Source organism: Pontibacter akesuensis (assembly GCF_001611675.1).
Classification (GTDB): Bacteria; Bacteroidota; Bacteroidia; order Cytophagales; family Hymenobacteraceae; genus Pontibacter; species Pontibacter akesuensis.
On record NZ_CP014766.1, the window covers coordinates 4,033,049 to 4,148,391 of the forward strand.

Genomic DNA, 115,343 nt, shown 5'->3' on the forward strand with positions numbered 1-115,343 from the left:
ATACATCGCTATTGGCATCTCAGGAGCCATTCAGCACCTGGCTGGGGTTAACTCTTCTAAAGTGATTGTCGTTATTAATAAGGATCCTGAAGCGCCGTTCTTCAAAGCCGCTGATTATGGCATTGTTGGCGATGCGTTTGAGATCGTTCCGAAAATAATAGAAGCTGCAAAAGCTTTGGACAAATAGACTTTAGAAGAAGATACTGTGAAGAAAATTCAGTTAGAGATACTCGGCCTTTCCTCCAGCCAGTCGCAAACAGGATCGTTTGCCTTGGTGCTGGGAGAGAGAGAAGGAAACAGGCGGCTGCCCATCATCATCGGCATGTTTGAGGCGCAGTCTATCGCTATCCAGATAGAGAAGATAAATCCTAACCGCCCGCTCACGCACGATTTGTTTAAGTCGTTTGCCGAGGAGATGGATGTGCGCGTGACAGAGATCATGATCTCTGACCTGAAAGAAGGCGTATTCTACTCTAGAATCGTGTGCACCAATGGTGTGAAAGAATTCGAACTGGATTCACGCCCATCCGATGCCATTGCCATTGGCCTGCGGTTTGGTGTTCCGATTTACACGGTGGAAAGCGTACTTTCTGAGGCAGGAATTATACTTAGCGACCTGGAGGAAGAGGAGGATGAAAGCGATGAGCTGACGGTGAAAAGCACTGGCAGCACGTCTGCTGGTTCTTCGGCCTCAAAGGAGCCCCTGAACCAGACTTCGGTGGATGAGCTGAACAAGATGCTCAATGAAGCCCTTGAGAAAGAGGATTATGAGAAGGCTGCCAAAATTCGCGACGAGTTGAACAAGCGCAACTGATTTCACAGCACCTATAGATTTAAAAGGTTCGGTCCCTACGAGGGGGCCGAACCTTTTGTTTTATAATTTAATCCGCTTAATTTTGACAGATTTTTGTCTCTCATCCGTCCATAATGTACGATATTTTTAGAGGTGCGCTTGGCCTCGTAGTGCTGGTTGCCATTGCCATTCTTTTCTCCAAAAACAGAAGGGCCATCGACTGGAAGCTTGTCGCTTTTGGTCTCTTTCTCCAGATTTTCTTTGGGGTGATGGTAACACAGGTGGCATTTGTAGCCGATGCCTTCGCCTTTGTGAGTAAGCTTTTCGTGAAGTTGCTGAGCTTTTCGCAGGCGGGTGCCGAGTTCCTGTTCGGCAACCTTGCAAACCCTGCAAAAAATAACGGGCTAGGCTTTATCTTCGCCTTCTCAGTACTGCCAACTATAATCTTTTTCTCTACTGTATCCGCTGGTTTATACTACCTGGGCGTGCTGCAGAAAATCGTATTTGGAATTGCCTGGGTCATGTCGAAGGGCATGCGCTTGTCCGGTGCCGAGAGTTTGTCTGCCGCTGGTAACATCTTTCTGGGTCAAACAGAAGCCCCTTTGCTCGTTCGTCCGTTTATTGCCCGCATGACCCGCTCAGAGCTGATGTGCCTGATGACAGGCGGCATGGCAACGCTTGCCGGCGGTGTATTGGCGGCTTATGTGGCTTTTCTGGGTGGCAGTGACCTGAACCAGCAGGCAATTTTCGCAGCGCACCTACTTACGGCATCCGTGATGAACGCTCCGGCGGGAATCGTACTGGCAAAAATACTCGTTCCTGAAACTGAGCACGATAAGATTAATACGCAACTGGAGGTGAACGAGGAGCAGCTGGGAGTAAACCTGGTGGATGCCCTTAGCCGCGGTGCATCGGATGGCCTTCGGCTGGCTGCCAATGTGGGAGGTATGTTGCTGGCATTTATCGCCGTTATCGCCCTCTTAAACTATGTGCTGATCAAGTTGGGAAGCCTTTCTGGCTTGAATGAATTTGTAGTGGCCAGTACAAGCGGGCAGTTCGACGGCTTCTCTTTCCAGTATATTCTGGGGCAAATTTTCCGTGTCTTCGCCTTTATCATGGGTGTTCCTTGGGAAGATACGCTGCTGGTAGGCAGCTTGCTTGGCCAAAAAACAGCCGTAAATGAGTTTGTGGCTTACCTGGACCTGGCGAACATGAAAGCTGCTGGCTTGCTGGGCGAGAAAGCGCTGATCATGTCTACGTATGCGCTCTGCGGCTTCTCGAACTTCAGCTCTATTGCCATTCAGGTGGGCGGTATCGGAAGTATGGCGCCTAACCAGCAGGGTAACCTGTCCAAACTAGGTTTCCTGGCGTTGCTGGGCGCTTCACTGGCTTGCATGATGACAGCCACTGTGGCCGGCATGCTGTACGGTATCTAAGTTTAAAATAATCATACAAAAAATGGCCTCCTACGCTAATGTAGGAGGCCATTATTATTTAAGAGAAGTCAGTTTAATTAACCCTGTAGCAAGCGCTCGTTTTCTTCATCATCATCCACTTTCTTCGCATCGCGCATCAGGCGGTTAGCGAAGATGAACTCGTTCAGCTTGGGGACATCTGTATCCATGATTTCATCATTTGTTCCTTCCCAAAGCTTTTTGCCCTGGTACAGGAACATGATCTTATCTCCAATCTCAATAACGGAGTTCATATCGTGCGTCACGATGATGGTGGTGATGCCGTACTCTTCGGTTATTTCGGCGATCAGTTCATCTATTTTTATAGCCGTTAAGGGATCAAGGCCTGAGTTTGGTTCGTCGCAAAAGAGGTAGGTGCAGTTCGGCGCGATTGCCCGGGCAATACCCACCCGCTTCTTCATGCCACCGCTCAACTCAGAGGGCATCTTTTTGTTAGCATTTTCCAGTCCAACGCGCTTCAAGCAAAAGTTTACGCGGTCTTTACGTTCATCCCGGGGCATGTCTGCCAGCATCTTCAGCGGGAATTCGATGTTTTCCTCCACCGTCATTGAATCAAAGAGGGCAGACCCCTGGAACAGCATGCCAATCTTGCGGCGAATCTCTTGCCGGATGTCCAGCTTATTGTTGGTGAAGTAGGTGCCATCGAAGGTGACGCTGCCTAAGTCTGGTTTTACCAAGCCTACGATGCACTTTAGCAGCACGCTTTTACCGGTACCGCTGGCTCCGAGCAGCAGGTTGGTTTTACCGGTTTCAAATACCCCGCTAACTCCGTCCAGCACTTTCTTCCCGTTAAATGATTTATGTATGTTATGTATTTCAATCATATAATTATAATCAATTTAATAAAGCAGCCTCTCGTTAACACCGCTTCTGCAGTACCTGAACCAGGCGCCGCTACAGTAACAGCTGCGCGCACACAAAGTCTGCAATCAACACGGCAATAACGCTGTTTGTAACCGCTGCTGTACTGGCTGCACCAACCTCCAAAGCTCCACCTGTAGTGTAATATCCCCTGAAAGAAGAGATAGAGGAAATCAGGAAGGCAAACACAAACGACTTAATGAGAGCAAACAGAATATTGTAAGGAATAAAATCCCCACGGATACCTGTAATATATTCCTGACCTGTAATCTCGCCTGTGGCGGTGCCTGCTAGATAGCCACCTGCTATACCTAAAAACATAGCCAGGATAACCAGCATCGGGAAAACGAAAAGGGAGGCAATAATTTTAGGCAGTACCAGGTAAGAAGCAGAGTTAATCCCCATTACCTCCAGTGCATCTACCTGTTCAGTTATCTGCATGGTGCCTAGTCCGCCTGCAATATTCGACCCTACTTTACCGGCCAGTACGATAGAGGTGATGGTAGGTGCCAGTTCAAGTATGGTCATCTCCCGAACCATGAATCCAATTGTTGAACGCGGTATAAAGGCGTTATCGAGGTTGTAGGAAATCTGTACTGCTGTTACAGCACCGATAAAAGTGGCCACAATAGCAACGATCAAGATGGAGTTTATGCCGATCAGGATGGCTTCGTCTATCGTGCGGTTAAAAATTATTTTCGGTGACTCGGCCCGTGCGAACAGGCTTTTCATAAAGATTAGATACTCTCCAAAATTTTGCAACATATTGCGGTTGTCAGGTATTTAAGACTTGTGATTTAAACTGTTTCTAAACAAAAATACTGTTAAATACCTATATTACGGTTAAAATTGTAAAACATACAAAACTGCGCACATATGCAACGATATATTTTGGTAACGGGTGGAACGAAGGGCATTGGAAGGGCAATAATAGAGCAATTTGCCAAGGAAGGCTTCCACATTATCACCTGTTCCCGAAACGAAAAGGACCTGCAAAAGCTGAAGCTGGACATTGAGCGAAATTATACTTTCTCTAAGGTGTTTTTCAGGGAGGCAGACCTCAGCGACCGTGGTTCATTGCAGCAGTTCAGTAAGTATGTGGAGAAGCTGGGGGTGCAGGTGGATGTGCTGGTGAACAACAGCGGCCTCTTTATACCCGGCAAAATTATGGAGGAGGACAATGAGGCCCTGCCGTTCATGATCAACACCAACCTCTACAGCGCCTACTACATAACCAAGGCGATCGTGCCGGGTATGATCAGCCGCCGGGCAGGCCATGTGTTTAACATGTGCTCCACGGCAAGTATAACGCCCTACATAAACGGTGGCTCCTACTGTATCTCTAAATACGCCATGTATGGCATGACGAAGGTGCTGCGCGAGGAGTTGAAGGAGCACAACGTGCGGGTGACGGCCATACTTCCGGGGGCAACACTTACCGCCAGTTGGGAGGGCGTAGACCTGCCGCCGGAGCGCTTTGTGAAGGCAGAGGATGTGGCCATGGCTGTTTGGAATGCCTATACGCTGTCGGAGAACAGTGTGGTGGAGGAGCTGCTGATCAGGCCGCAGTTGGGTGATTTGTAGGCAGGCCTGCGCAACGCATGTAAAAAGCAGCAGCCCGAACCAAGTATGGCTTGGCTTTTGTAGCTTTGCACGCATACGTACCAATATATAATGACTAATGAGGAATCAATCATTGATCATTACCCATTATTCATTTAGAAAATGTCTGTTGAAGTAAAGAACCTGACAAAAATATATGGAGCCCAGCATGCCGTGGATGATATCTCCTTTACGGTGGAGCAGGGGCAAATACTAGGTTTCCTGGGGCCAAACGGTGCGGGTAAATCCACTACCATGAAAATTGCCACCTGTTTTCTGCCGCCAAGTGCCGGTACGATTGTGGTGGCTGGCCATGATGTAGTGCAGGACCCAATAGCTGTGCGCCGCAACGTTGGTTACCTGCCCGAGCACAACCCGCTTTACCTCGATATGTATGTGCACGAGTACCTGCAGTTTGTGGCCTCTGTGTATGGATTGAAAGGTAAGTTGGCAAAGGCCCGGGTGCAGGAGATGGTGGAGCTGTGCGGCCTTACCTTGGAGCAGGGTAAAAAGATTGGTGCACTTTCCAAAGGATATCGGCAACGTGTGGGGCTGGCGCAGGCGCTGGTGCACGACCCGCAGGTGCTAATTTTAGACGAGCCTACCACCGGCCTCGACCCGAACCAGATCGTGGAGATCCGCGCGCTCATCAAGCGCATCGGGCAAAATAAAACCGTCATCTTCTCCACGCACATCATGCAGGAGGTGGCCGCCATCTGCGACCGCGTTATCATCATTAACCGGGGCAAACTGGTGGCAAACAGTGATGTGGCGAGCCTGCAGGCTGGCGGCAAAAACGAAAAAGTAACCTTAGTTGAATTTGAGGCACCGATCGAGGTAGCGGCCCTGCAAAGTATAGCGGGCGTTCAGCGGGCAGAGCTGGCGCAGGGCTTGACTTACCGCATCATCTCCAGCAAGGAAGCCGATGTGCGCTCTAGTGTTTTCCGCATCGCCGCCGAGCACAACTGGCCTTTGGTAGGCCTGCGCCAGGAAGAGAACTCCCTAGAAAAAATATTCCAACAGCTTACGAAATAATAATGAATTAGAAATTATGAATGATGAATTATTGGAAGGAAGTGAAAGCAGCTCTGTTACACACTCCCATTCATAATTCATCATTCGTAATTCATAATTAAATATAGATGCTCGCAATCTTAAAGAAAGAATTTAACGGCTTCCTGAACTCGCTGATCGCTTACATCGTGATCACGGTGTTCCTGGTGGCCATTGGCATGTTCATGTGGGTGTTCCCGGAGAGCAGCGTGCTCGAGTACGGTTTTGCCGACATGCAGACGCTCTTCAGCATGGCGCCTTTCGTTTTCCTGTTCCTGATACCGGCCATCACCATGCGCACTTTTGCCGAGGAGAAGCGCGAAGGAACCATTGAACTGTTGCTCACCAAACCTATTACGGACCTGCAACTTATACTCGGGAAATACTTTGCCGCGCTACTGCTGGCGCTGTTTGCGCTGCTGCCCACGCTGCTGTACTATTACTCGGTGTATGAACTGGGCAGCCCCGAAGGCAACGTAGATTCTGCCGCTGTGGTAGGCTCTTACTTGGGGTTAATATTTTTAGCTGGCGTTTTCTGTGCGATAGGCGTGTTCTCGTCGGCTATCTCTGATAACCAGATCATTTCCTTCGTAATTGCCGTGTTCCTGTGCTACATCATCTACACCGGCTTCGGATTAATCGCCTCCATACCTGTGTGGGGCAGCTTCGGCTACTACATCAGTCAATTAGGCATTGCGTATCACTACGAGGCTATCAGCAAAGGCTTAGTTGATTCTCGCGACGTTTTATACTTCCTAAGTGTGATTGCAATCATGATTCTGGCCACTAAACTTGTGTTGAGGAGCAGAAAATGGTAACGGAACAGAATAAGAGCAAACGCGGCGGCGATATTCTCACGTTTATTGCCTGGGTTGCCGCAATCATCCTGTTGAATGTGGTGGCAGCCAATTATTTTTTCCGCCTCGACCTGACAGGAGACAACCGCTATACCATTGCCCCGGTTACCAAGCAGATGCTGGCCAACCTGGAAAATGAGGTGGTAGTGGATGTATACTTGGAGGGCGATTTCCCGGCAGGCTTTAAGCGGCTGCAGCAGTCGGTGCGCGAGACACTAGACGAGTTCCGCATTTACGCCGACGGCAACCTCCGCTATAATTTTATTGATCCTACGGCGATTACAGACGAAACACAGCGAAACGCGTTTTATACTTCGCTGGCGGAGAAAGGCATCATTCCCACCAACCTGCGGGCTACGGAGGACGGAAAGCAAGTGGAGCGCCTGGTGTTTCCGGGAGCAGTTGTGCGGTACCAGGGGAAAGAGACGGCTGTAAACCTGCTGAAAGGCAATTTGGCTGCCAGTGCGGACGAGCGCCTGAACCAGTCGGTGGAAGGAGTGGAGTATGAACTGGCGACTGCCATACGCAAAGTAGGTTTCCAGGGGAACAAGATCATCGGCTACATCACAGGGCAGGGAGAGCTGGAGCAGCAGCAGGTAACTGATTTGCTGGGCTCGCTGCAGGAGTACTACCGCGTGGCCCGTGGCGAGCTGGATCAGATTCCTTCGCTTGAGGGCCTGGACCTGATCATTGTGGCCAAACCCACACAACCATACTCGGAGGCGGACAAGTATAAGATTGATCAGTTTATAATGAAAGGCGGCAAAGCTGTTTTCTTCGTGGATCCGCTGAACGCCAATATTGACAGCGTTGGGGCAGGAGGGATGTTTGCTGTGCCGTACAACCTCAACCTCGACGACCTGTTCTTCCGTTACGGCGTGCGCCTGAACCCCACCATGATTATGGACCTAAACTCTGGCTTCATACCTATGGTAACCGGCTACATGGGCGACAAGCCCCAGACAGAGATGATTAACTGGCGTTTTTACCCCTTGCTTAACAACTTCAGCAAGCACCCCATCACCCGAAACATCGATGCGGTGTATTCCCGTTTTGTAAGCACGATGGATACGGTGAAGGCCGATGGCATCCGAAAGACGCCGCTGGTTTATACGTCCACCTACTCCCGCATTCTGGAGCCGCCTGTGCCGCTCTCTTTGGAAGAAGCCCGTATCGACGTGAAGCCAGAGCAGTACCAGGCAGGGCAGCAGCCGGTAGGGTACCTGCTCGAGGGCAAATTCACCTCGCTGTTTAGCAACCGCCGTGCACCAGATGGGGTGCAGCAAACTAACGTGCAGGAGCAGGGCGTGGAAACAAAAGTGGCTGTGTTCTCGGATGGCGATCTGGTGCGCAATGAGATCAACGGCCGCACCGGGCAGGCGTACGAACTGGGCTTCGACAGGTATAACAATATCACCTTCGCCAACAAGGAACTGGCCATGAACACCATTCATTACCTGCTGGATTCAGAAGGCCTGATTAACGTGCGGAGCAAGGAAATTGAGTTGCGGCCGCTGGATAGGGTGCAGGTGCGGGAGGAGAAAACGTACTGGCAACTGCTCAACCTGGTGGCGCCGATTATACTTCTGGGCCTGTTCGGCATCAGCCGGTATTACCTGCGCAAGCGAAAGTACACGAGATTTTAAAAATATCTGCCTATAACACAGCCTGCCGCCGAAAAGGAGAGGCGAAACCTTTAGGAGAAAAACGAAATATTTATAACTTTGTCCTATAAAGGAAGAAGGCAAATTCCTTTTGTGCGTCTGATTTGGCTTTGCTTCGTACACTGGTTTGTACAGCGGCTGGCAGAAGTACAAAGGTTTTGTGTCTGTCGTCTTGCTACAAGTGTCGCTTTACTTAACCTATAGGTATACATAATGAAATTTATCGTCTCTTCCTCTGCTCTACTGAAGCAGCTATCCAGCATTAACGGCGTGGTTACAAACAACCCTGTTGTACCCATCCTGGAGAACTTCCTGTTCGAGATCAACAACAGCACCCTTACCATCACAGCCAGCGACCTGGAGACATCCATGATCACCGAGCTGCCGGTGGAGGCGAAGGAGAACGGACGCATTGCCGCGCCTGCCCGCATCCTGCTGGAAACGCTCAAGAACCTGCCGGACCAGCCCGTTACCTTCACGATAGACGAAGAGACCTATACCATCGAGATCAGCTCTGCCAACGGCCGCTATAAGCTGTCCGGTGAGAATGCAACAGACTTCCCGCGCGTGCCTTCGGTTCAGGGAGGTAATTCAATCGAGATTCCATCAAACGTGCTGGCACGGGCAATCAACAAAACCATCTTTGCTGTCAGCACGGACGAGCTTCGCCCGGCCATGACGGGTATCTTTGTGCAGCTGCGCTCTGAGAACGTAACGTTTGTGGCCACAGACGGTCACCGCCTGCTGCGCTACCGCCGTTCTGACGTGGGCACAGCCCAGGAGGCTTCGATCATCGTGCCGCGCAAGGCCTTCACTTTGCTGAAGTCTACATTGCCTTCTGAGGCCACTGTGGTGCGCATGGAGTTTAACCAGTCCAATGCATTCTTCAGCTTTGATAACATCCGCATGATTTGCCGCCTGATTGATGAGCGATATCCGGACTACGAGAACGTGATCCCGGTGCAGAACCCGAACAAGCTGGTTATTGAGCGCTCTGACCTGCAAAGTTCCGTAAAGCGAATCTCTATCTACTCCAACAAAACAACGCACCAGATTCGCCTGAAACTGTCAGGATCAGAGCTGCAGGTGTCTGCTGAGGACCTTGATTTCTCTAACGAGGCAAATGAGCGCCTGAGCTGCCAGTACGAAGGAGAGGACATGGAAATCGGTTTCAATGCCAAGTTCCTGATGGAGATGCTGAACAACATCGACTCCGACGAAATCACTTTTGAGCTGTCTACCCCGAACCGTGCTGGTTTGCTGATGCCGATTGTGAACGAGGAAGCAGAGGACGTGCTGATGCTGGTGATGCCAGTGATGCTGAACAACTACGTATAAGCTACAAGAGAATTTTAAGTATAAAAGCAGCGAGGCGGGCCATGATGGCCCGCCTCGCTGCTTTTATACTTATGGGTAACGAGGTTAGCGTCGCTCTTTGCGCACCTGGATGTATACCGGAAAATGGCTGGAGGTGCCTCCCAGGTATAAATTGCCGTTGTAGGTGCTGCGCGGTGTTTCCCTGAACTTGCCCAAGGTATACTTGGTAGGTACCGGATCATGTATGCCCGCTGAGCCGCGCACAAACTGCAGCCCTCCCTGCTCATTTAGCAAAGATTTAGACACCATGATCTGGTCATACATCTGGAAGTCTCCCCGGCTGTGGTAGCTGCCCAGGCCATTCACAAAAGACATGTAATGCGTGTTGAACAGCTCCTCATTATAGGCGGGATTAGGCCTTCCGGTGGCTTTGAGCACCTTTTGCATTACTTCAGATTTGGGTTCTGCCGCAAAATCTCCCATTACAATAATCTTAGCGTTCGGGTCTATGTCCTGCTGCTTCTTTATTTCGCGCCTAAGCGTTGCTGCGGCTAGCCTCTGATATTTATCATCTTCCTTGCCACGGCGCGTGCGGCTGGGGGTAGGCCAGTGGTTTACGTAAATGGTAACCAGTTCCCCGCGCAGTTGGCCCTTTACCTGCAGGATTTCCCTGGAGCGGAAGTTTCGGTCTTTGTAATCTACTTTCAAACTTTCTGTTGCGGTAGGCTTGAACGCCTTTGGCCGGTAAATCAGCGCTACGTCCAGTCCTTCCTCATCCGGCATATCGTGATGAATAATGCCGTAGTTATACTTCTTAAGGGGGGAGGTGCTGATAAGGTCCCGCACTACCTGCTCATTCTCCACTTCGCCCAATCCAACAATGGCAGGTCCTTCATCGCCAGCTATGCTTTCGATGGTGGTGGCCAGCTTCTTCAGCTTTGCCTGGTAGCGTTCCTGCGTCCATTGCCGTGCGCCGTCGGGCAGATAGGCCTCGTCCTTGGTTTTTGGGTCGTTCTTCGTGTCGAACAGGTTTTCAGTGTTGTAAAAGGCGATAGTGTTCAGTTTCCCTTTGCTGGAGGTAGAAGGGAGTTTAGAGCAACCCATAAGGGTTATAAAGGTAAAAAAGAGTAAGGGTGTTTTAATTGCGTGGCGCATCGTGTAACTTTGTACGTATATATCTATTAAAGCATATTACGAGTATTCTGTACAATAAAGTTTAAAAAGAGCGCATGAAGAAATCAGAAATATATTTTAGCATAGCCCTGGATGATAACCGTATTCCCGAAGCAATTAGCTGGAGAGCCACGGATGCAGGCGATAAAATCCACTTTGCCAAGGCAATCAACATTTCGCTTTGGGACCGTGATGAGGCTGGCACCATGAAGATTGACCTCTGGACAAAGGACATGCCGGTGGAGGAGATGAAGTATTTTTACATTGATACCATGGGCGCCATGGCCCAGAGCATCGCCACTGCCACAAGCGATGAGGTAATGGCCAGAAAGATCCAGGCCCTCTGCAAAGAGCTGACTGATCACGTGGAGCAGGACCGCTTGAAGAACGAAGGAAAATAGTTTTTACATAAAACAGCGCCGCCGCCCCAAGAAAGGGCGGCGGCGCTGTTTTATGTACTTATTATAATGTTCTGCTGGCAATTACTTGCTTGAGAGCGCATCGCCTGTAACAGGTGCTTCAGGCTTAATTTCGGCCATAAACTCCTTGTCAATGGCCACGTATTCCTCGCGCTGGTTATAGTAATCGTTATACTGCACCGTACTGAGCACGCTCTCCAAGTATTGGTCGCGCTCTGCCAGTGCCTTTTTGGTCAGGTCATCTATCTTTTTCTGGTTACCAGCATATTGCGCCTCGATGGACGTAATCTGTTCTGCTACCTTTAGGTTTATCTCCCGTACTTTCTGGGACTGATAATTATTCAGGTGCAGGCCACGTATCATTTCTTCAGATAAATGGTCCGCTCTCGCACTTGCCAAGGCCACAGTGTTTTTATTTTCTGTGGCACTCGAACTAAATTTATTTCCGCTGGCTTTCGTTGCACATGCCGAGCCGAGCATCATGCAGGCCAGTATCCATTTCCTTTTCATATTTATGCCTTTCTTTGTCTAACGTTCTGGTTCTCTGTTACTGTATACGTAAATTAGGCGAGGTGCTGTTAAATGATATGCAATTGTGCAGAAGTACCATTTAGAAGAGTAACGGGGCAGCAGAAAGAAGTTTAAGGTATGGGTTCATGGGGCGGAGAAGCATTCGTTACAATCGAATTGAAAGGTTCCGAATTGCTTACGACCTGCTATACATGGTAAGTATAAACAAAGCCGCCCCTTTGCAAGGGCGGCTTTGTTGGTCTAAAAGAAGCCAGAAAGGTTTTATGCTATTAGTTTACCGCAACCGGGGTGGCGTCTGTAGCAGCATTTGCTGTGGCTCCGTTTTCACCGTTCCCAGCGTCCATGGTAGCCATAAATTGCTTATCCATGTTAGTATAGTCGGGGCGGCTGTTAAAGTACTTGTTATACTGTACAGTACTAAGCACCTCTTCCAGGTACACGTCACGCTGGGCACAGGCCTCTTTGCAAAGCTGGTCTATTATTGCCTGGTTGCCAGCATACTGCTGCTCAATTGCCGTCATTTCTTCGGCAATCTGCTTGTTTATCTCCCTGATCTTCTCCGACTGAAAGTTGTTCAATCGAAGGTTCTTAATCATCTGATCGGAAAGGTAGTTTGCTCTGGCGGTGGCCTTCGACTTAACGTTGTTATTGCCGCTTGCCTGGGTTGTGTAAACCATACCAAGCATCAAACATGTTATTACCAATAGCTTCTTCATAGTGCGTCCTTTCGTAGATTTTAAGTTTTATTTTCAGATGTTACAACGCAGCAAGACTACTGAATAATTCCGCTGCAATTGTATTGTTTTGTATGTTGTATAATGCACATACTATGCCAAAAGCCCATCTAATACAAATTAAATGGGCTTTTTTCGGATTTAATATAGCACAATTACTCAGCTGCTACCACTCGTTCATCCACATCATCGATTCCACAGGGGTAATGGTGCGGCGATTATACTTGGCGTTCTTCTTGGTGTTGTAGTAGTTCTCTATTCCGCCTGAAACCTCAAAATAAATCAGCTGACCTATCGGCATGCCATAGTAAACGCGTACTTTCTGAGATACAGAAATCTCCAGCGTCCAGGTATTGCAGAAGCCGACATCGCCTTTACCGGCTGTGGCATGTATGTCAATTCCCAATCGGCCTACACTCGATTTGCCCTCCAGGAACGGCACGTGTGCATGTGTCTCGGTATACTCCAGTGTTACACCCAGGTAAAGCTTTCCCGGTTCCAGAACGAAGCCTTCCTCCGGTATCTCAAATACATCTATTTCGTTGTGTTTGCGGGCATCCAGCACCTCATCCTTATAGTTGGCCAGGTAGCGGCCCAGGTGCACGTCGTAGGAGTTGGTGCCCAGGCAATCGCGGCTAAAAGGCTCTACCAGAATGGTGCCCTTGTTCATTTCTTCCAGTATCTGTTTATCTGTTAAAATCATGTTGGTGGGTATGAGGGCGTAAATTAAGCAGAAGCGGCTGATCTATCAAATTTAAAATAAAAAGCGGCAGTAACACGAGTGCCACTGCCGCTTTCATGCTCTTTTTAAACCTAGGCCTGATGTGCCTCTTGCAGTGCCTCCAGGTTTGCCTGCACATACTGATCCGCTACTTCGGGGGTGATAGCAGTTGATACGAACAGCGACTCGTACTGCGACGGTGCCAGGTAAATACCCCGCTCTAACATAGCGTTGAAGTAGCGCCCGAACAGAGTAGTATCGGAAGTCTTGGCCGAATCGAAATCCGTTACCGGCTGATCGGTGAAGAAGATGCTGAACATGGAGCCCACCTGGTTGATGGTGTACTGCTGGCCCGCTTGCTGCAGGTTCTGCTGCATGCCCGCTACCATTCGGCTTGTCGTCTGCTCCAGTTGCGTGTATACTTCCGGGTGCTCGTTCAGATAAGTAAGCATGGCCATTCCCGCCGACATGGCAATCGGGTTTCCGGATAAAGTGCCTGCCTGGTAAACCGGACCTGCCGGGGCCACATAGTTCATAATCTCAGTCTTGCCGCCGTAGGCACCAACCGGCATGCCGCCGCCGATAATCTTGCCGAGGGTGCTCATGTCAGGCGTAACGCCATAAAGCTCCTGCGCACCGCCTTTGGCCAATCGGAACCCGGTCATCACCTCATCAAATATCAGCACAATGCCTTCCTTATCGCAAAGGTCGCGCAGGCCTTGCAGGAAGCCAGCGGCTGGCGTTACCAGGCCCATGTTACCGGCAACCGGCTCCAGGATGATGGCTGCTACCTGTCCTTTGTTCGCATCCACCAGTGTCTGTACAGCCTGGAGGTTGTTGTAAGGCGCAGTAAGCGTATCGTTGGCTGTTCCTTTTGTAACGCCCGGGCTATCGGGTACGCCAAGCGTAATGGCGCCGCTGCCTGCAGAAATAAGGAAGGAGTCGCCGTGGCCGTGGTAGCAACCCTCAAACTTGATGATTTTGTCGCGGCCAGTAAAGCCTCTCGCCACGCGTATAGCCGACATGGTGGCCTCAGTTCCGGAATTAACCATGCGTACTTTTTCAATGCTTGGCACCATGCTCACAATCAACTCGGCAATCTCTACCTCTTTGCGGGTAGGGGTGCCAAAGGAGAGCGAATTGGGAATAGCATCACGAACGGCCTTTTCCACGAGCTCTGGCGCATGCCCCAGAATCATGGGGCCCCAGGAGTTAATCAGGTCAATGAACTTGTTTCCATCTTCATCATACATATACGCTCCCTTGGCCGACACCATGAAACGCGGATTACCGCCTACGGCTTTAAAGGCACGAACGGGGGAGTTAACACCACCGGGAATACTGTTCTGTGCGCGTTGGAAAAGGTCGTTGCTTGTTTGTGCTTTTATCATAGGTTTAAATAGACTTAAATCTGTTTCAGTTTAGAAAACAGGATTAACGACGGATAGTTGCAGGTTCTCTAGTTTGGTGATCGGTACGTACTGGTTGTCAGGCTGCAGCTGGCCGCGCTGATTGGGGTTCGTGTAGCCAATGCCTGTGAAAATAAGACCCGGCTGCACGCCCGCAGCGCTAAGCTGCTGGTTGAACTGCGGCCCGTACTCCTGCAGCATCCGCCCGAAGTAGTACAGCATCTCAAAACCAGTGTACGCATACTGCGACGGGGGTAGGTTATACTTGCTGGTATAGGCCTGCTGAAACCACTTGTTGGCAGGTGTTTCCTTATTGATGTACTTCGGGCTCACAAAGTATACCTCCAGGTTATCAAGCTGGCTAAGGGAAATCTGGTTGATGTCAAGCCATTTATCATACGTAACCAACGGAAGTTTCTGGGCCTTGCTCTGCAGCAAACTGGTGGCGTTCACGGCGGCGGTCATCTTGTCTGAAAATACTGCCATGTGCCCCACGTCCTGCAGGTTCAGCCCCCTGAAGAGACTGGCCGTGGCGGCCGCCTGGTTCGGGCTGAATTTCCGATAGCCCACAACTTTGCCGCCGAGCTTCTGGAACTGCTGGCGGTAGTGGTAAGCAAAGGTCGTATCGTCTTTGGCGTTTTCGAAAAGTATGAGCGCCGTTTTGGGTGAGAAGTTCTGGTATGCGTAAGTGGCGGCCTGCCGGGCCTGAGTGGCGATAGACGACTCAAATAGAAAAATGTTTGAATTGCCGTCCGCCACATCCAGGCTTTGAGACAAGGGATTGACGACATTGATGTTGTTCTTGGCCGCAAAACGCCCCGCCACCATGGCGGCAGACTTATAGATGGGGCCGATAATCAGATCCATCTGCTGCAGTTCCGGCTGGCTTAGTATGCGTTTCACACCCATGGTGTCGGCACTGGTATCGTAGGCAAACAGCTTCACGTTTATGCCCTGCTTCTTCAGGGTGTCCTGTGCCATTCTCATGCCTGCATACATATCCGTTACAAACTTGTTCTTGCTGTTGCGAGCAGTCTGGGCGTAATCCTGGTTTAGCTGGAAGGGGAGGAGGACAGCCACCTCAAAGCCTGCACTGCTCAACGCATTCTTGCTGAGATAGCGGCTGCGGTCCAAGTTGTGCTGCTGCACCAGGCGCTCCAGGCTCTGGCGGTCCTGAGGGCGGTACCAGCCCCCGATCAGCTTATCGGCGTATACCTGCGCCACCGTTTTATCTGAGCCGAAGCGGCGCAGCAGTTGCTCATACTTTGCACGATCTGTTACGCGGGTGAGGTAGTAGCGCTTCAGGCCCTCAGCATCGGTGGCCAGGGCAGAACCCTGCAGCTCCTGCAGCTTGCTCAGCGCCCGCTCGTACTCGCCCTGCTCAAACAGCACGTTCGCCAAAAGGTAATCGGCATCGGCCATACCCGCCCAACTTGCATGCTGGTTCTGTAACTGCAGCAGCATTTTGTAGGCTTCGTCTGGCTTATTGCCTTTCAGTGCTGCCAGCGCATAGAAATAAGATGCCTCCGGCGCATAGCCACTGTTTCCATCGGTTAGGGGCAGCAGCTCTGCCATAGCCAGGTCGTAGCGCTGTTGCTGCAAAAGTACCTTAGCGTTGCTGTAGGCGGTGGCAGGGTCCTGTGTCTGTGCCTGTGCGGGTAGTGCGAGCATACCTGCCACGGCCAGGGTAGCGGCATAATTCCAGAAGCGATTTTTCATATCTTTTGATGGATGTAAGACATAAGACACAAGACGCAGAATTATGAATAAAAAATCCTGTGTCTTGTGTCTTTATACTTGTGTCTCAATTTTTTATTCCCACTCAATAGTGGCCGGTGGTTTAGAGCTGATGTCGTACACCACACGGTTTACGCCTTTTACCTTGTTGATGATCTCGTTCGACACGTCGGCCAGGAATTCATACGGTAATCGGCTCCAGTCGGCTGTCATGCCGTCTATACTTGTCACGGCTCGCAGCGCCACCACATGTTCGTAGGTGCGCTCATCGCCCATCACACCAACCGATTGCACCGGCGTTAGAATGGCGCCTGCCTGCCATACTTCGTCATACAAGCCCGTCTTTTTCAGGTTGCTGATAAAGATATGGTCTACCTGCTGCAGGATGGCTACTTTCTGCGGCGTTACATCGCTAAGTATACGGATAGCCAGACCCGGTCCCGGGAAAGGGTGGCGGCCAAGTATGGTATCGTCAATCTTCAGTGTCTTGCCCACTAAGCGCACCTCGTCTTTGAAGAGCGTCTTCAGCGGCTCCACCACTTTCAGTTTCATAAAGTCTGGCAAGCCACCCACGTTGTGGTGCGACTTGATGGTGGCTGAAGGACCTTTTACGCTCATCGATTCAATCACGTCCGGGTATATAGTGCCTTGGGCCAGCCACTTCACATCCTCAATCTGGTGCGCTTCGTCATCAAACACCTCGATAAACACGCGGCCAATGGCTTTGCGCTTCAGTTCCGGATCGCTGATGCCGGCAAGGGCGTCGTAGAAACGGTTCTTAGAATCAACGCCTTTCACGTTCAGGCCCATGTGCTTGTAAGAGTCCAGCACGGTTTCGAACTCGTCTTTGCGGAGCAGGCCGTTGTCCACAAAAATGCAGTAGAGGTTTTTGCCAATCGCCTGGTGGATGAGCATGGCAGCCACGCTGGAGTCCACACCGCCCGAAAGGCCCAGAACCACTTTGTCGTTTCCGATCTGCTGCTGCAGGTCGGCCACGGTAGCTTCTATGAATTGCTCTGAAGTCCAGTCCTGCACGCAGCCGCAAATGTGCACCACAAAGTTGCGCAGTAGCGTTTTGCCCTCATCGGAATGCGTTACCTCAGGGTGGAACTGGATGCCATAGGTTTCATGGTCACGGAATTTGTAGGCGGCCACGCGAACCGAGTCGGTGCTGGCAATCACCTCAATGCTATCCGGAATCTCGTAAATGGTATCGCCGTGCGACATCCACACAACGGAGCCAATGGTGAGCTCTTTCAGCAGGCGGTCGCTGTTGTGAATCTCCGTGAGGCGGGCGCGGCCATACTCGCGGATGGTGGAAGGCGTTACTTCGCCGCCACTCTCAAAGGCCATCAGCTGCGCACCGTAGCACACACCCAAAACAGGCACTTTTCCCTGAAACTGGCTAAGGTCGATGGAGGGGTGTTCCGCGTCGCGTACCGAGCAGGGGCTGCCCGAAAAGATAACGCCTTTCACTTCATCTGTAAGTTCCGGCACGTTGTTGTACGGGTAAATCTCACAGTAAACATTAAGCTCGCGTACCCTTCTGGCAATAAGCTGGGTGTATTGGGAGCCGAAATCGAGGATAAGAATTTTTTCTGGCATGCGCAAAATTAAGGCCCTTTTATAGTTTATGCTAATTCTTTAAGCGGCTTTTTACGAAAGCACCGGAATAAGGAGCAAAATGTGGCGCTAAGGCTGCTGTAAACTGGCAGAACGAACCTTGTTCTTTTTAGGCGGCTCATGGTGTAAGCTAAGTTCCTTGCAAGTATAAACTCCTGCCGAAACAGTAAGTACAGCGCTCTTGCGCGAAGCAGATGGTTTAGGGGTTCTTTTCAAAACCGACGATTTAAGGCTGTTGCTGCGGTGCAGAAACGAATAGAGCAGGGGAGGGTGAAAAAGTTATTCTTCTGTAACATGTTGTGCTGTAGCATAAAGTGCGATGCTTCGGGAGAATGTGCGTAATTCTGAAACAAAAATTTGCGGTGCATGGATTTCTTTGTACCTTTGCAACGGCAAATCGGCACGGCCAGCTCCCGTCGAACTCCCCCAGGGCCGGAAGGCAGCAAGGGTAGATGGTCGAAGCGGCGCGATGTTGGTTTGCCACTTTTTTTTGCCCCTACCCCAAGGTTTTATACCTCCTTCCATACTTGCAGCATAATTTCTGAACTCGCCAGGGCTACTCACTGCGAACACAGCAGAGACAACTCTTGCTGCTACAGCCAATTTCAACCTCTGAGGCCAAAATACCCTGCTTGCCCTTTATCTTTTAGCAATGTCTTTTGTGTTAGTATAGATTGCGTTAGATTTGTAGTATAATCTACTAGCACAAACCATATGAAATTCTTTATCGACACTGCGAATCTGCAGGAAATCCAAGAGGCATATGACCTCGGTGTTCTTGATGGCGTTACGACCAACCCGTCCCTGATGGCAAAAGAAGGCATCTTCGGCCACGACAACGTAATTGCGCACTACAAAAAGATTTGTGAGATTGTGGATGGAGACATCAGTGCCGAGGTAATCGCCACCGATTATGAAGAAATTATTCGCGAAGGCGAGGCATTGGCTCAACTGCACCCGAACATCGTGGTGAAGGTTCCGATGATCCGCGACGGCGTAAAAGCGATCCGTTACTTCAGCGACAAAGGCATCAAAACAAACTGCACCCTGGTGTTCTCGGCCGGACAGGCATTGCTGGCTGCAAAAGCAGGAGCCACATACGTTTCTCCTTTTATCGGTCGATTGGATGATATCTCTACAGACGGCATGCAGCTGATCGAGCAGATTGTACTTATCTTCGGCAACTACGGCTACCAGACACAGGTACTGGCTGCCTCTGTACGCCACTCCATGCACCTGCTGCAGTGCGCCGAGATCGGTGCCGACGTGGTAACCTGCCCGCTCAACGTGATCACGAGCCTGCTGAAGCACCCGCTTACTGACAGTGGACTAGAGAAGTTCCTGGCAGACCACGCGAAAGGCAATAAATAAAAGCAATTATGAATTAAGAATTACGAATTATGAATGGGGCAGTATTACACTTGCTGATTAAATAATTCATCATTCATAATTCGTAATTCATAATTAAAAAAGATGTACATCATCAAAGTAAAGGGCAAGGCCAAGATTCCGGATTACATACAGTTGCGCGACAGTAATTTTGTGCTGATTGCCTACTTCAGGGCAGACCGGCCGCTCAAAAACCTCGACCGCTATGGGCTAGAGGGGAAGGAGGACGAGCTTGCCGCCCTGATCAGCTCGCTTGAGTTTGGGAAACTACAGAAATTAGAATTGTAAGAGCATATGAATTTTTCCTCTTCACCGGTTGTGTCGTTGCGCGACGTTGCGATTTACCAGGATGTGAACACCATCCTGAGCAACGTTAATTTTGATATTGAGAAAGGGGAGTTTGTATACCTGGTGGGCCGCACCGGAAGCGGAAAAAGCTCACTGCTCAAAACCCTTTACGGCGATTTGCCGCTGCTGTCGGGCCATGCCTCGGTGGCTGAATTTAAAATAGGAAAGCTGCCGCGGAAGCAGGTGCCGTACCTGCGGCGCAAGGTGGGCATTATTTTTCAGGATTTTCAGTTGCTGTTTGACCGCACCGTGGCCGATAACTTAAACTTCGTGCTGCGCGCCACAGGCTGGAATGACAAATCGAAGCGCAAGCAGCGTATTTCAGAAGTGCTGATGCGTGTAGGGCTTGACTCTGCCGCAAACAAAATGCCCCACCAGTTGTCTGGCGGGGAGCAGCAGCGCGTAGTGGTGGCCCGGGCACTGCTGAACGAGCCAGTTATTCTTTTCGCAGATGAGCCAACGGGTAACCTGGACCCGATGGTGGCGGATGATATCATGAAGCTTTTCCAGGAGATTAACAGACAGGGAACAGCCGTATTGATGGCGACGCACAACTACGAGATCATCAACCGTTACCCTCAACGTGTACTTAAATGCGAGCATGGCCATGTGCTGGATTCGCAGGTACAGGAGTTTAACCTGACCAACGGGTACTAACAAGTCTTTAATTTAAAAAGGGCCACCACTGTATACCTACAGTGGTGGCCCTTTTACTTTTTTACGCTGGAATGATTAACGGATATTCGCCTGCTTCCGGATCTCGAGGTAACGTGCCTGGGCTTTGCTAATGGCTGAAAGTGCCGGTTGTCCAAGTTCCGTTCTTACTGCGTCCAGGCGGGTGTTGAGGGAACTCCACAGGCCCTCCACCTGGTTCCAATCGCGCTGCTCGTACGCACCCATCTTATCTGGCAGTGTTGACACAAAATGCTCGTATACTTCCACAATATTTTCAGAAGTTACATCTTCAAGGTCAACGTTAAAGGTGTCGAGGCCCAGCAACTCACGGCGCAGGAGATACATTTGTCTTTCTTCCTCATACTTTTCCCCCCGGCGTTGCCGTGCAGTTTCATAGCGTCTGTTTAAGTCGTCTATCTCGGCACGCTGCTCCTCCGTTAGTTCCTCCCTGTTTACTTTCACGGCTGTCCACCGTTCTTCTTGCTCTAGCTGCAGGTTCGCCTTCTCATTAGTCCAAAGCGACGTGTCGTTTGCCGATTGCCTGAGCGCCTCTTTTTCCACCTCTGAGAGTTCATCTTCCTCCAGTTCAGTGACAATGTCGCGGTATTCCGTTAGTGCCTGGTCCGATGCAGTGGCTTCCACTTCAACAGTTTCTTCTTGGGTGCGCTGGCCGTCGCAGGAAAAGAGAAATGGAAAGCAGAGGCAAGTAAGTATGAGTCTTATTTTGTGCATAGTTGTAGTGTTTGTCTTAGTTTTGTCTAAACGCGGTGGCATGACGTGTGGTTACGCCATGGCCCCGCAGGAGCAGCGGCAAGCAAGTTTAGGGCATTCTGCTCCTGATCAGGTTGTCGCACAAAGGCTTTCATCTTAAGTATACAACCTTATGGAAGATATCAAAATGACCGCCACCAAAGCACCCTACGCGAAGCTTAAACCAGCGCTGGATGCTGCGTTTAGTGCCGTGATGGCCAGTATGGATTTTGAGAACGGGCCACAGGTAACGCGCTTTGCCCGAAGTCTGGAAAATTACCTGCAGGTGCCCCTCGCGCTACCCAGTGCCCATGCAGCCGCGGCACTTAAGGCAGCGCTTCGGCTGCTACAACTCCCACGTGGGGCAGAAGTAATTGTTCCTGCCTTCGGCGATGCAGCTTTGGTAGCGGTGCTACAGGAATCAGATTACCTCCCTGTGCTGGCTGATGTGGATGCACAGACATTTACGCTAACCTCTGCAACTGTAGAAAAAGTTATCACACCCACTACAGCCGCTATTCTGGTGACGCACCTCTTTGGCCAATGCGCACCGCTGCAGGAACTGGTGGCACTGGCACAGCAGCATAAGCTGTGGCTGATCGAGGATGCGACCCAGGCGCTCGGGGCCAGGTATAAAATGGCTGGGGGAGAGGGAGGCTATGCCGGCATTCACGGCCACTTGGGGATTACCAGCTTCTTTCCTACAAAGCCTTTGCTGGATGCCGGAGAAGGAGCCGCCGTGCTTGTAAATGATGCAGGTTTAGTTGCCAGGTTGCAGGAACAGCAGGAAGGGGGAAGAGCGTATCCGGAGGAGCATATTAGTCTTGGCGCACTGGAGGCGGCCATGATGGAGGTGAAACTGACGTTTGTGGAGGAGTATAATGCCGCCCGCCAAACGATAGCCAAGTACTACGATCAGGCATTTGCTGCGGTAGCGGAAATTCAAACACCTGCTCACACTCATTACGCCGAACATATTTATCAGCAATACACTATTGCCGTGGCTCCCGAATTACGTGATGGACTGCGGCGGCACCTGGAGGCTAACTATATCCCGAGCGCTGTTTATTATCCTGCGCCACAAGGCTTAAGTTTAAGCCGGAGAGACTTTCCGACGGCAGCGCGGCTAAGCGAAAGTATCCTATGCCTGCCGCTGCACTCCGAGCTGAAGGAGGAGCAACTGGCATACATCTGTCAACATGTGATAAATTATGTTAAGCAGAATTCTGCATTTTGAATCATTTGTATATACTTGTATACCTGTCATAAAGTAATTACACTACAAGCGCCAACCGGTTACGCCGTAGATCACTTTGCGCAGCCATGCGTTCATCTCCGGGTAAATGTTCAGGTTGAGGGCCAGCAACGCATAAACAGCCGTTAGCACAAGCGAGCGGACCAGCATGTCGAGGTACACGTTGCCCATGTAGGGCAGGAGGTAGGAGGCGCCTAAGGCTGCGCCAGCAATGGCGATGATCCCCAGGGCGTGCCAGGTGAAGGGTTGTATCTTGAAAACAGCCTGCACAAAAAACAACCGCGCCAGGTTCATGGTCACCAGCGAGAGCATGGAGGCGAAAGCGGCTCCCTCAATGCCGTAGCGCGGAATAAAATACCAGTTCGTCCAGACGGTTAGCCCCGCCAGCACCACGTTGAACCCCAGATCCCATTTATACTTGTCGGAGGTGCCCAGTATGGCGCCGTTCAGGCTGGTGGCCAGGTCTACAAGCCGGGCCATAGCCAGAAACAGGACCACATACTTGCCGCTGCGGTAGCTTTCAGGCATAAAATCATAGAGGTTATCAATGTTCGCCCAGATGCCGATAAAGAGCAGCAGCCCCACGATCAGGTTAATCATGGTTACGTTTTGGTAAAGTTTTTTCATGCCGCCCATGTCGCGGTCTTTCCAGAACTCGGCCACCTGCGGGTACGCTATCTTCAGGATGGACTTGCCTGGTACAAGTATGGCACTCGTCATAAAGAAAGCGGTGGTATAGATACCGTTCGCAGCCAAGCTGTAGGAGGAGATCATCACCTGGTCTACCGTGGTAATGATGGTGGTGGAAACGTTACCCAGAAACGTGAAGAAGCCGTAGTAAAACACCTCCCGGATGGGAATGACGCGCAGCACCGCCAGGGAAGGCCTTAAAAAAAGCTGCTTCAGCCACAGCAAGTATACCACCAAGGCCAGCGCGCCAGCCGAGTTAACGGCAATGTACAGCAGCACGAACGTCTGGAAATCCATCACATCCAGTGCGTATATACTTATAAGGATAGTTGTGAGGATGCGCAGCAGGAAGTCCTGCACAAAGGAGGATACAATGGTTTTGTAAAGCGACCGCAGGTAGGCCGTGAGCATGTTGAACAGCAACGTGAACAGCGCCAGCGGAATCAGGTAATAAAAGTAATCGATGATGAGCGGCGAGTTTTCGATATAATACTCGACCACGGCAGGCTTAAACAGCAGGAAAATGGCGGTACTGAGAATAAAGCCTAGCAGGGGCACCGCCAGCAGCAGGAACAGAAAGCCGTTGTGCCGGTTAACCTTGTCGCGGAAATAGGGGAAGTACCGCACGCTCATGTTTCCGAAACCCAGTGCCGAGAACTGCGCATACATCACTGAAATGGACAGCAATAGCCGCGTCAGGCCCACCTGCGACTCATCCAGGATGTTGGGGAAAAGCAGAATAGTGTTGACGTATCCAACCAGAATGCCGCCATAGGAAATAACCGTGTTCCAGATGCCTTCGCGCTGTAATGTCCTACTCATTTAGTAAAGGGTGAGGTGCAAAGGTAGCAAATGAAACAAGTATAGCGGTAAGGGGCCTGTGTTTGATAGCTGCAATTTAAATGTTGAAAAAACACTGCTTCCTTACAGTTGAATGAATTTATACTTACAGGGCCCACCACCTGTACACTGCGTCCCACCAGAATTTACCCGCTCCTTAACCGGAACGATGAAAAGTAGCAGGTAATGGTTACTGTTGAACCGGCTAAGAGCTTAAATGCTACTTCACCACCTCAACCCAACCTTTATAAACTCTACCCGAACGGCTGCTTTTGAGTTGGTAATAATAGGTTCCAGCTGCCATACCCGTTGCACCCCACTCATTGCTGTACTTGTCTGATTGGTAAACGACCTTTCCCCAGCGGTTAAATACAGCTAATTCCATGCTGTTGGGAGCTACTCCATGCAAGACGAAGCTATCGTTTTTACCGTCGCCATTGGGCGTAATAATGTTCGGGATAACCGGGCATTCGTCGTCTGAGGCAACTATATCTCTTGTATAGCTACAGCCATTCAGGCTTATGGTTACCGCGTAAGTTCCTGGAGCAGTTACAGCTATACTTGGGCTAGTTTGGCCGTTGCTCCACCTATAGGTAGCGCCTTCTGTTGTCGCATCCAGCACGGCTGCCTCGTTGTTACAGATGGGCACTTCTGTTGGAAAAGAAAAAGTAGGTTCCTTCGTGAGAGCTATAGTGATTTCATCCCTGACGGTGCATCCCGAAGCAGTTGTTACCTCAACCCAATATGTACCTTCTGTTGTTACTGTGATGTTAGCGGATGATTCTCCTGTACTCCAACGAACTGTTTCGCCTGTGTTTTGCTGTACACTTAAATTTGCGGTAGTACCGGCACACATGCTTTCAGGTCCGCTTATAGCCACCGCGGGTGCTGCTTTGCCCGTTCCAGCATACTCTCCATAGTTAGCCGAAGTGTTGTAGAGCATAACGAGTGAGGCGGTCGTGTCTGCCACCTGGCCCCAGTTCGTCTTCGTGTTATCTTGTCTGCGGTAAAGCAAGCCGCCACAGTCCATGCCATACTGCTTAAAGTATACCTTGTACTTTTTTGAAGGGGCACCCGCTTTAAATAAACCATAATACTCCTGTACCTCCCGGGCATCACCTATGCCGTTGGTTGAAGCAGGCGGAGACTGGATGGAATACAGGTGAAAGCCATCTACACCTGGATCGACATTGATGACAGAGAAGTTAGCACGGTCTGTAACCATTTCAAAGGAAGCATCCCACTGTGATGCTCTCCCGTCTGTGTACCTGTAAACACTTTTATCGCCAATAGGGGCACCGGAGGTAACCCAGGCAACTGTTGGATTCAGTTGTTGTAGTGTTCCATCTAGCCGTTGGCTGCTTAGGTCCTTAACTGTGGCCGTGCCCGAAGCATCGAAATTGAAATAAGCTACTAGGTCTGCAGGGAATGAGGAGAGTTTAGAGCACATCTGCTGCCTGATTTCATCCCTTGTTAAAGCCTTTTTCCAGATCCTGACCTCATCGATTTGGCCCTCGTAGTATTCATCATCATACAAGAAGTATTTACCAACAGCCAACGGAGCAGTATTGGTAAGGCTCGTTTGGCTATAGTTCGTAGTAATAGAGTTTTGAAGTATTCCATCCACATATATCGTCCAGGTACGACCATCACAAACTCCTGCCAGATGGTGCCAATTTCCATCGCTTACATTTGCAGCAGAATAGCCGGAGTTTCTATAATCTCCTGAACCGTCACGTCCGGCAAAGGCTGCTTTTCCATCTTTAATAATCAGGTGATAGCCACGCTGTGCACCATACCTGTCGTACTTTCCTGCAACCCATTGGTATTTCATTGCAGTTGTTTTAACCCAAGCCTCTACTGTTACTTGGTTCGTAACCCCTCTATTTGAAGCGCTGCTGTGAACATAGCCGTTCCCATCAAAGCTGAGAGCATTAACTGGCCCCTGAGCTTTTACCTTCGCAGCAAATAAAATGGAAATAAGGAGGAGGAGTGGTAAAAGTTTGCTCATAGACAGGAATGGAGGTGAAGCAGTTTATTTATGCTTCAATATATGTAGATATCTATGGATTCACAAACCTGTCAATGTGCTGTAAAGCCAGGGCGCTGCTCCTGCCATCATTCGCTGTGGCAACGGTTGCGCTATAATACTGAGCCCTCTCCACAACATCCGGTTTTGCACGCAGATGCGTTCGAATCAATTTAATTAGCTGCTCTGAGGTATGTACTTCATCTACCAGCCCGTTCTGGATAAAGCCATAGTAATCATCAACATTTTGTGTAGGACTAAAATCATAGTAAATCGACCAAACATTGAGCAACACCGCCTCCAGATGAATGCCGGAAGTGGCACTGATTTGCACATCAATTTGCTGCAGGTATTCAAAAGCCGATACATTACGACTGTCAGAAAGACTGATGCGGTCACTTATGTTTTTAAGAGAATTGAAACGCCGCTTTTCGCGAGGGTGGGGGCGAAGAAGTATACTTACTTCAGGCAGTTCTAAGTCAAGTAAGCGAAGTAATATTTCGATTTCCGAAAGCTCATCGATGATGTTACAGCCAATTCCAATGGTGCGGATATGCCTGCTGTTATTTCGGAATGGAATGTATTTGTCGGCTTTGGGCATACCTACCAGTTCCACTTTGCCCCAAATTGGTCCGCACTGCCTGTACTTGTTCAGCGAGTCCTGTCCCTCTAGCAAATTCAGGTCGAAGGAAAGCGGCGGGAACAGCGTACTGACGCTGGCATGCTGAAGATAAATTGTTTTGATGCCTAACCCTTTCGCTGCAAGCAGCATAGCGCGGGCGTCGGCGTTATGATCATTTGCAAACACAACTGCCAAAGGCTTGTACTGTTGCAGCTTGCGGTGGTATATTTCGTAAAAGCCCACGGCATCGTAAAGAACGTCATAAAAACGAAGTGTAGCTTGCTTCCTGCTTTTCAGAAAGTGGTAAAAGAGCGGCAGGAACCTGTAATAGTAAAGCAGCTTCCGCCGCAGTGAAATTCGTTCTACCACAGCGTTATACTTGCCTATCTGCTTGCTTTGGCCTGCTACAGCCACGGCATCAGGCAAAGCTTGCTGCAGAAAATGGAGGCTGTCGTAATTGTTCTGGCTCACCACATACAGCCATACCTTGCCTTTTAACCTTGTGGGGTGTTCTACTCCTTTGAACACGTTGCCTAGCAGGCGCAGGAACGTATAACCGGCCATACGCAGCAGGCGCAACAAGGGGTTTTTAGGGGAATAGGCATTTTTTGCACTTTCCGGAAGCTGAAGAAAGTGCTCCGAAAAGTGCAGGTACAGAATATCGCTGTAAAGGGCAAACCACTTTTTCATGGTTTACACCAGGCCCCAGTTGAGTGGTGTGCCTTTGGGTATAGCCTGCTTGGCTTTTCGGCCCAACACTTCCTCGTAATGCTTTGGGGCAAGGCCCATGCCGGGGCGAATAACGCGAATATTTTCTTTTGTCAGTTCCTCTCCGGCTGCAATATCTTTGGCTGCATAAACAGAGCGCTTGAACAGGCGACTTTTTTCCTCGGCCCGCTGCACGCCGTACTGCACATGACCCAGTGCCAGCTTTGCCCTCTCAGACTCCACTACCAGCGCTTTTAACTCTTCCGGCTCCAGCGAGAAAGCAGAATCCACGCCGCCATCGGCCCTGCGTAGGGTAAAATGCTTTTCAATAACAGTGGCGCCAAGAGCCACTGCCGCCACCGATGCGCCAATTCCCATGGTATGGTCCGAAAGGCCGATCTGCAGGTTGTAAAGCTCGCGCATGTGCGGAATGGTGAGCAAGTTCGTGTTCTCCGGTGTGGCCGGGTAAGTAGAGGTGCATTTCAGCAGAATCAGGTCCTTGCAACCTGCCTCATACAGCACCTGCACGCCCTCGGCCACTTCCTGTACCGTGGCGGCACCCGTGCTCATGATCACTGGTTTTCTTGTGGCCGCTACCTTTCGCAGCAGCGGGTGGTCGGTATTTTCAAAGGAAGCTATCTTATAAGCCGGGACATTCAGTTCCTCCAGAAAATCCACCGCTGTTTCATCAAAAGGAGAGGAGAAGGCGATGAGGCCGTGTGCTTTTGCCCGCTCAAAAATAGGCTGGTGCCATTCCCAAGGCGTGTAGGCCTCCTCGTACAAATCGTACAGCTCGCGCCCTTGCCACAGTGAGTTGTCATCTTCGATCGTGATAGCACCGCGCAAGGTCATGGTGTCGGCCGTGTAAGTTTGCAGCTTGATGGCATCCGCACCAGCAGCAGCAGCGGCATCCACAATGGCCAGGGCACGCTCCAGGGACTGGTTGTGGTTGCCGGACATTTCGGCAATGATGAAAGGCTTGTGGACCAGACCTATTACTCTATTTTGTATCTTGATATCTTGCATCATCAATTTCCGCATTTGTAAAACACTTTGGGTTAAAGCAGCCTACTAAAATTCTATCTTCAGCTTTGCCCTCCACCAAATAATGGCCTTTTAAGCGGCCTTCTATTATCCAACCAGCACGAGTATAAGCTTTGATGGATGATAGATTTGACGCATACATGCCCCCAAATAGCTTCCGGATATCATGTTCCTCAAATGCCAACTTATTTCCTAGCTCGATGGCTTCAACCGCCAATCCTTTGCCGTGGTAGCTCTTATCGCCCAACAACACCACCAAATCAGATATTTTATGGTTGAAGTTGATTGGGCCAACTTTTATCGTGCCGATGCAGTCTCCGGAATCTTTGTAGAAAATGCCGTAAGTAAAGCTGTTATGATTAACCTCGCCCTGCTCTATGTTTTGTAGCAGCACCTCCTTGGTTATTGTCTTTTTGGAGTTAGTATAAAACTTCATCAACTCCTCATCTTCAAACCAATTCATAAAGCGCTCATTAATGTCCTCTACCCGAATCTTTCGGAGGAAAATACGGTCAGTCTCGTAGGTTCTCATGGTGTGCCAGGTTTTTAAATATGTTCAGAAGTCGCTGGGCTTGCTGTCCATCGAAAAGCATGCTTCCGTTGCGTATTAAATCTGCTTTTTCTTCGGTGGCTATATTTTCCCCAAATTTAGTAAAAGGAAGGGCTATTCTTTGCTCCAGCAGGTATGTATATACTTCGGCCTGATTATCGGCCGTTTGCAGCAAGTATAAAATGCCATGCGTGCAAAGGTACTCATAGCCTACAGTACTGGCCGAGGTAATGGCCGTAGCTGCCTGCTGCATGTAGTGCAGCATCTGACCCGCATTCAGGTTCTCCAGCAAATGTATGTCCAGTGCGGCAGAAGAAGCAAATGCAGTGATACTATGCTTGTTTCTATTCGCGGCACCAACTACTACAAAATACTTTAGATCAGGGGCTTTGCCTGCACATTGGCGCAGTACCTGCAAGGTATGATTTTCAGGATCGGCTCCTCCCAGGCAAATAAACACAGCTTTCGAATCTGTTGCCGGTTCTACTGCTTGGCTGGCGGCAGTCAGAAACTCACTTCGGAGCAAAGCATACTCGGCACCCAAATAGAAATTGGTGTACTTTTCTACCGAGAATTGCTCTCTTTTCAACCCAACTACGTGACTTATCACCACATCTGCCACAAAATGGTAGGCATGGATATCATCAATGCTGACAATTGTTGCTCCCTTGGTTTTTATACTTTTCTGGTAAGTTGTATTGAAAGTATAGCCATCCAGCACCACTATTTCTTCCGGGGAGATGTAGGCATTGAGTTCGTGGGGGTACCGTTCTTCGGTGGGGGGGCAGAGGGGTAGGTTGATGAGGCCGTGGCAGACGCTTCTGATCAGCGCCTGCAGCTCTATTGCCGGTGCCTGTATGGCAAAAATGCACTCAAAGTCCTTCCGAAGTATGGCAGCAAGTGCCAGCGAGCGCATCACATGGCCCAAACCAATCCTGCTGTTGCCATCAGCCCGAAATATAATTCGCTTTTGCTTATGCATTTTTTTCTTTAATGTATTTTAGCACTCTGGTGAAGCCTCTTTGTTGCAGTACTTTCCTTGCCTCCGCCAGCTCTTCTTTTTCTGATGCAAAGGCCATGCGCTGCGTGTTCTGACTGTTTACGTGCAGCAACCAAGGGTGATCCCGCAGCAGTTGCTCTAACTGGTCGAGTCCAAAATTTGGATCTGTAACGGAAAGCTTTTCGTACAGCATCGATGCCAGAGCATAGTCAGACGGGTAATCCACCGTCAGGCGCAGCGCTTTAAGATCAGATTCAAAATGTATTGTATGCTTTCTAAAGCTTTCTGTCCTGCGGATATACGGTGTGACGTGCTCCCGGTCATCTGGTTCTGTTGCTTCAGCGGCCGCCTGCAGCAACGCAGAGGCTGAAATCACCTCCAGGTTGGTGCCTAATGGCAATCCCTCTGTTAAGGTATAGGCGGCACCTGATTTTAAGTGTTCGGTAACAGCCAACTCAATCTTTTTCGGGAAAATGAAGGGATTGTCACCCGTAAGCCTGATCACCACGTCCAGTTTATACTTTTCAGCAGCATCGGAGAATCTAGCCAGTACATCATCCAGTGATGCCCTGAAGCAGTGTATTTGCTCCTGTTCACACAACTGCTGAATCTGATCATCTGCCGCAGTGGCAGACGTGGCCACAATTACATGGTATTCGCTGGATGCGGCTTTTGCTCTGTTCACCACATGCTGCAACAAGCTGGGCCCACCGCCGAAGGGCAGCGGAAGCAGTGCCTTGTTCGGGAGCCGCTCAGAGCCAAGGCGTGCCTGTATGATGGCGCCTACTTTTACCATGCCGTCCAGCCTCCGTCTATCACCATGTTCTGCCCTGTCATGAAAGAAGAAGCGTCTGATGCCAGGTAGACGAAAGCGCCTTTCAACTCATCCGGCTTTCCGATTCTGCCCAATGGGTTTTTATGTTTGAGATGCTGCATAAACGGCTCATCCTGCTGCACCGCTTCCCCCGGAAAAGGGCCTGGTGTTACAGTATTTACAGTAATGCCATACTTGCCTAAGTAACAGGCGAAGTAGCGGGTGAGTTGCAGCACGCCCGCCTTGGCCGCGCCATAATGCGGTGGGTTCAGGAAAGCAGGACTATCTTTGTAGATATGAAAATCGGGCGAAACCATACCGTACATAGACGACACGTTGATGATCCGCCCGCCTTTGTATTTTAAGTAGGGGATAATTTCCCGAATGCAGCGGTACACGCTGTTTAGGTTTCCATCGATTCCCGAGCTCCATTCCTCATCCGTAAGATTCTCCGGTGCCTGACCTTTAGAGTATACCGCACTGTTTACCAGTACGTCCAGTTTGCCTGCCGCTGCTTGCGCGGCGGCAAAGGCTGATTTTATACTTTGCGTGTCGGAGATGTCGCAGTATTGGAAACGTAGCTGTGCACGTTCCTCAAAAGCCTTCGAGAACTTTTCCTCACTTCTGCCCAGCACAAACACAGTGGCACCGGCCTCTGCCAATCCTTCCGAAATGGCAGTTCCCAAATGGCCGTAACCGCCTGTCACCAGTGCTACTTTGCCTTCAAGTGAGAAGAGGGAGCTTAGTGGATTGTTCAGGTTTTCGGCCATAGGTAGGGGAGTATGATGTTCTGGTCTTCTTCTTTAAACTGCTGCAGTGCTTCCAGTAATTTCGGCGGTATTTTGATATCACTGTAGGTGATATTCTCTTTAAGCGTCTGTAGGCTTTCCACGCCAATCACCACCTTGCTAATATGCGGATTTGCTAGCGCAAATCCCAACAGAAGCGCCGGCAAAGGAACACTGCTTGACCTAGCTAGTTGCTGCAGTTGCTCAATTTTAGGTCCGGCTGCCTTCAAAGAGCCGTTAAAGTTTTCTGCCGACATGAAATATAGACCTTGCAGGTATACTGAGCGCACATGCGTTTCAATGCCCTGCTGACGGAGATGCGGCAGCACCTTTTCAAAGCGGCGGTCGAAGACGCTGTACGGAAACTGCACAATGTCTATTGCTGCTCCGTCTTTGATCAATTCCTCTGCTTCCTCCGGGTGGTAAAGCGAAATGCCGATCTTCTCCACCAGGCCATCCGCTTTCAGCTCCTGCAGCTCCTGTATAATTTTTTTATTTGAAGTATAACTGGCGTAACTATGCAGCAAATAACCATAAAGTTTCGGAACCTGGAGTCTCTGGGCTGACTCATTGAATGCATGCTTTATAGTTAGCTCTGGTTTATTGGGAGGACATTTGGAAATGATTTGGAAGGTTTCATTTACACTTCCAAAAGTGCTTGCCAGAATGTTTTCGCTGTTGCCATAAGCTGCTGCCGTATCTAAGGTAGTGATTCCTGCTTTTGCAGCAGCAACAAGTATGGCTGCAACTTCACCTGCCTGAATCTGTCCTCGGCTGTTACTGATGCCATAGGGCAAGCCGAATTGGGCGGTGCCAAGTATAAGCCGGCTGTTGTTATTCTCTTTTGTTATAATCACCTCCCGACAAACGCTTTTACCTTCTCAATCACATACTGCTGCTCCTCCTGCGTCAGGGTGGGGTACATCGGCAGGCTCAGGCAGCCAGCGTAATACTGCTCGGCCGCCGGAAAATCTCCTTTTTGGTAGCCCAAGCTGCGGTAGTAGGGCATGGTGTGGGCTGGAATGTAGTGCACCTGCGCAAAGATGTTGTGCTCGCGCAGAAAATCGTACAGCCCCTTGCGGTCCTGCACCTGGATCACATAGAGGTGGTAGGCATGGCCTGTAGCGCTCGCCTCGCCGAATGCGGCGGCTGTGGTCTGCAAGGTAGTGATACCCGGCACATCTGCAAAGGCCTCATCATATACTTTGGCAATGCCTTTCCTGCGGGCAAGGCCGGCGTCAGCTCGCTGCAGCTGGGAGATACCCAGTGCGCAGAGCATGTCCGGGATGCGATAGTTGTAGCCCAGTTCCTGCATCTCCATGTACCAGCCGCCGTGGTTCTCCTCCATCAGTTCAGGGTCGCGGGTGATGCCGTGGGTGCGCAGTTTCAGCAGCTCCTTGTACAGCTTCTCGTCGTTGGTGGTGATCATGCCGCCCTCGCCCGTGGCGATGTGCTTGACAGGGTGAAAAGAGAAAATGGCCAGATCCGCGTACTTGCCGTTGCCACAGTGCTGCTGCTCTCCGTTGCTGTCGAAGAAGTAGCCGCCCGGCGCGTGGCAGGCATCCTCAATTATCCAGAGCCCGTGCGCATCGGCCAGTTTACGGAATTCCTCCAGGTTCACCGGGTTGCCGGCAAAATCCACCGGAATAATGCCGCTGTAGTAACCTTTCGGCTTGCTCTCGATCAGCTGCCGCACCTTCTCCACGTCCAGCAGGGCCGTGGCCGGGTCAATGTCGGCAAACTCCACCGTGCCGCCGCAGTAGCGCACGCAGTTGGCCGAAGCCACAAACGTGATCGGTGTTGTGATAACTCTTGACTCCTCATTTACACCCAGCGCCATGGCGCACAGGTGCAGCGCCGCCGTGCCGTTACTCACAGCCACCGCAAAATCAGCACCCACATAGTCAGCAAAGGCGCGCTCGAAAGCTGCCACCTTCGGCCCCTGCGTCAGGAAATCTGATTGCAGCGTATCCACTACCGCCGCAACGTCATCCTCCGTAATGTTCTGCCGACCGTAGGGGATAGGCTTAGGACTAGAGCTGAGTTCTGAGTTCATGGAGAATAAATTAGAATTGAGAAAAATTAGAATTGAGAAATTAGAAATTAAAAATGAGGACTACATAAAGCCACTATTCTAATTTCTAATTCATAATTTTCAATTAAACAGAAAAATTGGGGTCTACGTGCTGGCGGATCTGCTCGCGCAGTTGTTCTACGCTAAGCCAGTCGTCGTTGGTGCCGGAGTTATACTTAAAGCCAAGTTCTGTCATGCGCCCGTTGTGTGCTTTCAAGAAGTCCTGTGGCTCCCAACGCGGGGTAGACGGGAGTATCACATAATATTTATCCAGTTCTACCGTATTAAGGGAGTCAGTCTCGGTGATCATCTCCTCGTGCAGTTTCTCACCTGGGCGAATTCCTACAATCTCCTGCTCACAATTTGGGCCAATGGCTTCGGCCACATCGGTGATGCGGTAAGATGGGATCTTTGGTACGAAAATTTCACCGCCCCAATGGTTTTCCAGCGCATGGAACACCAGTTCCACGCCCTCTTCCAGGGATATGTTAAACCTGGTCATGTCCGGATGGGTGATGGGCAGAACACCGTCCGCACGCTTCTTCAGAAAGAAAGGCACCACAGAACCCCGGGAGCCGATCACGTTGCCGTAGCGAACTACCGAAAACCTTATGTCGCGCTTGCCGCGCATGTTGTTGGCTGCCACAAAAAGCTTGTCAGAGCAAAGTTTGGTGGCCCCATACAGGTTAATGGGCGCCGCGGCTTTATCGGTAGACAGCGCCACTACATCCTTCACTCCGCAATCGAGTGCCGCGTTAATTACATTCTCAGCACCCAGCACATTCGTTTTGATGCACTCCATTGGGTTGTACTCTGCAGCTGGTACTTGTTTTAGCGCGGCTGCGTGTACAATAATGTCTATGCCTTCGCAGGCGCGCTTGAACCGATCGCCGTCGCGCACGTCGCCAATGAAATACCGTATTGATTTATACTTGCTGTGCGGAAATACCTGCGACATCTCAAACTGCTTCAGCTCGTCGCGGGAGTAGATTACCACGCGCCTCACATCCGGGAACCGCGCGTACACCATCTCCACAAATTTTTTCCCAAACGAGCCGGTGCCACCCGTAATTAATATAGCCTTGTTGTTAAGGTCTAATGCCATTCTTTCAAATTTTGCCTTTATACGTTGGGTACGAATTAGTCACCCAATCATGCTGCAAGATACTTATTAAAACGAAAGCCTGCCAGAGCAGACCCGGCGTGAAGGGGACAGTTCTCAAAAATATTCTGCTCCCCATCAAAGGCACAAAAAAAGCAGCCCGTTGAGACTGCTTTGTAAGTATAACATAAAGTCTGGCTATTTAGCTTTAGCCAGCTTTTTGATGATGCCAGCCAATTCTCCCGTCAGTGCCTCTCTTGAGAAGCGGGAGTGATTGATGAACGGCAAGTCCAGGTTAGGATTTGTTTTCCAGGCTTTGGTCGATTGGTTCATGTGGTCCAGCATCAGGTCGTAGGCGGTATAGTGGAACAGGCGGCCGGCGCCACACTCGTCAATGATCCGGTCCATATCGGAGTGCACGGGACCCAGAGCAATAATAGGTTTGTTAGCAGCCAGATACTCAAACAGTTTGCCTGGAACGTTGGCGTACACATTGTCCACGTCGGCGATGGAAATCAGCAAGGCCGTACTTTCCATCATATATTTGATAGCCTGCTGGTGCGGCACGTAAGGTATAAATTCGGTGATGCCCAGTACTCCCGCCTTCTCAATGCGCTTTTTCATGCCATCCGACACTTTGCCCACAAAGCGCAGTTTGTAATTCACATCGCTGTGCAGCGACATCAGGTGGGCCATCACCTTCAGGAAGACATCCAGGTTGTAGTTTTCCGTAATGGTGCCGGTGTAGGTGATCAGATACTCTTTTTTGGGCGGCAGGCTATGGAAAACAAAGTCCTCGGCATCGTAGCCGTTCGGGATCACATGGATTTTGTCCACGTCAATGCCGATGGGCTTGTTCAGGAACAGGCGCTTAGTATCCTCGCTGGTCACAATGATGGCATCGGCCTGCTCCAGCACCTGGCGCTCATACTTCTCATCGAGCCGCTTGGCCAGGGCCGTATGGTACAGCTGGTCGTAGTAGTGGATGTTGGTCCAGGGGTCGCGCAGGTCGGCGATCCAGGGCAGGTTATACTTCTTCTTCAGCTTCAGGCCGATCAGTTGCGTGGAATGCGGCGGACTGGTGGTAATGATGGCTTCATACTTGCCCGTCTTTAGCAACTCCTCTGCCTTTCTGAGCGCGTGCTTGTTCCAACCAACTCTGGCATCTGGTATAAACAAATTGCCGCGCACAAACTTAAACACCTTGTCCACGAGTGTGTCCTTCGACTGCTGGTTGGCAAAGCCGCTGTAGGGTATTTCTTTTTTACCGGACAGCTTTTTATAATATTCGAAGGGCTCCGAGGTGGAGGTGCGGTATACCTGCAAACCCTCGGGAATCTCTTTCTCAAAGGTGGCATCCAGCAGGGGGTAGGAGGCCTGCTGCTCATCCACCGTCAGCACAGTGGGGCAGACGCCGGTTTGCGGCAGGTATTTGCAGAATTTGAGCCCGCGCTGCACCCCGGGGCCACCGGAGGGCGGCCAGTAATACGTAATAAAAAGGATATCAAGTAAGTCTGTCTTGTCCAAATCAGAAGCAGTTAAGGTGTGATTCAAATATAAGAATTAATATTTCCACTTGCGATTTTACGCGGCAACAGGGCAGCCGTTGTATTTATACTTGCGGCCGGAACCAGAACCGCTCCTGTTTATGTCGTAGAATTAAGTAGTAAGTATTGCTGATATTCCTTATTTTTGTTGGTAAATCGATAGAAACAGATGTTTGATAATTTAAGTAACAAGTTAGACCGCGCCTTTAAAACGCTGAAGGGCCAGGGTAGCATTACCGAAATTAACGTAGCCGCCACCATCAAAGAGGTACGCCGTGCCCTGGTGGATGCTGACGTAAACTATAAAGTAGCCAAAACCGTCACCGATAAGATCAAGGAAGAGGCACTGGGCCGCGACGTGTTGATCGCCGTGTCGCCGGGGCAGCTGATGGTGAAGATCATGCACGAGCAGCTCACCGAACTGATGGGTGGCGAGAAGCAGGACATCAACTTGAAAGGCGAGCCGGCCATTATCCTGATCTCTGGTCTGCAGGGCTCCGGTAAAACAACATTCACTGGCAAGCTGGCAAACCATATTAAAAAGCAAGGCCGCTCGGTGCTGGTGGCTGCCTGCGACGTGTACCGTCCGGCTGCGGTAAACCAGCTGCAGGTGCTGGCAGGGCAGGTAGGGGTAGAAGCCTATACTGAGATTGACAGCAAAAACCCGGTGCAGATTGCCCTCAACGCCATTGAGCACGCCCGCAAAACGCATAAGAAAGTAGTTATCATCGATACTGCCGGCCGTTTGGCCGTGGATGAGGCGATGATGAAAGAAATAGCCGACATCAAGGCAGCCGTGAAGCCAACTGAAACCTTGTTTGTGGTGGACTCTATGACAGGCCAGGATGCGGTGAACACGGCCAAAACGTTCAACGAGCGCATCAACTTCGATGGCGTTGTGCTGACGAAGCTCGATGGTGACTCGCGCGGTGGTGCGGCCCTTTCGATTCGTGCCGTGGTGGAGAAGCCGATCAAGTTTATCTCCACTGGTGAGAAGATGGAGGCGCTGGACCTGTTCTACCCGGATCGTATGGCACAGCGTATCCTGGGCATGGGCGACGTGATTTCCTTGGTAGAGCGTGCGCAGCAGGCCTTTGACGAGGACGAAGCCAAGCGCATCAACAAGAAGATCCGCAAGAATCAATTCAACTTCGACGACTTCCTGACGCAGCTTGAGCAGATCAAGAAGATGGGTGACATCAAAGACCTGGTAGGCATGATCCCTGGCGTGGGCAAAGCCTTGAAAGATGTGGAGATTGACGAGAATGCCTTCAAGCCAATTGAGGCCATTATCAAATCGATGACACCTCAGGAGCGCGAGAACCCGGATATGATCAGCGGCAGCCGCCGTAACCGTATCGCCAAAGGCAGCGGCACCGACATCACGCAAGTGAACAACCTGATGAAGCAGTTCAACGATATGCGCAAGATGATGCGCACGATGAACAAGATGTCGGGCAAGCGCGGTGGCTTAGCCAACCTGGCAAGTATGATGAAGCAGCGCTAGTTACCGCTCAGGTATAACAAAAAAGCCGGCCATACTTCATTAGGAAGTATGGCCGGCTTTTTTGTTTGAGGCTACAGTTTATACTTGCGCTGCCGCTTGGCTAGTAAGGGCGTTTGCTTTCCAGTTTCTCCCACAAGGCAAAAGCCTCTTTTGCCTCCGAGGCCAGGCACTGCTGCATCGGGATTTGCCGTTGCGCCAGCGGCTTCTCTATTTCCTTGTAGATAAAGGCGTCATCAAAACCTATTTGCGCGGCATCGTCATGCGTGTTGCCATAGCATACTTTCCGTAGCCGGGCCCAGTAGATAGCGCCCAGGCACATGGGGCAGGGTTCGCAACTGGTGTAGAGTTCGCAGTCCGACAGGTCATGGGTGCCCAGTTTTTTGGCTGCCTTACGGATGGCGTCTACCTCGGCGTGGGCAGTGGGGTCGTTGCTGGAGAGTACCTGATTGAAGCCTTTCGAGATGATCTCGCCCTGGCGCACCACCACCGCTCCGAACGGCCCGCCAAAGCCCTGCTGCATTTTCTCTACTGATAGCCTGATGGCTTCTCGCATAAAAGCAGCGTCTTTCTCTGTTTCCATTGATTCTTTCATAGATGATGATTAACTTAATCAGCAGTAGTGTAGTATGCCAAAGTATATGCTTCTCCTGACAATCTTATCCACACTTGCGCTGACCTTTCATGGTCCTACTGCCCCGGTGCCATTTCCGGCTTCAGCCCATAAAATCCTGTTGCCGCAACAGCCTGATACCGCCCAACTGCTTGCCCAGACATGGGTACTGCGGGAGCAGCAGCGTTTAGGAGAATCAGCCCCAGGTATAACTCCGGATAAGATGCAACTCACCTTCCGCCCCGACTCCACTTACCGGTTAATAAAGCCAGGGCGCACCAACAACGGGTTAAGCGAACTGCAGGTGGTGGAGGAGGGGCGCTGGACATTAGATACGGCGCGTGGCCTGATTAGTATGCAGACCACCAGCGTGGATGGCAGGGCAATGCTAAGCACCATGATGCCACGCTGGCAAATAGAGGAGGTGAGTGCAATGCAACTTGTGCTGCAGCAATTTATCAGCGGCAAGGTTTTTCTGCTGTTTGAAGCGCAAAAGTAACAGAACACAAAATAGCTTATACTTCACTTGTGCCGTTTCTTGCATACTCGAAGTATAAGCTATCCAACTCTCTTTGCCCTTTCGGGGTTTCATATCTGTAAAAGCCTGGAGTTTTTTTTACATTGTTCTACCCTGCTTTTTCTCTTTATACGGACAGTGTTAGGGATGGGTGGTGTTGTTTAGTCTTTATTTTTCAAGTAGTTACGTGTGGTAGCGTGATTTCAACTGCCGTATAAATATCTTAAATCCGGCTAGCCTCGTAGGTAGGGATGATTAACGTGACTTGTAAATAATGTAACTATGAAAAAGCCATTTAGAATAATTATGGGTCTGGCACTGGCCTTCAGTGTGATGATGAGCAGTTGCTCCACTACCCGAGAGACCGAGGTAGAAGACGAACTTGCGGATTTTAGAAGTTGGGTAAGCACCACTACTTCTAACATCGCCGACAGAACAGAAGAAGACTGGAAGCAGTCGAGAGAAGATTTTCGTATGCGCACACAGGAACTGGACCAGAAAGAAGATCAGTTCAGCGCTGAGCTAAAGCAGGAATACCAGGAACTGAAACAGCAGTTTCAATCGGCCGATGCGGCCTATGCGCAAAACAACGCTACGCCGGACATGGCTGAGTGGGAGCGTAACCTGATGGGCCGTTGGGCGGACTATGCCACCATCAACGAAACGAATGTGCAGGATGCCTACATCACCTTTATGGAAAACGTGCGCCAGCAAAGCGAGACATGGCGCGACCAGGAGTGGGAGATGGCCAAGCGGGTACTGGAGAAACTGAACGAGCGCAAAGGCGAGATAACAGGAAACATCCCTACAGAAATTGAAGTGAAAATAAAGGCGCTTCAGATGGAGTTCCGCACGCTGGAAACTACTGCCGATGCCACTGACTCGAACTAGGTACTTTGCTGTTATACTTAAAGTATCGATTTTTGATGTAATGGTAGCATACTGATAACTAAGTTATAATATAAATAAAGGTTGCTGTTTGCAGCAGCTGTTAAGAAGGTTTTGTTAACACTGCTCTTTTGAGGAGGGTTAACAAAACCTTTTTTTGTGCCGCGGTGGAATGCGCCAGCTTTGGGAAAGAATAGCAGCCTGCTGCAACCAAAGCCAGCAAACTTTCGGCTGGCAGACCGGCTAATTCTTTTCGAACAATACTTCCTGTAAATGAAGCGGTTAATTTTCAAATCTCCTTTTGTCGCTTTATTTAAGTAAAATTAGGTTATATTGAATTTCACAACCAATCCATCAACTAGCACAAGTATGACCCCGCAGCCAGAGCTCTTTTTAGTTAAAGCCTTTACAGACAAATCAGATGGTGGCAATGCCGCCGGCGTAGTGATTCATGCCGACGCGATGGCGCATGCCCGCAAACAGGAAATAGCTGCCCAGGTTGGCTTGTCTGAAACAGCTTTCGTATCTGCGTCAGAGGTGGGGGATGTGAAAGTGGAGTTTTTTACTCCGAACCGCCAGATTCCGCATTGCGGCCACGCGACCGTAGCTACGTTCGGCCTTTTGTTGGAGCTCACCTATGTGAATGAACCGGGAGCGGTCAAAGAGTCTATTGTGGGGCCCCGGCAGATAAGCCTGAAGGAAGGAAAAGTATACCAGGCGCAGCTTTCCCCCAAGTATAAAACATTGGCTGAAGCAGGTGTAAGCCCTGGTGATGTGGCTGCCTCGGTAGGCCTGCGGGAAGAGGAGCTGGTGGCTGAGCCGATATTGGTGAGCACCGGAGTCTGGTTTCTGCTGCTGCACCTGCATGATGAGGCGGCTCTGCAAAACCTAAAGCCAAACCAGGCACTGATCGAGGCTATATCAGAGAACCTGAACCTGGTGGGCTACTATGCTTTTACCACAGCTAGCAATGCAGCTGATGCCTCTGCCCGTATGTTTGCGCCTAGCTACGGCATTCCAGAAGAGTCTGCCACGGGTATGGCAGCCGGTCCGCTGGCCTGCTACCTCTACGACTACCTGCAGTATGGCGTCAGCCACTATAATATTCACCAGGGCTACCTGATGAAGCCACCGTCTCCAAGCCAGATAGAGGTGGAACTGCAACTGAATGAACAAGGTGAGATCATTGGCCTCCAGGTGGGGGGATCTGTTGTGGTGGTGCGCCAACTGGAGCTGGCTGATTAGTCGCGGTTAAAGCTGCCTTCCATGTTCTTTTGCAGCCTGTCTGCACTCCAGTAGCCACTGGCTATTATGCGGCGAATGGAATGGAGCGGCTCTTCCGAATCCTGCGAAGCGGCCAACTGGAAGGAAGCGGTGGTGCCGCGGCGCTTTAACTCCGGTATCGCCTGAGTGTTCCACAAGCCGAACGGGTAGGCAAAGTACGTGACAGGCTGCCCCAGTATCTCCTCCAGTACCTGCTTGGGTTTTTCTACCTGTGTCAGCCAGTCATCGCCCTCAAATTTCTTCACATTGTGGTGGTCCCAGGTATGGCTGCCGATGGCGTGCCCGCGTGCTGCAAGGTCGCGCACCTGCTCCCGCGTCATGTAACGCGGCCTGCCAAGCGACACCGTCATTACAAAGAACATTCCCTTAAAGCCATACTTCTCCAGTACAGGCGCGGCCACTTCGTACTGGCTCAGGTTGGTGTCGTCGAACGTTAGCATAACGGCTTTGGGCGGCAGGGGAGCGCCCGTGGTGAGGTAGGCCAGCAACTGGTCGGGTAGAATGCTGTGGTAGCCACTGTCTGCGAGCATTTTAATCTGCTCCTCAAACCGTTCCACCGGCACAATATAATCCTTCGCCTGCTGGGAATCAGACCCTGTCCAGTCCCTGATCTGGTGATAACATAGAATAGGCACCTCTGGGCGTGCCAGCACTTCTGCGGAGCTTACAGACAGATCTATCACTGGCGTGGCAGGAGCACTAATGGCATCGGGAGTCTCGGCAGCGGGGGCTGTATTGGGTTCCGGGGATGCCGTGGCTGGTGTTTCTGCGGCACTCACCTGCTGCACAGGGGCACTATCGCAGGAAGATAAAAGGATGCTGGCAGCCAGGCAAAGGCTGAGGAATTCGCGGGTGTAAGGGGTAGTCATAAGCAGGTAAATGTGCTGTCAATATACACAAAACCCTATGAGCAGCAACACACCTGCTCATTAAAAAACAGCAACTCCCGCCGGTGGAGCGGGAGTTGCTAAGTTTAGTTGAAAATAAGGTAAGCGTAAGTGAATTTATATGATCGTGCCGTTAAGCGTGGATCCAAATTAAAATTCTTCAAAGCCAAGCGATCCGCTAAGCCTCCTTTTGATAATTGTACTGGCCAGCTACATTGGCCATGTATTTCTGGCCGGAGCCAGTATTCAGCAGCAGGATAGAGTCCGAGGCAGCTATACTTCCAGACTGGAGCATTTTCCGGGTTGCCATCCAGATGGCGGCTCCCTCCGGTGCCACAAAAAGCCCTTCCTGCTTTCCGAGCTCCTGCATTCCTGTTATCATTTCCTCTTCCGTAATGCCAATAGCCGTTCCATAAGATTCCTGCAGCACTTGCAGCATCATTTGCTCCCCGATGGGGCGTGGCACGGCGAGGCCGTTGGCAATGGTTGGCTTGCCGTGGTAGCGGTGGGCGTTTGGCTGGCGGCTGAAGAAAGTTTCCACAAGGGGTTGGCAATTCGCAGCCTGCACGGCGATCATGCGCGGCAGCTTAATATCCTCATCAAGCCAGCCCAGTGCCAGCAGCTCTTTAAAAGCTTTCCAGATACCGATGAGGCCGGTGCCGCCCCCAGCCGGATACAGGATTACATCGGGCAGCGACCATTGCAGTTGCTCGGCTATCTCGTAACCCATGGTCTTCTTGCCTTCCAGCCGGTAGGGTTCCTTCAGCGTAGATACATCGAGCAAATTCCCAGCTGCATTCAGCTCTTTCGCCTTTGCCGCGCAATCGTTGATAAGCCCGTCTACCAGTACCACTTCAGCACCATACCAATAACATTCTTCCTTGAAAGCCTCCGGCGTGTGCCGTGGCATCACCACTACGGCACGCATGCCCGCTTTAGCACAATAGGCAGCCATGGCCACGCCTGCATTGCCAGCGGTGGGGATGATACAGCCTTCCACCCCGAACTGCTTTGCCATGGAGATGGCCATACTTAAGCCGCGGGCTTTAAAGGAGCCCGTAGGATTCTGGCCCTCGTCTTTCAGCAGCAGTTTGTTCAGGTTATACTTATTGGCCAGGTTTTTAAGTGACAGGATAGGTGTAAAGCCCTCGCCAAGACTCACGATGTGCTCGTCGTGCTGCACTGGTAAGAACTCCCGATAGCGCCACATGGTGGCCTCCCGCTGCACCAGTTCATGCTTTGATAAGTTTACCGAAAGGTCATACGCTGCAGCTAACGGCAGGCTACAGCACACCGACAGCGTCTGCGGCTCAAAAGCTGAATAGGTTCTGCCGCAATTGGAGCAGGAAAGATGCTGGATAAGGCTGTTGAGGGCTACTGAAGTGTCCATAGATACTTTAAATCTACGGCAAAGTAGCAGCTATAGTATTACTATACCTAATAGTATTTAGGAATAGGCTATTCCGTTTGGGAATACTGGCGCTTGGTGAACTGAATGAAATTTTTGAACAGGTTATCGTTTTCGGTGCCCTTGCGCTGAATAAAGTAAAAGGTGCGGCGCACATCCAGTTGGTCCACCTGCATTTCCAGCAGTTCGCCCGACTCCAGCTCCTTCAGCACAGCGGGACGGGGTAAAAAGGAGAGGCAAGTGTTATCCGCCCGCACAAAGTTTTTCAGCGCCTCTGTACCGCCCAGCCTGATCTTCACCGGGATGTCGTGGAGGCGGATGCCCTGTTGCAGCAGCGCCTCCTCCAGCACAGCCAGCGTGCCTGACCCATACTCGCGCAAGGCCAGCGGTATCTTGTAGAGGTCCTGCAACTGCAGTTTCTGGTGGCGCAGCGGATTTTTGGAGGAGCACACCGGAACCACTTCATCCTGAATAAATGGCGTGTAGCTCACGTTGCTTACTTTGTTAATGCCTTCGATGATACCCAGGTCAATCTCCCGGTCAACAAGCGCTTTAAGAATGTTCTCGGAATTGCGGTTTTTCAGCGTAATCTGCACATTCGGGTTCTGGGCCAGATAGGCTGACAGTACCGGCGGCAGGATGTAGAGCGATATTGTGGTGCTGGAGCCAAGCACCATGCGCACCTGGGGCAGGAAGTCGGCACTTATGCTTTTGAATTCCTCGTAAAGCGCATGTTGCAGTTCCTTAGCCACCAGTAGCTTCTGGTATAGCAGCTGGCCAGCCGGTGTTAGGCTCACGCTATTGCCATGGCGCTCAAACAGGCCAATTTTGTAATACTCCTCCAGCGCCTTAACGTGCTTGCTAATGGCCGACTGACTGATAAACAGTGTCTGGCTGGCCTTGGTGAAACTTAGCAGGCGGGCAACTTCAAAGAAAATTTCGTGGCGTTGGGAAAGCATGTATGCTGATATGTAAAGCCTGCCGTAGCCTCAGGAGGTAGGGCACTCTTGAGGTTTGTGCAAGTTCAGGTTTAGCGAATCCAGTTGATTCCGTGCTTAAACCTTTACTTTGTTATTTCTGATTTAAGGCTTTGGATAATAAGGTAGTGGTGATCAAAGTGGTCCTGTAAAAAGGTAAGTGTTTGCCCTATGGTCAGGTAGCCGACCCGGGGGTGCTTGAACAGGCCTTTGCCCATTACGTGCCTGGGCATAGCCGTTAGTTCATCCTCCAGTTGAAACCGCACCGTGTCCCATTCCTGGCGCAGCTCCGGCAATTGAGAGGTTGCGGGTACGTTGGCAACCTGCACGGGTGCCCTATACTTCTTGCCCGATTTCAAGGCTACCCGCAGCAGCAGCGCCTTCACTGCCTGCTTCAGCGAGGAGTCCTGTAACTGGTCCTGGTGCTGCAGCTTGTAAAGTATGTTGCCAAGCGTGGCTTTGTCCACAAGCGTGAGGTGGGCCACGTGCTGGTTAATGCTCCATTTCTCTTCGGCTGGAGCGGCATTCAGTTGCGTCTCGTCCAGGCTTTCCAGTTCGTCGAGCAGGCGGTTGCGGGTTTGCTCCAGGCGCAGGTACTTATCTTCCAGTTTTGGGTTCATGTGCGGTTAGGGCTATACTTGCCTGATGGTCATCTATTCAAATTGCGAAACAGCAAAATACACTTTTTACCTTAACGCACAATAATACCGGGCTGGTATTTAGCAGCAACACGATTTGATTTTCCCATATAGCTGCATAAGAAGGGGGGCGCTTCAGGTATTTGACTGATATTTTTTTCGGAACACTTTTGTAGCGAAATTGCAGCATTCTACCCTTTCTTTTCTTTATGAACAACGACCCTATTGGCGTAGCTGCCCTGGCCTATCTAAGCGGCGAGCATGGTGCAGAAATAACGGTTGAGAGCAATCTTACCGAAGACGACGTGATTCCTGTTGCCTACCTATTCCGAAAAGAAACCCAGATGCCCGAACTGGAGCTGCTGGCGCTGGAGGAGTGCCGTGGAAAGGTGCTGGACGTGGGGGCGGGCGTGGGATGCCATGCACTCGTGCTGCAGCAGCGTGGGGTAGACGTGACGGCTATGGACTTCTCTGCAAATGCCGTGGAGGTGATGAAGCGGCAGGGGGTAAGGGAGGTGCTGCACAAAGACGTGTTCGATCTGCAGGGCCCTAAATACGACACCCTGCTGCTGCTCATGAACGGCATCGGCATAGCCGGCAACCTGCTGGGGCTGGAGCGGCTCCTGGAACATGCTAAATCCTTGCTGAACCCGGGTGGGCAGATCCTGCTTGAGTCGGCTGATATCTTGTACATGTTTGAGGATGAGGATGGCTCTGTGCTGCTCGACCTGAACGCCGGCTACTACGGGGAGATCAAGTATAACATGACGTATAAAGACCAGCAAAGCGGCTGGTTCAACTGGCTTTTCATCGATGCCGCTAACCTGGAGGACTACGCCAACCAGTACGGTTTTGAGCTGGAAGTGCTGTATGAAGGAGAAGCGGGTAACTATCTGGCTAAATTAACCTTATCTGACGCGTAGGCTCATAATTGTAGCAATAATCCTGTAGCGCTTTATCCTTAAAACCACTGAACACATGGCAGCACCTTCATACCCATTTGTGCCTTATCACCCCACAACCTACGCTGCCGAGGAAACACTGAGGCGAGCGCAGGAATATTATGCTTTCATGGATGACCGCCGCACTGTCCGCGATTTCTCGGACGCGCCTGTTACCCGTGAGGTGATCGAGCAGCTTATTCTTACCGCCTCCACAGCGCCCTCGGGTGCGCACAAACAACCCTGGACCTTCTGCGCCGTGTCGGATCCTGTGTTGAAGCGGCAGATTCGCGAGGCCGCCGAAAAGGAAGAGCGGGACAGTTACAGCGGCCGCATGAGCCCGGAGTGGCTGGAGGACCTGGCTCCCCTGGGTACTGATTGGCAGAAGCCTTTCCTGGAAACAGCTCCCTGGCTGCTCATCGTCTTCAAAAAAGCATACGACGTGAAGGCCGACGGCACCAAGCGCAACAACTACTACGTGTCTGAATCGGTTGGCATAGCGAGCGGTTTTCTCATTTCTGCCATTCACCATGCCGGGCTGGTTACGCTCACGCATACCCCCAGCCCCATGAACTTTCTGAGCAAACTGCTGAACCGCCCGGCAAATGAGCGTCCCTTTCTTTTGTTGCCGGTGGGCTATCCCGCCGCCGAGGTGCAGGTGCCGGACCTGCAGCGCAAACCGCTCGAAGAGGTGGCGGTGTGGTACTGATTTCCTGCCAAAGGTATCATACTGCACTCAGCGACGTATTTTTAACAGATGTACCAAATGCCTTGCAAAAGGCAATCGTAACACTGTACAAACTTATGAACGAAAAAGTTAAGCTAACCTGGAGTCTGGTTAAGCGCACCTTTAAGGAGTTTGCCGATGACAGGCCCCTGGATTATGCCGCCATCATCGGGTTCTATACTATTTTCTCGATGCCGGCCGTGCTTATTATTACCATCCGGATTGCGGGTATCTTCTTTGGGGAGGAGGCGGTGCGGGGAGAGTTGGCCAGCCAGATCGGAGGCATTGTGGGGCAGAACAGCGCCAAGCAGATTCAAAGCATTGTGGAGAACGCCAGCCAGTCCTCTGCCACCACGGTAGGTACCATCATTGGCGTGGCTACGATGATCTTTACGGCAACCACAGTTTTTGTGGCTTTGCAGGATTCACTGAATGCCATGTGGGAGGTTAAGGCCAAGCCCGAGCGGGGCTGGCTTAAGTTAATTCTGGACCGGGTCATGTCACTGGCAATGGTGATCAGCCTTGGGTTCCTGCTGCTGGTTTCTCTATCGGTGGATGTGGTGATGGGCCTGATCAACAACTACATTGAGCAGCAGTTTTCGGGAATTGCCATTTACCTGATCACGGCAGGCAACATTGTCTTCTCCATTTGTATCAGCATTCTCATTTTTGCCAGTATCTTCAAGGTGCTGCCCGATGCCAAAATTAAGTGGCCCAATGTGTGGGTGGGCGCCACGGTAACGGCTCTCTTGTTTGTGCTCGGTAAATATGTGCTCAACATCTACTTCCAGCACGACCCACTCGCCGACACTTATGGTGCCGCCGGTTCGCTTGTGCTGATCCTTGTTTGGGTGTATTATGCGTCCATCATCTTCCTGCTCGGGGCAGAGTTTACACAGGTGTACTCCCGCGTGCACGACCACGGCATTAAACCGGAGGAGCATGCCGTGAAAGTTAAAACAGTGGAAATAGAAAAAGAGAGTAATACCTAAAAGGCCAGGCCCGCTGCCCTTAGGAGGAGCGGGCCTGGCCTTTTAGTGATATTGTGCTTTTAGTCTCTGACAAATTGCAACTTAGCATTCACGTTTCCGCCTCCTGTTATGATGTTGATGAGGGTGGCATCTACCCCGAATACCTCAGCCAACAGGGCAATATTGTCGGTGCTGATGTTGCTCGTTACGTCCAGATTAGTGGTGGTCAGCTTGTCGATTTCCATCTCTCCCAGCATGTCCAGTGTAAGCTTGGTTTGATCGGCATTAAGTTGCCAGCCTCCCCTGAAGCTTTCCTGCTGCCCTTCATTCAGGTAGGTAGCCAGGTACGTATTGTCGTCCATGAACTTTAGCACCAGCGAATTGAAGGTTTGAGCACGGGCTCCAACGCCGGGAATCAAGGCTATGTTAACGCCATTTATCAAGGCACGGTCGCCCCGCCATTCATCGGCAATCAGTAATTCACGGTTCGTAACTTCTGGTTCAGGCTCCTCTTTATCCTTGTCGCAGGACACGAGTACATTGAAGGAAAGGAGCAGGGTTAGGTATAAAAGTAGTTTTCTGGTGTGCATAATCTTCTTGTTGATATATAAGAAGGTATAGCGCAGAATTTTATAAATAGTTTTGACCTTGGACCAGCAACATCAGGAGGTTCCTGTCCCGCTACAGGATGTTAACCTCGGGGTGCAGCCGAATGCCGAACTTATCTTCCACCGACTGAATAATATCGTAGGCTAGCTGGCGAATATGGGCGCCACTGGCACCACCGTAATTCACAAGTACCAGCGCCTGGTTTTTATGCACGCCGTAGTTTTGTATCACCTTGCCTTTCCAGCCACACTGCTCGATCAGCCAGCCTGCGGGCACTTTGACGGTTGTTTCCGAAATAGGATAGGAGGGAATGGCCGGGTACTCCTGCTGTAGTTGGTCGAACTGCTCGGTGCTGATCTCCGGGTTTTTAAAAAAGCTGCCGGCATTGCCGATTTCTTTCGGGTCGGGAAGTTTGCTTTGGCGGATGTGGCACACAGCGGCGCTCACATCCTGAATGCGCGGTTGCTGTACCTGCATCTCTTGTAGTGTGGTGGTGATGGCGCCGTAGCTGGTGTTAAGTGAGTGCTCGCGGTGCAGGCGGAAGGTTACATGGGAGACGATATACTGTCCCTTCAGCTCGTTTTTAAACACGCTCTCGCGGTAGCCAAATTTGCAGGCAGCGCCATCAAACGTACGCACTTCGCCGGTTACCATGTGCACCGCCTCCAACTCATGAAACACATCCTTTAGCTCCACGCCGTAGGCCCCGATGTTCTGAAGCGGCGCTGCTCCCACGCTGCCTGGGATGAGCGAGAGGTTCTCCACGCCGCCCAGGTTCTGCTGCAGCGCATACTGCACAAACTCATGCCATACTTCGCCACCTCCTGCCTTCAAGTAAACCTGCTGCTCCGTTTCGGCTACTGTTTCGATGCCCTTGATGCCGTTCTGCAGTACCACTCCGTCGAAATCCTGGGTAAGCAGCAGGTTGCTGCCGCCGCCAAGAACAAGTTTCTCGGCCTGCTTTACCTCTGGCATCTGCAGCAGCTCCTGCAACTCCTGCACCGATGCGAAGCGGGCAAAAAGCCTGGCGGTAACCTCCATGCCAAAGGTATTGTGCGACTTAAGCGGGTAGTTTTTTTGCAGTTCCATACACAAGATTTGGTGCAAATATAAGGCTTTGGGCTCCGACTTCCGAGTTGATTCTGAAAGTTCTAACGCTGGCGCAGCCGATGATACGCTTGCTTCACCAACTCCGGAACCCCTGGCGTAGGCATCCGCCTGTGCTGTCGTGCACGAAACTTTCGTGCTGAAGTATATTCAATTTCAACTACCTACCCTGTTCTGTCATCCCGACGATAGGAGAAATCTATCCGGAATTCTAAAAGGATCTCGCACTTTATTCGAGATGACAGTACTCAGCGTGATATGAAGCCTTTTGCCGCCGCAAGGCACAAGCGGACGCTTGCGCCAGAAGTTGTCTGCTGGGTTTTGTTTTGCTTGCGCAACCAGAATCAGCCGCAAAGCATAAATCCCCAACTAGTGGGAATTTATGCTTCATAACTCAGGACTCAGAACTACTAACTCAGAAATCACACTGCGTTAATCCTGAAAGAACTTCACTTTCTTCGACATTAGCAGCATCATGAACAAGCCAAGCAGGGCGGTGCCAAAAAACAAGGCGAAGCGCTCGTAATTCTGGAAGATCAGGTCGCCAATGAAGAAGAGGGTGGAGTAGACCATTACCACGGCTGAAATCCAAGCAACCAGCAGGTGGTATACTTTGGTTCTCGGCTTGGGCAGGCCCAGCGATTTACGCACAGGCGCCCAAGCACCATCCGGTTGTATTTTCTCATAGAAGGCCTGCAGCTTACTTTCAGGCGTCGGACGTGTGGCGTAGGTAGCCACAATCCAAACAATGGTAGTGAAGCCTACAGTCAGGAAGAAGCTATCCGGGAACTCCCATCCAAGTATAAACTTCGCCACGCTATAGCCCACAAAGGGTGCAATGGTAGCCATGATCTCGCTCCAGGCATTGATGCGCCACCAGTACCAGCGAAGGATCAGCACTAGGCCAAGGCCGGCACCTGTCTCCATAATAAAGGCCCACACAGCAGCAATGGAGGTGATTTGTGTAGTGACAGCCAGGGATACGATCATCAACAAAAGCGTGGTCACGCGTGAAGCCGAAACCAGTTCTTTCTGACTGGCGTTGGGTTTGATGAACCGGCCATAGAAATCGTTGATGATGTAGCTGGCGCCCCAGTTAAGCTGGGTGGAAATGGTGCTCATATAAGCGGCGAAGAAGGCAACCAGCAAAAGCCCTTTCAGGCCGGGTGGCAGAAAGTCTTTCATGGCCATCACAAAGCCCAACCGCTCTTCACCCGCACCCAGGTTAGGGTATAAAACCAGGGCCGATAGCGCCACCAGGATCCAGGGCCACGGACGAATGCAGTAGTGGCCGATCTGGAACAGGAGGGTAGCGTACAGCGCGTGCTTCTCGTTTTTGGTGCTCATCATGCGCTGCGCGATGTATCCGCCACCGCCCGGCTCGTTGCCCGGGTACCAGCTGGCCCACCACTGAACAGTGGTGAACGCCAGGAAAGCACCCAGTGAAAGGGTAAGCGTCTGCCCGATTTCGGAGCCGCTGCTCACATTCGGGAAGTAATCCAGGGTGGCGGCCGGTAACTTGTCCTTCAATCCCCCAATGCCGCCGATCTGTTCGGAGTTAACCACCAGCACCGCCAGAATGATGCAGCCCACCATCGCTATCACAAATTGAATTACATCTGTGATGGCTACACCCAGCAAACCGGACATGGAGGAGTAGGCGACCACTACTAACATCGCCAGTCCGACATACACTAGCTGCTCGCTCTTCGGCACTTCAAAAAACACTTCTATAATCGACATCAGCGCCACATTCACCCAGCCGATAATCAGACTGTTCATGAAAATGCCAAGGTAGATGGCCCGGAAACCGCGCAGAAAGGAGGCTGGTTTGCCGGAGTAGCGCATCTCAATAAACTCCAGGTCGGTGATAATGCCGGCGCGGCGCCACAAGCGGGCAAAGAAAAAGGTGGTGAGCAGGCCGCCCAGCAGCATGTTCCACCAGAGCCAGTTGCCCGATATGCCGCTTTGCGCCACCAGTTCGGTTACAGCCAGCGGCGTGTCGGCGGCAAAGGTGGTAGCCACCATAGAGGTGCCCGCCACCCACCAGGTGAGGTTGCGGCCACCTAAAAAGAAGTTAGCCATACTTCCGCTGGCCTTGCCGGTGTAGCTAAGGCCAATTACGAGCGTAAGCAAACCGAAAGCGCCAATAACGATCCAGTCGATCAGGTCGAGATGCATGAAGAAAGTTTAAATGTGTAAATAACGGTGTGCCTGACCGATAGACGGTCTGGCTAAAGCTGCCCAAATTAAGAAAAGCAGCATATAGATAAAAGCTAATGTCGAATTTAAGATTTCTCCAAATATGCACCCTTTTGAAGAGTTGTGATAAGTATAAGCTTTTATGTGAGCGCAGTGCGGCTGTGGCAGCAAAAACAGGCGTAAGGGCGTAGTTTATACTTGCGCAGGCGGCCCAGGTAAATGCACCCGGGAACTTACCGCCTGAAATGCTACCTTTGTAACATAATTAAGGTATTGCTACATGGCGAAGAAGAATCAAACCGAGAATTTTAACATCACCGTTACCACGCTCACGGGCCTGGAGGAAATACTGGCTGAGGAGCTACAGGCGCTGGATATGGAGTTTATAAAAGTTGGAAACCGTGCCGTTACCTGCTCCGGAAACCAGCGGCAGCTATACGAGGCAAACCTGTGGTGCCGCACTGCCATTCGCGTGTTAAAGCCGATTTACCAGTTCAAGGCCCGCGACGAGAAGAACCTGTACGAGCAGGTGCAGAAGATAAACTGGGCCGATATCCTGGATGTAAGTATGACCTTCGCCATCGATGCCGTGGTAAGCCACTCCACCTTTGAGCACTCGCTTTATGTGTCGCAGCTTACGAAAGACGCTATTGTGGATCAGTTCCGCAATAAAACCGGGGAGCGGCCATCGGTAGACCGCATTCGTCCGGATGTTCGCCTGAACCTGCACATGCACGAGAACCTTGTCACGCTTTCGCTCGATTCGTCGGGCGACTCGCTGCACCGCCGTGGCTACCGCCTGCAAACAAACGTGGCCCCGCTAAACGAGGTATTGGCTGCCGGTATCATTGGCCTTTCTGGTTGGGATAAAAAATCGCCTTTCGTAGACCCAATGTGCGGATCCGGCACATTGCTGATTGAAGCAGCCATGATGGCGCAGAACATTGCCCCGGGGCTGTACCGCCGCGACCCCTACGGCTTCGAGAAGTGGAAAGATTACAACGAAGACCTGCTGAAGATGGTCTGGACAACGGCAGAGGCCAAGGCGAAAGATGCGCCGCAGGCACAGATACTTGGTTATGATTTGGATGCCGATTACATTGATGCGGCACTGGGCAACATTGAGAATGCTGGTTTGGAGCACGTGATACAGGTGAAGCAGGCTGACTTCTTCGAAACTACAGCACCATCAGCAGAAGGGGTGGTGGTGATGAACCCGCCTTATAACGAACGCATCCAATCCGACGACATCAACGAGCTTTACAAGAACATTGGCGATACGCTGAAGAAAAACTACCAGGGCTACGATGCCTTTGTGCTGACGGGCAACCTGGACGCTGCCAAAAATGTAGGTCTGCGCACCTCGCGCCGCATTCCGCTCTACAATGGCTCCATAGAGTGCCGCCTGCTCAAGTATGAGTTGTACCGCGGGAGCCGCAAAGGAGGGGAGAGCAAGGCGGAGACAGAAGGGGAAGTATAAAGCGAACCAGCCCCGGCTATACTTGCCGGGGCTGGTTTTCTTTTCTATGGAGTTGGTTGCTTTCTTCCTCCTGAAATTCAGTTTTGCTGGTGCATCGGGTTTTGGTTTGCGGCTGCTTCAAAAGTCCAATACTAAAGCTTCCTCATTGCCTGTTCCTCTATCTGAATCGTGATCGGGCAACGGAATCAAGTGCTTTGCTTTGATAAAATTCCATGCAAATCTCTACTACTCTTTTACCTTCCATTCCTTCGGCCACACGTCCTATTCTATCTATGGAATCACGTGTTATCTTGCCTTGCTCAACTTGAATTAGGTTTTTGATGACATCCCCTTCAGTATATAGATAATCAGGATAGCGGCAGCTCACATCTTCTGATGTCTTATAATCGTTTCCTGCTTTCAGGCATTCGCAAAAACTAATCGTCTTGAAGTCATTGACGAATGCATCTTTTAAATTCTGTGTGTACCTTCTTTCATTCCCAACGACATATTTTGCTCTGCAACCAATCAGCGCTGACAATAGCAGTAGGAGCAGAAGGCGGTTGTGAAGTTTCATTTTTGGTTCAAAGGCTAGGCTAAACGACGGGCGAGACCATAAACTGAAGTCTGACGTTTAGGCATTGTTGTAGGTTTGTCTTTTTTGCTCCCTGCTTTAATAATGTTTATGATTCATCCCACTTAAAGAATTTTATTGATTCGTTTTTCTTCATTTTTTTCAATGCGTGTTCAATGTTATCAGTCCAACTATAACCAGAAAGAGAACTTTGCATGAAAAGTAACTTGTTTGAGAATATCTTTTCTAAATGATTTTTCATAGCCTCAAGTTGTTCAGTAGGCTTTTCCCCGTAAAAACTCATATGAGTATGACAGTCAGAATTACCATCCGCAGCTTGTAGACCTAAAGTAACTTCAGAATTGTAGGTTGCAATCCATACCGAAAACTCTCCTTTAGCATTTTTCAAGGTACAATCAAATGACCCATCTGCTTGGTAAGAAATACTCTCAAGGAAAATCGGGTGTACCTTACTTATGTAAGCTCTAACAATATTTGAAAAGGCATCTTGTTCCATATTATTCAATGCAGAGATGGCTTATAACGGTTTGTACATAAGGTGAGCAAGGCGTAGCCGATGCATAACTTATGTGCTGGGTTAGCAGTTGGTTTTTTTCTAAAAATGATTTTTACCAATTGGGATTGTTTATCTCTCGCACCTTTTCCCCAAAATAATACATACTATAGAAAGTTATAAGCAAGTATAGTAGCGTCAGTGTTGTGCATAAAGAGCTATTAGCAATTGAGTCCTTTTCGAATTCGTCCATTATTTTTCTAAATCTATCATTTCGAATGAAATAGAAGTAATTGGCTCCCATTACTAAACTGCCAATTATCACATAATTAATAGGGGACTCAAAATGAATTGAAGGTAGGATTGTCGCTTTTACAATTGAATAGAGAGTGCCAATATTTATACATATCAAAAATGATAAGATAAACATAGCTGACCACTCCTGTGTGTCTCTGGTTTTGACCCAAAAAACAAAAACAAGAATTTTATAGAATAAGAATCTATTTAATAACCCATGTGATTTTAAAGCTATTTATCCATATTTGAAATACCTGCTAACTACCTGCTAAACGACAACATACGCTTATCTGCACTATGTGCGTAACTGGTTCGCTGTTTATCAATGCTGTATTTCGCCTGATAAGGTAGTATAAAAGTGTAGCATTTCATATTTATTCAGAGTTGCGTTACCACCAGCTATATCCGCAAAACAGCAGCGGGGGCACCTTGTAAAAAGTGCCCCCGCTACTGTTGGAAGTATAACCTTGAAATTAAATCCTTCTGATCTGTGCGCCGATTGCGTTTAAGCGGCCATCGATGTTCTGGTAGCCACGGTCTATCTGCTCTACGTTATCGATCACGCTTTTGCCTTCAGCGGAGAGGGCGGCGATTAGCAGCGCCACACCAGCGCGAATGTCAGGGGAGGTCATGCGAATGCCACGCAACGGAATCTGCTTGTTCATGCCGATTACGGTAGCGCGGTGCGGGTCGCAAAGTATAATCTGGGCACCCATGTCGATGAGTTTGTCCACAAAGAACAGGCGGCTCTCAAACATTTTCTGGTGAATCAGCACCGTGCCTTTTGCCTGGGTAGCTGTTACGAGCGCCACGCTCAGCAAGTCAGGGGTGAGGCCGGGCCAGGTGTGGTCGGAGATGTTCAGGATGCTGCCGTCGATGTAGGTGTCCACTTCGTAGCGGTCCTGCTCCGGGATAAAGATGTCATCGCCCCGGAATTCCATTTTGATGCCCAGGCGCTGGAACGTGTCCGGGATCAAGCCCAGTTCTGGGATCTGGCAGTTCTTGATGGTAATTTCGGAACCCGTCATGCCGGCCATACCGATAAACGAGCCGATCTCAATCATGTCGGGCAGCATGCGGTGTTCGGTGCCATGCAGCTGCTCAACGCCTTCTACCACAATCAGGTTAGAACCAATGCCGCTGATTTTAGCGCCCATGCGGTTCAGCATGCGGCACAGCTGCTGCACGTACGGCTCGCAGGCGGCGTTATAAATGGTGGTAATACCTTCGGCCAGTACGCCAGCCATCACGATGTTAGCCGTGCCGGTTACGGATGCTTCGTCCAGCAGCATGTAAGCGCCTTTCAGGCGGTCGGCGGTGGCGCTGTAGAAAACATCTGGTGTATCGTAATTAAAGCGTGCGCCCAGTTTTTCCAGACCGATAAAATGGGTATCGAGGCGGCGGCGGCCAATCTTGTCGCCACCCGGCTTCGGCATTTTTGCCTGCCCAAAGCGCGCCAACAGCGGCCCTACAATCATCACGGACCCACGGATAGCGCGGCCCTGCTCCACAAACTGCTCTGTTTCGAGGTAGTCCAGGTTCACATCGTCTGCGGTGAAGGTATAGGTGTCGGCGGCGTTTTGCACCACTTTCACACCCATGTCACGCAGTAATTCAATTAGTTTATTTACATCCCGAATGTCCGGAACATTGGAGATGGTAACAGGTTCAGCGGTCAGTAAAACGGCGCACAGAATCTGGAGCGCCTCGTTCTTGGCACCCTGTGGGTAAATGTTGCCTTTAAGTTTATTGCCGCCTATTACTTCAAAAGAAGCCATGTATTATTTATTTCTAGGATTGGAGGAACGGTTTGTCTTTTTGTTGTTGCGCGGGTTGTTGTTATTATTCTGGTTTTGCGGGCGCTGCTGGTAGTTGTTGCTGCTGTTGTCCTGCTGCTTGATGTTTGACTCAAACAGGTTGTTGCTCTCGATGTAAGCCAGGTCCATGTCCAGCTTTCCTTTCGAAATCTCACGAATATCGCCCAGAATCACATCATCCGTAATATTCTCGCGGTTGTACGATTTGTACAAGGTCTTCATCAGCTTGCCGATGGAGATTATGGCTGCCTCACGCTCTTTCTCGTCTTCTGTCTCCAGGGCTCGCTGCACCAGTAGCTCCACGTTTTTGCCGTAGTGCTTATACTTGGGCGTATCAATGGGGTACTCCATCTTCTGCGGCTTGTCGTTCAGGTACTCCATTGCGCTGAGCGGGTAAGGGGCATCCACATCCAACGTAGAGCCAGACATCACATAGAGGTGGTTCCACAGTTTCTGCTGGTAGTCCTGCGTGTCGCGCAATTGCGGGTTCAGCTTGGCCATCAGGTTTATGAGCAACTGCGACTGGCGCGTGCGCTCACTGCGATCTTCCAGCTTGGTGATATAGTTTACCAGATCCTGCACATTGCGGCCGTATTCACGCAGCAGAAGGTCTTGTTTAAATGAGGTACTAGCTTCCATACTTTCAATTACGAATTAAGAATTACGAATTACGAGTTAAAAATCGCGAATTAAAAATTATACTTCTAAATGAGTAAGTGAAGTATAAAATCATGTGTTACGGTTACTTCTTAAACTTGTAACCATTTTTAATTCGTAATTCTTAATTCGTAATTAATTAGCTGTGGATTTTAAGCTTTGCAAAGCTTAGGAGCAGCGTTTTCTCGCCTACCTCATCAAAGTTAATAATGGCTTTGGTGCTGTTGCCCTGCGTGTCCATTTTGGCGACTACGCCGAATCCGAATTTCGGGTGCTCTACCTTCATGCCGGCGGCCAGGTTGGCGGTGTCGCTTGGCTTGAAATCGGCAGGGGCGGTGTAGTTGCTTGCTACCTGCTTGCGCGGCGCGGGCGCCACTAAATTGCTTTTGCGCTGCAGTACGCGGTCGAACACGTTACCGGCTGAATTGCTGTCGCCATACTTGAAGTTGATGAACTTTGGGTCGATCTCCTCGATAAAGCGGCTTTTCTCGCAGGAGCGCAAATTGCCCCACTGGTAGCGGCTGGTGGCGTAAGTTAAGTACAGTTTTTTTTCAGCGCGGGTGATGGCCACGTAAAACAGGCGGCGCTCTTCTTCCAGGTCGGCGCGCGAGTTCAGCATCATCTGACTCGGGAACAGGTTTTCCTCCATGCCCACAATGAAAACGTTCGGAAACTCCAGGCCCTTAGCAGAGTGAATCGTCATAAGCGTCACAAATTCGCCATCGTCATCAGCCTTGGTATCGGCATCGGTGATCAGGGCAATGTCCTGCAGGAACGCATCCAGGCTCTTGTCCTCCTTTTCCGGATCATCGACATATTCCTTTATACCATTCAGCAATTCCTGGATATTCTCATAACGGGCCAGGCCTTCCACGGTTTTATCCTGGTACAGATCGTCCACAATGCCGGAGTGCTTGGCTATGTGCTTGGCCACCTCAAACGCATCGCTGTTCTGGGCAATGCGGGCAAAATCGCGGATCATCACCGAGAAGCTCTCGATGGCGGTACCGGCCCGATTGCCCAGGAATTCGGTGGCATTCTGCACTACTTCCCACACACTGTGGTTGATGTCGCTGGCCGTAACGAACAGCTTCTGCACGGTGGTGTCACCAATACCGCGCTTCGGGTAGTTGATTACACGGCGGAACGCCTGCTCGTCGTTCGGGTTCACCGTCAGGCGCAGGTAGGCGATCAGGTCCTTGATTTCCTTACGCTGGTAAAACGACAGACCACCGATGATTTTATACTTGATGTTCATGCGGCGGAGTGCTTCCTCCATCGCACGCGACTGGGCGTTGGTGCGGTAAAGTATGGCGAAGTCGTCGTAGGAGAGGTGATTGCTCATCTTATCCTCGAAAATAGTCGTCGCCACCAGTTTGCCTTCCTCGTTGTCGGAGTTGGCCTTTATCACCTCAATCAGCGTGCCTTCCTCATTGTCGGTAAACACGTCCTTGCGCAGCTGCGCCTGGTTGTGCTTGATCACTGAGTTGGCGGCGTGCACGATATTCTTGGTAGAGCGGTAGTTCTGCTCCAGCTTAAACACCTGCAGGTCCGGATAGTCGCGCTCAAAGTTGAGGATGTTCTGGATATCGGCGCCACGGAACGCGTAGATCGACTGGGCATCATCACCCACCACCACAATGTTCTGGTTTTTGGCTGCCAGTTTGCGCGTGATCAGGTACTGCGAGTAGTTTGTATCCTGGTACTCATCCACCATCACATAATGGAACATGTTCTGGTACTTGTTCAGCGCATCCGGGTGCTCCTTAAACAGCACGTTGGTGTTAAAGAGCAGGTCGTCGAAGTCCATAGAACCCGCCTTGAACAGGCGGTTCTGGTACAGCTCGTAGATCTTGCCGATTTTCGGACGCATCGCGGCCTCATCGTCGGCCTGAATGGTGGCATCATTGAGGTACTGACGCACCGAGATCAGCTTGTTCTTGGCAGACGAGATTCGGCCCAGAACCACGTTTGGCTTGTACAACTTGTCGTCGAGGTTCAGCTCCTTCACAATGTTGCGGATGAGCGTTTTGGAGTCGTCCGTATCGTAAATCGTGAAGCTCTTCGGATAGCCGAGCTTGTCGGCCTCGGCACGCAGGATGCGCGAGAACACCGAGTGGAACGTGCCCATCCAGATATTCTTTGCGTTGTTGCCGATCACTTTCTCAATACGGTGGCGCATTTCCTTTGCCGCCTTATTTGTAAAAGTAAGTGCCAGAATATTAAAAGGGTCTACTCCGCTGTCAATCAGCTGAGCGATCCGGTAGGTGAGTACCCGTGTTTTGCCTGAGCCGGCACCGGCAATAATCATGGCTGCCCCTTCTTTGTGCAGGACCGCCTGGCGTTGCGACTCGTTCAATAAACTTAAATGATCCATTTCTTCTCTTCCGCGTGCGTCTTTAAACCTGTGCAATTTACGAAATACAATTCCTTTTTCAGAACGCCGCCCCTTGTTTCCTTGGCCGCTCAGGTAGAAATAGCTTTGAGGCAGGTTTTGGTGGAGTGGCTGCTATTAGGAACACCTTTTGCCTCCAAAGCGTTTAGCACGTGGGCCATATAAAACAAATACTTTAACTTTGCGGTAAATTGCCGCTTTGGTAGCATTTTTGATTGATAAAAGTATAGGGGAAGTCCCTTGACGCCCAGCCTTTTTAAATAACTACAGACCCATGCAGGATACGTTACAGAGTCGTTTTACCGCTAACAGCAGAACAGTGCTCGTGCTGTTGCTTAGTCTGATGGTCCACGTGGGCATGGCACAGGCCACTAAACCCAAAACCACGCAGAAGCAACCGGCGAAAACCACTACAACGGTTAAGAAAACGGACGCTACCGCCAAGAAGCCTGCCACTACCACTGCGTCTGCTACAAAGGCTGCCGTTGTTTCAGCCAAGCCTGCGCCTGTGTCTGCGGCTGCTCCCAAGCTAAAGCGCATCTGGCGCACGCCGGCCATGGATGAGGCCATGCACCTGTATACTTCGCTTCGCTTTAAAGAGGCAGCCGGTAAATTTAGGGAGGCCGCTGCTCAACGCGACGCAGACGCCTACTATTTCCTCGGCCGCATGCACCAGTACCGCGAGCTCAAGTATGATTCGGTAAAGATTGACACGGTGAAGCAGGTGCTGCATGCCGAGAAGTATTTTTCGGCTAACCGCGACTCTGCCCGCCACTACTACCAGATGGCGCTCGACAGCGGCAGTGTGATGGGGCACCTCGGTATGGCCGAGCAAATGACGATTCGTTCCAAAGACGACAAGCAGGAGTTTACGCAGCACATGCGCACGGCAGCCATCACAATCCGGGAGAAAGCGGTGGAGGGCGATGCCTTCAGCAACCGCATTCTGGGCAGTATGTACTACACCGGTTACGGGGAGTTGAAAGATTTTGGCCTGGCTTACAACTACCTGCGCCGCGCCGCTGAAAGTAAAGATGTAGCAGCCTATGCTTCGCTGGCCAACCTGTACCTGAACGGGGAGGGCGTTGGCAAGGACTATGGAAAGGCTGTTTACTGGCTTAAGAAAGGCGTAGCTGCCCGTGAGCGCGAGGCCATGTACACCTTAGCTTTGCTGTATGATGAGGGCACCCTTGGGGAGGTGAAGATTGACAGTGCCCGTGCCCTGTACCGCGGCGCCATCTCCAAAGGCAGCGTGAATGCTTACGAGCAACTGTTGTACATCAACCAAACACCTGACCAGAAGGTGGTGATAGCGGCCATCAACCGGGACCCGGACATGCTGAAGCGCGCCATAGCCCTTGGCGGAAATGTAAATACGCAGGCGGTGCCTGAGGAGTATGATGCCAACCTGCAGAAGCGCACGCCCCTGATGCACACGGTCTATATCCCGATGCTGCTGGAGGACTACGGCGTTACGTTCATACCGGAAATTCGACTGCAAACGGCAAGTATACTGCTGCGCAAAGGAGCTGATGTGAACGCGCAGGATGCAAACGGAAAGACCGCCTTGCATTATGTGGTGAGCAGCTCACGCATTAAAACAGAACTGTACGAGCAGGAGCAGGTGCAATTGCTGGACACCCTGATCAGGCATGGCGCTAACCCCAATATCAAAGATACGCAAGGAAATACGGCCCTGGCACAGGCACTGCAAGCCACCATCGGGCAGCACATTGGTATTCTGGAGCTGCAAAAGCTGCTCGATTCCGGCGCCGATCCAAGTATCCGCAACAACGAGGGCAAAACTCCGCTGATGCTGGCCTGTGAGATCAACTCGAACTACGAAATTATACTTGCCCTGCTGCAGGCGGGCGCTGATGTTACCCTCCGTGACAATGCAGGAAAAGCGGCCATAGACTACACGAAACACCAAAACGTGCAGAACATCCTGCTGGCCGCCGGATCCCCTAAGAAGCAGTAGCGGCAGCGCGTATAAAATATAGAAAGGCACGACTCCCGATAAGAAGCCGTGCCTTTCCTTTTAAGCTAGGCACTTTGGCAGGGGCCATGTAAACTATTTTCTTTCTACCTTTGTCTTGCTTTTAGTTCCGGGAAAGGGTGCTGCAGCATTGCATTCCTTAGCCTGTTTTACATTTCCTTTTTTCGATCATGATAGTTCTTCAGAATACAGTAATCAGCGACGATGTGCGCGACCAATTCTTTGTTTGCAACCTCGAGAAGTGCAAAGGCGCCTGTTGTGTGGAAGGCGACCTAGGCGCGCCGCTGGAGGAGGAGGAACTGAAGATTCTGGAGGAGAACTACGCCCACATTAAACCCTACATGACCGGCGCCGGACAGCAGGCCGTGGAAGACCAGGGGCTTTACATTAAAGACTGGGAGGGGGATTACTCCACGCCCACCATCGGCAACCGGGAGTGTGCGTATGCTATTTACGATGCCGACAAAACGTTGAAATGCGCCATAGAGCAGGCCTACTATGACGGCAAAATCGACTGGAAAAAACCGATCTCGTGCCACCTTTACCCTATCCGCATCACCAAGTATGATGGCTTCGAAGCGCTGAACTACGACCGCTGGGGCATCTGCAGCGCCGCCTGCAACTTTGGGCAGGACCTGGGTGTGCGCGTTTACCAGTTCCTGAAGGAGCCGCTCATTCGCAAGTATGGCGAGGGCTGGTACGCGGAACTGGAGCAGCTGATGGAAAACGGCAAGAGCGGCAAGTAGTTTTTAAAACTGAAACCTAACCAGTAGCAAGCGCATTTCGTTTACGTGTTTCAGGGTACGCCACAGCTCTGCAGGAGTTTTTCCATGCGTATCGATTTTAAGCTAAGTTCAAGACCAATCTGTTTCCGGAATGCCCTTTGAAGTTCATTACAGCTCAGACTTCTACAGAATTGAAGTGAATGTTGCGGATAATCTGCTGCGGTCGGAATGGCTGAGGGCCGTCAGTAAAGTTGAAATGGTAACCGGCGGCACGAAACTGATGGAGGCGCTGCAGGAAACTGTCGTTGAACTGGCTATTGCCGATGCAAGGGTTCTAACTGCGCTGACCTCGGAGACAAAAGAGTGGATGGCAACGAAGTTTTACGAACTGCTGTCGAAGACAAACTTGAAGAGGCTTGCGCGGATAACGCCAAGCGACCTGTTCTCCAAAATTGCCCTGGAGTCTGTTGCTACCCGGTCTGAGGCGTTGAATATCACCAAATTCAGCGTCATGAATTTTACAGATCCAGAGGAAGGCCTTCGCTGGCTCCTGTCTTAATCAAAAACACTTCTCTTGTTAAATCTCCTGCTACTCGCTTCCCGCAGGTAGCTTTTAGTTCGAAAATAAAATCCAACGTATAGTAACTTGTTACGAATATTTCGTATACTTACGAAGTAGTCGTAGATTGCTCTGTGCTGCCTTATCTAAAAGAAGCGGAGGGGTTAGCGAGGGAGTATTACCAGGTTATGCGTTTTAAACTTAATCTTATAATAAAAGAGTTATGATGAACAAAGAGAAATCAAACCCGCTGCAGAAACTTAGATTTCTGCTGTTAACGCCTGCCATTGCCGTTCTGGCACTCATTTCTACCACTGCCAGTGCCGAGGTAGCGCTTGAAGAAGAGTGCCTTAGCCAAAGTATGGCTACCGCTCCCCAGGATACCATCGCTAAAAAAGGAAGCGTGAGCATATCAGGAATGCCCCAGGACGGGGTGGTATACCTGGTGGACGGCGAACGTATGGACGCTGCTAAAATCAAATCCATCAACCCTGAAAGTATTCTTAAGATTGATGTGCTGAAAGGGGAGAAGGCGCAGATGCTGGTTACAGAAGATAATCTGGAAGGTGTAATAGCTATTTCTACCAAGGCTGGGCAGCATACGGCGGAGGCAAAGGAAATGCAGCGAAAAATTGAACATATTAATGCCGCAAATGTACCGGGTGCCACTTCCAAAACTGAAACTACAGCGCAATTACCTGCAAACGCCTTGTACATCCTCGATGGGAAGGAAATAAGCCGCGAAAAGGTGCAGGCGGTTAATCCAAACTCGATTGCAACTATAGAGGTGTTGAAGGATGAAACAGCTGTGCGGCAATATGGAGAGAAGGGAAGGAACGGTGTGATAAAAATCACCACAAAGAAGTAACAGCTTCCGGACTTACAAGTAAACAAGATGGCCTTCTCTGCTACGGAGAAGGCCATACTTGTTTTAGGATATAGTCTGTTAGTAGTTCTCCAATTGCGGCAGCAGCAGGATAGCCAGTTTGTCATTTCTTTGTTTCGCCTGCCTTGCCCAGTGCTTTGCCTGTTCTTTGTTGCCCATTGCCTCATACACCACCGCCAGGTTGTAGGCTGCCCGCGCCGCATCCTTTTTATGTTCGCCGTCTGCTATAGGCTGGAGCAGCGAAATAGCGGAAGCCCAGTCGCTGGTGGCCATTTTGAAAGCGGCATACTGCAGGTTTTTGGTGGAGTAGTAAGGGCGCACGTACGTGACAGTTTGGGGCGACAGGCGGCTCCAGTACCTCAACCCTGAATTCCATGCCAGCCCATTCACCTCTGGTCCCGCGTTTCCCATGGAGGGGCCAATAGCCAGCAGCCCACTCAGAACCGACCGCGATTGGTAAGGTGCCTCCTCCGAGAGGGTGATTTTGTCGAGTACGGTGCCGGTGCTGTCGTAGAGGGTCCAGTAGGATCTGGTAATCAGGGTATAATGCGCTGTCTTGGTTACGTCACCGTCCTCATCTTCCTCGCGCACCGTTTCCTGATCGAAAAAAGTGTTGAAATAGTCCATGGAGAGCAGCAGGTGGTGTGGGTGCTGCCTGTAAATTTCCTGCACCTGCCCAGCTGTCAATTGCTCTTGCTCCGCCTGTGCTCTGTAAGTGGAGGTGTCGCTGTGCACCAGCACAAAGGTTTCGTCCTTCATAATGGCGGCAACAGCCCCTCGAAAAGCCTCATTTGCACCATTGGCGAAAACGGCAATTTTCTTTTCCTGATTGAAGGTTAGCAGGGAAGGGTTGTACCTGTTCACGGCTACCACTTTCCACTGCGCGTTGGTAACGGCCACCTCGGGTGGCTTCACGGTGTTGATGTAGAGCTGTGAGGTGCAGCTAACCTGTACTAACGCAAGGATGCAGCACAGCAGGTAGGGGAGGTTCTTTTTCATAGGCTTACAGCTGAAGGATGCTGAAAGATGATTTTGGGTTGCATGAAAATATAAAAAAAGCCCCAGCTCTACAGCTGGGGCTCTCAATTATTTTTCCTTGTTCCGGATTAGTCTTTGATGGCACTAAAGTCAAAGTCCTCCAGGTACTTGGTGGTGAAGTTGCCTTCTTTAAAGCCCGGGTCATCCATCAGCTTCAGGTGAAATGGAACCGTCGTCTTGATTCCCTCAATCACAAACTCGCTAAGCGCGCGCTTCATTTTCACAAGGGCCTCTTCGCGTGTCTGCGCGCTCACAATCAGCTTGGCGATCATGGAGTCGTAGTTCGGCGGAATGGTATAGCCCGAGTACACGTGCGAATCGATGCGAACACCGTGGCCACCCGGCATGTGCAGCGTGGTGATCTTGCCTGGGCTTGGGCGGAAATTGTTTTTCGGGTCCTCGGCGTTAATGCGGCACTCGATGGCGTGCATTTTAGGATAGTAGTTTTTGCCTGTGATTTTCAGACCGGCTGCTACCTTTATCTGCTCCTTGATCAGGTCGTAATCAATAACTTCCTCCGTAATCGGGTGCTCCACCTGGATACGCGTGTTCATCTCCATAAAGTAGAAGTCACGGTTCTTGTCTACCAGGAACTCAATCGTACCCACACCTTCGTAGTTGATGGCAGAGGCACCGGCAATGGCAGCCTGCCCCATGCGCTCACGCAGGTCGTCGGTGATGAACGGGGAAGGGGTTTCCTCCACCAGCTTCTGGTGGCGGCGCTGGATAGAGCAGTCACGCTCGGAAAGGTGCGCTACCTGCCCGTGCTGGTCACCGATCAGCTGAATCTCGATATGGCGCGGCTCCACCACAAATTTCTCCAGGTAGATGCCGTCGTTGCCGAAAGCAGCTTTGGATTCGGTGCGGGCATCGTTCCAGGCTTTCTCAAACTCCGACTCGTTGTTCACGATGCGCATGCCGCGGCCACCGCCACCGGCTGTTGCTTTCAGAATGATAGGGTATTTGATCTTTTTGGCGATCTTCAATCCCTCCTCCACATTTTTCAAAAGCCCTTCGGAACCAGGAATGGTTGGTACGCCCGCCTTTTTCATGGTATCCTTGGCAGAGGCCTTGTCGCCCATCTGGTTGATCATCTCCGGAGAGGCACCGATGAACTTGATGCCGTTTTCGGCACAGATGCGGGAGAACTCAGCATTCTCCGACAAAAAGCCGTAGCCTGGGTGAATGGCATCGGCGTTGGTGATTTCCGCCGCCGCGATAATGTTCGGGATGTTCAGGTATGACTGCGCACTTGGGGGAGGGCCGATGCAAACGGCTTCGTCAGCAAAGCGGACGTGCAGGCTCTCTTTATCGGCAGTAGAGTATACGGCCACCGTCTTGATGCCCATCTCTTTACACGTGCGGATAATGCGCAGGGCAATCTCGCCACGGTTGGCGATCAGTATTTTTTTAAACATAGATTAGTTTTTGGAGATTTGAAGATTCGGAGATCTGTAATTTGCAAACAAGGAAAATGGAGACGTATCAGGCAACATCTCCATTTTCTCATTTATAAATTTTCAAATCAGGAGATTAGCTAGGATCTACCAGGAACAGGGGCTGGTCGTACTCCACCGGAGAGGCATTGTCCACCATCACCTTCACCACTTTGCCCGACACTTCAGACTCGATCTCGTTAAACAGCTTCATGGCTTCGATGATGCAGATAACCTGGCCTTTCTTCACCTCATCGCCTACGTTCAACAGAACGGGAGACTCTGGGCTGGCGGCGCGGTAGAAGGTACCGATCATCGGGGCCTTGATGGCTACGTAACGGCTCTCATCTGATGCCGCCGGGGCAGCCGGAGCTGCAGGTGCCGCCGAAGGAGCTGCCTGTGGAGCCGCAGCGGGAGCAGCAGGGGCAGGGGCCGCCTGATGCGAGGCGCCTGAGTCCTTTACGTACTTCACTTTCTGGTCCGGATCGCGCTTAACCGAGATCTTAAATTCTTCTGTTTCGATGTTAACTTTGTTCAAGCCAGATTTGGCGATAAAGTCAATGAGGTCCTGGATTTCTTTCGCTTTCATGTTTTATTTAACTCTTTCGGCGTATGAATACGTACGAGTGTCTACTTTGATTTTTTCGTCCTGGCCAATAAACAGCGGCACCTGAATAGTGGCTCCTGTTTCTACGATGGCTGGTTTGGATGCGTTCGTGGCCGTGTCGCCCTTCAGGCCCGGCTCTGTATAAGTAATAGTCAGTTCCACAAACGGCGGAATGTCGCAGGTTAGCGGCGACTCGGTTTCGGCGTGGAAAAGAATGGTTACTTCCTGGCCCTCTTTCATCAGGTCCGCAAACGGCACCATGGCATCTTCCAACGAAACCTGCTCAAAGGTGTTCAGGTCCATAAAGTGGTAGCCCATGTCATCTTTGTAGATGAACTGGTGCGGGCGCTGCTCCACGCGGGCAGTGGTGATTTTATGACCAGCCGAAAACGTGTTGTCAAGCACTTTGCCCGATCGAACATTCTTCAGCTTGGTTCTTACGAACGCTGGGCCCTTGCCCGGTTTTACGTGTTGAAATTCAGTTACAACATACAAATCGTTGTTATACTCAATTACAACACCGTTTTTAATATCAGCGGTGGTTGCCATACAGGTAAACTTGGTTGATCCTTAATAAGACGGTAAAACTATGTTTGTTTTTGCTGTCTTGCAAACCAAAGTTAGTCATTCTGCTCAAAATCTCGCTACAATATCCTGTGTTTCCTGCCTTTTCCGTTTGGTGTTGCACCATCTTATACTAAGTTGCGTGAAGCCCTGGTTCGGTAGCGGGCGAGGACTGGAAGTAACCCGGCAGCAAACGAAGTATGCGTGGCTAATTTAAATTTGAGCCCGCAGCGGTATCAGAAATAGTGTGAATTGAGTTGGGCAAGTATAGGCAGTGCAAGTATAAATCTGGCTGCCGGCGCTGTAACTTTGCATCCCGCACCCTGTCTCCCAAAATCAAGTATACCTGTAGATGACACAGCCAGACCTAACCAGCATTAAAGCGCTGCTCGATGATCGGGTGGAGAAGTATAACCAGCCCGATTTCATTCCGAACGACCCGGTTTCCATACCCCACCGCTTCACCAAAAAGCAGGACATTGAGATCAGTGGGTTCTTTGCGGCCATACTTGCCTGGGGGCAGCGTAAAACCATCATCAACAACTGCCTTAAGCTGATGGACCTGATGGACAATGCCCCGCATGAGTTTATACTTTACCACCAGGAGCAGGACCTGACACGGTTCCTGGGCTTCAAGCACCGCACGTTTAACGATACGGATTTGCTGTACCTGCTGCACTTCTTCCGGTGGTACTACAGCCAGTATGATAGCCTGGAAACTGCTTTTACAGGCAACCAGCTTAAGTTGCAGACGCAGCAGGCCCGGCTGGAGCACTTCCACAACCTGGTGTTTAGCCTGGAAGATGCCCCGCAGCGCACCCGTAAGCACGTGGCCACGCCCGCCCGCAAATCCGCCTGTAAGCGCCTGAACATGTACCTGCGCTGGATGGTGCGGCAAGACAAGGGCGGCGTGGATTTCGGTATCTGGGAGCAGATGCCCATGAGAGACCTGATTTGCCCCTGCGATGTGCACGTGGAGCGGGTGGCCCGGCGGCTGGGCCTGATTACCCGCACAGGCATGGACTGGCTGACGGCGGAGGAGTTGACGGCACACCTGCGCGTGTTTGACCCGGCCGATCCGGTGAAGTATGATTATGCCTTGTTTGGGCTGGGGGTGGAGGAGAAATTCTAAAGATTTAACGGAAAATCATTCTGCAGATATCCCAAGTTAAGGCCGCTCCTGCATGAAACGTGAATTGCCTGTTGCTACATAGGTTAAAGGTTTTGCCGTTTTTGTGCCCTACTGGCTGTTAGGTGGCAAAACGCCGGGATTTATACGTGCGGTTTAAACTTTGTAAGGCGGGTTGATTTATGATAATTCCGCGAGTTGTAATGTGCTGATAATCCTATTTAATGCCGTTTTACGTGTGTCTTGACATAAGTGTCTGCTTTTAAAACCGGTGCTGTTTTTGTACTTTTGCACCCGATTTAATAATTTATACTTCGCGGTGCCTTTTCATGGGCCCTCTGAAATTCAATTAAAACAACAAGCATGCACACCAACAACGTAGCTATCCTCGGAACCGGAAATCTCGGAAAATCTATTGCGGAAGGGCTCCTGAGCAATGGTCAGTACAAGCCGGAAAACATTTATGTGACCAGGAGAAACACGAAATCCATACAACACCTCAAAGACAAAGGACTGCAGGTTAGCAGCGACAATACCTTCGCCGTTAAAAATTGCCGTTACATTATGCTGTGCGTGCAGCCGGCGCACCTTGAAAACGTTCTGAAGGAAATAAAGCCTTACCTGGACCCGGAGAAGCACGTGCTCCTAAGCGTTATAGCCGGCATCAGCATAGACAACATCAGGGACATCGTGGGCGATTTTCCGATTGTGCGCAGTATGCCCAACACCGCCATTGCCGTGCAGCAGTCCATGACGTGCTTGGCCTTTAATGCGAAGGCCGCGCATGTGGAGGCGGACGTGAAAGAGATCTTTAACTGCCTTGGCGAAACCCTTGTGATAGAGGAGGAGCTGATGGCCGGCGCAACCGTGCTTTGCTCCAGCGGCATTGCCTTTAACATGCGCTTTATCCGTGCCGTAACCCAGGGCGGTATTCAGCTGGGGTTAGATGCCGACGACGCCCAGAAGATTGCCGTGCAGGTAAGCAAAGGCGCCTCCACCTTACTAACGATAAACAAATCGCACCCTGAGCAGGAGATTGATAAGGTAACCACACCTGAGGGATGCACCATTACGGGTCTGAACGAAATGGAGCACCAGGGCCTGAGCTCGGCTGTAATCAAAGGCTTGGTTGGCTCCTACAAAAGAATCCTGGACCTGAAAGAGCAGCGCGAAAAAGAAAGTATGTAGACTCTCATGACCAAGTTTTATAGTGCGAGGCAGATAAGTTCGTTTACGCCTTAGAAACCAGCGCATCCTAAACAGCAAGAGCCGCTATACGTATAGCGGCTCTTGCTGTTTATCTGATTATCTAGCTCGATTTACGCATCCCACCAGAGCGGATCGGCCAGGTTGGATACATCGGGAGTATTGGGATTTTTCGAAGCTTCTCCGCTAGGATATGCCACTCTACGAATAAAGTTGCTTAAATCTGCGTTTGCAGGCAGCGTGAAGCCGGCATACTGGTAGTCGAAGCGACGGGCGTCGTTCCAGGCCTCAGGGTTTAAGTACGTTACTACATACTTTTCACGGAAGATATCTGCGAGGGTAAGGTTTTGGGCGCCTACTGCCACTAGGGAGCTATTCAGGTACTCATTCGCCTCTGCAGCACTCACTTCATACAGCTCCATACTTGCCCTGATGCCTTCCAGGTATGCGTCGTACGCCCGTTGACTTTGTCCTGCACGCAGGGCTGCCTCTGCCTCAATCAGTTTAACCTCTGGGTACGACACTATGATAAGTGGCGAGTCCTCACCGGTTAAGGGGGAGCCCAGGAAAATGTAAGATTCATCCTTTACGGTGCTGCTGGCAGGGCCAACGTTTCCGGTGCCGTTTGGTGTACCCACATATGTACCTGTTCGAGTTGTGTCAGCGATCTGCTCCAGGCGTGGGTCCACTATGCCATTACTGGTGCCGTTGAGGTGCTGAATCAGCTGTTCTGATAGCCATCCTCCGAGTAACTGGTCCGCATTGTCAATGGCAGTCTGTGCCCAGGGGTTTCGCTCCGTAAACACACCCATGGTTGCGTTGTCGGCATTGGAGGTATAGGAGTTTTCAACGGCAGTAAGCACCGCCTGCGGATCATAGGCTGCGGTTCCGCTCAACTTGTTCAGCTGTCTTGCCTTCAGGGCATATGCCGTCTTAATCCACTTCTCCTTGCTTCCCCCATGGATCAGGTCACTCTGTGTGTCCAGCTCAAAAGAAGACTCGGTTGAAGACAACGCTGCAATGGCCTCATCCAGCAGCACTAACGTCTCGTCGTATAGGCTAGACGCATTATCGAAACGGGGCGTTAAGGTGGTGTTTACAAAAGCCTCAGAGTATGGGGCATCTCCCCACAGGTCGGTTACCAGCGACAGGTGGTAGGCCATGAGCACATTCGCCACACCTACGTAGGAAGCGGCTCCCTGTTCCATAGCCTCCTGCTTCATATCATAAATATCGGCCATGGCCAGGTACAGCGCGTCCCAGGTGCTGGTGTAGTCCGTAACCTGGTAGGTGTCGGTGGATCCGCCGGCGACGGGACTGGCCAGGTATTGTACGAAATAGGAGGTAATATTAGCCACACGGTAGCTGTTCAGTGCCGTTTTGTGGGTGGTGGTGGAGAGCATGGTGCTTAGGGGCGGGTTGTTTACCAGGTTGGGGTTATCCTCCAGGTCAAAGTAATCCTCGCAGCCTTGCAGTGTGCTTACAGCCCCAACTAGCATTAGGGCAAACATATATCTAAAGATCTTTTTCATACGGCTGTTATTTAGAATCCAACATTAAGCGTGAAGAGGTAACTTCGGACGGCGGGATATGTGAAGCCGGAGAAACCATCCACGTTGCTTCCGCTTGGGCTGAAGCTGGTTTCTGGGTCGAAGCCCTTGTAATCGGTGTGGAGCCATACGTTATTGCCCGTAAGCGAAACTGAGGCGTTCCGGATAAAGATGCTCTCGAACCAGTTCTGCGGGAGGCTGTAGTTCAGCGTGAGGGAGCGCAGGCGAACCCAGGAGGCATCCTCCACAAAATTCTCTGACACGCCACGGTAGAAGTTGCGGTAGTAGCCGTTCGTGTAATTTACGCCGTCAGGCCCAACGCCCTGGCCCAGCCATACTTCCTTTGTGTTCGGTGTGCCGTCTGCCAGCACACCTTCAAACACCATTGTCTGGTTTCGGTTTTCGGTATACTCGGCTATGCCAAAGGCGGCAAAGAAGTTATCCATCTGGTTATACTTTTCAAGCCCCATGCGCGCATCCAGCAGGGCCGTCAGGCTAAGGTTTTTGTAGGTAAAGGTGTTGGTGAAGCCGCCGATCCAGTCGGGCTGAGAGTTACCTAATATCTTTTGGCTGGAGAGTGGCGCCCGCACCGGGAAGCCGTTCGCACCAATCAGAATAGGACGCGACTCATCTATGAAAAGCGGGTCTTCCTCTTCGCCTGGCCCGTAGTAGCGTTGCCAGTGGGAACCGTAAATATTGCCGTACGGCTGTCCCTCAATCAGCCTCAGGCTTACCGTAGATCCTACATAACCAAACTGGGAAGCATACACAATCTCATCTAACCCTTCCCGTATTTTAAGAATTTTGTTACGGTTGGCAGAGAACACCAGTTTGGTGTCCCAGGTGAAGTTGTTGGTGCGAACCGGCACGGCGTTCAGCACCAACTCCACGCCTTTGTTGCGCATTTCGCCAGCGTTGATGGCAGACCGGATATAACCAGTGGAGTTCGCCACGTTAATGTTCAGGATCTGATCTTTACTAAGGGAGTAGTAGTAGGTAAAATCAAATCCAACACGGTCGTTCAAGAACGACATCTCCAATCCGGCCTCAAAGGTATTGGTGAACTCAGGCTTGAGTTCCGGGTTACCCAGGAGTGCTGCCCTTGTTACACCCGTATAGCCTGTTGGTAAACTTGTGTAAGGTGCAGAGCCAGAGGAGGTAGAGTAGGGTAGTGCATCCTTGCCCATCTGGGCGTAGGAGAAGCGCAGCTTGCTTTGGTTGATAAAATCAGGAAGCTCCAGGTGCTCGGAGAAGAGGTAGCTTATACTTGCCGAAGGATAAAAGAAAGACCTGTTATTGCTTGCCAGGGTGGAGGTGATGTCGTTGCGGCCGGTCAATGTCAGGAATAGGAAGTCCTTATAGTCCAGAGAGGCCTCTGCAAATATACCCATCAGGCGGTAATCAATTTGTTGTTCGTCTGTAGACAGGAAACGTGCGTTAGACAGTCTGAAGTAATCGTATACGGCTAATTCATTACCCAACACCCCAAAGCTCTTCGACTGACGGTCGTACAGGTCGTGGCCTACACGCAAGGTTCCGGAGAAGTTCTCACCGAAGTCAGAATTCAGGGTGGCGATAAAGGTAGAATTTATAGCTCTGAACCGGGTAGTATATTCATGGATAAAGCCCCGGCCGTTATCATCCAGCACTTGCTCATCCGGCACACCCTGAGGACCTGGAGCGGTGCGGGTGCGATCGTCGCTGTAGGTATCCAGGCCAATGCGGTAGGTAAAGTTCAGCCAGTTGGTAGGTTCGTAACCAAACGTAAGCCCGCCGATAAAGCGGTTTACTTCATCCTCCATCCTGTTGGTCGCCGCTGCATAGATGGGGTTGTCGTTGCCGTAGGTTTTCATGGTGCCGTCCGGCTTTCGGAAATCCCGCACATCCCAGCGCGGTGACCAGTAGCTGAGCATCTCGTTGAAGCGGTCCGCGTTGTAGCGGTCGCCTCCGGAGTTCACGTAGTTGAAATTACCTCCGACTTTTATCTTATCGCTGATATTGGCATTAGCATTTAATCGCGCCGATACGTTCTGGTAATTTGTGAACGGGAGCACTCCTTCGTGGTACAGGTGCGAAATGGAGGAAAAAAAGCTAAGTGCCTCGCTACCGCCTGAAAAGGAGAGTGTATTGCGGATCTGGTGCCCTCGCTCGTAGGCATCCTCAAAGTGGTTGTATATACTTTCCGGGTGCGTGGGGTCTAGTTGTCTTGCCTCCTCCGCGGTAGGGCCCCAGGACGGCCAGAAGCTCTCAGGGTCGTATACGCCGGAGTATCCCTGGGTATAGGTGTCCTGTATTTTCGGAAACTTATTTACCTCCTCTATACCGGCTGTGGACGTGAAGTTTACCCGCATCTCGCCCTGCCGCCCCGATTTTGTGGTGATAACTACCACGCCGTTGGCGCCTTGCAGGCCATAGAGCGCAGTGGCGGCACCTCCGCGCAGGATGTTTATGCTCTCAATGTCATTCGGGTTCAGGTCGGCCAGGCGGTTACTCATGCCTCTTAGCTCAGCGCCCTGGCCAAAGGTGGAGGTGGAGTTATCCATCAGGATACCATCGATAACGAAGAGCGGTTGATTTGGCCGGCTGGGGTCGATGGAGTTAATGCCCCGTATCTGGATGCTGGCACCCTGACCCGGTGCGCCGCCGGTACTGGAGATGGTTACACCCGCCACTTTGCCCTGCATGGCGTTCAGCACGTTCGGTTGTCGGTTTTGCACCAGCTCCTCTGTTTGTACTTCTTGGGCGGCGTAGCCAAGCGCCTTCTTCTCGCGTGTGATACCGAGTGCCGTGACCACTACCTCGCTTAGCTGCTTGGTGTCTGTGCTTAGGGACACATTTATCACGTTCTGGTTGCCCACCGTCACCTCGCGGGTTTCATAGCCCAGGAACCTGAACTGCAGTACGGCATTCTCGCCCGGTACGCTTAGCTCATAGTTTCCTTCAGCATTTGTGGCAGTGCCGGTGGTGGTTCCTTTTACGGTTACGCTCACGCCGGGCAATGGTGTACCCGTATCAGCCCCCGTAACCTGGCCACGTACGATGTTATTCTGGGCCATGGCAGGCATCCAGCAACACATCAGCAGCAAAACAAGTAGGGTAAAACTGTTTTTCATAGTATATATGCTTTAAGTGAATAGGAAATGCGGGCTTGCCGGTACCACTGAGCTTGATAGGCAGAAACAGAGTACCGGCTTATTGATGATAAGGTATCAGCCACTAAAGACTGTTAAGTTGGGTAGCAAAAAGTATAAGTGTTGCATTTGGGAGAGTAAGTAAATGCGTATCAGATGAGTTTCATTTATACTTGCAATAGTTATACGGCGCTTGTGATTAAATGGCAAAATAAAGTTGCTTTAATATTAGTATATTTAGGGGTATGCCAGTAAACAATCACTTGCCGTAGCTTGCTTTATGAGAAAGTCCCTGCCATTGTGCCTCCTGCTAATCTATAGTTTCATGTTATGCGCTGAGACTGCTGTAGCACAAAGATTCCCGCTGGAGTCAGTAATGAGTTACCCTTTTCCGGCTGAGCTGACAGCTGCAGCAGCGGGTACCCACCTTGCCTGGACGCTCAACGAGCAGGGCAAGCGCAATGTGTACGTGGCTGAAGGACCAGATTTTAAGCCCCGTCGTCTAACCAATTACATGCAGGACGAGGGGCAGGAGATTACTAGCCTGTCTTTGTCTGCCGATGGAAAGTGGGCCGTGTATGTAAGGGGCGGAGAGCATGGCTCTATCTGGAGCGAAAACGAAACAGTTAACCCTGCCGCCAGCCCGCTGCCTCCCAAAGTGGAAGTATGGAGCATGCCGCTTGCGGGCGGGGAACCCATCGCGATAGGTGCGGGAGGGGAGCCGGTGATTTCGCCAAATAACAGGGAACTGGCCTTTATCCGGAATGGACAAGTATGGCTGGCCCCGCTGGATGGTACATCGCCCGCAAAGCCCTTGTTTGTTACCCGTGGTACTGTGGGCTCACTCGAGTGGTCGCCAGACGGAACGCAGCTAGCTTTTGTCGCTAACCGTGGCAACCGCGCCTTCGTTGGCGTCTATACGAATCCAGAAACTCCTATCACCTGGGTTGCGCCAGCCTTCGCCCGCGACCGTTCGCCCTGCTGGTCGCCGGAGGGCAAGCGCCTGGTTTTTGTGCGCACAGCGGGTTTGGGTGGCGCTCCGCAGCCATTCCTGGAGCGGCGGCACCAGCCCTGGAGCATCTGGACAGCCGATGTGGCAACCGGAAAAGCTACGCAAGTATGGAAAGCCCCCGAAACACTGCCCGGCTCTGTGCCCAACACCAACGGCGGCTTTAACCTGCATTGGGCCGCAGGAGACCGTCTTGTGTTTGTGTCTTACCAAGACGGCTGGCCGCACCTGTACGCATTGCCTGCAACCGGCGGAAAGCCGTTACTGCTAACTCCCGGAGCGTTTATGGTGGAGCATGTCAGGCTGAGCCCTGATAAAAAGTGGCTGGTGTTTAGCACGAACACCGGCCCTGACAAGTATGATATCGACCGCAGGCATGTTGCGCGCGTGCCTGTAGATAAAGCTGCGATGGAGGTACTGACGCCCGGTGATGGGTTGGAAAGTATGCCTGTGCTGACCGGTGACGGCAAAACACTAGCCATGCTCAGCGCCACGGCTCAGCAGCCGCCGGTGCCTGCCGTAATGCCTTTCAAGCCAAAGGCAAAGGTGCAGCTGATTGGCAAAGAATTTATACCTGCTGCTTTCCCGCAGAAGTTACTGGTGCAACCAAAACAGGTTGTTTTCAAGTCGGAAGATGGGCTTACCCTACACGGGCAGCTTTTCGAGCCCAAGGGTGGCCCCTCCAAAAAGCCGGCTATCGTGTACATTCATGGCGGGCCGTCGCGGCAGATGCTGCTGGGCTGGCATTATTCCGACTATTATAACAATGTATATGCCATGAACCAGTACCTCACCAGCCTGGGCTTTGTGGTGCTGTCGGTGAACTACAGGTTGGGCATAGGCTATGGCTATGATTTTCAGCACCCCTACAGCGCCGGCGATAGAGGAGCCTCTGAGTATAAGGATATACGGGCCGCCGGCAAGTGGCTGGCCCGGCAGCCACAGGTGGATGCCAGCCGCATTGGCGTGTACGGTGGCTCTTACGGCGGCTACCTCACCGGCCTTGCCCTCGGCCGCGATTCAGAGCTGTTTGCCGCTGGCGTGAACATACACGGCATGAGCGACCTCACTGCCGAGAGCGTTCAACAGTTGCTCTACCCGAACCGCTACGAAAAGGCCCCCGATGCAGAAGAAGCCGTCAAAATTATGTGGGAATCATCTCCGGCCGCTTCTGTTGCCACCTGGTTCTCGCCCGTGCTAATCATACACGCCGACGATGACCGTAACGTGGACTTCAGCGACAGCATGGACCTGGTACGGCGCCTGGAGGCCAAAGGGGCACCTTACGAAACGCTGGTAATTGTAGATGATACCCATCACTGGATGAAGTATAGCAATGCCTTGAAAGTTAACGCGGCGACAGCTGACTTCTTCAGGCGAATGCTGCTGGGGGAGGTGAAGTAGCGTGCGAAGTTATAGGCTTGATAGGTTGTTCTGCCTAGAGTTGTTTGTTTTCCTGCGGTAACTAAATTGGCTACTGTAGCCGCTCCTTAATGCCCGGAGGTCCTAGCAATACCCTCCTTAGCTGCAGGAAGAACATAAAAGCCGCCTGCAGTTATACTGCAGGCGGCTTTTATGTTAAGGTATATTCAAGTGTAAATCGCTTCTACAAACTGTCTATACTTTCTCATCTACCAATCCGAAAATAGGGGTGTTCTCACGCCGAGCATGTTCAGGTAAAAGCTGTAGGTGCTTCAACTATTGGTGAAGTATAAAAGTAATGCTTAGCTTTCTTTTCGGGGCGGGATGGAGTAAGTGCCCACAGCATGTGCCACCGGTTCTTCCCTGCCTTCCGAGTAAATGGTGACTTCGCCGACAACCAGCTTTTTGCCCAGCTTCATCAGGGTGCACTTGCCGATAATGTCGTGGGTAGCCGAAGGCTTGCGCAGGAAGTTAATGTTTAGGTTCGTGGTGACGGTAAGAGCCTCCAATCCGATCTCCCCAAGTATGGCAACATATAAGGCGACATCCGCCACGGCCATCATCACAGGGCCAGATACGGTTCCGCCGGGCCGCAACTCGGCGGTGCCAATCTTGTGCCGAACCGTTGCCGCCTTGCCACCAACCGCCTCCACTGTCACCTTCGTCTGCGGAAACTCCCTGACCAGGAAAGCAGCTATGTCGTCTTTTAAACGCATACTCTCTGTCAGTTCATTAGTTAAAGTAACGAGGAGCTAGCATGTCTGATGTGCTCATGTACTCGAAAGGGTTTTTTTCGCTCCAACCAATGTAGTCTATCGTTAGCTTTTGCTTGGAGTTAATATAGAAGCGGAATTCCCATATTAGTTTGCTGCCCTCATGGTAGCTAATGTACGTATGCCTGAAATACCGATCACTGCCTGGCAGGTATGCCTCCTCAATCAAATCGTACCCATCTAAACTTCCATAAACACCTTCCGGAGGACTTACACTTATGATCTGCATCTTACTGAGATAATCGTTTTTGTTCTTGATTTTGGTAGCGGCATCCCAGGTTTTGCCGATGCTTTCTACCATAAAATCAGCCACTTTCTCATGCCTGTTGTTCTTTAGATCGGTGAAAATAGTGTTCACTATCGTTTTGGCTTCCTGAATTTTAGCAGCATTTGGCTTTTTTGAGAAGTCGGTCGTTTGGCTAAAGGAGGTGCAGAAAGCTGTCAGGAGCAACAGCACAGTGAGTAAAGTTGATTTCATACAGTTATTAGAATAGATTTTAAATGGTTAAAAATTAATAAAGTGGATACCTGGCTTTGATGTGAAGCTGTCGCTTTTACTTATAGAACCAGCTGCGCATACAGCTTTTCAAGTGTTTCCTGCGGATCCAGGCAAAGGCCGGGGTGCACGGGGGAGGTTTGCACCACCGTGCTGCGGGTGGCGGTAAGCCAGCGGAAACGCGAGGCAACAGGCAGTCCGCCAATGGTGCCGCCATTCTTTCGGCCTGCGCAGATGCGCTCAAAGGCACCAAGCCGCTCCTGTAGTTCCTCCATGTCCACCTTGTCCGAAAAGGAGCACAGCCGCTGCGCGTTCAGCGCATACAGCGTTTTCAAAAAGCCCTTGGCGGAGCAGTACAGAATAACGCCGACGTTGATGAACTCTTCCCGCTCCACGCTCGGCACCACGCGAATAACGGCGTACTCAAATAAGTGCTTTTCTGGCATGTTGGGCTTCTTTGATAAATGTTTCTGTACGCGTGAGGCGGGCTTCGAGAAATTTGCTGTATACTTCCCGGTGCTCTTCCACAGCCTCAAAGGGCGAGTCGATGGTTTGCAGCCACTCCTCCGGAATCAGCGCAACGATGGCGCGAATGCGTTCCGGGGTAAGGATGCTGCGGAACTCCGCGTCTACGGCTTCAAGCTCGGTGGCCTGGGGCAGCAGCACGTGGTCTTTTACCTGCACAAAAGGCCGCTTGGCCTGCTCCTCCCAGTTGTAGCCGGCGTGGTGAAAGTATAGCGCCGCACCGTGATCGATCAGCCAGAGCTCTTTGTGCCACATCAGCATGTTCGTGTTGCGGGGCGTGCGGTCTACGTTGGTTACCAGGCAATCAAGCCAAACGATCTGGGAGGCAAGCTTTGCATCCACCGTTGTTACCAGCGCATCGAAGGTAATGGCGCCGGAAAGGTAGTGGAGCGCCAGATTCAGGCCCTCGCTGGCGCGCAGCAGGTCCTGGATTTCCTCGTCGGGCTCGGTGCGGCCAAAGGCTTCATCCAGCGTGGCAAACACCAGTTCGGGTACTTTAAAGCCGAGCGTGCGGGCAATCTCGCCGGCAATTAGCTCGGCTATCAATGCTTTGATGCCCTGGCCCGCGCCCCGGAATTTGAGTACGTACAGGAACTCGTCGTCTGCCTCCACAAGGGCGGGCAAAGAGCCTCCCTCGCGGAGGGGTGTCACGTAGCGCGTCACCTCCACGGTTCTAAGTTCTGGTGGGGTATAGGTCATAGGTTTAATTCAGTTATGGCAAAAAAGCAGCGATTGGTGTCAGTCCATATCTATTGTGGGACGCCCAGCACTTTTTGCATGCAGATGCTGCTTTCCACACCCGCATATTGCCCGTAATTTGGGATGGAAGTATAGCCGCTTTTCTGATAAAGCCTGACCGCTTCCGGCATTTTCCTGCCTGTTTCCAGTATGCAGGAGGTATAGCCTAACTCCGCAGCCCATTTCTCCAATTCCTGCAACACAAGTATGGCAATGCCCTGCCCGCGATGCTGCTCCTGCACAAACATACGTTTTACTTCCATTGTGCCTGGTGCGTATTCCTTGATTGCGCCACAACCCACAGGAACATCCGCTTTATAAACCACTAGCACGTGGTGGATTTTATCGAGCTTGTTGTACTGGGCGAAAAAAGAGTGGTCTTCCCCGTCTTTTTGCTGCAGGTACCGATCCAACAGGGCAACAAGGCTGTGAAAATCCTTGTTACCGGAGTCGGTTCTGATGATGTTGATCATCTGTATGCCATTTATGAGCTTTTATACTTGTAAAGGCAAGTATAAAAGCCAGTGTTGTAGATCGCTTACGAAGCAGTCAGCACTAATGCTTAAACTGGATCTCGTAAATGTTGGGCCACATCTTGCCCGTTACGTAAATCTTGTCCTTTTCCGCATCCCAGGCAATGCCATTTAGTTCGAGCGCATTGGGGTTCTTGTTGGCGGCATCCTGGGCAAGGGCCGTCAGGTATAGCTTTCCAACAATCTGGCCGCTTTTCGGGTCAATCTTCACGATGGTGTTGGTGGTGTACACGTTGGCGTAAATGTAGCCGTTGATGTACTCCAGCTCATTAAGGTTTTTTACCGGGCCGTTGTTGTCGTAAACGCCTACTTCCCTTACTTTCTCAAACGTTTCGGGGTGCAGGTAGGTCAGGCGGCTGGTGCCGTCGCTCATGATCAGGTGCGTGCTGTCGGTGGTCATGCCCCAGCCTTCCTTGCTCGGAAACGTGAATTCCTCCAGCTTCTCAAATGTATTCAAATCATATACAAAGCCGGTTTTGGCTAGGTACGTCAATTGGTACAGCTTGTCGTTCAAAATTACAATTCCCTCGCCGAAGTATTTGTCGCGGTCCAGCTCCACCTTGGTGTCGATGTTACCCGTGTTCATATCCACAATACCCACCAGTGATCTTGTTTGCGGCAGGTCCGACGGAGACCCGGTGCTCTCGAAGAGTTGTCCCTTGTGCACCAGAAACCCTTCGGTAAAAGCATTGGTGTCGTGCGGGTATACTTTTGCCACGCCGTAGTTTATCTCGGCAGGAGCGGGGCCATACACGCTGTTTCCGTTCTCCGCAGCCTGGGTAGCTGCCTTTTCGCTTTCGTTGCCGCAGCCTGCCAATGTGCTCATCGCGAGTATGGTGGCTGCCAGTAGGGTCGTGTTGATGGTTCTCAAGAGTATGTTGATCGTGATTTACCTTATTTTATACGAATGCTGCTTTTGACTTTCCTGTGCCCTGCTGCAGCTATTGCAGGATGAAGTTAAGCCAATTGCAGTTAATTTAAAAGCTGATGGTCTTTTTGTGTGATTGGCTGGTCATCAGTCTGCAGCTTATACTTGCTAAACACTTGTCTTTTTCCATTTCCCCTGCCTGAAAAACCACCAGCTGACAAGCGCGTGCAGGGAGTGGCAGCAGGCGATGGCGATAAAAACACCCGTGGCGGCAAGTTCAAAATAAATAGCCAGTGCGTAGGCAAGCGGCAGCTCGACCAGCCACAGTACCACAATGTTGATCAAGGCTGGCGTCCGGGTATCGCCGGCGCCGTTGAACGCCTGCACCATCACCATGCCCAGGCCAAAGAAGATGTAGCCCAGTGTAATAATTTGCAGGGCTTCTGTGGCGATGCGAATGACCTCCGGCTCATCTGTAAAGAAGCTGGAGAGGTGCTCTCCAAACACAATAAAAATAAGAGTGATGGCTGCCATGAAAATGACGTTGTAACGCGCCGTCAGCCACACCGCCAGCTCGGCTCGTTTGGCTTTCTGCGCCCCCAGGTTTTGCCCCACCAGCGTTGCCGCCGCCGACGAAAGTCCCCAGGCGGGCAGCAGCGTGAAAATAATGACGCGGAAAGCAATGGTGTAGCCCGCCAGCGCATTGCTGCCAAACTCTGAAATAAGCCTCGTCAGGAAAATCCAGCTGGCCGAGTCGATGAGGTACTGGCCTACGCCGCCTGAGGAAAGTTTCAGGATCCGGACAATAATGGCCAGGCTGATGCCCAGGTTCTCCCGCCCGATTTTGAGCAGGTGCTTTCCGTTGAGCAGGTGATACAGTTGGTACACCACACCCAAACTTCTTCCTGCTGTCGTGGCCCAAGCGGCACCTTCCAGACCCAGGCCTTCTATGTTACCCACACCGAAGATAAGCAGCGGGTCCAGGATGATGTTGGCGCCGTTCGAAAGCCAGAGCGCGCGCATGGCCAGGTGCGGCTTGCCGGCACCACGAAAGGCACCGTTGATCAGGAAAAGCATGATAATAGCGAGGTTGCCGGCGAAAATAATTTGCGCGTACCTAACGCCTGTGGCCAGAATTTCGGGAGAGGCTCCCATCAGCGCCAGCATTTCCGCCGCATAATATGTAGCCACACCGCCCATCAGCAAAGCCAGCGCCACGCCCGTCACGATCAGCTGAAACGTGATGGTGCCGGCCTCCCGGTAGTTTTTCTCCCCAACCCGCCGCGCCACCATGGCCGTTGCCGCAATGCTCACACCCATGCCCACGGCATAAATGATCATCAGGATAGACTCGGTCAGGCCCACGGTGGCCAGGGCATCCGGGCCAAGCCTGCCCACAAAGAAAATATCCACGATGGCAAACAGCGACTCCATCAGCATCTCCAGGATCATGGGGATGGCCAGCAGCACAATGCTGTGCTTGATACCAAGTGTGGTATAGTCCTGCTCCTTGCCTTTTACGGCAGACCACACGAGCCGCAGAAATGCCTTGAAGCTGTTCATGGGTAGGAGAAAAATTATAGTTACATGCTACTGCTTCAAGCGGTACTCATCTACAAAATGCGTTCCCAGTCTGTACGACAAGCCGACTTCCAACATCAAGCCAGTGGCCTCTTTCAGGTTAAAGAAAACCGGCCGAACCGCACCATGCACATTCAGGTAATGGTTGTAAAGAGTGGGCGCACCATAGTAAAACGACGCCCTGTCTTTGCCTAGTTTGATAAGGTAGTTTACAACCACTCCCGGACTAAACCCTTTCAGCTGCACCCAGTCTTCGTCTTCATACTCCAGTTTGGGTGTTACGTTTTGTACGGCGTAAGCCAGCTCCAATTGCGCGTTAAACTCCGTTCGCTCTTTTTCTGCAAATGCTTTGTTCGCGGCAACGCCTAGCATCAGCATGGGAGGAGCGCTGTTTTGTTCTCTGCCGGAGCTGATCGGGTAAGGCTGCTTCAGCTTGTTTCCATAGAAGCTCATAACCATGCCTCCTCCAAATCCTTTCTTCCCGGTAAACATCATGTCAAGCTTCATGCCGCCACCCGGCTGCAGGTACTCATTCGGTTTTCCTAAAAAGGTATTGGCCACAGCTCCCATCAGAATATCCAGCCGTTGCCCCGACTTGTGAATGTACTCAAAGTCTTCGTGGGCTCGCGTTTTGTAATGCACATAGCGCTCTTCAGCTGCTGCAGGCTCGTAGACTGGCAACTGGAACTGTAGAAAGTATAGCGCGCTCTCCTTCACTCCGTTTACTGTGCGCGGGTGGAAAAGCGGTATATTGGCTGCAGCGGACCGCAGGCTATCCAGAATGGCGGCATCCGTAGTTCCTTTTATGTCTTCCAATGTAGGCAGGCCCTCCTCATCAATAAAGAAAACCAGCTCAATCTCTTTCTGCTGCAGTAGCTGCTTTTGCGCCTCTGAGAAGTTAATTTTGTAAAAGGGCAGGGCAACCTTGCTTGTTCCTCCAATCGGCTCAGGCCCATAGTTGCCGATACCTGTCTGGGCATGCCCCTGAAGCGCAGCCAGGCACAGGGCTGCCGCGATAATGGTAGACTTAATCATCTGTAAAGTAATAGTCGATGCTTGTTTTCGAGCGCGAAGCTAAGTCATATTTTTAGAATAGCAGATTAAATATCAGCTAAGCGGCGGCATATTGAGCTACACATAGCAGCAGGTAGGGGAGTGGACACTACCCCACCGCAATCTTCAGCACCACCTTCCGAACAGTATCCTCCGTCGCCATGGCCGCATGAGCATCATCAGGATAAAAAATGGTGAAGGAGCCGGCAGGCACATCAAACCAGTTGCTTGTTTTGTCGGGGAAAAAGGCGGCGTCGCGTTCTTCAGTGTAGGGATCGTTGGGGGGGCTGCATTGGGCGAGGTCTTTCCAACCCATGTGGTCGGTGCCGGAGATCACGTATTGTATGTCGATGTACTTGCGGTGCACCTCTAGTTTGGCATCCTGCTCAGGTATGCCTTTCCCTTCTGAGATGATGGCAAAAAGGTCTCTGCCCACAATGGCCCGCTGGCCGATGGGCAGCGCCATCAAATCCGACTCCTGCAGAAAACGAAACGCCTGCTCAAAAAGCGGGTGCATGGAAGTATAGCGCGAAGCGTTGGCGAGTTTGTCGAGAACCATGTCTTTTGAATTAAGAATTAGAAATTATAAATGATGGGTTTGGAGGTGTGGGTTTCAACCTGCTTTCATAAGTATAAAATCGTGCGTCTTGCTACGTGCTTCGTGCGTTGCAAATAAGTATATAGAAACGAACAAAACACACCTGTATACTTGTTATAGTTATTGCTAATTTTGCAGTAAATTAAGAGATAACCTTTGATCTATCCAGAAAACTTTGAAATAAAAATAGGGTTTGCACAGGTGCGCGACATGCTCTCTGAGCTTTGCCTTAGCCCGCTGGGCCGCCAGTACGTAAACCGCATGGCTTTCCTGAACCGCCACGATGTAGTGGAGCGATTGCTGCAACAAACATACGAATTTAAACAACTGCTGGAGGCGGACGCTGAGATTCCGCTGCAGCACTACTACGATGCGTCTGCTTACCTCGACAGGGCCGCCATTGAGGGTACTTACCTCGAGGTGCTGGCCTTTTTCGAAATCAAGATGTCGCTGCGCACCATACGCGACTCGCTGCGCTTTATTTCCGGCGCAGAGGAGGGGCAGTACGAGGCACTGAAAGCCCTCGGTGCCAACGTAACGGTGGAGCGCTCGCTCATAGCCGCCCTGGATAAGGTGGTGGATGATACCGGTGCCGTGCGCGATGATGCCACTCCGGAGCTGCAGCGCCTGAAGCGGGACCTGATCTCGCAGCAGGGTGCCTTGCGAAAAACGATTTCGTCTATCATGCGCCACGCCAAAAACGAGGGATGGACACCCGCTGATGCCGAGCCGACCATACGTGGGGGCCGCCTGGTGATTCCGGTGATCGCCGAGTACAAGCGCAAGGTAAAGGGCCTGATTCACGACGAGTCGCATACGGGGCAGACTGTGTACATTGAGCCGGAGTCTATCTTTGGTCTCAACAACGACATCAAGGACCTGGAGAACGCGTACCACCGCGAGCTGATCCGCATCCTGATGGGCCTGACCAACACGTTGCGCCACCATGTGCCGGAGCTCCGCAAGGCCTACCAATACCTGGGGCTGCTGGACTTTATCCGGGCCAAGGCGGTGTTCGCGCGCCGTGTGGAGGCGAGTAAACCGAAGTTGCACAACTACCCGCTGGTTAATTGGAAGCAGGCCATTCACCCGCTTTTATACCTGGCGCACCGGCAACTGGGCAAGCCTACCGTGCCCATGGATCTGGAGCTAAACCGCGACCAGCGCATTTTGCTGATATCAGGCCCCAACGCCGGTGGTAAATCGGTGAGCTTGAAAACAGTGGGACTGGTGCAGTACATGCTGCAGTGCGGTATGCTGATTACGGCAGCGGATGGTTCTGAGGCGGGTATCTTCCATGATATCTTTATCGATATCGGGGATGAGCAGTCTATCGAAAACGACCTGAGTACCTACAGCTCGCACCTGACCAACATGCGCAAGTTTGTAACGGTGGCCGATAAAAAAAGCCTGGTGCTGATTGACGAGTTTGGTACGGGCACAGAGCCGGTGCTGGGCGGAGCTATTGCCGAGGCGGTGCTGCAAAACCTGAACGACAGCAAAGTATACGGCGTCATCACCACGCACTATACTAACCTGAAGAACTATGCTGAGCGCACACCGGGTATTGTGAACGGTGCTATGCGCTATGACCACAAAAACCTGCAGCCGCTTTATCAGTTGGAGATCGGCAAGCCGGGTTCTTCGTTTGCCATCGAGATTGCCCGCAAAATCGGGTTGCCAAAGCACATCGTCGACAAGGCCAGTAGCCTGGTAGGCAAGGATAAGATCCGCTACGACCGCCTGCTGGAAGAACTAGAGACCGAGAAGCAGGAGTTGGAGCAGAAAGTGCGTGAAGCCACGAAGCTGGAGCAAAAGCTGGCGAAGTCGGTGAAGGAGTATAATGAGCTGCGAAACTTCCTGGAAGAAAGCAAGCAGGACGTCATGCGCGAGGCCAAGGGCAAAGCCAAGTTGTTGCTGAAGGATGCGAACCAGAAGATCGAGGCGACCATTCAGCAGATAAAGCAGAGCCAGGCCGAGAAGGAGCAAACCAAGGCAGCCCGCCGCGACCTGGAGGAGTTTACCAAGGAGGTGCGCAAAGAGGAGCCACGCCCGGCGCACAAGCGCATCGCCAACGGCACTATTAAGCCCGGCGATAACGTGTCGCTTATAGGGCAGGACTCTTACGGACAGGTAGTGGGCATCAAAGGCAAAACCGCCGAGGTGCTGTTCGGTGGCCTCAAAACCATCGTGAAGGTAGACAACCTGGAGCGGGTAGAGGGGCAGATTCCGCAGAAGCCGAAGAAATCCAAGATGGAGACTTCCGGCAACTACAACCGCGGCATGAACATGACCCAACGCATGGCTGACTTTACAAACACGCTGGATATCCGGGGCGAATACGCTGAGGACGCGCTGAACAAGGTGATGAACTTCACAGACGAGGCACTGATGCTGGGTATTCCGGAAATTAAGATCATCCACGGCCGGGGCAACGGCATCCTGCGCCAGGTAGTACGCGATTACCTGTACTCGGTGCGCGAAGTAGCCAGCCTCGGCAACGAGGTGGAGGAACGCGGTGGCGACGGCGCGACACTGGCCGTGCTGAAGTAAGTATAAATTATAAGTATAGAAGCAGGAAAGGCTCCCGAATTCGGGAGCCTTTCCTGCTTCTATACCTGCTTAAGTTGGGTTTTAAGGTGGCCTGATGCTGCATAACCCGTTCCTTTAAGGGAGGGAATATTCTCATACAAGTAAAAGGGCCCCTCGCCCCTTGGGGAGAGGGCTAGGGTGAGGGGGGCATACACAGGCCACTTTACTTTGGCAGCTGCAGTCACAGGCCTCTGCGAGCCCGTCGGGTTACAAACCCGACATTATACTTAAACACAAGTTTAGAAACTTGCGCCAGTTTTGTGAAACTGCCCTTTCTCAGAAGGGCAGGGATGGGATACCAGTAGCCACGCAAAAAAAACTAACGTACTGCCCTGATCTCGGCATCAATAGTTACTCCATCCAGCGAGAACTCTCCTTCCATATGCAGCTCTGAAGCCGTCAGCTTGTTTAGGACCAAAGTGGTTTCATCTGCTGTGCCCTCATCTAGTATAATGGATTTCTCATCGTTCGTAAACTCCCAGGTACCGGTCTCGGTGTTTGAGTCGTCATCGTCGTAGGTGAACGTGTAGGTGCCGTTGTCGTCAAAATTAAGTGTGGCTTGGGTAACATCATACCCAAACTGCGACTTGGCAGTCCCTGTAAAATCAGAGCCATTGATAAAGATCTTATCGCCGGTCCACATGCCGCCTGTCAGCAGCTCGGTGTTAGAAGGCGCTGGATTGTTATCATCATCGTCGTCATCGCCGCAACTGGCGAATGTCAGCATCAGGAGCGATGCGAAGAGCAGTGGGAACAGCTTGAACTTCTTCATAGGATTAAGCATAGGGTTTAGTTATTTATGAAAGTGTAACGTTGCCACAAGTATGGCTGCTGCTAAGAAAGGCACTTTATGAAAAGTCTTTTCCAAGGAAAGCCACCGGTGTTTTAAGTTCTAAGTAAAGCAGACTTATCAGGATACGAAATGCGCGCAAATAAGTCTTTTGCAGACGATCGGATTGTGGTAAAAGAAAGCAGCTAGTCTATAAAATGAGCACGACCAGCCATAAACCAGCAATACCCTTTTTTATAAAATGCTTATTATCAGCTATGTAATTTATAAATGCTAAAATATTTAGTATAAAATATAGCTTTTGCTAATATTGTTCGTAAACTAGCAGCATGGAAGCAAAAATTATACAAATGGAGCCCAGCCCGAAGGTGGTGCAGTTGAGTGAGGTAGCAGCTGACTGCATGCTGTTGTTTGCCTCTGCCGTTCGCGCGGGCTTCCCGAGTCCGGCCACAGATTACGAGGCGGAGCCCATCGACCTGAACGCCTACCTCACCCAGAACCCAACCTCCACTTTCCTAGCCCGTGTGGAGGGCGACTCGATGATCGGGGCGCACATAGAGCCCGGCGACCTGGTGGTGATCGACCGCTCGGTAAAGCATACCAGCGGCCGCATCGTGATGGCTTTTATAGCCGGGGAGTTCACCATCAAAAGGTTCATGCTCAAACCCGATGGGGCGTACCTGGTACCCGAGAACCCGAAGTATGAAAGTATAAAAGTGAGCGAACCGGACATGGGTCGCATCTGGGGTGTGGTAGTGGGCGTGGTGAAAAAAGTATAAATGCCGATGGAGACTACGCGATTTGCCCTGGTTGACTGCAACAGCTTTTATGTATCGTGTGAGCGCGTGTTCCGGCCTGAGCTGAACGGTCGCCCGGTGGTGGTGCTCAGCAACAACGACGGCTGCGTGATTGCCCGCTCCAACGAGGCCAAGGCGCTGGACATCAAAATGGGCACGCCCTACTTTCAGATGAAGGAACTGGCAAAGCAGGAGCGGGTGGAGGTGTTCAGCTCGAACTATGAACTATACGGCGATATGTCGCGGCGCGTGGCCAACACGCTGGCGCAGTTCACTCCGAACCTCGAGATTTATTCCATCGACGAGTGCTTTATGGACCTGAGTCATCTGAAGCCGGAGGAGGTAGCGGAGTATGGAAAGCAGATCAAAAAGACAGTAGAGCGCTGGACAGGTATTCCGGTATCGGTAGGCGTGGCCTGTACCAAAACGTTGGCAAAGGTGGCCAACAGGCTTGCGAAGAAAAGGGTTGGAGCAGATGGCGTGCTGGTGCTGGAGAGCAAGCAGGAAACAGAAGAGGCGTTACGCCAGACAGAAGTAGGGGATGTGTGGGGCATCGGCCGACAGCACGCCAGGCGCCTGCAGCAACTCGATGTGCACACCGCCTGGGACCTGCAAAAGCTGCCGGAGGGCTGGGTGAAAAAGCACATGGCTGTAACCGGGCTGCGTACCCTGCTGGAACTGCGCGGCAAGCCCTGCCAGGAGTTAGAGATAGAAGCTCCCGCCCGGAAAAATATCTGTACCTCACGCTCCTTCGGCAGGCCACTCACACAGCTAACCGATATCGAAGAAGCACTGTCGACGCACACGGTGCGCTGCGCCACCAAACTGCGGAAGCAGGGCAGCTGTGCCTCCAGCCTCACCGTTTTCCTGATGACAAACCGCTTTGCCGTAACCGAGCACAATTTCTGCAACAGCCGCACCAAACAACTAGCAAGTCCCACCAGCAACGAGCTCGAACTGCTGCGCCACGCCATCAGCCTGTTAAGGGTAATGTTCCGCGCGGGCAAGCGCTATGTTAAAGTCGGCATCATCCTAAACGACCTGGTACCGGCATCTGAGGTGCAGCTGGATCTGTTCAGCCACCAGAACGACGAAAAGCAAACCAAGCTCATGCACACGCTCGATACCCTGCGGCAGCGCTTTGGGCACCACAGTTTGAAGTATGCCGTGCAGGGGGCAATAGACGAAAGCAACAGGCATAAAGAGGAGCAGCAGAAAGCGCCCTGGATGCTCAGGAAGGACCACATTTCGAGCTGCTATACTACAGCTGTGGAAGAACTGCTGGTTATCAGAAAATAAAAAAGCCACCCTGTACTGGAGTGGCTTTTTGTGCTTATTAATTAAACTACAAGTATAGCTTTGTGAGTTTTATACCTTCTTTTTGGCCGGTGCTTTTTTAGCTGCCGGCTTTTTGGCAGCAGGCTTTTTAGTGGTAGCGGCTTTAGCCTTCGCTTTGGGGGCTGCCTTTTTCTTTTCAGCGGCTGGCTTATCGGCGTCAGTGCCTTTTTTCTTGAAGCCGCCGCGGCCTTTTTTCTCCGGAGTGGCGTCGGCAAGTGCCACGCACTCCTCCAGCGTCAGTTCGCTCGGCTCCTTGTCCTTCGGAATCTTCACGTTCTTTTTGCCTGCCACAATGTAAGGACCGTAGCGCCCGTTCAGCACCTGGATGTCCGGGTTTTCCGGGAACGACTTGATCAGCTTTTCGGCGTCGGCTTTGCGCTTGGCCTCTATCAGGGCTACCGCTTCCTCGGCCGTCACCTTCAGCGGGTCCAGCGTTTTCGGGAGCGAATAAAACTTGCTGTTATGGCTGATGTAAGGACCAAAGCGACCGATGGCAGCTTTCATCTCTTTGTCTTCAAACACGCCTACAATGCGTGGCAGCTTAAACAGTTCCAGCGCATCCTCCAGCGCCAGGCTCTCGATGAACTGGCCTTTGCGCAGGCTGGCGTATACTGGTTTTTCACCCGTTTCCTCGTTCTCCTCACCCAGCTGCACATAAGGGCCGAAACGGCCGAGCTTGGCAAGTATGGTTTTGCCTGATACGGGGTCTTTACCCAATTCTCTCGCACCCGATACATCCGCCCGGTTAATGCTCTCGCTTGACTCGATGCGCTTGTGGAACTTCTGGTAGAACTGGTCCAGCATCGTTTCCCACTCTTTGGTGCCGTGCGCGATCTCATCGAACTCAGCTTCCACGCGTGCCGTGAAGGAGTAATCAATTACGTTCGGGAAGTGCTCAATCAAGAAGTCGTTCACCACCATGGCCGTATCCGTCGGGAAGAGCTTGTTTTTCTCTGCGCCCGTGATCTCGGTTTTGGTTTGGGAGGAGATATCATCGCTTTTCAGCGTCAGCACCCGGAAATTACGTTCTTTGCCTTCGCGACTGTCCTTTTCTACGTACCCGCGCTTTTGCACTGTCGAGATGGTAGGCGCATAGGTAGACGGGCGTCCGATCCCGAGTTCCTCCAGCTTCTTCACCAAACTTGCTTCGGTGTAGCGGGCGGCAGGGCGGGAGTAGCGCTGGGTGGCCAGCATCTGGCGCAGGTTTATACTTTGGCCGATGCTTAGCGGCGGCAGCATACCCTTCACTTCGTCGTCGGCTCCATCCTCGTCGTCGTCTTTCGACTCAATGTATACTTTCAGGAAGCCCTCAAACTTGATCACCTCGCCTGTGGCCTGCAGTTTTTGCGCCGGCTGGGTAGAGATGCCGATGGTAACAGTGGTTTTCTCGATCTCGGCGTCTGCCATCTGGGAGGCAATGGCGCGTTTCCAGATCAGCTCGTACAGGCGCTGCTCGTTGCGGTCGCTGCTGCCCGTCATCAGGGAGAAATCAGTCGGGCGAATGGCTTCGTGTGCTTCCTGCGCACCGGCAGACTTGGTTTTAAAGCGGCGTGTTTTCACGAAATCCTCTCCAAAGGCACGGGTGATTTCGCGCGTAGCCCCCTGTATCGCCTCATCAGACAGGTTTAGGGAGTCGGTACGCATGTAGGAGATCTTACCCGCCTCGTACAGGCGCTGTGCCACCGTCATGGTTTGGGCCACCGAAAAGTATAGCTTGCGGCTGGCTTCCTGCTGCAGGGTAGAGGTGGTGAACGGCGGAGCAGGGCTGCGCTTGAGCGGCTTTTTCTCCAGGTTCTCTATTTTATACTCAGCGCCCACGCAATTTTGCAGAAAGGCCTGTGCTTCTTCCTCAGTCTTGAATTTCTGTGGCAACTCGGCCTCCAGCGTACGTCCCTGCACATCAAAGGCAGCGGTAATCCGGAACGAAGACTCGGCGTTGAACCGCTCTATCTCGCGCTCGCGCTCCACCACCAGGCGCACCGCCACCGACTGCACGCGTCCGGCCGAAAGGCCTGTTTTAATCTTTTTCCAGAGCACCGGCGACAGCTCAAAGCCCACCAGTCGGTCAAGTATGCGACGTGCCTGCTGCGCGTTCACCAGGTCCATGTCAATGCCACGCGGGGTGCTGATGGCATTAAGAATAGCGCTCTTGGTGATCTCGCGGAAAACGATGCGGCGTGTTTTGGCATCGTTCAGGTTCAGGGCTTCGCTCAGGTGCCAGGAAATGGCTTCTCCCTCACGGTCGTCGTCCGATGCGAGCCACACCATCTCGGCCTCCTTGGCCAGCTTGCGCAGCTGCGCCACCACGTCCTTTTTATCGCTGGAAATAACATAAGTTGGTTTAAAGCCATTCGGTATGTCGATGGCGTTATTATCTTTAGGCAAGTCGCGCACATGCCCGAAGCTGGACTTTACAATAAAGTCTTTTCCTAAGTATCCTTCTATCGTTTTTGCCTTTGCAGGCGACTCTACTATGACTAAGTTTTTTATCATCCTATGAAATTAGAGGCGAGTGGGGCCGGGGTTTGCCCCAAAGTTCAAGTTTTTTTTTCAACAATTACAACCCCATCCGTATAAGATAGGTTTAAATCCATAATTCCGTAACACAAAAACGCTCCTAACACCACACGGTCAGCTTAAGATTTTATATGCAAAGAATTGTACTACTCTGCCGCCACGCCGAAACAGAAGACCCTTATCCACTACAGCCCGACTTTGAACGGGAGCTTACGCCCCACGGGCAGCAGCAGGCCCGTGCCGCGGGTGCCTGGCTCCGCGAAAAGTTTAGCAAAGCCGATGCCATACTTGCCAGTCCGGCTACAAGAGCCAATACCACGGCGCAAATCATTGCCGGCCGCCTGTACTTCGACAAAGACCGCATCAGTTACCTGCCAGACCTTTACAACGGCCGCAAATCGCAGCTGCTGAAGTGCCTGGGCGAACTGCCCGACCATGTGAAGCAGGTACTACTGGTAGCGCACAACCCCGGCATCACGCGCCTTGCCCGCGAACTTACCGAGCAGCAGCAGCTTGGTTACCTCGACACGGCCGATGTGCTGGCCGTAGCGCTGGAACTGGAGCAGTGGCAGGATATCCATGCCACCACCGGCATGTTGCTTACTCACTATACGGAGCAAGTACCCTGATCAGACTTCTCTTGCGCTATCTTTAATTTTCAGGTTATACATAAAATCCATAGTTTAGGGCCATGGCTGGTGCTATACCTGCTGCATTGGCACAAACTTAAACCCGACGTATGAAGACGAATGTAGTGGCCGTGATAAACCAGAAAGGCGGTACTGGCAAAACAACTACGACCATTAACCTCGGCAGCGCCCTTAGCAAACTAGGCAAGAAAGTGCTGCTGCTCGACCTGGATCCTCAGAGTAATCTGTCCTATTCCCTGGCTGTTGCCAATCCGGAAGCCACGCTCGCCGATGTGTTTCAGGGCGACAAAAAGTTGGCCGATATTCTGGTGGAAAAGGACGGGTTGTGGATCGCGCCCGGCTCCAATGAGCTGGTTGATATTGAGATCTCTCTTGTAACGCAGCCTGAGCGCGAGAAATTCCTTAAAAATATCATCGCCCAAATGAAAGGATTTGATTTTGTGTTCATTGATTGTCCGCCTTCCCTGTCGGTGCTTACCCTGAACGCGCTGACGGCGGCACAGGAGGTGCTCATACCCTTGCAGATGGAGGTGCTCACGCTGCAGGGCCTCGATCAGATCATGAACACCGTGGAAAAGGTGCAAAAAACATTCAACCCCAAACTAAAGATAAAGGGCATCGTAGTGGTGATGTTTGATGTGCGCCGCAAGCTAAGCCAGGAGGTGCTGGAGTACCTGCACGAGAACGTGAAGCATAAAGTTTTTAAAAGCCAGGTGCGCATGAATGTGAAGCTGGCAGAGGCGCCGTCGTTTGGCAAAAGCGTGCTGGATTACGATGCCTCCTCTAACGGCGCCAGAGATTACACGGCGCTGGCAGCGGAATACCTGCAGGGCTAAGCCCGCTTCCAGATCAAAGCGATCACTTCATTATTTTTTATACTTGTACCTATTTATTTAGTAAATTGCATTTGCTTTTACACTTGTTGCCTGCCACAGAACAGAGCTTTGCCTGCTGTTTTGACCTAGCACGAGGTTTAACGATCCCATTCCAACCAAACAAAGTATGGCCTTAGGTAAAAATATGAAGTTGAGCAAAGAGAAGCTCATCAGTGACGTGGAAGCCAAAGAAGAGACAAAAAATGCCCCAATAGCGAAGGAAGGGGCCTCCGGAGCCAAAACATCGGTGCCTGATGCGCCGGCCGCTACAGCCGCAGCGCCAGCAAAAGATAAACCAGCCAAGCCTGGCAGCCTCCCGAAGCCGGATGCCGGAGCCTCTCCCAACGGAAAGGACAAAAAGCCTGAACTGCTTCCAAACAGCCCCGAGTACATCAACGAGCAGCTGAACAAGGTGCTTTATGCCCTGGACGCCTTCAAAAAAGGGGATGTATCCGTGCGCCTTACAAAGCAGAACAACGATATTTTCGCAGACATCGCAGAAGCCTACAACTCCATGGTGGAGATGATTGGTGGTGTGGGTGGTGAGGTATCACGCATCTCGAAGGTGGCAGGAGTGGAGGGTAACCTGAAAGCCCGTGCCTCTGCCGAGAATGCCTCCGGGTTCTGGAAAGACATGATCAATAACATCAACGGCCTGGTGGATTCCATCGCGGTTCCGGTGTTGGAAGTAGGAAAAGTACTTAAGAACATCTCTCGCGGTAATTTGGATGAAACTTTCCAGATCCCGGTGTCAGGTGACTTTAAAGTGATGGCGGAAACCATCAACCGCACTATCGATAACCTGAACCTGTTTGCAGGAGAGGTAACGCGTGTGGCCTTGGAAGTGGGTACCGAGGGTAAATTGGGCGGACAGGCAAGCGTGCCAAACGTGGCGGGGGTTTGGAAGGACCTTACTGATAACGTGAACACGATGGCCAGCAACCTGACCAGCCAGATCCGTGACATCTCGAACGTGGCGACAGCGGTGGCGAAAGGTAACCTGGCCCAGAAAGTATCGGTGGATGTGCGCGGTGAGTTTGCCCAGTTAAAGGACAACGTGAACCAGATGGTGGACTCGCTGAACGTGTTTGCCGACGAAGTAACGCGTGTGGCACGTGAGGTAGGTACGGAAGGACGCCTTGGCGGACAAGCCAAAGTGCCGAACGTAGGCGGTGTTTGGAAGGACCTGACCGACAACGTGAACACCATGGCCAGCAACTTAACAGCTCAGATGCGCGACATTGCGAATGTGGCCACAGCTGTTGCAAAAGGTGACCTTACACAGAAAATCACAGTTAATGTAAAAGGCGAGATAGCCGACCTGAAAGACATCATCAACCAGATGGTGGACTCCCTGAACATTTTTGCCGGTGAGGTAACCCGCGTTGCCCGTGAAGTGGGTACCGAGGGTAAACTGGGCGGACAGGCAACAGTACCAAGAGTAGAAGGAACCTGGAAAGAGCTGACGGACAACGTGAACCTGATGGCTTCTAACCTGACATCGCAGGTGCGTGACATTGCCAATGTGGCAACCGCCGTGGCGAAAGGTGACTTGACCCAGAAGGTATCCGTGGACGTGAAAGGCGAACTGGGGGACCTGAAGGATATATTGAATGAAATGGTGGACCGACTGAATGTGTTTGGCGCGGAAGTAACGCGTGTGGCACGTGAGGTGGGCACTGAAGGAATATTGGGCGGTCAGGCAAACGTGCCGAACGTGGCAGGTATCTGGAAAGAATTGACGGACAATGTGAACTACATGGCCAGCAACCTGACCAGCCAGGTGCGTGATATTGCCAACGTAGCAACGGCGGTAGCGAAGGGCGACCTGACCCAGAAGATAACAGTAAACGTGCGCGGTGAGTTAGCCGAGTTGAAAGTGAACATCAACCAAATGGTGGACTCGCTGAACATCTTCGCTGACGAGGTAACCAGAGTGGCGCGTGAAGTGGGTACTGAGGGTAAACTGGGCGGACAGGCAAGTGTGCCGAATGTGGGTGGTGTTTGGAAAGAACTCACTGACAACGTGAACACCATGGCCAACAACCTGACCTCGCAGGTACGTGATATCGCCGATGTGGCGACTGCCGTTGTGCGCGGTGACCTGACCCAGAAGATCACTGTAAACGTGAAAGGTGAGATGGCTGAGCTGAAGGAAAACATCAACCAGCTGGTAGATTACCTGAACATATTTGCCGGTGAGGTAACCCGTGTTGCACTAGAAGTAGGAACAGAAGGACGCCTGGGTGGCCAGGCCAACGTGCCGAACGTAGCGGGGGTTTGGAAAGACCTGACCGACAACGTGAACACGATGGCTTCTAACCTGACAACTCAGGTGCGCGGTATCGCCAAAGTAGCAACAGGTGTTGCAAAAGGCGACCTGACCCAGAAGATCACAGTAGAGGCCCGTGGTGAGATCGCGGAGCTGAAAGAGAACATCAACTTCATGGTGGACTCGCTGAACATATTTGGTGACGAGGTAACGCGTGTGGCACGTGAGGTAGGAACCGAGGGTAAACTAGGCGGACAGGCAAGTGTGCCAAACGTAGCTGGAACTTGGAAGGACCTGACCGATAACGTGAACTCCATGGCTTCCAACCTGACTTCTCAGGTACGAGACATTGCCAAAGTAGCGACTGCGGTGGCGAAAGGTGACCTGACCCAGAAAGTGTCGGTGGAAGCACGCGGCGAAATCCTGGACCTGAAGGAGAACCTGAACCAGATGGTGGATTCCCTGAACATCTTCGCTGACGAGGTAACGCGAGTTGCCCGCGAAGTGGGTACGGAAGGACGCTTGGGCGGCCAGGCCAACGTGCCGAAAGTACGCGGTACCTGGAAAGAACTCACCGACAACGTAAATACCATGGCAAGCAACCTGACTTCTCAGGTGCGCGACATTGCCAAAGTAGCAACGGCCGTAGCGAAGGGTGATTTGACCCAGAAAGTGTCTGTGGATGTGAAAGGTGAGCTTGGTGAGTTGAAGGAAAACATCAACCGCATGGTGGACTCGCTCAACATCTTCGCCGGTGAGGTAACCAGAGTGGCACTTGAAGTGGGTACAGAAGGACGCTTGGGTGGCCAGGCAGCAGTACCAAACGTGGCCGGTGTATGGAAAGACCTCACAGACAATGTGAATACCATGGCTACCAACCTGACTACGCAGGTGCGTGGTATCGTGAAAGTAGTAACGGCGGTATCGAAAGGTGACCTGACACAGAAACTGACACTCGAAGCAAAAGGCGAGGTGGCCGAACTGGCTGAAACGATCAACACCATGGTGGTGGACCTGAACCGCCTGGCGGGTGAGGTTAGCCGTGTGGCTAGAGTTGCCGGTGTGGAAGGAAAACTGACTGAGCGTGCGACACTGCAAGGGGTAGGCGGTAGCTGGAAAGAACTGGTAGATACCCTGAACGACCTGCTGGAGTCCATCGTGACGCCGGTACTGGAAGTATCCAGAGTAGTGCGCGGTATATCCGAAGGTGACCTGACACAGAAAGTAGAAAGCCATACAGCCGGTGATATTCTGGACATGGCCAATGCCCTGAACCTTGCCGTTGACAACCTGAATGCGCTGCTTGGAGAGATAAACGATTCCTCGCTCGTAGTTGGAGCTTCCTCTGAAGAGATGGCTGATAAAGGCCTGGAGATGAACAAGGTAACGCTGGATGTGGCCCTTGCGATGCAGCAGATGGCGGAAGGTGCCCAAAACCAGGCCCTCAAAACAGACCAGGCCTTCAAACTGATTGAAGAGATCATGAAGGCAACCAAAGAGACAGCAAATCGGGCTGAGGTAGTGAACAAGTCGGCCAAGGTGGGTGAGGAAACCTCGCAGCTGGGTCTGAAGACTGTAGCCGAAGTGGTGAAGAACATGGAAGAAATTTCCAGCTCTGCATCGCTTACCTCAAAAACGATTGAAGTACTGAGCACGCGTTCGCAGGAGATTTCAAAGTCTCTAAGCGTGATCACGGATATTGCCGCACAGACAAACCTTCTCGCCCTGAACGCCGCCATTGAGGCAGCACGTGCAGGAGAGGCAGGCCGCGGTTTTGCCGTGGTAGCTGAAGAAATACGAAAGCTGGCCGAGGGTTCGCGCAAGTCGGCAAGTGAGATTGCCACACTGGTAGAAGACGTGAAGAAAGACACGGCCTCTGCCGCCACGGCGATCTCGACCATGGAAGGACGTGTATCGAAAGGTAAGAATGCAACATTTGAGGCATCCGGCGCCTTCAAAAACATTGCCTCCTCCAGTGGGGAAACGCTTCGTACGGCACAGGACATCTTAACGGCAACGGAAGTACAGAAATCATCGATCGGTGACGTAGTGAAGTATGTGGAAGAAGTGGTTGCCATTGCCGAGCAAACAGCGTCCGGCACGCAGCAGGTAGCCAGCACAGCCAAGCAACTGTCAGGCTCGATGCAGGAACTTACCTCGTCGTCTCAGAACCTGAACGACATTGCCGCTGACCTGCAGGTGAGTATTTCAGCCTTCAAGCTGATAGACGGAAACCTTGTTTTCAAAAACAAAAGGACGCTGCTGACGACTGCCGTAAACCAGCGAAACGAGCGCAACCATACGGGTAACACCAGGTTGGCAACACGTTCGCTGAACACAAAGCCAAACGGATCTTTGACGAAAGGTGATTCGAAATCATAACGATGGCGAAGGAATCAACTAAAAAAGTGGAGGTGGAAGAAGCTGATAACGCAACTGCACCGGCAGCTGCGGCAAAAGACACTCCAAATACGGTAGAGGCCGCCAAAGAACAGGTAGCCCCGGAGATGGTGCACCTGATCGTGTTCAAGCTAGGCACAGAGGAGTACGCCATCAAGATTGACCAGGTAAAGGAAGTGACCATCACGCCTGCCATTACGCGAATGCCCCGCACACCGGACTTTGTGAAAGGGGTAGCCAACATCCGTGGGGATATCATAGCCATCATGGACATGGAGCGGCGCTTTGGGATCAGGCCAGCCGAATTGGCGGAAGGCCTGAATCCAAATATTTCCTATACGCTGGTGATAGAAGCGAAGGACTATAATATCGGTGTGGAGGTGAGAGAGGTGCCGCAGTCGCTGAACCTTGCGGTGAAAAAGATTGACCGCGCGCCATCGTTTTTACAGGATGTAAGTATAAGCGATAACTTTATTGAGGGAATCGCAAAGATTGACAGCCGATTGATTATCGTGCTGGACATGCACAAGATCCTGACACAGGATGAGATAAACCAGCTTCCAAACGCATAATAACCAGAATTATACTTCTAAAAGTATGAAAAGAATATTGATTGTAGACGACTCGTTCTACATGCGCACCATGTTAAAAAACATGCTCACCGATGCCGGTTACGAGGTAGTTGGAGAGGCTCCAAACGGACAGACAGCTTTAGAACTGGCAAAGGAAACCAAGCCTGATCTGGTGACGCTGGACGTGATTCTGCCTGATAATACGGGGCTTGATGTGCTGAAAGGCATCCGGGCTGATAACCCGGAGCAGAAGGTGATTATTGTAAGCGCTGTAGGCCAGGAGGTTATCGTGAACGAAGCTATGGAATATGGTGCGAAATCATACATTGTAAAGCCTTTTTCTGAGGAGAAAGTGCTGGAGGTGGTAAGCAAAGTGTTGGCTGAGTAGCCGGCTCCTCTTACAGCCTTAACAGAAATTTTAACGGTTATACAGCAAGTATAGGAGGGACGAATGTCGTTAAAAGTTCTGATCGCAGAGAAATCAAGCTACTGCAGACTTGTGCTGCAGGATATTATCGGCTCCGAAGCAGATTTGCAGGTACAGGACCTTGCAGCTGACGGGGAAATGCTGATGCAGCAGCTCGCCATGCACAAACCGGATATGGTGGTGCTGGACTACGAGCTGCCGATGAATGAAAACCTGCTCATCCTGAAGCGCATTTTCAGTGAAGTGCCGGTGCCGGTGCTGCTGCTGGTGCCAGGAGAGAACCTGACACTGGAGTTGCTGAAGGAGGCGGTGGCATTGGGCGTGTACGCCGTGGTGCAGAAACCGAGCAGGGGCTTTTACATCAATTACAGAAGTATAGCGCCGGATTTGCTTTTGAAGGTACGGGCTGTGCAGGGAACGGAAATTTACAACACGCAGCAGCGGCTGCTGGAGCTGCAGCAGGAAATGATCCTGAGGCCCGCCCAGCCAGCAAAGCGACAGACACTTACAGCCACCACCGTCATTGTGATTGGTGCTTCAACAGGAGGCACGCAGGCAGTGGAAAGCATCATCAGGCAACTGGCGCCGGACCTGCAGGCATGCGTGCTGATTGCGCTGCACCTGCCGGAAAAGTTTACCAGGTCCTTTACCAAGCGACTGCAGTCGCTGACGCAGCTAAGTGTGGCCGAGGGCAAGGAAGGACAGTTGCTGAAGCCGGGAAAGATCTTTGTGGCTCCTGGCGGCCGAAACATGGAAGTACAGACGGTGATGGGCAGTGCGGCTAACCTTAGGATTGGCTTTAACCAGGACCAGGCAGTGTTGATCGATCAGCCAAGTATAGACCTGCTGATGAAGTCCATTGCCAATACCAAGGTGGAGCACGTTGTGGGGGTGATTTTAACAGGCATGGGAAAGGATGGCACACAGGGTGCCGCCAGCATCATCAGCCGGGGAGGCGTAATGGTAGCACAGGACGAGGGTACCGCCGCAATTTTCGGCATGGCCCGTTCTGCTATTGAGAGCGGATACATAAACAAAGTGCTGCCTTTGCAGGAAATACCGCATTTCCTGAACCTGTATGTGGCAGGGCAGCAGCAGGTCAGTGCAACTGACAGCACCTATGAAATCGAGAGAACAGGAGTATAAAGAAATTTTTATTGCCGAGGCCCTGGAGTACTATGACGCACTCAACAGGCATATCAGCACATTGGAGAAGGAGCCGGACGACGAGCAAACGCTGGCCGAGATCTTCCGTTTGCTGCATAACCTAAAGGCCAATTCCAAAGCCATCGGCTACCTGCAGATTTCTGATGTGTCGCACAAGCTGGAAACGGCCTTCAGCCTGATCCGAAGCAAAGAGCTCAACTTCAGCGACGAGGTAGTGATGGTGATGTTTGACGGGGTGGATCTACTCGGGGAACTCATCCACAACATTGATAACCCGACGTATGGGGAGCCGGACCCGGTGCTGCTGCGGAATCTGGATATTATCGTAGAGAATCTTTCGGACAGCACGATCGAGCTGGCGAAGGTACAGAAGTACAACACGTCGAAAAATCTGACGCTTTCTGACCTGATCTACATTCAGATCAAGAAGTTGGACCACATGATGAACCTGGTGGGGGAACTGATGATCGACCGGGATCGCATCATTTCCATCAGCCGGGAATTAAATAACGATGACCTGAAAGGCGTAAGCTCGCACCTGTACCGCATTACCGAAGAACTGCAGTACAGCGTAATGGATGCCCGCCTGGTAAACATCGGCTCGCTCTTCAATAAGTTTCCGCGCATTGTGCGGGACATTGCCGCGGCCGAGAACAAGGAGGTGAACCTGCAACTAACGGGGCAGGACATCCAGATAGACCGGAACATACTCCAGATCATCACGGATTCGCTCCTGCACCTGGTGCGCAACGCCATCACACATGGGTTGGAAACCCCGGAGGAGCGCCTCAAAAAGGGTAAGGAGAGAACAGGAAGCCTGCGCCTTAGTGCCCAGAGCGACCGGGACAACGTGTTGATTCGCCTGACCGACGACGGTAAGGGTATCGACCTGAAACAGGTAAAAAAGACAGCCATAGAACGGCAACTGGTGGCGCCTGAAATGGCTACAGGCGTGACAGACAACGAAGTTTTGTCGTTTCTGTTTGAGCCCGGCTTTTCAACGGCAAAGCAGGTAACGGAATATTCGGGGCGCGGTGTAGGGTTGGATGTGGTGAAAAACGCCATCGACTCCATTGGCGGCCGCATCAATGTAGAATCAGAAAAGGGGCAAGGCACCACCTTTACCCTGCAATTGCCTACTTCCATCGCTGTAAAAGGCGCCTTGTTGTTTGAGGTAGACGAAATATTCTTTGCCATTCCGCTGCTGCACACAGAACAGGTAGTGGCGCTTGATAAAGACGAACTGCATGAGGTAGGAGACGTGCTCCTGGCCAACATGAACGGAGAGACCGTGACGGTAGTTTACCTGCACGAACTCCTGAACGCCCCGGAGGGGGCCATGAGACTCGGTGACAAAACCCGGCTGAACGGACAGGTGCAGAATGTGATTGTAGTATCGTACAATAACAGGAAGCTTGGGTTGATTGTAGACAAACTGTACAGGCAACAGGACATAGTGGTGAAGCCCCTGAGCAAACCACTGGATAAGATTGATATTTATGGCGGCGTTACGCTGTTGGGAACAGGCAAGGTATGCCTTGTGCTGGATGTGCCCGCCGTAACACGTTACTTTATAAGCAGGAGGCAGGGTTGAGATGGCGGAGAAAAGCAATAAAAATGCGACGACTATGATGACGGAACCTCAGATTACAGAGTTAGAGCGAGATATTATTAAGGAGATCCTTAACATTGGCCTGGCGCGGGCGGCAGATTCTTTTGCAGCCATTGCCCGGGACAAGGTGCTGCTGAAGGTGCCCGATATCCAGCTGATAGAGGTAAAAAAGCTGATAGACCTGGTAACCGAGTATGAGGACACCCACATCATCATACAGTCTGACATCAAGGGTGATTTTAACGGTGCCACGCTCATGCTCTTTTCCGATGACCACGTGGTGCGGCTGTCCGAAGTATGCCTGGCCATGGTAGAGGTGCAGAAAGGGGAGCTCTCTGTTATGCAGGAGTCCCTTTTGCTGGAGATCAGCAACATTATCACCGGCGCCATGGTTACACAAATGGCCAATATCCTGAAAGCGAACATCTACGGCTCGCCGCCAAAATCCCCGAAGAACCACATTGCCGATTCGCTCAAAGATATTCTGGTGCAGCACCCGCTGTTTCAGCCGCTGGTTTTCACCGTCATCACCCGTTTCACGCACAACTCCAAGAGCGTGGAACTGCCGTTGCTGCTTTTCTTTGACTCCAACACATTCCTGAAGATCCTAGATATCATCCGTACGTTTCAGTTGGGCAAAAATGACCTGGCCGAAAGCGAATAGTAGCTAAACTTACGTTTGTCCGGCTCTGGCATTCCATATAAGTCTTGAAACCTATTCTTGCTATCTCTCTTATGTACAAGGAGCGCCACACTTATTTAGATGCCATCAACCAAGCACAAACTCAGCAGGTATGAAATAACCGGCTATGCCCTGATCCTGGTCGGTGCAGTGGTGCTGGTGTGGGGCACGATCAAATTTAACCTGGCCGAAGAATTATACTTGGATCCGGCTGACAGGGAAGGAGTTTTCGGGCAGTACGGAGAATTTATTGGTGGCATTGTGGGCTCGCTTTGGGCGCTGGCCGGTGTCTTTCTTTTCTTCGCCACCCTTACCTACCAGAAACGCGAATTCGAGTTGCAGCGCTTTGAGCTGCACAAAACGCAGAAAATTTTCCAGCAGCAGAACTTCTCCACCCTCTACATCAGCTTTATCCAAAAGCACAACGACATTATCGATTCCTTAACGGCCTACGATATCAACGAGAGTGCTTGGCGCGGTTCCAACTTCTTTGTCTTCTTTCAGGAAAAAGTGCTTACCTCTTTTGTGCAGAAAGTGCGCGCGATGGAGCCGGAGGAGAAGTCAGTCCAAAGGCTGGAGCATCTTTTCGAGGAGTATTTCACCTACCATTTCTCCTTTTACCAGAACTCGCTCAACCCATACCTCAAGAACCTGAGCGTGCTGTTCAAACTTATTCAGAAGTATAGAACTGAGGCGCAGGACGAGGGCGAGTACTACAGCTTCATCACCAAAGCTAGCTTTACGCAGTCTGAGCTGTTCCTGATTTACCATGTGGCCCAGTTTAACCTGCTCCAGGAGTTCAGCGCCTTCGACAATGCCTTTGACGTGTTCGAAGATATGACCGAAACGTACAAGGTAGACTATATCGTGGCAAAAGAGCTGCAGGCGTAGCCAGATTACCCCATCAAAGTATAAACTGCAGATCCCATACTTGCTAAACGGGTTGGAGAAATAAATTTATTTAACTCATTAGCTTGCAATGGAGTATACTTTTATGCTGATGTTTCACTTTTGATAATAGCGGCGGATTTCGTTTTTTTGCCCTCTTATCTTTTTTTAACCTTCTATACCCATTGATGAACGCTTTAGGTAGACACATTCTAGTAGAATTTTACGATTGCTCCGCTGAGTTGATGAATGACGTTGTTCACATAGAGAACAGCATGGTTGCCGCCGCTGAAACAGCCGGTGCCACCGTCATTAACAGCACGTTCCACCACTTCTCGCCTTACGGGGTATCGGGTGTGGTGGTGATTCAGGAGAGCCACCTGGCCATCCATACCTGGCCGGAGTACGGCTACGCGGCGGTAGACCTGTTCACCTGCGGCGATTCCGTAGACCCATGGGTATCCTACAATTACCTGAAAGAGGCATTCGAGGCCGGACACGGTTCCTCTATGGAACTGCGCAGAGGGCAGCTGAGCCTGCTGAAGCGCAACGACTTCAACCTGGAGTCGCTCCGCGATCTTTCCCCGAAAACGATAGAGGCAGAGGGCACCATCACCCGCGACGTGTGGTTTACCGAGCGCGACGAGAACATTGCCCTGTCGCTGAAACACTCAGGCAAGCAGTTGTACAAGAAGGACTCGCCTTACCAGCGCGTTGAAATTTACGAGACACTTGCCTACGGCAACATGCTGACGCTGGATGGCATGGTAATGTGCACGCAGAAAGACGAGTATGTGTACCACGAGATGATCACGCACATCCCGATGTTCAGCCACCCGAAAGCAAAACGCGCCTTGGTAATCGGTGGCGGCGACGGCGGCACCGTTCGCGAGCTGCTGCGCCATGAGCAACTGGAGGAGGTAACACTGGTGGAGATTGATGAGCTTGTGATTGAGGCATGCAAACTGCACCTGCCTGAAACAGCCGTGGCTTTCGGAAACCCACGCCTTAACCTGCTGGTAGAGGACGGCATCAAGTATATCAATGAGTGCGCAGATGGTCGCTACGACCTGATCATCGTGGATTCTGCCGATCCGGTTGGCCCGGGCGAGGGATTGTTTACCGCTGAGTTTTACAGCCAGGTGTACCGTTGCCTCACACCTGACGGATTGATGATCACGCAGTCTGAATCGCCGCGCTTTAACAGTGCCGTTTTCGTGGAGATTTACGATACCTATAAGCAGATTTTCGGGCAGGACAACGTGCATTGCTACCTGGCGGCCATTCCAACATACCCAACCGGTACCTGGAGCTTCTCTTACTCCTCCAAAGGCGATTCGCACCCGCTGCGGTTCGACCGTGAGGCAGCCGCGCGCTTCTCGCAGGAGCAAGGCCTGAAGTATTATAACGAGGAAATTCATACGGCTGCCTTTGCGCTACCGAATTTTGTGAAGCAACTGCTGAACAGCGGCACACAGAAAGAAGTTGAAGCCTACTCAGCTGAAAAATAGCATGACTACCAAAGAGCAAAAGATACAGAACTTCGATCCGAATGGGGTTGGGGACATCAGCGGCGGCCTGTTCGGGCTCCCGTTTACCATCGAGGAATCTGAAGTAGTGATTATTCCCATGCCCTGGGAAGTTACCGTTTCGTACAGCGCCGGTACTGCCGCAGGACCACAGGCCGTGAAAGATGCTTCGCCGCAGCTTGATTTGTTTGAACCCGGCTTGAAAGACGCCTGGAAGTTGGGCATTGCGATGGAAGAGATATCAGAGGAATGGGCAGCCACCAGCGAGACGTTACGCGATAAAGCCGAGGCCTACATCAAATGGCTGGAGGCCGGAAGCCCGGAGATAGGCAAGGAAGAATTTCAGAACCTGCCCGCGGATATCACCGCAAAAGGAGAGGAGCTACTGCAGTGGCTGAAGCAAAAGGCGCTGACGTACCTGGAGCAAGGCAAACTGGTAGGCGTACTAGGCGGAGACCATAGCACACCGCTTGGCCTGATGCACGCACTGGCCGAGAAGCACGAGGAGTATGGCATCCTGCAGATAGACGCACATGCCGACCTGCGCGATGCGTACGAAGGATTTGAGTTTTCGCACGCCTCCATCATGTTCAATGCCCTGAAACTGCCACAGGTGAAAAAGCTGGTGCAGGTAGGTATTCGGGACCTGGCGCAGTCAGAAGCGGATCTGGCCGTACAGTCGAATGGCCGTATTGCCATTTTCTACGATGCTGTGATGAAGGAAAACCTGTACGCCGGCGACAGCTGGAAAAAGGAATGCAAGAAAATCATTGCTCAGCTACCACAGAAAGTATACATCAGCTTCGATATTGATGGCCTGGATCCAAAGCTTTGCCCTGGCACTGGAACACCGGTGCCAGGAGGACTTGAGTTCGAGCAGGCCGTATACCTGATTAAGCAGTTGGTGAAGTCTGGCCGAGAGATTATTGGCTTTGATTTATGCGAGGTTGGCCCAGGCGATACGGAATGGAACGGCAACGTAGGGGCGAGGGTTCTGATGAAACTATGTAACTGGATGGCCGCTTCGCAGGGAAAACTGGAAGCACAGTTTTAGCAGCAAGCAGAAAGTATAAACAAGTATAAAACGGCCGGTAGAATATTTTCTATTGGCCGTTTCTATGCTGTCCACTACAGGGAACAAATTATCTTTTAGTTCCGCATTCCGTAAGTGTAGCCATAGTAAAAAACATACTTTCACTATATTTGGTAAAAGCTAAACTATGGGATTTATACTTCGAATTATATTGACGGGCGCCGCGGCTATGTTGGCCGCCTACTTACTGCCGGGCGTGGACATCGACGGCTTCCTGACAGCAATCATCCTGGCGCTGGTGCTTGCCGTGCTAAATGCGGTGGTGCGCCCGGTGCTGGTGTTCCTGACCATTCCCGTTACCATACTTACCCTGGGGCTGTTCCTGCTCGTAATCAACGCAGTCATAATTTTGCTGGCCAGTTGGATGATAGAGGGTTTCGAGGTGGCTGGCTTTATATCTGCCCTGCTCTTCAGTATCGTGATTTCTATTGTGGTGGCCATACTGGATATGATCTTCTAGCACGTTATCATACTTTATAAAACGAAACAGGCCGGGCCAGCAGATTAGCTGGCCCGGCCTGTTTCGTTTTATACTTAGCTGCTTACTTCTTCTGCATCCACTCTTCACAAGCGTCAGCGCACTCTTTACAGGCATCGGCACATTTCTGGCAATGCTCTGCCTCGTGCTGACGGCATTCCGCCTCACACTTGCGGCAAATTTCAATACACTCCTTCATCACGTGCTTGGCATGCGGGGAGTTACGGGCCACAAACTTGGCCGTAAGCAGGCATATGTCAGCGCAATCGCGGTCAAGCATAATGCAGCCCACCATCATTTTTACATTGTCCTCCTGCAGGCAAAGGGTGGCGCAGGTTTCGCAGGCGGTCATACATTTTACAAGTACGTGTTCGAGGTTGTTCGTTATTTCAGATTTCATAGCTTTTGTTTTGAAAGTTAAACGTGTTAAAAGGTACGGGTATGGGAAATGATGGTTATCAAACCTGAAAGCCAGGGAACTGTTCTCGTAATTGAGGGGCTTTATAGTTATCTTTGATCTAGAAGTGACGAAGTGAAAGCAGGCGCAGCCTGTAATAGAAGGAAAGACAAGTATGGCAACAATTCGGGAGGCAAGAGAAGCCTTAAAATTATACTTCGGGTACGAGCAGTTCCGGCCCATGCAGGAGCAGATCATTGAGGGCGTGCTGCAGGGAAAGGATGTGGTGGTACTGATGCCGACCGGCGGTGGTAAATCGGTGTGCTATCAGGTGCCTGCGGTGGTGATGCCCGGCATCTGCGTGGTTATTTCGCCGCTCATTGCCCTGATGAAGGACCAGGTGGAGGCCCTGCTAGTAAACGGAATTCCGGCTGCTTACCTGAACAGCTCCCAAAACTCCGACGAGCAGTATCAGATTGAGAAGCAGTGCCTGGAGGGAAAGCTGAAGCTGCTGTACGTGTCGCCTGAGAAGCTGCTCTCCTCCGGCTTTATGTCCTTTATCAGCCGCATCAACATCTCGCTTTTTGCTGTGGATGAGGCGCACTGTATTTCCTCCTGGGGCCACGATTTCCGTCCGGAGTACACGCAGCTGAAAGCGCTCAAGCAGCAGTTCCCGAGCATCCCGGTCATTGCGCTGACCGCCACCGCCGACCGCCTCACGCAAAAAGACATACAGGAGCAACTGCACATGCGCGACCCGCAGGTATACGTTGCTTCCTTTGATAGGCCCAACATCAACCTGACCGTGAAGCCGGGCAAAGACAGGTTTAACAAAATAACAGATTTCCTGGCGCGCCGGCAGCGGCAGCCAGGCATTATCTATTGCCTAAGCCGCAAGGCCACTGAGTCGCTGGCGGATAAGCTGAAGCGCAGTGGGTACAGCGCCACCTATTACCATGCGGGCATGCCGGCGAACCAGCGCGCTAAGGCCCAGGAGGATTTCCTGAACGACGATGTGCTGATAGTGTGTGCCACGGTTGCCTTTGGTATGGGTATCGACAAATCGAATGTGCGCTGGGTGATTCATTACAACATGCCCAAAAACATAGAAGGGTATTACCAGGAGATCGGGCGAGCCGGCCGTGATGGGGCTACTTCGGATGCGCTGCTGTTTTACTCCTACGCCGATGTGATGAGCATGCGCTCCATGCTGCAGGAAAACCATAACGAGGCGCAATCAGAACTGCAGCTCGTGAAACTGGAGCGGATGCAGCAGTTTGCAGAGGCCGCTGCCTGCCGCCGCCGCATCCTGCTGCAGTATTTCGGAGAAACGATGCAAAAAGACTGTGGCAATTGCGACATCTGCCGCAACCCGCCTACCCGTTTCGATGGCACCTTAATTGCACAGAAGGCACTTTCCGCCATTGCCCGTACCCAAGAAAGAGTAAATATGGGACTGTTGGTAGACGTGCTTCGGGGAGCCCGTAACGCGCAGGTGCTGCAGTCGGGCTACGACAAAGTGAAAACCTACGGTGCCGGCCGCGATGTGAGCACGCTGGATTGGAACCGTTACCTGCACCAGATGCTGAACGAGGGGCTGATTGAGATGGCCTACGACCAGGGCTATACTTTGAAATTGACGGAGCAAAGCAAGCAGGTGCTCTTTGAGAGCCGGAAAGTACAGCTCGTTAAGTTTGAGGAAGTGCGGCAGGAGGAGCCAACTGTAAGGGCACGTCCGAAGCGGGAACTGATAAAGGATGCCCTGTTCGAGAAGCTGCGCAGCCTGCGCAAAAGCCTGGCCGATGAGTATGGCGTGCCACCTTATGTGGTGTTCACCGATACCACGCTGCAGGAAATGGCTGCTGAACGGCCTACTAATAAAATTTCCATGCTTGCCATTTCAGGGGTGGGCGCGCAGAAGTTTGAGCGATATGGCGATACGTTCATCACCACGATCATTGACTTCATAAATGAGGAGCAGAACAAGGGCAACAAGATGAAGGGAGCCACGCACCTGGCTACGCTGGAACTGCTACAGAAAGGTTTGTCAGTAGACGAAATTGCCCAGTTACGCAGCCTGAACCCGGTAACCGTGTTTTCGCACCTGGCTACGTTATATGAGCAGGATTATGATATAAATCTCTCGCGCTACGTAAGCAAAGCCGAATATAAAGCAATCTCAAAAGCGATAGCGAAGTTGGGTGCTGACGCAAAGCTGAAAGATCTGTTCGAAGCCCTTGGCGAACAGTATGAATACTATAAAATCCGGCTTTCAGTCTCAGTTTATAAAAAGGAGTTTGCCCTGTAAGTATAAGTGAGGCTGACGTATAAAAGGAAAGGCTGCTCAAGTATGAGCAGCCTTTCCTTTTATACGTCAGCTTTGTAAGCCAAACTTAGTTAAGCCAAGCGATCGGGTCCGGCGTATTGTCCTTGTCGCCTGTAATGTTGCCCTGCGAGAATACTTCGCCGCGAAGCAACAGAATACCCGCTACATGTGGAGCAGCCATAGAGGTGCCGCCGTGGCCGCTGCTGAAGCTTCCGTTTTTTGTTGTGGCTAGCACGTTCACGCCCGGAGCTGCAAAGTCGACACTGGCGCCATAATTAGAGGAGGCCCAAAGCTTATTGTAAGTGTCGATGGCTGAGATGGTATACACACCCGTTGCATCCACTCTGGCCGGTGAAGTACCAGAACAGTCAACGCCAGAGTTTCCAGCAGCTAAAGCGAATAAAATACCCTTGGCTGCCGCTGCTTTCACCGCATCATCCAGTGTAGAGGAGATGCCAGCGCCTAAGCTCAGGTTCACCACATCGCCTGGTTTGCCATACATGGCAACATAATTTACAGCTTGTACTGCCCTGGAAACGGTGCCTGCGCCGGCGTCGTCGAAAACGCGCATGGCCACGATTGTAGCATTGGCTGCTACACCGATTATGCCTGAACCGTTGTTCTTAGCAGCAATTATTCCCGCAACAGAAGTGCCATGTCCATAGCCGTCTTCAATGGAAGGTTGCCCGTAAATAAACGAAAAGCTTCTAGCTAGGTCCACATTAAGATCCGGGTGGTCTGTGTCTACGCCTGAGTCGATAACCCAAACTGTTTTGCCTGTGCCGTCGCCGTAGCCTACGCGCTCAATGTTCCAAGGCAGCGTTTCGCCGGCCATTGGGGTGATTTTAGTGTAAGCAGGCGCGGGTTCTGTAGGCGCTGGCGCAGTTGGTGCCGGCTCTGTTGGAGCGGGTTCTGTAGGTGCCGGTTCTGTCGGTGCCGGCTCTGTAGGCGCAGGTTCAGTTGGCGCAGGTTCTGTAGGCGCGGGTTCTGTTGGTGCCGGCTCTGTAGGCGCGGGTTCTGTAGGTGCCGGTTCTGAGGTCCCCGGTAAGGTCTTTTCTCTTTTTCCTCCACCTTTCTGTCCTGTTGGGTCAATAGTACCGCCCTTATTAGAGGAGGTATCTTTGTTGGCGCCCAACATCAGCACTCTGTCTTGTTCAATATAGGCTACATCAGGGTTCTTACGAAGCGATGCAAGTTGCTCGTTGCTTAGTTTTGCTGCGAAGCCATTTATGGTTCCTTCATATACCTGGCTTACCACGTCATTTTTGATGCCAGCGGTCTCCAGCGCATTCGCTCTCATTCTGGCAGCTGCCACCTGGCTTATTTTAAAGCCTTGGCTGCTGCTGTTAGACGGTACAGCGTTAGCTCCGTTTTTGAAAACCACCATATACTGCCCATCTATGAGCTGCCCATTCAAAGGAGAAACTGAGGCAAATTGTTGATCGAACTGGTTATCTGTCAGTTCTTCTTTCTGGCAGCTACTAAGGGTAACAGCAGTGGCAAGTGCCAGCAAAGACATTGATTTGGTAAAAGCGCGGTTCATAGCGAAAATCTAAATGGCTAAAAGTGTATTATAATATATGTGTAAGGTTGATAATCATGTAAAACTTCAAAGGTGCCGGGCACCCGTTGCATGCGCTGAACTTTAAACCTAACGGGTCATTTGCAATAATCTCGTGCTACAGTTTAAATATTAATAAAACACTATTATAATTATATGAGTATAAAATTTAAAAACTTAATATTTTCCGTTTTTGCACTTTCAATTACTATATAGTGTAAGACGTCGTAAATATCTAGCGATAAATTGGTTAAACCTAATGAATACTATGTGAGGTTACAATAATAAATATAAACATAAAAAGAACTTTTAAATAAAGCCCCTATGGTGGCTTCTGTACTATTGTTGCGTAAATGATATTATAAGAATAGGATTAAATTTTGTACTAAAGAAATTAGTATTAATGCTAACTTTTTATTAGTTTTACCAGTAAGCAGAGATAGTTATATTTTGCTGACAGACTATATTTAAAGCAACATGCAGTTAGTTACTTCTAACATCAGACATCTTCGCAAGCAAGCCGGGTATACTCAGGCGCAGCTGGCAGAAAAACTTGAGATAAAGCGTTCCCTGGTGGGAGCTTATGAAGAGGGGAGAGCCGAGCCGAAGCTGAGCACGCTGGTGAATGTGGCCGATCTTTTCCAAATTTCCCTGGATGATCTCATCACCCGCGATTTAATCAAAGAAGCTCCTGCCGGACCTGTAACTTCTGCGGGGAAAGCATCCGGCAGCAACATGCGTGTCCTGGCCATCACGGTGGATGACAACGAAAAGGAAAACATAGAGCTTGTGCCGTACAAAGCCAGCGCCGGTTACCTGAATGGTTATGCCGATGCGGAGTTCATTGAAGAATTGCCTCGCTTTAAATTACCGATGCTGGGTACAACGGGTACATTCAGAGCATTCGAGATCAGCGGCGACTCCATGCTGCCCATCGCCACGGGTACCGTAATAGTGGGCCGCTACGTGGATGACTGGAGCCAGATCAAAGATGGCACGCCTTGTATTGTTGTGAGCCAGAAAGAAGGCGTTGTGTTTAAGCGCATCTTCAACAAAATAAAAGATGCAGCTGTGCTGCGCCTGCATTCCGATAACCCGGTTTACTCGCCATACGAGGTGCACGTGGAGGATATCGTGGAGATATGGGAGGCTAAATCCTACATTAGCTCTACTTTCCCGATTGCGGACCTTTCCCTTGACAAACTCTCCAGCATTGTGCTGGACCTGCAGAAAGAGGTACAGAAACTGAAGAAGGCAGATTGATCAATTGACTTTTAAAGGAACCCTGATACGGTGTGGAATGCAACGTATCAGGGTTTTTTATGCGCTGTTGGCTCCATATTGTCTATTGGTTAACAAGAACGCTATATATCCGTAAAGCTTTATCAGAATGTGGCACAGCCTGTGCCCTAATGTGAACCTTGCACCACAGCAACATCAAACTATGATAAAACTGATTACTGCCGCAGAACAACATCAGGCAAATGTAGGGGACTGGCTTAAGTCGCGCTACCTGTTCTCCTTTGCTGAGTATTATGATCCATCCAATGTACAGTTTGGACCTTTGCGCGTTTTTAACCACGACTTTGTGGGAGCTGGCAAAGGGTTCCCTTCGCACCCGCACACAGAGATGGAGGTAGTCTCGGTGGTGCTGAATGGCGAACTGACGCACAAAGACAGCTTGGGCAACGAAACAAAACTAGGTGCCGGACAGGTGCAGCGCATGACAGCCGGAACCGGTCTGAAGCACTCTGAAACTAACAACACTGAGGGGGAGGTGGAGCTGCTGCAATTCTGGTTTCTACCGAACAAGCCTGGTGTAGCACCGGCTTATGAATCCATGAACATCGACTTTCTAGATGCGAAAGATAAATTTGTGCCGCTGGTTACCGGCCAGAAAGTGCTGGAGAATGTTCCTTTCATGAACTCCAACTCCACGGTTTACTATGGCAACCTGTCGCAGGGACAGAACCTGGATTTTAAAACATTCAAAATTCGCAAGACGCTTTTATATGTTTTGAGTGGAAGCTTGTTGATCAACAATGTGGAGGTGGACCAGTATGACCAGGTACGGTTGGAAGATTTGGACGTAGTGGCTCTGCATGCAACCGGCGCTGCTACATTTATACTAGTGGATGTCCCTGCAACTGAAGTGAATTATTAACTGTTGCGTTCAAACGTGCAGCTTCATCAAGTTGTTTGTTTGCAACGCTAGTAACACTGATACATGAGCCTATGGTGTAGTTCGCACCACAGGCTAACTCTATACATCTATACAAAAGGCAGAGAGCCACCCTCTATCGGGTGGCTCTCTGCCTTTTGTATAGAAGCAGGTCAATCACTCTTAAGTGACAGGACAGGATTGGCTAGGGCTGCCTGTATGGCTTTCGCGCTCATCGTAATCAGGGCTATCAGCAGTGTGGCGACACCGGCAAGTATAAACGGCCAGTATTCTATGGCGATCCGGTAAGTGTAGTCCTGCAGCCACAGATCCATCAGGTAATACGAAACAGGAACCGCCAGCACAAATGCGATCAGCACGAGATTAATGAACTCTTTAGAGAAAAGTATGGCAATGTTCGCAACGGAAGCGCCCATTACCTTGCGGATGCCAACTTCTTTGGTGCGTTGTGCAGCCATAAAAGCAACCAAGCCATAGAGGCCGAGGCAGCCAATAAAGATGGCAATGATGGAGAAAATCTTAAACAGCGTATTCTGCCGTGCCTCTTCATCGTAAAACGCCGCGATGCTCTCATCCAGAAATTCATAGCTGAACACATCGGCCGGATACACAGTTTCCCATACTTGCTCCAGGTGCTTCAAAGCTTCCTGCTTTTGCCCCATGTCTATTTTGGCCGAAAGCGTGGTATAATCACCAGGGTTGGCCGTGAGCAGCAGCGGCTCAATCTCGATTTGAAGCGGCCCCTGGTGAAAGTCTGACACAACGCCAGCGATAGGCCCTGAGATTTCGCCACCTCCAAGCGAAATGTTCTTCCCGATGGCCTCCTCAGGACTCTCAAGACCCAGCCGGCGACGCAAGGTATCGTTGATCACCATGTAATGAATGGAGTCACTTATGGTATACTTGCCCCCAGCCAGGAACTTCATGTCAAACAACTCAAAGAAGTGCATGTCCACAAACTTCTTCTGGATCTGGAAGTCCACATCGTTTGCAGCATGGTTGAAGTAAAAATTGCCGTAGCTGTTGTTCATGGAAGAGGGCGCATCCGAAGCAAAGCTGATCTCCCGGATAGCCGGGTTGTTTAGCAATTCCTGACGCAGGGGCTGAATCTTCAGGCCAGCCTCCCGTGGCAATGTTACCAGCACCACCGCCTCCTTGTCAAAGCCAAGCGCTTTGTTCCGGAAGTATGACATTTGCTCGTTTACCAGAAAGGTGCAGATAATAAGCACCTGGCAGATGGTGAATTGCAGCACCACCAATACCTGCCTGATGGAGACGTCGCCAAACTTCTGCATGCTTACCTTGCTTTTCAGCGCGGTGATGGGTTGGAAACTGGAAAGTATAAAAGCAGGGTAGAAGCCGGCAAACAGCGTAACCACCAGCGTTTGCACCACCAGAAAGAGCAGCAGCACCGGATCCTGCAGCAGGTTAAAGCTAATTTTCAGGTCGAGCAGCTCGTTGAGGTACGGAAGCGCCAACTCTGAAAGTATAACCGAAAGAAAGGAAGCAAAGAAGACGATAAAGAACGTTTCGCACAGAAACTGGAAAACGATCTGCCATTTACTGCTTCCCAGCACTTTGCGTACGCCAACTTCCCTGGCTCGTTTGATCGCCTGCGCCGTGGCCAGGTTTATAAAGTTTATACAGGCAGTAAGCAGCAGCACCACTCCTACAATAGCCATCGCCACAATCATCTCGCGGGAGATAGGGGTTTGGGCAAATCCACCGTAAAACTTCGGGTTGTAATGAATGTCGTTCAGGGGCTGCAGCAGGTATTGCTGCGATCGCCTGGCCTTCTCCTCTGTGCTAAACTGCTGCACAAAATCATTCAATCTAACTTCGGCCGTTGCCGCCGACACTTTTTCGGGCAGCACAACAAATGTCTGGTGGTTGCTGGAAAGGTTACCCCAATCAGTCGGAAAGCTTGGCCGCACCGTCTCGAGGGACACCAGCAGCTGGAACGGAAATTCTGTGTTGCCCGGCATGTCCGGCATCACACTTACAACCTTCAGGTTATACTCATTATTATACTTGATAATGCTGCCCACGGCATCCCCATCCGGGAAAAATTTATCGGCGAGTGTTTGGGAGAGCACCACCACGTTCGGATCCTTGAAATAGGGCGCCACGTTTACCGGGCCTGTGTCGAAATCAAAGACATCAAAGAAAGCAGCGTCTACAAAACCAATGTTCTCCTCTATCAGAAACTTTCGTGCCGGCGCACCATTAGCCGCCGGAATGTTTATCTGCGCACCCACGTCGCCATAAATTTGGGTAATGTGCTCAAACCCTAGGTTTCCGTTGCTGCGCAGGTAGGCAGGCAGCGGGAAGTGAGAGGCAGGGGTGTTGAAATCAATTTTTGTGAACGAGACGTTGAGGCGGTAAATCCTATCGGCTTTGCTGTGGAAGGTATCGTAGCTCAACTGGTACTGAATTACCAGAAATAGCAGCAAGCTACATGTAATGCCAAGGGCAAGCCCCGCAATGTTCAGCAGTGAGTAGCTTTTGTTGCGCAGCAGCGAACGGAAAGCAGTAAGGAAATACATCTTCATCATAGTTCAGCAGAATGAGTCTGGGAAAGCCGTTTTGTTA

The 115,343-nt window shown here is 51.3% G+C and carries 101 protein-coding genes and 1 other RNA gene (1 of these 102 cut by a window edge); 47 read left to right on the top strand and 55 right to left on the bottom strand.

What is annotated here, in order from left to right:
- The 3 genes from A0W33_RS17025 to A0W33_RS17035 form a co-directional block, all read left to right on the top strand.
- On the top strand, positions 1-187 hold the end of the coding sequence (locus A0W33_RS17025; RefSeq protein WP_068839291.1) for an electron transfer flavoprotein subunit alpha/FixB family protein. It extends 791 nt beyond the left edge of the window; only the last 187 of its 978 coding nucleotides appear in the window; its start codon lies off the left edge, out of view; the stop codon is at positions 185-187.
- A gap of 18 nt (positions 188-205) precedes the next feature.
- Positions 206-814, top strand: a complete 609-nt coding sequence (locus A0W33_RS17030; RefSeq protein WP_068839292.1) for a bifunctional nuclease family protein — start codon at positions 206-208, stop codon at positions 812-814.
- 113 nt (positions 815-927) lie between these two features.
- Positions 928-2,229: a NupC/NupG family nucleoside CNT transporter gene (locus A0W33_RS17035; RefSeq protein ID WP_068839293.1), complete on the top strand. Its 1,302-nt coding sequence runs from the start codon at positions 928-930 to the stop codon at positions 2,227-2,229.
- Positions 2,230-2,306: 77 nt separating this feature from the next.
- Here A0W33_RS17035 and A0W33_RS17040 read toward each other — a convergent pair whose 3' ends face one another.
- A complete protein-coding gene (locus A0W33_RS17040) occupies positions 2,307-3,092 on the bottom strand; it encodes an ABC transporter ATP-binding protein (RefSeq protein ID WP_068839294.1) in 786 nt (261 codons plus the stop codon).
- A 70-nt stretch (positions 3,093-3,162) separates the two neighbouring features.
- Positions 3,163-3,894: an MlaE family ABC transporter permease gene (locus A0W33_RS17045; protein ID WP_068839295.1), complete on the bottom strand. Its 732-nt coding sequence runs from the start codon at positions 3,892-3,894 to the stop codon at positions 3,163-3,165.
- Between the two features lie 111 nt (positions 3,895-4,005).
- On the opposite strand from A0W33_RS17045, the gene A0W33_RS17050 reads away from it, so the two are divergent.
- The 5 genes from A0W33_RS17050 (at position 4,006) to dnaN (ending at position 9,643) form a co-directional block, all read left to right on the top strand.
- Positions 4,006-4,713 (top strand): SDR family oxidoreductase, encoded by a 708-nt coding sequence (locus tag A0W33_RS17050; protein ID WP_068839296.1) that lies wholly within the window; start codon positions 4,006-4,008, stop codon positions 4,711-4,713.
- 141 nt (positions 4,714-4,854) lie between these two features.
- Entirely contained in the window at positions 4,855-5,766 is a 912-nt protein-coding gene (gene gldA / locus A0W33_RS17055) for a gliding motility-associated ABC transporter ATP-binding subunit GldA (protein ID WP_068839297.1), read from the top strand.
- Positions 5,767-5,873: 107 nt separating this feature from the next.
- Positions 5,874-6,602, top strand: coding sequence for a gliding motility-associated ABC transporter permease subunit GldF (gldF, locus tag A0W33_RS17060; protein WP_068839298.1), 729 nt, complete (start codon positions 5,874-5,876; stop codon positions 6,600-6,602).
- Positions 6,596-8,287, top strand: coding sequence for a gliding motility-associated ABC transporter substrate-binding protein GldG (gene gldG / locus A0W33_RS17065; RefSeq protein ID WP_068839299.1), 1,692 nt, complete (start codon positions 6,596-6,598; stop codon positions 8,285-8,287). Before gldF ends, gldG begins: the two co-directional genes overlap by 7 nt.
- A gap of 231 nt (positions 8,288-8,518) precedes the next feature.
- On the top strand, positions 8,519-9,643 hold the full coding sequence (dnaN, locus tag A0W33_RS17070) for a DNA polymerase III subunit beta (RefSeq protein ID WP_068839300.1): 1,125 nt from the start codon (positions 8,519-8,521) through the stop codon (positions 9,641-9,643).
- A gap of 84 nt (positions 9,644-9,727) precedes the next feature.
- Here dnaN and A0W33_RS17075 read toward each other — a convergent pair whose 3' ends face one another.
- Complete coding sequence (locus A0W33_RS17075; RefSeq protein WP_068839301.1) at positions 9,728-10,726, bottom strand: endonuclease/exonuclease/phosphatase family protein; 999 nt, start codon at positions 10,724-10,726, stop codon at positions 9,728-9,730.
- A 125-nt stretch (positions 10,727-10,851) separates the two neighbouring features.
- On the opposite strand from A0W33_RS17075, the gene gldC reads away from it, so the two are divergent.
- The gene (gene gldC / locus A0W33_RS17080; protein ID WP_068839302.1) at positions 10,852-11,196 is read left to right on the top strand and encodes a gliding motility protein GldC; all 345 of its coding nucleotides are present in this window, start codon (positions 10,852-10,854) and stop codon (positions 11,194-11,196) included.
- A gap of 81 nt (positions 11,197-11,277) precedes the next feature.
- Here the strand turns inward: gldC and A0W33_RS17085 are convergent, their stop codons facing one another.
- From A0W33_RS17085 to guaA, 6 genes are all read right to left on the bottom strand, one after another.
- A complete protein-coding gene (locus A0W33_RS17085; RefSeq protein ID WP_068839303.1) occupies positions 11,278-11,724 on the bottom strand; it encodes a hypothetical protein in 447 nt (148 codons plus the stop codon).
- Between the two features lie 290 nt (positions 11,725-12,014).
- A complete protein-coding gene (locus tag A0W33_RS17090) occupies positions 12,015-12,461 on the bottom strand; it encodes a hypothetical protein (RefSeq protein ID WP_068839304.1) in 447 nt (148 codons plus the stop codon).
- A 184-nt stretch (positions 12,462-12,645) separates the two neighbouring features.
- The gene (dcd, locus tag A0W33_RS17095) at positions 12,646-13,182 is read right to left on the bottom strand and encodes a dCTP deaminase (RefSeq protein WP_068839305.1); all 537 of its coding nucleotides are present in this window, start codon (positions 13,180-13,182) and stop codon (positions 12,646-12,648) included.
- Between the two features lie 110 nt (positions 13,183-13,292).
- The gene (gene hemL / locus A0W33_RS17100) at positions 13,293-14,591 is read right to left on the bottom strand and encodes a glutamate-1-semialdehyde 2,1-aminomutase (RefSeq protein WP_068839306.1); all 1,299 of its coding nucleotides are present in this window, start codon (positions 14,589-14,591) and stop codon (positions 13,293-13,295) included.
- A 30-nt stretch (positions 14,592-14,621) separates the two neighbouring features.
- On the bottom strand, positions 14,622-16,328 hold the full coding sequence (locus tag A0W33_RS17105; protein WP_082815291.1) for an ABC transporter substrate-binding protein: 1,707 nt from the start codon (positions 16,326-16,328) through the stop codon (positions 14,622-14,624).
- 93 nt (positions 16,329-16,421) lie between these two features.
- On the bottom strand, positions 16,422-17,951 hold the full coding sequence (gene guaA, locus A0W33_RS17110) for a glutamine-hydrolyzing GMP synthase (RefSeq protein WP_068839307.1): 1,530 nt from the start codon (positions 17,949-17,951) through the stop codon (positions 16,422-16,424).
- Positions 17,952-18,358: 407 nt separating this feature from the next.
- Between guaA and ffs the strand changes: the two genes are divergently transcribed.
- From ffs to A0W33_RS17130, 4 genes are all read left to right on the top strand, one after another.
- An RNA gene (gene ffs / locus A0W33_RS17115) (signal recognition particle sRNA small type) lies at positions 18,359-18,456 on the top strand.
- Between the two features lie 227 nt (positions 18,457-18,683).
- Positions 18,684-19,340, top strand: a complete 657-nt coding sequence (gene fsa / locus A0W33_RS17120; RefSeq protein ID WP_068839308.1) for a fructose-6-phosphate aldolase — start codon at positions 18,684-18,686, stop codon at positions 19,338-19,340.
- 102 nt (positions 19,341-19,442) lie between these two features.
- Positions 19,443-19,646, top strand: a complete 204-nt coding sequence (locus A0W33_RS17125; protein WP_068839309.1) for a fructose-6-phosphate aldolase — start codon at positions 19,443-19,445, stop codon at positions 19,644-19,646.
- Positions 19,647-19,652: 6 nt separating this feature from the next.
- Positions 19,653-20,363 (top strand): cell division ATP-binding protein FtsE, encoded by a 711-nt coding sequence (locus A0W33_RS17130; protein ID WP_068839310.1) that lies wholly within the window; start codon positions 19,653-19,655, stop codon positions 20,361-20,363.
- 75 nt (positions 20,364-20,438) lie between these two features.
- Here A0W33_RS17130 and A0W33_RS17135 read toward each other — a convergent pair whose 3' ends face one another.
- On the bottom strand, positions 20,439-21,113 hold the full coding sequence (locus A0W33_RS17135; RefSeq protein ID WP_068839311.1) for a hypothetical protein: 675 nt from the start codon (positions 21,111-21,113) through the stop codon (positions 20,439-20,441).
- Positions 21,114-21,264: 151 nt separating this feature from the next.
- On the opposite strand from A0W33_RS17135, the gene A0W33_RS17140 reads away from it, so the two are divergent.
- A complete protein-coding gene (locus tag A0W33_RS17140; RefSeq protein WP_068839312.1) occupies positions 21,265-22,368 on the top strand; it encodes a DegT/DnrJ/EryC1/StrS family aminotransferase in 1,104 nt (367 codons plus the stop codon).
- Between the two features lie 42 nt (positions 22,369-22,410).
- Here A0W33_RS17140 and A0W33_RS17145 read toward each other — a convergent pair whose 3' ends face one another.
- The 12 genes from A0W33_RS17145 to A0W33_RS17200 all read right to left on the bottom strand — a co-directional run bounded on the left by A0W33_RS17145 (position 22,411) and on the right by A0W33_RS17200 (position 36,201).
- Positions 22,411-23,898 carry a lipopolysaccharide biosynthesis protein gene (locus A0W33_RS17145; protein ID WP_068839313.1) on the bottom strand — a complete coding sequence of 496 codons (1,488 nt, stop codon included), beginning with the start codon at positions 23,896-23,898 and terminating at the stop codon, positions 22,411-22,413.
- A gap of 238 nt (positions 23,899-24,136) precedes the next feature.
- Positions 24,137-25,927 carry a LamG-like jellyroll fold domain-containing protein gene (locus A0W33_RS17150; protein ID WP_068839314.1) on the bottom strand — a complete coding sequence of 597 codons (1,791 nt, stop codon included), beginning with the start codon at positions 25,925-25,927 and terminating at the stop codon, positions 24,137-24,139.
- A gap of 52 nt (positions 25,928-25,979) precedes the next feature.
- Positions 25,980-27,257 (bottom strand): glycosyltransferase family protein, encoded by a 1,278-nt coding sequence (locus A0W33_RS17155; RefSeq protein ID WP_068839315.1) that lies wholly within the window; start codon positions 27,255-27,257, stop codon positions 25,980-25,982.
- 3 nt (positions 27,258-27,260) lie between these two features.
- Positions 27,261-28,304, bottom strand: a complete 1,044-nt coding sequence (gene pseI, locus A0W33_RS17160) for a pseudaminic acid synthase (RefSeq protein WP_068839316.1) — start codon at positions 28,302-28,304, stop codon at positions 27,261-27,263.
- Positions 28,276-28,851 (bottom strand): GNAT family N-acetyltransferase, encoded by a 576-nt coding sequence (locus A0W33_RS17165; protein ID WP_068839317.1) that lies wholly within the window; start codon positions 28,849-28,851, stop codon positions 28,276-28,278. Before A0W33_RS17165 ends, pseI begins: the two co-directional genes overlap by 29 nt.
- The gene (gene pseG / locus A0W33_RS17170; RefSeq protein ID WP_068839318.1) at positions 28,832-29,851 is read right to left on the bottom strand and encodes a UDP-2,4-diacetamido-2,4,6-trideoxy-beta-L-altropyranose hydrolase; all 1,020 of its coding nucleotides are present in this window, start codon (positions 29,849-29,851) and stop codon (positions 28,832-28,834) included. The genes A0W33_RS17165 and pseG overlap by 20 nt, the downstream gene beginning before the upstream one ends.
- A complete protein-coding gene (locus tag A0W33_RS17175; RefSeq protein WP_068839319.1) occupies positions 29,844-30,665 on the bottom strand; it encodes a cytidylyltransferase domain-containing protein in 822 nt (273 codons plus the stop codon). Before A0W33_RS17175 ends, pseG begins: the two co-directional genes overlap by 8 nt.
- Positions 30,659-31,453, bottom strand: coding sequence for an SDR family oxidoreductase (locus tag A0W33_RS17180; RefSeq protein ID WP_068839320.1), 795 nt, complete (start codon positions 31,451-31,453; stop codon positions 30,659-30,661). Before A0W33_RS17180 ends, A0W33_RS17175 begins: the two co-directional genes overlap by 7 nt.
- Positions 31,438-32,328, bottom strand: a complete 891-nt coding sequence (locus A0W33_RS17185) for an aldo/keto reductase (RefSeq protein WP_068839321.1) — start codon at positions 32,326-32,328, stop codon at positions 31,438-31,440. The genes A0W33_RS17180 and A0W33_RS17185 overlap by 16 nt, the downstream gene beginning before the upstream one ends.
- On the bottom strand, positions 32,325-33,527 hold the full coding sequence (gene pseC / locus A0W33_RS17190) for a UDP-4-amino-4,6-dideoxy-N-acetyl-beta-L-altrosamine transaminase (RefSeq protein WP_068839322.1): 1,203 nt from the start codon (positions 33,525-33,527) through the stop codon (positions 32,325-32,327). The genes A0W33_RS17185 and pseC overlap by 4 nt, the downstream gene beginning before the upstream one ends.
- A 103-nt stretch (positions 33,528-33,630) precedes the next feature.
- A complete protein-coding gene (gene pseB, locus A0W33_RS17195; protein WP_068839323.1) occupies positions 33,631-34,650 on the bottom strand; it encodes a UDP-N-acetylglucosamine 4,6-dehydratase (inverting) in 1,020 nt (339 codons plus the stop codon).
- Between the two features lie 195 nt (positions 34,651-34,845).
- Complete coding sequence (locus tag A0W33_RS17200; RefSeq protein WP_244888607.1) at positions 34,846-36,201, bottom strand: glycosyltransferase family 4 protein; 1,356 nt, start codon at positions 36,199-36,201, stop codon at positions 34,846-34,848.
- 162 nt (positions 36,202-36,363) lie between these two features.
- Here A0W33_RS17200 and ffh point away from each other — a divergent pair, with 162 nt between their 5' ends.
- Entirely contained in the window at positions 36,364-37,701 is a 1,338-nt protein-coding gene (gene ffh / locus A0W33_RS17205; protein WP_068839325.1) for a signal recognition particle protein, read from the top strand.
- Between the two features lie 100 nt (positions 37,702-37,801).
- Here ffh and A0W33_RS17210 read toward each other — a convergent pair whose 3' ends face one another.
- Complete coding sequence (locus A0W33_RS17210) at positions 37,802-38,293, bottom strand: nucleoside deaminase (RefSeq protein ID WP_068839326.1); 492 nt, start codon at positions 38,291-38,293, stop codon at positions 37,802-37,804.
- A 34-nt stretch (positions 38,294-38,327) separates the two neighbouring features.
- Here A0W33_RS17210 and A0W33_RS17215 point away from each other — a divergent pair, with 34 nt between their 5' ends.
- The 3 genes from A0W33_RS17215 to A0W33_RS17225 all read left to right on the top strand — a co-directional run bounded on the left by A0W33_RS17215 (position 38,328) and on the right by A0W33_RS17225 (position 40,961).
- Positions 38,328-38,810, top strand: coding sequence for a hypothetical protein (locus A0W33_RS17215; protein ID WP_068839327.1), 483 nt, complete (start codon positions 38,328-38,330; stop codon positions 38,808-38,810).
- Between the two features lie 300 nt (positions 38,811-39,110).
- Complete coding sequence (locus tag A0W33_RS17220) at positions 39,111-39,719, top strand: hypothetical protein (protein WP_068839328.1); 609 nt, start codon at positions 39,111-39,113, stop codon at positions 39,717-39,719.
- Between the two features lie 366 nt (positions 39,720-40,085).
- Positions 40,086-40,961 (top strand): PhzF family phenazine biosynthesis protein, encoded by an 876-nt coding sequence (locus A0W33_RS17225; protein WP_068839329.1) that lies wholly within the window; start codon positions 40,086-40,088, stop codon positions 40,959-40,961.
- Here the strand turns inward: A0W33_RS17225 and A0W33_RS17230 are convergent.
- From A0W33_RS17230 to A0W33_RS17245, 4 genes are all read right to left on the bottom strand, one after another.
- Positions 40,958-41,869 carry a polysaccharide deacetylase family protein gene (locus A0W33_RS17230; RefSeq protein WP_068839330.1) on the bottom strand — a complete coding sequence of 304 codons (912 nt, stop codon included), beginning with the start codon at positions 41,867-41,869 and terminating at the stop codon, positions 40,958-40,960. The two genes, A0W33_RS17225 and A0W33_RS17230, sit on opposite strands and share 4 nt — an antisense overlap.
- Positions 41,870-42,065: 196 nt before the next feature.
- On the bottom strand, positions 42,066-43,277 hold the full coding sequence (locus A0W33_RS17235) for a threonine synthase (RefSeq protein WP_068839331.1): 1,212 nt from the start codon (positions 43,275-43,277) through the stop codon (positions 42,066-42,068).
- Positions 43,278-43,345: 68 nt separating this feature from the next.
- Positions 43,346-44,254: a LysR family transcriptional regulator gene (locus A0W33_RS17240; RefSeq protein ID WP_068839332.1), complete on the bottom strand. Its 909-nt coding sequence runs from the start codon at positions 44,252-44,254 to the stop codon at positions 43,346-43,348.
- 104 nt (positions 44,255-44,358) lie between these two features.
- Complete coding sequence (locus A0W33_RS17245) at positions 44,359-44,892, bottom strand: DinB family protein (RefSeq protein ID WP_068839333.1); 534 nt, start codon at positions 44,890-44,892, stop codon at positions 44,359-44,361.
- A 227-nt stretch (positions 44,893-45,119) separates the two neighbouring features.
- Between A0W33_RS17245 and A0W33_RS17250 the strand changes: the two genes are divergently transcribed.
- The 3 genes from A0W33_RS17250 (at position 45,120) to A0W33_RS17260 (ending at position 47,570) form a co-directional block, all read left to right on the top strand.
- Entirely contained in the window at positions 45,120-45,833 is a 714-nt protein-coding gene (locus A0W33_RS17250) for a class I SAM-dependent methyltransferase (RefSeq protein ID WP_068839334.1), read from the top strand.
- A 55-nt stretch (positions 45,834-45,888) separates the two neighbouring features.
- The gene (locus A0W33_RS17255; protein WP_068839335.1) at positions 45,889-46,560 is read left to right on the top strand and encodes a nitroreductase family protein; all 672 of its coding nucleotides are present in this window, start codon (positions 45,889-45,891) and stop codon (positions 46,558-46,560) included.
- 95 nt (positions 46,561-46,655) lie between these two features.
- Positions 46,656-47,570, top strand: coding sequence for a YihY/virulence factor BrkB family protein (locus A0W33_RS17260; protein WP_068840212.1), 915 nt, complete (start codon positions 46,656-46,658; stop codon positions 47,568-47,570).
- A 59-nt stretch (positions 47,571-47,629) separates the two neighbouring features.
- On the opposite strand, the gene A0W33_RS17265 is transcribed toward A0W33_RS17260, so the two are convergent.
- The 3 genes from A0W33_RS17265 to A0W33_RS17275 all read right to left on the bottom strand — a co-directional run bounded on the left by A0W33_RS17265 (position 47,630) and on the right by A0W33_RS17275 (position 51,446).
- Entirely contained in the window at positions 47,630-48,139 is a 510-nt protein-coding gene (locus tag A0W33_RS17265; RefSeq protein WP_068839336.1) for a hypothetical protein, read from the bottom strand.
- Between the two features lie 91 nt (positions 48,140-48,230).
- Complete coding sequence (gene murB / locus A0W33_RS17270; RefSeq protein ID WP_068839337.1) at positions 48,231-49,247, bottom strand: UDP-N-acetylmuramate dehydrogenase; 1,017 nt, start codon at positions 49,245-49,247, stop codon at positions 48,231-48,233.
- A 450-nt stretch (positions 49,248-49,697) separates the two neighbouring features.
- On the bottom strand, positions 49,698-51,446 hold the full coding sequence (locus tag A0W33_RS17275) for a sodium:solute symporter family protein (RefSeq protein WP_068839338.1): 1,749 nt from the start codon (positions 51,444-51,446) through the stop codon (positions 49,698-49,700).
- Between the two features lie 301 nt (positions 51,447-51,747).
- Between A0W33_RS17275 and A0W33_RS17280 the strand changes: the two genes are divergently transcribed.
- Positions 51,748-52,947, top strand: a complete 1,200-nt coding sequence (locus tag A0W33_RS17280; protein WP_068839339.1) for a THUMP domain-containing class I SAM-dependent RNA methyltransferase — start codon at positions 51,748-51,750, stop codon at positions 52,945-52,947.
- Positions 52,948-53,104: 157 nt separating this feature from the next.
- Here A0W33_RS17280 and A0W33_RS17285 read toward each other — a convergent pair whose 3' ends face one another.
- The 5 genes from A0W33_RS17285 to A0W33_RS17310 all read right to left on the bottom strand — a co-directional run bounded on the left by A0W33_RS17285 (position 53,105) and on the right by A0W33_RS17310 (position 59,162).
- Positions 53,105-53,503: a hypothetical protein gene (locus A0W33_RS17285; RefSeq protein ID WP_068839340.1), complete on the bottom strand. Its 399-nt coding sequence runs from the start codon at positions 53,501-53,503 to the stop codon at positions 53,105-53,107.
- 106 nt (positions 53,504-53,609) lie between these two features.
- Positions 53,610-54,017 carry a hypothetical protein gene (locus tag A0W33_RS17290; RefSeq protein ID WP_068839341.1) on the bottom strand — a complete coding sequence of 136 codons (408 nt, stop codon included), beginning with the start codon at positions 54,015-54,017 and terminating at the stop codon, positions 53,610-53,612.
- A gap of 767 nt (positions 54,018-54,784) precedes the next feature.
- Positions 54,785-56,089, bottom strand: coding sequence for a UDP-N-acetylglucosamine 1-carboxyvinyltransferase (gene murA / locus A0W33_RS17300; protein WP_068839343.1), 1,305 nt, complete (start codon positions 56,087-56,089; stop codon positions 54,785-54,787).
- Positions 56,090-56,092: 3 nt separating this feature from the next.
- Positions 56,093-56,767, bottom strand: coding sequence for a DUF4290 domain-containing protein (locus tag A0W33_RS17305; RefSeq protein WP_068839344.1), 675 nt, complete (start codon positions 56,765-56,767; stop codon positions 56,093-56,095).
- Positions 56,768-56,924: 157 nt separating this feature from the next.
- On the bottom strand, positions 56,925-59,162 hold the full coding sequence (locus A0W33_RS17310) for an ATP-dependent helicase (RefSeq protein ID WP_068839345.1): 2,238 nt from the start codon (positions 59,160-59,162) through the stop codon (positions 56,925-56,927).
- 292 nt (positions 59,163-59,454) lie between these two features.
- On the opposite strand from A0W33_RS17310, the gene A0W33_RS17315 reads away from it, so the two are divergent.
- The 4 genes from A0W33_RS17315 to A0W33_RS17330 all read left to right on the top strand — a co-directional run bounded on the left by A0W33_RS17315 (position 59,455) and on the right by A0W33_RS17330 (position 63,331).
- Positions 59,455-61,161 carry an ankyrin repeat domain-containing protein gene (locus tag A0W33_RS17315; protein WP_068839346.1) on the top strand — a complete coding sequence of 569 codons (1,707 nt, stop codon included), beginning with the start codon at positions 59,455-59,457 and terminating at the stop codon, positions 61,159-61,161.
- Positions 61,162-61,349: 188 nt separating this feature from the next.
- Positions 61,350-61,925, top strand: coding sequence for a DUF3109 family protein (locus A0W33_RS17320; RefSeq protein ID WP_068839347.1), 576 nt, complete (start codon positions 61,350-61,352; stop codon positions 61,923-61,925).
- 130 nt (positions 61,926-62,055) lie between these two features.
- A complete protein-coding gene (locus tag A0W33_RS17325; RefSeq protein WP_068839348.1) occupies positions 62,056-62,463 on the top strand; it encodes a hypothetical protein in 408 nt (135 codons plus the stop codon).
- 223 nt (positions 62,464-62,686) lie between these two features.
- Positions 62,687-63,331, top strand: coding sequence for a TonB-dependent receptor plug domain-containing protein (locus A0W33_RS17330; RefSeq protein WP_068839349.1), 645 nt, complete (start codon positions 62,687-62,689; stop codon positions 63,329-63,331).
- A 78-nt stretch (positions 63,332-63,409) separates the two neighbouring features.
- On the opposite strand, the gene A0W33_RS17335 is transcribed toward A0W33_RS17330, so the two are convergent.
- The 4 genes from A0W33_RS17335 to efp all read right to left on the bottom strand — a co-directional run bounded on the left by A0W33_RS17335 (position 63,410) and on the right by efp (position 66,979).
- Positions 63,410-64,348 (bottom strand): DUF6340 family protein, encoded by a 939-nt coding sequence (locus A0W33_RS17335; RefSeq protein WP_068839350.1) that lies wholly within the window; start codon positions 64,346-64,348, stop codon positions 63,410-63,412.
- A gap of 107 nt (positions 64,349-64,455) precedes the next feature.
- Positions 64,456-65,805, bottom strand: a complete 1,350-nt coding sequence (accC, locus tag A0W33_RS17340; RefSeq protein WP_068839351.1) for an acetyl-CoA carboxylase biotin carboxylase subunit — start codon at positions 65,803-65,805, stop codon at positions 64,456-64,458.
- 115 nt (positions 65,806-65,920) lie between these two features.
- Positions 65,921-66,412, bottom strand: coding sequence for an acetyl-CoA carboxylase biotin carboxyl carrier protein (gene accB, locus A0W33_RS17345; RefSeq protein WP_068839352.1), 492 nt, complete (start codon positions 66,410-66,412; stop codon positions 65,921-65,923).
- 3 nt (positions 66,413-66,415) lie between these two features.
- On the bottom strand, positions 66,416-66,979 hold the full coding sequence (efp, locus tag A0W33_RS17350; RefSeq protein ID WP_068839353.1) for an elongation factor P: 564 nt from the start codon (positions 66,977-66,979) through the stop codon (positions 66,416-66,418).
- Positions 66,980-67,346: 367 nt separating this feature from the next.
- On the opposite strand from efp, the gene A0W33_RS17355 reads away from it, so the two are divergent.
- Both A0W33_RS17355 and proC read left to right on the top strand, forming a co-directional pair.
- On the top strand, positions 67,347-68,126 hold the full coding sequence (locus A0W33_RS17355; protein ID WP_068839354.1) for a TIGR02757 family protein: 780 nt from the start codon (positions 67,347-67,349) through the stop codon (positions 68,124-68,126).
- Positions 68,127-68,486: 360 nt separating this feature from the next.
- The gene (gene proC / locus A0W33_RS17360; protein ID WP_068839355.1) at positions 68,487-69,311 is read left to right on the top strand and encodes a pyrroline-5-carboxylate reductase; all 825 of its coding nucleotides are present in this window, start codon (positions 68,487-68,489) and stop codon (positions 69,309-69,311) included.
- Between the two features lie 131 nt (positions 69,312-69,442).
- Here the strand turns inward: proC and A0W33_RS17365 are convergent, their stop codons facing one another.
- Positions 69,443-70,861, bottom strand: a complete 1,419-nt coding sequence (locus tag A0W33_RS17365) for a SusD/RagB family nutrient-binding outer membrane lipoprotein (RefSeq protein WP_068839356.1) — start codon at positions 70,859-70,861, stop codon at positions 69,443-69,445.
- An 11-nt stretch (positions 70,862-70,872) separates the two neighbouring features.
- The gene (locus A0W33_RS17370) at positions 70,873-73,992 is read right to left on the bottom strand and encodes a SusC/RagA family TonB-linked outer membrane protein (protein WP_068839357.1); all 3,120 of its coding nucleotides are present in this window, start codon (positions 73,990-73,992) and stop codon (positions 70,873-70,875) included.
- Between the two features lie 394 nt (positions 73,993-74,386).
- Between A0W33_RS17370 and A0W33_RS17375 the strand changes: the two genes are divergently transcribed.
- Positions 74,387-76,423, top strand: coding sequence for a S9 family peptidase (locus A0W33_RS17375; protein ID WP_308428458.1), 2,037 nt, complete (start codon positions 74,387-74,389; stop codon positions 76,421-76,423).
- A 320-nt stretch (positions 76,424-76,743) separates the two neighbouring features.
- Here the strand turns inward: A0W33_RS17375 and A0W33_RS17380 are convergent, their stop codons facing one another.
- The 9 genes from A0W33_RS17380 to A0W33_RS17420 form a co-directional block, all read right to left on the bottom strand.
- Complete coding sequence (locus tag A0W33_RS17380; protein ID WP_068839361.1) at positions 76,744-77,157, bottom strand: PaaI family thioesterase; 414 nt, start codon at positions 77,155-77,157, stop codon at positions 76,744-76,746.
- A gap of 16 nt (positions 77,158-77,173) precedes the next feature.
- Positions 77,174-77,692, bottom strand: a complete 519-nt coding sequence (locus A0W33_RS17385) for a hypothetical protein (RefSeq protein ID WP_068839364.1) — start codon at positions 77,690-77,692, stop codon at positions 77,174-77,176.
- A gap of 80 nt (positions 77,693-77,772) precedes the next feature.
- Positions 77,773-78,156: a DUF3037 domain-containing protein gene (locus A0W33_RS17390; RefSeq protein ID WP_068839366.1), complete on the bottom strand. Its 384-nt coding sequence runs from the start codon at positions 78,154-78,156 to the stop codon at positions 77,773-77,775.
- A complete protein-coding gene (locus A0W33_RS17395; RefSeq protein ID WP_068839368.1) occupies positions 78,134-78,934 on the bottom strand; it encodes a HipA family kinase in 801 nt (266 codons plus the stop codon). The genes A0W33_RS17390 and A0W33_RS17395 overlap by 23 nt, the downstream gene beginning before the upstream one ends.
- Positions 78,935-78,984: 50 nt before the next feature.
- Positions 78,985-79,446, bottom strand: a complete 462-nt coding sequence (locus A0W33_RS17400) for a GNAT family N-acetyltransferase (RefSeq protein ID WP_068839370.1) — start codon at positions 79,444-79,446, stop codon at positions 78,985-78,987.
- Positions 79,447-79,528: 82 nt separating this feature from the next.
- Positions 79,529-80,377, bottom strand: a complete 849-nt coding sequence (locus A0W33_RS17405; RefSeq protein WP_139237075.1) for a glutaminyl-peptide cyclotransferase — start codon at positions 80,375-80,377, stop codon at positions 79,529-79,531.
- 165 nt (positions 80,378-80,542) lie between these two features.
- Positions 80,543-81,937: an MATE family efflux transporter gene (locus tag A0W33_RS17410; protein WP_068839372.1), complete on the bottom strand. Its 1,395-nt coding sequence runs from the start codon at positions 81,935-81,937 to the stop codon at positions 80,543-80,545.
- Positions 81,938-81,964: 27 nt separating this feature from the next.
- Positions 81,965-82,990, bottom strand: coding sequence for a hypothetical protein (locus A0W33_RS17415; protein ID WP_068839375.1), 1,026 nt, complete (start codon positions 82,988-82,990; stop codon positions 81,965-81,967).
- A gap of 127 nt (positions 82,991-83,117) precedes the next feature.
- Positions 83,118-83,567 carry a YhcH/YjgK/YiaL family protein gene (locus tag A0W33_RS17420; RefSeq protein ID WP_068839376.1) on the bottom strand — a complete coding sequence of 150 codons (450 nt, stop codon included), beginning with the start codon at positions 83,565-83,567 and terminating at the stop codon, positions 83,118-83,120.
- Positions 83,568-83,762: 195 nt separating this feature from the next.
- On the opposite strand from A0W33_RS17420, the gene A0W33_RS17425 reads away from it, so the two are divergent.
- On the top strand, positions 83,763-86,159 hold the full coding sequence (locus A0W33_RS17425; protein WP_068839377.1) for an endonuclease MutS2: 2,397 nt from the start codon (positions 83,763-83,765) through the stop codon (positions 86,157-86,159).
- 358 nt (positions 86,160-86,517) lie between these two features.
- Here A0W33_RS17425 and A0W33_RS17430 read toward each other — a convergent pair whose 3' ends face one another.
- Positions 86,518-86,982: a lipocalin-like domain-containing protein gene (locus A0W33_RS17430; protein WP_172798135.1), complete on the bottom strand. Its 465-nt coding sequence runs from the start codon at positions 86,980-86,982 to the stop codon at positions 86,518-86,520.
- A gap of 335 nt (positions 86,983-87,317) precedes the next feature.
- Between A0W33_RS17430 and A0W33_RS17435 the strand changes: the two genes are divergently transcribed.
- Complete coding sequence (locus A0W33_RS17435) at positions 87,318-87,767, top strand: LexA family protein (protein WP_068839379.1); 450 nt, start codon at positions 87,318-87,320, stop codon at positions 87,765-87,767.
- Between the two features lie 6 nt (positions 87,768-87,773).
- Positions 87,774-89,084, top strand: a complete 1,311-nt coding sequence (locus A0W33_RS17440; protein WP_082815398.1) for a Y-family DNA polymerase — start codon at positions 87,774-87,776, stop codon at positions 89,082-89,084.
- Positions 89,085-89,153: 69 nt separating this feature from the next.
- Here the strand turns inward: A0W33_RS17440 and topA are convergent, their stop codons facing one another.
- On the bottom strand, positions 89,154-91,616 hold the full coding sequence (gene topA, locus A0W33_RS17445; RefSeq protein WP_068839384.1) for a type I DNA topoisomerase: 2,463 nt from the start codon (positions 91,614-91,616) through the stop codon (positions 89,154-89,156).
- 155 nt (positions 91,617-91,771) lie between these two features.
- On the opposite strand from topA, the gene A0W33_RS17450 reads away from it, so the two are divergent.
- From A0W33_RS17450 to A0W33_RS17505, 12 genes are all read left to right on the top strand, one after another.
- Positions 91,772-92,269: a SixA phosphatase family protein gene (locus A0W33_RS17450; RefSeq protein ID WP_068839385.1), complete on the top strand. Its 498-nt coding sequence runs from the start codon at positions 91,772-91,774 to the stop codon at positions 92,267-92,269.
- A gap of 110 nt (positions 92,270-92,379) precedes the next feature.
- Positions 92,380-93,126 carry a ParA family protein gene (locus A0W33_RS17455; RefSeq protein ID WP_068839386.1) on the top strand — a complete coding sequence of 249 codons (747 nt, stop codon included), beginning with the start codon at positions 92,380-92,382 and terminating at the stop codon, positions 93,124-93,126.
- A gap of 166 nt (positions 93,127-93,292) precedes the next feature.
- Positions 93,293-97,819 (top strand): HAMP domain-containing protein, encoded by a 4,527-nt coding sequence (locus A0W33_RS17460; protein WP_068839387.1) that lies wholly within the window; start codon positions 93,293-93,295, stop codon positions 97,817-97,819.
- A 2-nt stretch (positions 97,820-97,821) separates the two neighbouring features.
- Positions 97,822-98,409 carry a chemotaxis protein CheW gene (locus A0W33_RS17465; RefSeq protein ID WP_068839388.1) on the top strand — a complete coding sequence of 196 codons (588 nt, stop codon included), beginning with the start codon at positions 97,822-97,824 and terminating at the stop codon, positions 98,407-98,409.
- 25 nt (positions 98,410-98,434) lie between these two features.
- A complete protein-coding gene (locus A0W33_RS17470) occupies positions 98,435-98,797 on the top strand; it encodes a response regulator (RefSeq protein ID WP_068839389.1) in 363 nt (120 codons plus the stop codon).
- A 63-nt stretch (positions 98,798-98,860) separates the two neighbouring features.
- Complete coding sequence (locus tag A0W33_RS17475; RefSeq protein ID WP_068839390.1) at positions 98,861-99,982, top strand: chemotaxis protein CheB; 1,122 nt, start codon at positions 98,861-98,863, stop codon at positions 99,980-99,982.
- A complete protein-coding gene (locus A0W33_RS17480) occupies positions 99,957-101,597 on the top strand; it encodes a chemotaxis protein CheA (protein WP_068839391.1) in 1,641 nt (546 codons plus the stop codon). Before A0W33_RS17475 ends, A0W33_RS17480 begins: the two co-directional genes overlap by 26 nt.
- A 34-nt stretch (positions 101,598-101,631) precedes the next feature.
- A complete protein-coding gene (locus A0W33_RS17485) occupies positions 101,632-102,279 on the top strand; it encodes a chemotaxis protein CheC (RefSeq protein WP_229802049.1) in 648 nt (215 codons plus the stop codon).
- Positions 102,280-102,378: 99 nt separating this feature from the next.
- Positions 102,379-103,188, top strand: a complete 810-nt coding sequence (locus tag A0W33_RS17490) for a putative phage abortive infection protein (RefSeq protein WP_068839392.1) — start codon at positions 102,379-102,381, stop codon at positions 103,186-103,188.
- Positions 103,189-103,373: 185 nt separating this feature from the next.
- On the top strand, positions 103,374-104,696 hold the full coding sequence (gene speE, locus A0W33_RS17495) for a polyamine aminopropyltransferase (protein ID WP_068839393.1): 1,323 nt from the start codon (positions 103,374-103,376) through the stop codon (positions 104,694-104,696).
- 1 nt (position 104,697) lies between these two features.
- Positions 104,698-105,768, top strand: a complete 1,071-nt coding sequence (locus A0W33_RS17500; protein ID WP_068839394.1) for an agmatinase family protein — start codon at positions 104,698-104,700, stop codon at positions 105,766-105,768.
- Positions 105,769-105,934: 166 nt separating this feature from the next.
- On the top strand, positions 105,935-106,267 hold the full coding sequence (locus tag A0W33_RS17505) for a phage holin family protein (RefSeq protein WP_068839395.1): 333 nt from the start codon (positions 105,935-105,937) through the stop codon (positions 106,265-106,267).
- 82 nt (positions 106,268-106,349) lie between these two features.
- Here the strand turns inward: A0W33_RS17505 and A0W33_RS17510 are convergent, their stop codons facing one another.
- Positions 106,350-106,685, bottom strand: coding sequence for a four-helix bundle copper-binding protein (locus A0W33_RS17510; protein ID WP_068839396.1), 336 nt, complete (start codon positions 106,683-106,685; stop codon positions 106,350-106,352).
- Positions 106,686-106,857: 172 nt separating this feature from the next.
- Between A0W33_RS17510 and recQ the strand changes: the two genes are divergently transcribed.
- On the top strand, positions 106,858-108,990 hold the full coding sequence (recQ, locus tag A0W33_RS17515; protein ID WP_068839397.1) for a DNA helicase RecQ: 2,133 nt from the start codon (positions 106,858-106,860) through the stop codon (positions 108,988-108,990).
- A gap of 85 nt (positions 108,991-109,075) precedes the next feature.
- Here recQ and A0W33_RS17520 read toward each other — a convergent pair whose 3' ends face one another.
- Entirely contained in the window at positions 109,076-110,551 is a 1,476-nt protein-coding gene (locus tag A0W33_RS17520) for a S8 family serine peptidase (protein ID WP_068839398.1), read from the bottom strand.
- Positions 110,552-111,046: 495 nt separating this feature from the next.
- Here A0W33_RS17520 and A0W33_RS17525 point away from each other — a divergent pair, with 495 nt between their 5' ends.
- Together A0W33_RS17525 and A0W33_RS17530 are read left to right on the top strand one after the other, a co-directional pair.
- Positions 111,047-111,832 carry an XRE family transcriptional regulator gene (locus tag A0W33_RS17525; RefSeq protein ID WP_068839399.1) on the top strand — a complete coding sequence of 262 codons (786 nt, stop codon included), beginning with the start codon at positions 111,047-111,049 and terminating at the stop codon, positions 111,830-111,832.
- 181 nt (positions 111,833-112,013) lie between these two features.
- Positions 112,014-112,733, top strand: a complete 720-nt coding sequence (locus A0W33_RS17530) for a pirin family protein (protein WP_068839400.1) — start codon at positions 112,014-112,016, stop codon at positions 112,731-112,733.
- A 170-nt stretch (positions 112,734-112,903) separates the two neighbouring features.
- Here A0W33_RS17530 and A0W33_RS17535 read toward each other — a convergent pair whose 3' ends face one another.
- Entirely contained in the window at positions 112,904-115,306 is a 2,403-nt protein-coding gene (locus A0W33_RS17535) for an FtsX-like permease family protein (protein WP_068839401.1), read from the bottom strand.
- Positions 115,307-115,343 lie beyond the last annotated feature (37 nt).

Bases quoted from the DNA above. Each gene is read 5' to 3' on its own strand.
- pseB (WP_068839323.1), bottom strand. From the start codon at position 34,650: ATGGCATTAGACCTTAACAACAAGGCTATATTAATTACGGGTGGCACC.
- A0W33_RS17180 (WP_068839320.1), bottom strand. From the start codon at position 31,453: ATGGCCGAAAACCTGAACAATCCACTAAGCTCCCTCTTCTCACTTGAA.
- accB (WP_068839352.1), bottom strand. From the start codon at position 66,412: ATGAAAGCGAAAGAAATCCAGGACCTCATTGACTTTATCGCCAAATCT.
- gldC (WP_068839302.1), top strand. From the start codon at position 10,852: ATGAAGAAATCAGAAATATATTTTAGCATAGCCCTGGATGATAACCGT.
- topA (WP_068839384.1), bottom strand. From the start codon at position 91,616: ATGATAAAAAACTTAGTCATAGTAGAGTCGCCTGCAAAGGCAAAAACG.
- pseG (WP_068839318.1), bottom strand. From the start codon at position 29,851: ATGCATAAGCAAAAGCGAATTATATTTCGGGCTGATGGCAACAGCAGG.
- gldA (WP_068839297.1), top strand. From the start codon at position 4,855: ATGTCTGTTGAAGTAAAGAACCTGACAAAAATATATGGAGCCCAGCAT.
- pseC (WP_068839322.1), bottom strand. From the start codon at position 33,527: ATGAACTCAGAACTCAGCTCTAGTCCTAAGCCTATCCCCTACGGTCGG.
- A0W33_RS17525 (WP_068839399.1), top strand. From the start codon at position 111,047: ATGCAGTTAGTTACTTCTAACATCAGACATCTTCGCAAGCAAGCCGGG.
- accC (WP_068839351.1), bottom strand. From the start codon at position 65,805: ATGTTTAAAAAAATACTGATCGCCAACCGTGGCGAGATTGCCCTGCGC.
- A0W33_RS17035 (WP_068839293.1), top strand. From the start codon at position 928: ATGTACGATATTTTTAGAGGTGCGCTTGGCCTCGTAGTGCTGGTTGCC.
- A0W33_RS17385 (WP_068839364.1), bottom strand. From the start codon at position 77,692: ATGAAATCAACTTTACTCACTGTGCTGTTGCTCCTGACAGCTTTCTGC.
- A0W33_RS17290 (WP_068839341.1), bottom strand. From the start codon at position 54,017: ATGGAACAAGATGCCTTTTCAAATATTGTTAGAGCTTACATAAGTAAG.
- A0W33_RS17480 (WP_068839391.1), top strand. From the start codon at position 99,957: ATGAAATCGAGAGAACAGGAGTATAAAGAAATTTTTATTGCCGAGGCC.
- A0W33_RS17395 (WP_068839368.1), bottom strand. From the start codon at position 78,934: ATGACCTATACCCCACCAGAACTTAGAACCGTGGAGGTGACGCGCTAC.
- A0W33_RS17225 (WP_068839329.1), top strand. From the start codon at position 40,086: ATGACCCCGCAGCCAGAGCTCTTTTTAGTTAAAGCCTTTACAGACAAA.
- A0W33_RS17410 (WP_068839372.1), bottom strand. From the start codon at position 81,937: ATGAACAGCTTCAAGGCATTTCTGCGGCTCGTGTGGTCTGCCGTAAAA.
- speE (WP_068839393.1), top strand. From the start codon at position 103,374: ATGAACGCTTTAGGTAGACACATTCTAGTAGAATTTTACGATTGCTCC.
- murB (WP_068839337.1), bottom strand. From the start codon at position 49,247: ATGGAACTGCAAAAAAACTACCCGCTTAAGTCGCACAATACCTTTGGC.
- gldF (WP_068839298.1), top strand. From the start codon at position 5,874: ATGCTCGCAATCTTAAAGAAAGAATTTAACGGCTTCCTGAACTCGCTG.
- A0W33_RS17105 (WP_082815291.1), bottom strand. From the start codon at position 16,328: ATGAAAAATCGCTTCTGGAATTATGCCGCTACCCTGGCCGTGGCAGGT.
- A0W33_RS17315 (WP_068839346.1), top strand. From the start codon at position 59,455: ATGCAGGATACGTTACAGAGTCGTTTTACCGCTAACAGCAGAACAGTG.
- A0W33_RS17135 (WP_068839311.1), bottom strand. From the start codon at position 21,113: ATGCACAAAATAAGACTCATACTTACTTGCCTCTGCTTTCCATTTCTC.
- ffh (WP_068839325.1), top strand. From the start codon at position 36,364: ATGTTTGATAATTTAAGTAACAAGTTAGACCGCGCCTTTAAAACGCTG.
- A0W33_RS17455 (WP_068839386.1), top strand. From the start codon at position 92,380: ATGAAGACGAATGTAGTGGCCGTGATAAACCAGAAAGGCGGTACTGGC.
- A0W33_RS17130 (WP_068839310.1), top strand. From the start codon at position 19,653: ATGAATTTTTCCTCTTCACCGGTTGTGTCGTTGCGCGACGTTGCGATT.
- A0W33_RS17505 (WP_068839395.1), top strand. From the start codon at position 105,935: ATGGGATTTATACTTCGAATTATATTGACGGGCGCCGCGGCTATGTTG.
- A0W33_RS17140 (WP_068839312.1), top strand. From the start codon at position 21,265: ATGGAAGATATCAAAATGACCGCCACCAAAGCACCCTACGCGAAGCTT.
- A0W33_RS17330 (WP_068839349.1), top strand. From the start codon at position 62,687: ATGATGAACAAAGAGAAATCAAACCCGCTGCAGAAACTTAGATTTCTG.
- A0W33_RS17400 (WP_068839370.1), bottom strand. From the start codon at position 79,446: ATGATCAACATCATCAGAACCGACTCCGGTAACAAGGATTTTCACAGC.
- pseI (WP_068839316.1), bottom strand. From the start codon at position 28,304: ATGATGCAAGATATCAAGATACAAAATAGAGTAATAGGTCTGGTCCAC.
- A0W33_RS17125 (WP_068839309.1), top strand. From the start codon at position 19,443: ATGTACATCATCAAAGTAAAGGGCAAGGCCAAGATTCCGGATTACATA.
- A0W33_RS17375 (WP_308428458.1), top strand. From the start codon at position 74,387: ATGAGTTACCCTTTTCCGGCTGAGCTGACAGCTGCAGCAGCGGGTACC.
- A0W33_RS17155 (WP_068839315.1), bottom strand. From the start codon at position 27,257: ATGAAAAAGTGGTTTGCCCTTTACAGCGATATTCTGTACCTGCACTTT.
- A0W33_RS17230 (WP_068839330.1), bottom strand. From the start codon at position 41,869: ATGACTACCCCTTACACCCGCGAATTCCTCAGCCTTTGCCTGGCTGCC.
- A0W33_RS17045 (WP_068839295.1), bottom strand. From the start codon at position 3,894: ATGTTGCAAAATTTTGGAGAGTATCTAATCTTTATGAAAAGCCTGTTC.
- gldG (WP_068839299.1), top strand. From the start codon at position 6,596: ATGGTAACGGAACAGAATAAGAGCAAACGCGGCGGCGATATTCTCACG.
- A0W33_RS17530 (WP_068839400.1), top strand. From the start codon at position 112,014: ATGATAAAACTGATTACTGCCGCAGAACAACATCAGGCAAATGTAGGG.
- A0W33_RS17450 (WP_068839385.1), top strand. From the start codon at position 91,772: ATGCAAAGAATTGTACTACTCTGCCGCCACGCCGAAACAGAAGACCCT.
- murA (WP_068839343.1), bottom strand. From the start codon at position 56,089: ATGGCTTCTTTTGAAGTAATAGGCGGCAATAAACTTAAAGGCAACATT.
- A0W33_RS17250 (WP_068839334.1), top strand. From the start codon at position 45,120: ATGAACAACGACCCTATTGGCGTAGCTGCCCTGGCCTATCTAAGCGGC.
- A0W33_RS17335 (WP_068839350.1), bottom strand. From the start codon at position 64,348: ATGAAAAAGAACCTCCCCTACCTGCTGTGCTGCATCCTTGCGTTAGTA.
- A0W33_RS17145 (WP_068839313.1), bottom strand. From the start codon at position 23,898: ATGAGTAGGACATTACAGCGCGAAGGCATCTGGAACACGGTTATTTCC.
- A0W33_RS17310 (WP_068839345.1), bottom strand. From the start codon at position 59,162: ATGGATCATTTAAGTTTATTGAACGAGTCGCAACGCCAGGCGGTCCTG.
- A0W33_RS17305 (WP_068839344.1), bottom strand. From the start codon at position 56,767: ATGGAAGCTAGTACCTCATTTAAACAAGACCTTCTGCTGCGTGAATAC.
- A0W33_RS17500 (WP_068839394.1), top strand. From the start codon at position 104,698: ATGACTACCAAAGAGCAAAAGATACAGAACTTCGATCCGAATGGGGTT.
- A0W33_RS17040 (WP_068839294.1), bottom strand. From the start codon at position 3,092: ATGATTGAAATACATAACATACATAAATCATTTAACGGGAAGAAAGTG.
- A0W33_RS17245 (WP_068839333.1), bottom strand. From the start codon at position 44,892: ATGAACCCAAAACTGGAAGATAAGTACCTGCGCCTGGAGCAAACCCGC.
- dcd (WP_068839305.1), bottom strand. From the start codon at position 13,182: ATGATTTTAACAGATAAACAGATACTGGAAGAAATGAACAAGGGCACC.
- A0W33_RS17260 (WP_068840212.1), top strand. From the start codon at position 46,656: ATGAACGAAAAAGTTAAGCTAACCTGGAGTCTGGTTAAGCGCACCTTT.
- A0W33_RS17380 (WP_068839361.1), bottom strand. From the start codon at position 77,157: ATGCGTTTAAAAGACGACATAGCTGCTTTCCTGGTCAGGGAGTTTCCG.
- A0W33_RS17075 (WP_068839301.1), bottom strand. From the start codon at position 10,726: ATGGGTTGCTCTAAACTCCCTTCTACCTCCAGCAAAGGGAAACTGAAC.
- A0W33_RS17165 (WP_068839317.1), bottom strand. From the start codon at position 28,851: ATGAGAACCTACGAGACTGACCGTATTTTCCTCCGAAAGATTCGGGTA.
- A0W33_RS17370 (WP_068839357.1), bottom strand. From the start codon at position 73,992: ATGAAAAACAGTTTTACCCTACTTGTTTTGCTGCTGATGTGTTGCTGG.
- A0W33_RS17535 (WP_068839401.1), bottom strand. From the start codon at position 115,306: ATGATGAAGATGTATTTCCTTACTGCTTTCCGTTCGCTGCTGCGCAAC.
- A0W33_RS17365 (WP_068839356.1), bottom strand. From the start codon at position 70,861: ATGAAAAAGATCTTTAGATATATGTTTGCCCTAATGCTAGTTGGGGCT.
- A0W33_RS17265 (WP_068839336.1), bottom strand. From the start codon at position 48,139: ATGCACACCAGAAAACTACTTTTATACCTAACCCTGCTCCTTTCCTTC.
- A0W33_RS17240 (WP_068839332.1), bottom strand. From the start codon at position 44,254: ATGCTTTCCCAACGCCACGAAATTTTCTTTGAAGTTGCCCGCCTGCTA.
- A0W33_RS17355 (WP_068839354.1), top strand. From the start codon at position 67,347: ATGACACAGCCAGACCTAACCAGCATTAAAGCGCTGCTCGATGATCGG.
- dnaN (WP_068839300.1), top strand. From the start codon at position 8,519: ATGAAATTTATCGTCTCTTCCTCTGCTCTACTGAAGCAGCTATCCAGC.
- guaA (WP_068839307.1), bottom strand. From the start codon at position 17,951: ATGCCAGAAAAAATTCTTATCCTCGATTTCGGCTCCCAATACACCCAG.
- hemL (WP_068839306.1), bottom strand. From the start codon at position 14,591: ATGATAAAAGCACAAACAAGCAACGACCTTTTCCAACGCGCACAGAAC.
- A0W33_RS17485 (WP_229802049.1), top strand. From the start codon at position 101,632: ATGATGACGGAACCTCAGATTACAGAGTTAGAGCGAGATATTATTAAG.
- recQ (WP_068839397.1), top strand. From the start codon at position 106,858: ATGGCAACAATTCGGGAGGCAAGAGAAGCCTTAAAATTATACTTCGGG.
- A0W33_RS17150 (WP_068839314.1), bottom strand. From the start codon at position 25,927: ATGAGCAAACTTTTACCACTCCTCCTCCTTATTTCCATTTTATTTGCT.
- A0W33_RS17465 (WP_068839388.1), top strand. From the start codon at position 97,822: ATGGCGAAGGAATCAACTAAAAAAGTGGAGGTGGAAGAAGCTGATAAC.
- A0W33_RS17325 (WP_068839348.1), top strand. From the start codon at position 62,056: ATGCCCTTTGAAGTTCATTACAGCTCAGACTTCTACAGAATTGAAGTG.
- A0W33_RS17415 (WP_068839375.1), bottom strand. From the start codon at position 82,990: ATGATTAAGTCTACCATTATCGCGGCAGCCCTGTGCCTGGCTGCGCTT.
- A0W33_RS17050 (WP_068839296.1), top strand. From the start codon at position 4,006: ATGCAACGATATATTTTGGTAACGGGTGGAACGAAGGGCATTGGAAGG.
- A0W33_RS17510 (WP_068839396.1), bottom strand. From the start codon at position 106,685: ATGAAATCTGAAATAACGAACAACCTCGAACACGTACTTGTAAAATGT.
- A0W33_RS17280 (WP_068839339.1), top strand. From the start codon at position 51,748: ATGGCGAAGAAGAATCAAACCGAGAATTTTAACATCACCGTTACCACG.
- A0W33_RS17470 (WP_068839389.1), top strand. From the start codon at position 98,435: ATGAAAAGAATATTGATTGTAGACGACTCGTTCTACATGCGCACCATG.
- proC (WP_068839355.1), top strand. From the start codon at position 68,487: ATGCACACCAACAACGTAGCTATCCTCGGAACCGGAAATCTCGGAAAA.
- A0W33_RS17220 (WP_068839328.1), top strand. From the start codon at position 39,111: ATGAAAAAGCCATTTAGAATAATTATGGGTCTGGCACTGGCCTTCAGT.
- A0W33_RS17255 (WP_068839335.1), top strand. From the start codon at position 45,889: ATGGCAGCACCTTCATACCCATTTGTGCCTTATCACCCCACAACCTAC.
- A0W33_RS17420 (WP_068839376.1), bottom strand. From the start codon at position 83,567: ATGGTTCTCGACAAACTCGCCAACGCTTCGCGCTATACTTCCATGCAC.
- A0W33_RS17430 (WP_172798135.1), bottom strand. From the start codon at position 86,982: ATGCTTAATCCTATGAAGAAGTTCAAGCTGTTCCCACTGCTCTTCGCA.
- A0W33_RS17390 (WP_068839366.1), bottom strand. From the start codon at position 78,156: ATGCCAGAAAAGCACTTATTTGAGTACGCCGTTATTCGCGTGGTGCCG.
- A0W33_RS17275 (WP_068839338.1), bottom strand. From the start codon at position 51,446: ATGCATCTCGACCTGATCGACTGGATCGTTATTGGCGCTTTCGGTTTG.
- efp (WP_068839353.1), bottom strand. From the start codon at position 66,979: ATGGCAACCACCGCTGATATTAAAAACGGTGTTGTAATTGAGTATAAC.
- fsa (WP_068839308.1), top strand. From the start codon at position 18,684: ATGAAATTCTTTATCGACACTGCGAATCTGCAGGAAATCCAAGAGGCA.
- A0W33_RS17435 (WP_068839379.1), top strand. From the start codon at position 87,318: ATGGAAGCAAAAATTATACAAATGGAGCCCAGCCCGAAGGTGGTGCAG.
- A0W33_RS17475 (WP_068839390.1), top strand. From the start codon at position 98,861: ATGTCGTTAAAAGTTCTGATCGCAGAGAAATCAAGCTACTGCAGACTT.
- A0W33_RS17460 (WP_068839387.1), top strand. From the start codon at position 93,293: ATGGCCTTAGGTAAAAATATGAAGTTGAGCAAAGAGAAGCTCATCAGT.
- A0W33_RS17235 (WP_068839331.1), bottom strand. From the start codon at position 43,277: ATGGACACTTCAGTAGCCCTCAACAGCCTTATCCAGCATCTTTCCTGC.
- A0W33_RS17175 (WP_068839319.1), bottom strand. From the start codon at position 30,665: ATGGTAAAAGTAGGCGCCATCATACAGGCACGCCTTGGCTCTGAGCGG.
- A0W33_RS17320 (WP_068839347.1), top strand. From the start codon at position 61,350: ATGATAGTTCTTCAGAATACAGTAATCAGCGACGATGTGCGCGACCAA.
- A0W33_RS17285 (WP_068839340.1), bottom strand. From the start codon at position 53,503: ATGAAACTTCACAACCGCCTTCTGCTCCTACTGCTATTGTCAGCGCTG.
- A0W33_RS17520 (WP_068839398.1), bottom strand. From the start codon at position 110,551: ATGAACCGCGCTTTTACCAAATCAATGTCTTTGCTGGCACTTGCCACT.
- A0W33_RS17210 (WP_068839326.1), bottom strand. From the start codon at position 38,293: ATGAAAGAATCAATGGAAACAGAGAAAGACGCTGCTTTTATGCGAGAA.
- A0W33_RS17090 (WP_068839304.1), bottom strand. From the start codon at position 12,461: ATGAAGAAGCTATTGGTAATAACATGTTTGATGCTTGGTATGGTTTAC.
- A0W33_RS17085 (WP_068839303.1), bottom strand. From the start codon at position 11,724: ATGAAAAGGAAATGGATACTGGCCTGCATGATGCTCGGCTCGGCATGT.
- A0W33_RS17440 (WP_082815398.1), top strand. From the start codon at position 87,774: ATGGAGACTACGCGATTTGCCCTGGTTGACTGCAACAGCTTTTATGTA.
- A0W33_RS17215 (WP_068839327.1), top strand. From the start codon at position 38,328: ATGCCAAAGTATATGCTTCTCCTGACAATCTTATCCACACTTGCGCTG.
- A0W33_RS17490 (WP_068839392.1), top strand. From the start codon at position 102,379: ATGCCATCAACCAAGCACAAACTCAGCAGGTATGAAATAACCGGCTAT.